We start from the raw sequence: 115,343 nt of genomic DNA, 5'->3' as shown, positions 1-115,343 counted from the left end.
GTCGGTTTGGAAGTGCTGTTTGTTCAACCCTTCATGCTAGTGGTTATGAAGTTCTAGCCGTTGATAAAGAAGAAAAACGCATTACTTCCGCATTAGGTGAGCAAATTGCTTCCCATGCGTTGCTGTTAGATTCAACGGAAACCTCTGCACTTCGAGAAGCCGGAATTTTAGAATTTGATACGGTAATTGTGGCTGTGGGTAGTTTTCTCGCAGAAAGTATTACCACCACTTTAAACTTGAAAGAAGGGGGTGTTCCCAGTGTCATTGCTAAGGCATCTTCGGCAACCCATGCTAAATTATTAAATAAAGTTGGGGCAGATCTAGTAGTATTTCCAGAACAAGAAATGGGACAACAATTAGCCCGACAATTGACTCGCCCGCGTTTACTGGATCAGTTTGAACTGGATGCGGAACATAGTATTGTAGAAATGATTGTTCCTGATGAATTTGATAGTAAAACCATTGCTGAATTAGAACTCCGTCGTCGCTATGGATTAAATCTTTTAGCGATTAAAAATGAAGGGGATAAAATGGAAATTAATCCCCTTTCTAATCGAAAACTCTACAAAGGAACTATGATTGTTGTTGTCGGTTCTAATCAGGATATTAACCGTTTAGCGGGTTAGAATTGATCCTCGATTAATTGTCCGGTGGATTCTGTTGAGGGATGATTTTGCCTAAACTTAAATCGTCTAAATCTATCCCTCTTAAACCTTTTTGTTCTAGTTGGTTAAATAATCGAGTTAATTGATACCAAACTAATCCGGCCATTAACACCGTTAAGGGAATAGAAAACCCATAGGCGAATGTTTCTGAAAAGGCAAAAACTTCTAAACAGGAAGCCAGAAAAATACAAATTCCTAACCCAACTCCCAGAAAGGGAAACAGAATAGGAAAGCCCCGCAGGTTAGCAAGATTACGACTCGAACGATTTTTTGACCATTCTTTTAACAGTTGTTTAAGATTCACAACAAAAGCCGTACAACAGGTTATTCCAATGAATAAACCCCCAAGGAGCAAAACTAAAGGCGGATTAGCAGAATTAAACATAAATCAGTCATCAGTTAACAGTCATCAGTTATCAGTGTAAGAGTCATCGGTAATCAGTTATAGCAGTCGCCACATCTATTAGGACATTCTTAAAAGCTAAAAGCTGCTCACAGTAAGTATTTACCTATTGCCCATTGCCTATTCCCTATTGCCTCTTGCTATATCAGTGATCAGTCATCAGTTAACAGTTAATATTTGTGGGCTAAAAACAGTTAACTGGTACGGGCGGGTTCATCGAGATGCGCGGTGATTAACAAATATCTAAAAGAACCCGCCCCTACAACTAATAACTGTTAACTAATAACTGATTACTGATAACTGATCACTGATAACTGACTAATCGCTCCCCAAGCTGCATCAAATAAACGACTGGGTTTTAAATCCGGTTGAATTAAAGTCCATAACCGTTGAACTTCTGTGGTATGCAGACGATCATCTTCGGTTAAAGCCGAAATAATTTGACGGCGGAGGAAATCTCCTTCATCAGACATTAAATATTTTAATCCTAATTGAGCCGTAGGTAACAGATCAAAATTCCGATCTGATCGGGCGATCGCAATCATATTTTCTAATCTTTGCCATTGTAATTTCCCATCTTTAAATAGGACTTCAATTAAACGACGTCGCAGGGCTGGGGTTTCACCATTTAATAATCGACGGGCGACGTAGGGATAGGCCACATCCACAATTTTGAAATCGGGATTCAAACTCAAAGCAATGCCTTCTTGAGTCACCAAAGAACGAATAATTAAGGCAAATTGGGCGGGAACTCGGAAAGGATATTCATACATTAATTCCGAAAAACTATCGGTAATGGTTTTAAAATTAAAGTCCTTAACGCTCGTACCTATAACATCCCCCAATACCATTTCCAAGGCGGGAATAATCGGTTGAATATTGGTTTCAGGAGACAAAAACCCTAATTTAACGAAATCAAGTGCCAGTTGATCATAGTCCTTATTAATCAAATGCACCACGGAATCCACCAAGGTTTCCTTGGTATTTTGTTGTAACTGATCCATCATCCCAAAATCAATAAATGCCATGCGACCATCGGGCAGGACAAATAAATTTCCCGGGTGCGGATCGGCATGAAAAAAACCAAATTCTAATAATTGTTTTAAACCACTGGTCACGCCAATTTCAATCAAGGTATCCCGATCTAATCCCGCCGCTTTAATCCGTTCGGTATCGGTTAACTTAAACCCATTAATCCACTCTAAAGTTAAAACACAAGTGGTGGTGTAACGCCAATAAATTGAGGGAACTTTTACCCAAGGATCATCGGCAAAATAGGTGGCAAAGCGTTCCGCATTCCGACCTTCATTAATATAGTCAATTTCCTCGAATAACTTAATCCCAAATTCATCCACAATCAGGGTTAAATCATGTCCTAAATTCAAGGGTAGCCAAGGAGAAAGCCATCCCGCCGCCCAACGCATTAAATATAAATCTAAGGTTAAAACCGGTAATAAATTCGGCCGTTGTACCTTGACCGCGACTTCTTCCCCAGTTCTGAGTCGGGCATGATAAACTTGACCCAAACTAGCAGCGGCTATCGGTTCTGGAGAAATTTCCCTATAAATACTGTCTAAATCCTGATCTAATTCCGCTTGAATAATTGCCATCGCCTGATCATGATTAAAGGGTGGCAATTGATCCTGAAGTTTGGTTAATTCCTCTAAGAAATCTTTTCTAATTAAATCGGGACGGGTAGAAAGGGCTTGGCCTACTTTAATATAGGTCGGGCCTAAATCCGTAAGAACGTGGCGCAGGTGGGCGGCCCGTTGGGGGGTATGTTCCACGTCCCCATGTTGCCATTTATCCCACAATAACCCCAAAATAAACCCGGTGAAATACCAAATCACCATAATTGTCCGTCCGATGGCTAACCAGGGGCGACGACGATGGTAGCGGGCAATTTCCTCTGGGTCATAGCGTCGTCTGGATTTGACTTGCTGTGGGTTCACGTTTGTTGTATTCCTCCTAGTGGTCAGATTTTTAGAATTGGGATCGAAAACAGGAATTGTGAATTTTTTTATCGTTTTGTTACTCAATAGTATACAAACAATCGCACCACAAAGACGCGACCACCGCAGGTTTCTACAATTGCGGGATTTGAGTCAATCCTTCTTTGATGGCGGTAATCACCTGATCTTGCTGTTCTGGGGACAGTTCGGGAAATAGGGGCAAAGATAAGACCTCCTGACAAACCCTTTCCACAATGGGGAGTTGATGGGCTTGATAGCCTAAATTTTGATAAACCGGTTGCTGATGGAGGGGAATGGGATAATAAATCATAGAACCAATTCCCTGTTCTTGGAGGTAGTTTCGCAGGTAATCCCGTCGTTTGAGGGAGGGTAATGGGTAATATTCTCCTGCTCCCCCTGCTCCCCCTGCTCCCCCTGCTCCCCCTGCTCCCCCTGCTCCTCTTGCTCCCCCTGCTCCTCTTGCCTCCCGGTGCTCTGTTTGTACCCGGATAGTGTATTGATTCCACACACTCTCGCCAAAGGTAATGTCTTGGGGTGTAATAATTTCAGATAGGGGATAGAGTAACTGGTGATACCGTTTGGCGAGGGTGTGCCGTTGTTGATTCCAGGTATCGAGATAACGCAGTTTGATCCGTAAAATCGCCGCTTGTAGGGCATCTAAACGACTATTAATCCCAATGGTATCCGAACGATAGCGGGTGGATTGACCATGTTCTTTGATGATTCTCATGGCTTTGGCCAGGGCTGGATCTTGGGTGGTTACGGCTCCTCCATCGCCACAGGCGCCTAAGTTTTTCGTAGGGAAGAAACTAAAACAGCCGATATCCCCAATACTGCCGACTTTTTGCCCCTGGCAAGTGGCCCCGGTGGCTTGGGCGCAGTCTTCGATCACCGCTAAATTATAGGATTTTGCCACGGCCATTAATCGGGTCATGTCCATCGGTTGACCGAATAAATGGACGGGGATAATAGCTTTGGTTTTTTCGGTAACAGCGTTGGGGATTTGTTCAATATCGAGATTAAAGGTTGTAGCATCAATATCGACAAATACAGGTGTGGCTCCCACCGCACTGATCATTTCTGCCGTGGCAATAAAGGTAAAAGGGGTGGTAATCACTTCATCCCCTGGCCCAATATTCAGGGCGCGCAGGGCCAAAAATAGGGCATCGGTTCCCGAGTTGCAAGCAATGGTTTCCCGAACCCCAATATATTCTCCAAAGTCTTGTTCAAAGGCTTCGACCGTTGAACCTCCAATATAACGACCGGAAGCTAAGACCGCTTGCACACAAGCGCTGACTTCATCCTGAATGGTTTTGTACTGTAGGCTAAGATCGAGCGGGGGGACTGTATTCACGTTTGACACCACCAAGTAAAATTGAAATTGGGTTCGCTACTAGAGGAACGTTTTTTTGATTTTCTTAGATTTTACAGACTAGGGTACTTTTCTTTGGACAAATTGCGATCGCAATTGCTGTTATTTTTGCAAAGGGTCAAAGGGTCACGGTTATTCCCTATGGTTTTTGGCGATTAAACTGGTAGAATTATTTAGAGTTGAGTCTTAACTCTGTTGCAAAAACTTGCAGTTTATTACATTTATTAACTTATGTCTGAATTTCAGGATTTTTTAAGACGAAAAGTTGCCTACGTTGCCATCGGCGAATTCAAACCGGGTAAATTTAAAGAAGCTCAAACATTATTTGAACAAGCGGTAGCTACCTATAAAGAAGGTTTTCAAGGAGCTTATTTACTTCAAGAACCGGGAACCGATAAGGGAATTGCTCTAATTTTCTGGGAGGATATTGGTGATATGGATACTTCCAATAACCACACCGAAGCCTATGAAGCTATTATGAATGAAATGTCATCCCTATTTGTCAAAGCCCCGACCACATCTTTTTATGAAGTCAATAGTGCCATTCATTTAGAACAATTGGCTGAATCATTGTTGAAATAAAACCCTAATCAGTTTCGACAAATTAAAATTTCTACACCCGCACCAACCCGCTCAGGCGGGTTTTGTAGGTTAAATATTACCACCCCATGGTTCCCTGTTCTCCCTTAAATGGGCCCACAATATTTTGAGTAATCCAACCGCCATAAAAATCCCCTGTTTGGGCTTGAACTAATTCTTCTCCCACATAGCAAGCGTCCATGAAACTAGCATAAAAACTATAATAATTTTGAATATCAATAAATTCAGGAACTGGACTTAAATAACTCCAAGCCGCATTAACAGCTTGTTTGTCACCAACCGTAATATTATAATAACTACAAGCTCCTTTCCATTCACACCAACTTCTGCGAGAAGTTTGTTGTAAATATTCTAATTGAATATCTTCGGGCGGAATATAATATACGGGAGGATGGCTGGTTTCTAAGACTCGTTTTGCTCGTTGGGTTTCTGCTAGAATAATCCCATTAAATATTACTTTAATCGGTTGGTTGACATCTTCCAAACGAGGGGGACGGGGATAATCCCAAACGGATTCTTGACCGGGTTCGGGGGGAATGGGGATAGGTCGCATTCTGATAATGTTTTATGGGTTTTACTGAGTTGTATTTTTACATATTTTAGTGAAAATTTCAAACTGGTTTTTATAGAATACCTAGATTAAAGAGCGATCGCCCATTCTTGACACAATTCAACCCACTTGCTATAATTACTCAAGGAAGTATTGAGGTTAAAGTCAACAATGATTGCTAATCCTAAACCTTTAATCAATCTGGTTAATAAAGTTAAATATGAAGTGGGTATAAAAAAACTGCCAAAGGGTAATTATCATGCCTTTGTTTTAGACTATCCGAGTGTACGAGTAATTGCGAATAGTCAAGATGAAGCGATTAAAGAATTATCTCAGCGGCTCCAAAATTTTTTAAAGTATACGGAAATTATTAATTTAGAAATTGAACTTCCTAAACGTGAAGATCCTTGGATGAAATTTGCAGGAATGTTTAAAGATGATCCTCTGTTTGATCAAGTTTTAGAAGCTATTCAAGATTATCGCAATGAAATTGATGCAGAGGAGGAGGAATAACGATGAATTTATGGGTATTAGATACAGATCACATCTCTTTGTTCCAGAGAGGGAATTCCCAAGTGATAGAGAGACTTAGTAACATTAACTCTGAGCATCGTGCGGTTACTATTATTACCGTAGAAGAATCACTGAGAGGATGGTTAAAAACAATTAAGGATGCCAAAACAGTTGATAAGTTAGTAAAAGCCTATGCAGACTTGAAAGAAACAAGAGAGTTTTTCAACACTATTTATGTCCTTGATTTTGATCAAGACGCTGGCAATTATTATACAGAATTAAAACGTCAAAAAATTAGGATAGGAACACAAGATTTAAAAATTGCTTCTATTGTCCTATCTCAACAAGCAATTTTAGTCACTCGTAACCGCCAACATTTTGAAAAAATACCCAATTTATTGATACAAGATTGGACGATTTAATCATTAACTTTCTGCAATTCGATCTAAGCGTTCTCGAATAGCCAAATTAAAGAGCGATCGCACCGACATCCATAAGCCAAATAGGGATAAAACCAAGACAAAAACCGCCCATCCTTGATAATTTCCAATTAATAAAATCGCTCCAGCAACTAAAGTAAATCCTGTCCAACAGATATAAATTAAAGTTTTAATCGCTAAATTAATTCGTCTTAAAGCGCGATCGCTTTCCACAGACCTGACCCGAATTTGTAACTCTCCTTCCTCCAAACGTTCTTCTAAACGACGAATTAACACCTCTGATTTGCTCGGTTGTTGTAATCTAAACTTAATAAAATCTCGCGCCTGTTTTGCTAATTCTCCGACTAAATTACCCCGTCCTTGAGAAATAGTTAAACTCTTAACAAAAGGTTCGGCGCAAGCAACTAAACTATATTTAGGATCTAAATTTCTCGCCAAACCATCCAAAGTGGTTAAAGACTTTAAAATAAACATCATTTGAGCGGGTAACCGGAAAGGTTGTTGCTCAAACATGATATAAATTTCTTCTTTAATTTGATTGAACATCTGAAAATCAACAGGTTTTTCCGTAAATTCTTCCAATAAAAACTTAACCATTTTTCTAACAGGTTTCATATCAGATACAGGCTCAATTAATCCAATATCAACTAAAGTCGTTAACACCACATCGGTATCTTTTTTTAACACGGCAAAAAAGGCTTTAATCATCTGATCCTTGGCTAAGGCTTTTACTTCTGCCATCATGCCAAAATCATAAAAAATCAAATTTCCATCAACACTAACGGCAATATTTCCCGGGTGAGGGTCAGCTTGGAAAAAACCATCCTGAAGAATTTGTTTTAAATAACAACAAATCCCTAACTGATTGATTCGTTTAACATCAATTCCATAGGCAATTAATTGCTCTCGATTATCAGCTTTAATTCCTGGTAAATATTGCATTGTTAAGATTTTATGGGTAGTATACTTCCAATAAACTTTAGGAACCAAAATACCCGGATAATTTTTAAAATTTTCTCTAAATCTTTCGGCATTTTTACCTTCTTTTATATAATCAATTTCTTGATATAAAATCATAAAAAACTCATTATATAGCTCATCTAAGTTATAAAGTTTTGACCAGCTAAAATGCCGCTGACAAAACTGAATGATTCGCCGTACCGCTTGTACATCTAAATCAAATAGTTCTTTTAAACCCGGGCGCTGAACTTTAACAATGACATCCTCGCCCGTGTGCAGTCTGGCTTTATGAACTTGTCCTAAACTAGCGGCAGCTAGGGGTTGTTCATCAAAATCTCGATATAATGTAAATAAAGAATGACCTAATTCCGCCTCAATAATAGCGACGGCTTCATCGGTACTAAAAGCAGGAACTTGATCCTGTAGTTTTTCCAATTCTTCAACATATTCCAGGGGTAAAATATCGGCTCTTGTTGATAGAGCTTGTCCTATTTTAATAAAAGTTGGCCCTAGCTCTAAGAGGGTTTTAACTAACCAAATGGCTCGTTTTTGTTTCTGTTGATTGGTCTGATTTGCTAAGGTTTTATCCCACCACAAAAAGAACATAAACGACCCGCAGGCAGTAAATACATCTAATTGTCTCGTCAATGGAGAATATCGAGTTTTTTGCCAACGCAGGGGTTTAGAATCAATGGGTGTAAGCATGGGAAATCTGAGATAAGAATAAATAGAATTTTAATGGTTAGAAATAGGCTTGTATGATCCTAATTTCAAGTTTTAATGGAGAACTTTCGAGCTAAGGCACTGCGAGGTAAAACACGCTGAACTTCTTCAACGGTGGTGGCTCCAGTTGTTACTTTTTCAATAGCGGCAATTCGGAAGGATAAAAAGCCTGTTTCATGTAAATAACGATGTAATTCTGTCAGAGTTCCTTCATAGATAATTTCACGAATTCGATCATCAACAGCCAATAATTCTACAATTGCTTCTCGCCCCGAATAGCCAGAATAAAAACAGTTAGAACAGCCTCGACCTTTGCGCCAACCGTCAGTTTTTACTTCTTTTAATTCTAACCCTAACAGGTCTAAATCCGTCGCCGTTGGGCTATAGGATTCCGCGCAGTGGGGGCAAACACGACGGGTTAAACGTTGTCCCACAATTCCTAATAAGGCATCACTAATTAACCCCGGATCGGGGCCAATATCTTTTAAGCGGGGAATCGCACCAATGGCATCATTTGTATGCAAGGTTGTTAATACTAAATGACCAGTTAATGCAGCACGAATAGCGGTATCTGCCGTATCTTGATCTCGAATTTCTCCCACCATAATAATATCAGGATCTTGTCGTAAAATAGCGCGTAATCCGGCAGCAAAAGTCATCCCGGCTCGTTCATGAACTTGGGTTTGAGTAATACCTGATAAGATATATTCAACCGGATCTTCAACGGTGACAACATTAACATTTTCGGTGGCAACGGCTAATAAACTATTATAAAGGGTACTGGTTTTTCCTGACCCGGTGGGCCCGGTAAAAATAATCATTCCCTGGGGTTGACAGAGCCAACTTTTATAAATATTTAATGTGGTTTCCGAGAAGCCTAAATCCTGTAATCCAGAGAACGGATTTTCTTGCGGTAACAATCGAATTACAGCCTTTTCACCGCCGACACAGGGCAGGGTACTAACCCGCATATCAAGGGCAACTTCTAAGTCTTGTCCTGATACATAATTCTCCCCAATTCTGCCATCTTGGGGGCGACGACTTTCGGCAATATCCATATTTGACATAACTTTAATTGCCACAATAACTTTACGTCCAATATCCGAAGGTAAGAGGGTAATATTGCGAAGTAAACCATCAATTCGATAACGAACTCTTAAACCCTCCTGGGAAGGTTCTAAATGAATATCACTGGCACGATTTCTTAAAGCTCCTGAAATTAAAGTTTTAATTCGAGTCAGTTGATCTGCGGCTTTTGATAAATATAATTCGGTGGTTTCACTAACGTTTTCCGATTCTAATTCTCCCGTTAATGGGTTAATTAAGGGGCTGGAAGTAATTCGATGGGGATCGAGATGTTGGGCATGATACCAAGCCCGATAACTCTTATCATCAATGGGGATAATTTTAATATCAGAAAAAGTGCGATCGCCCATTAGGGTGAGTGCGTCCATGGAGACTTCTACCGGACATCCCAAATAATAGCAATTTTGCCATAATAATAAGGGAATGACCGGGGGCAAAATATTTTTATCTGGAAATTCGCGAAAAAATCTAAAACTAACATCCCGATCCAATAATTTTAGATTCAAAATTTTTTGATCATCGACTAAATTTTTTAATGCTTGTTCACAGGTAATACTCTGATTTCTCAGTTGTTGCCAAGCGGATAAAACAGGTGTTCTTGCAGTCATAATAGGTTAACAATAGGATCAATATAATCCGATAGAAAATCGAGTCAATAAATACATCAGTTATCTAGTATAATTATACAGGTAAAGTATAGATTTTGAACTTAACTCTCCTTCAATCTGTCTTCTTTGTATCGTAAGTACACAATTGACACATAATAGAGAAGGAACTCCCATCTGACAATGTTATTCGCTCAACGGTTAAGCTTATGAAAAGACGCTCATTTCCTAAGATTTTGGTGATTGGTCTGGTCGTTTTGGGACTCCTGGGAATTGGGGGGGTTTATAAATTATCGGGTCAAAACCCGGCTGCTTTAATCACAGGTAGCACAAAAACAGCACCAGAGGCGGCAATGTTTGTTCCTCGGACGGCTCCAGCGATGGTTTCATTATTAGTAAATCCCGATCGGTTAGAATCAGTGGGAAAGATTTTAACCTTTTCTCAAAAAAGTAATAATAATCGGATTCAACTGAACTCTATTAAAGAAAGTCTTTTAGCAAATACGGGGTTAAATTATGGGCGGGATATTCAACCATGGTTAGGGAATGAAATAACTTGGGCATTAATTACCCCCGATCTAGATCGGTTAGCTAATAATGGTCAACAACCTGGATATTTTGTCGCTTTATCAACCCAAAACTCAAAAAAAAGTCAAGAGATTTTAGATGAATTTTGGCAAAAACAAGTGGGTGCTGGTTTAGATATTATTCAAGATCAATATCGAGGGGTTAAACTCATTTATCGTCGTCCCTTTCAAGGAACAATTGATGATGCACCGACTTTAGTTATGGCTACAATTAATGATCGCTTTGTGTTATTTGCCAACTATCCTAAAGTGATGAAAGAAGCCTTAAATACGATACAAGCAAATCTCAATTTAAGTCAATCTGAATCCTATCAAAAAGCCTTACAAGAATTAAAACCTGGGGGAGTGGGATTTGGATTTTTTAATTTAGGAGATTGGCAATTAGTAACTGACCAAACAGACGAATTTGTCGGTCAAAAACCTACTTTAGCCATATCTTTAGGAATTAATTCTCAAGGATTATTAGCGGAAACGGCGTTAATTGCTACCGTAGAGGAAGATACAACCCAACCATCTCCAGCTTTTTCTCAACCCGTAGAAGCATTAAACTATATTAGTTCTAATAGTCCGTTATTAATTGCCGGAAAAGACTTAAATCAACTCTGGACAGATTTCTCTGCTATTGTTGCAGCCAATAAACCTTTAGAACAATTTATTACCCAACCCATAGCCGGAATTAAAGCTCTATGGGGTTTAGATTTACCTCAAGATATTTTTAGTTGGGTGACAGGAGAATATGCCTTAGCGGTAGTTCCCCATAGTAAGGAAAAATGGGATTGGGTGTTTGTAGCAGAACGTCCAGAAAATGCTAATCTAGCCATTGAAAATTTAGATAAAATAGCGACAGAACAAGGCTATAGTTTGGGATCATTTAATCTTAATAATAATACCCTTTCAGCCTGGACAAAGTTAACCCCTATGGTTTTGGAGAAAAAAGATAAGGCCAAAACCCAAACTAGATTAATTGAAGCCACTGCAAAAGGAGTACATTCAACCATAGGGAAATATGAAATTTTTACAACTTCTGTAGAAGCAATGGATGAGGTTTTAGGCTTGTCAACAACGGAAAATCTGATTACTCAAGATCCCGATTTCAAGGCTAGTATTGAAGTTTTACCCCAAATTAATGATGGTTATTTCTATCTCAATTGGCTAACCAGTCGCAATTTCCTGAATCAACAATTCCCCTTGTTTAAGTTAGTAGAACTTTCAGCTAAACCGTTTTTTGATAATTTGCGATCGTTTACCATTAGTAGTAGTGATCGCGTGGGGAATGTTCAACACGCAACGGTATTTTTAAGACTGCGTTAGTTGCTCCCAGAAACCCGGTTTCTAAGAAACCGGGTTTCTGTCTAAACTGTAAATTTAAAATCAGAGGTTAAACGATGAACTTACTAAATCTTTCTCTCCCTGAGTCAATTCAAACTTTTGTTGAACAACAAGTTGCTAAAGGAGGTTATGGTAATGCTAACGAGTATATCCTAGATTTACTGCGTCAAGAACAAGTAAAAATAGAACGAGTTGAATCTTTATTATTAGAAGGGTTAGAAAGTGGTGAACCGATAGAGTTAACAGATGAATGGTGGGATCAAAAACGTTCTCAATTAATACAACATTTTCAACCAGAGTAATGTTCGTTTAGAGGAGTTAAGGAGATGGTCAGTTAAAGGATTTGAAAAGTATTTAATCTTTTATTTATCCTTTGAAGATCGGATTTTAATTGTTCGCATTCTTCACTCGACTAGAGATATTGAAAGAATTTTAAAAGAAGAATAACGGTTGACTATTCTTGATCAAAACAAGCGAGCGAGGACGCTCGCACTACTACAATTTAACGATTTAAAACCCGTTTTAACGCGGATAATAATAACAGAACATTTTCAGGACGGCTATTATATCCCATCAGTCCCACTCGCCAAACTTGACCCGCTAATTCTCCTAAACCATTGCCAATTTCAATATTATATTCCGTTAAAAGTTGACGAGAAATAGCTTTTCCATCCACTCCTTCAGGAATACGAACAGTTGTTAATGTGGGTAAACGATAATCTTCATGAACATGACAAACTAATCCCAAATCATGTAACCCCTCCCATAATAATTTAGCATTAGTTAGATGACGATTCCAACTCGCTTCTAATCCTTCTTGTGCTAAAATTCTGAGGGCTTCTCGCAAGGCATAATTCATATTAACCGGGGCGGTATGATGATAAACTCGATCCTGACCCCAATATTGAGAAAGCAGAGAAACATCTAAATACCAATTCGCCACTTTTGTTGGACGTTTTTTTAAGATTTCAACAGCCCGAGGACTCATGGTAAACGGCCCCAAACCGGGGGGACAACCTAAGCCTTTCTGACTACAACTATAGGATAAATCCACACCCCAAGTATCCAAAAATAGTGGCACACCCCCTAAACTGGTGACGGTATCTACTAATAGCAAACAATCAAATTCTCGACACAATTCTCCCAACCCTTCCAACGGTTGACAGGCGCCTGTCGAGGTTTCTGCATGAACTAGGGCCAACACCTTGGGACGATGGGTTTCTAACCCTTGCCGCAGTTCTTCTAAACTAAAAACTCGCCCCCAAGGTTTAACTAATTTTCGCACATCAGCCCCATAACGGCCCGCCATATCCACCAAACGATGGCCAAAATACCCCATCACCGCCACTAAAACCACATCCCCAGGTTCAACAATATTCGCCAAAGTTGCTTCCATAGCAGCACTTCCGGTGCCACTCATGGGGATAGTCATGGGGTTATCCGTTTGCCAAGCGTAGCGCAGCAGGGTTTGTACCTCGTCCATCAGTTGCAGAAAATAGGGGTCAAGGTGTCCGACGGGGGACATGGCCAGTGCCTGCAATACCCGGGGGTTGGCATTGGATGGCCCCGGCCCTAACAATAGACGGGGCGGGAGATTCAATTCCGGGGGAATAATGCGGTTTTTATTATTAACGGAGGCAGAAACTGTATTCATAAAATTATTTTTGACTCAATACTATTATTATGCTGTAGGATGACCTTAATTGATGTTAAGAAGATTGACACTTTTCAGTTCAACTTAGAAAAAATCTGGCTTGTTTTGAACATTTTTGATTAATTGAAGGGGAGGCGATCGCTAATTTCAAGAAACTTTTAACCCCAGAATAAATAGAATTAATCTGGAAAACAGCACCTCCTAGAATCCCTTTTGATTCAAGTTCATAAAAATTGATTGATCGTAAAGTCATAGGAAAGCGGGCTAGGGGAATTTTTAAGAGAAAGTCTGAATCCGATCCGGTTTGGTGGTATGATGACGTCCTAAGTACCTTGAACACTGCCCTATCAGAAATTTGCCTTCGAGCGATGTTAAATCAACAACAGCTAACCATCGACGGCTCCAACTTAACAAAACTTATTCTTTTTTCTCAGATAACTTCGCTCAAGTCTATACAATATATTGTCGGTACGATTTTTTATAAATGTCTGGTTAATTAGCCAAAATCATTTTAATCTGAAAGATTAAATTGGCAACAACTCAAGCGAGGATAGGGTTGGAAGCGCTCCCGGCTAAGGGCGAGGCTGACTCATCCGTTGAATGTTTGAGAACAGTACCATATTCCAGGTTCCATACTGTCAAGATTCAGATAGGGAGCGACAAAGATCGAATGAGTGTAAAAGCAAGTGGTGGAAGCTCAGTTGCGCGTCCGCAACTCTATCAGACCGTACCCGTTGCAACCATTTCCCAAGCGGAGCAACAGGATCGCTTTTTGGGCAAAAGCGAACTCAGTGAACTGGCAACCTATTTCAGTTCTGGGGCGAAACGTTTAGAAATTGCTCAAATTCTGACACAAAATGCGGAATTGATCGTTTCCCGTGCTGCCAACCGGATTTTCACAGGGGGCTCCCCTCTGGCGTTTTTAGAAAAACCGAGTGAAGATCCAACACCCGAAATGGTGGCGGTTGGTGGCGGTAGCAGTAATGTCACCGAAGGCATGAAACTGGGAACGGTTTCCTATGCGGAGAGCCGCAGTAACAGCCTGTTGGATGGTTTAAAATCCATTTTTGCAGATACAGGATCGGGGCCAGCCGTATTTTTACCCCCGGGTTTTGGGCCGATTAACGTTTCTCGTTATGGCCCGGGGAATATGACTAAATCCCTGCGGGATTTAAGCTGGTTCTTACGTTACACGACCTACGCCATTGTCGCAGGTGACCCAAATCTAATCGCCGTTAACGTGCGGGGATTGCGGGAAATCATTGAAAATGCTTGTTCTAGCTCGGCGACTTTGGTGGCCCTGCAAGAAATGCGTCGGGCTGCTTTGGGCTATTTAAAAGCAGACAAAGAAGCTCAAGAAATTGCCCTGCAATACTTTGGTGTGTTAATCACCGAATTTGAAGCCGCCACTCCTGGGACAAAGGTTCGCCAACGTCCTAACAGTAGTGACCAACAAGGGTTAGCACTGCCTCAAATTTACTTCAACGCCGCCGAACGTCGTCAGAAGTTCGTAATGAAACCCGGATTGTCTTCCACGGAAAAAGAAGACGTGGTGAAAGCGGCCTATCGCCAAGTGTTTGAACGGGATATTACCCGCGCCTATAGCTTGAGCGTTTCCGACTTAGAATCCAAGGTGAAAAACGGCGAAATCTCTACCAAAGAGTTTATCCGCCGCTTAGGAAAATCTCCGTTGTATCGGAAAAATTTCTATGAACCCTATGTCAATAGTCGGGTGGTGGAACTGGCAACCCGTCACTTCTTGGGTCGGGGTTTAAGTTCTCCTGAAGAATTCACCAAATATTTCTCGGTTGTGTCCAAAGGCGGCTTATCTGCCCTAGTGGATGCGCTGGTGGATTCTCAAGAATATTCCGATTATTTCGGGGAGGAAACCGTTCCCTATTTGCGCGGTTTGGGTCAAGAAGCCCAAGAATGCCGCAACTGGGGGCCACAAATTGACCTGTTTAACTACAGTGCTCCTTTCCGTAAAGTTCCCCAGTTTGTGACTTTGTTCGCAGACTATAAACAACCCCTGCGGGATCAGCACGTTTACGGAACCGGAAATGATCCCCTGGAAATTCAGTTCGGGGCCATTTTCCCGAAAGAAACTCGCAATCCCAGTAACCGTCCGGCTCCCTTTGGTAAAGATACCAGAAGGATTCTAATTCGCAATGGGGCTGGAATTGATAACCAGTTAAGCAACCCGGCGGCCAGAGGGAACAATCCGGGGTCTTTGGGGCCGAAGGTGTTCAAACTGGATCAACTGCCCGGGGGCTATATTAGCAGTCGGTTCAAGCGCAGTGGAAGTAGCAAAGGAACCAGTGTTAATTACTCGGAAACCTCTACCCAAGCAGTGATTACTGCGGCCTATCGGCAGGTGTTTGGCCGGGAACTGTATGAAGGTCAACGCCAAACCGTGGCGGAAATTAAGCTGGAAAACGGCGATATTACCGTGCGGGAGTTTATTCGCGCTCTGGCGAAGTCCGATGTTTTCCGTAAGATGTATTGGACATCGCTGTATGTGTGTAAAGCGATCGAATATATCCATCGCCGTCTGTTAGGTCGTCCGACCTACGGCCGTCAGGAAATGAATGCCTACTTCGATCTGAGTTCCAAGAAGGGCTTCTATGCTTTGGTAGATGCCATTCTCGATAGCCAGGAATATAACGAAGCCTTTGGGGAAGATACGGTTCCTTATGAACGGTATTTGACTCCGGGGGGTGTGTTCCTGCGCACGGGTCGGGTCGGTGCTTTTGCGGAGAAAAACCCGGTGGGAACCGCAGAAGTTACGCCTCGGTTTATCGAACTGGGTACTCCTGACCAAAGTAAGGGTGAGATTGAGTTAGATAACCGTATTGCTCAAGGTGTCAGCAAACGACGTCAACAAAGCAAGGTGTTCAAACTGACGACGACTAGCGATAAAGTGGCGCTGAAAACTCTGATTCAAGCGGCTTATCGTCAAATCTTTGAGCGCAATATTGATCCCTATGTGAATAGAAATGAGTTTACGGCTCTCGAAAGTAAACTGGGGAACAATGAAATTAACCTGAAAGAGTTTATTGAGGCGTTGGGAAGCACTTCTCTGTATATCAAGGAGTTCTATACCCCCTATCCCAATACTAAGGTGATTGAGTTGGGAACCAAGCATTTCTTGGGTCGCGCACCTCGTAACCAGGCGGAAATTCGGGAGTATAACCAAATCCTGGCGACCGATGGGTTGAAAGGATTTATTAACGCGATGGTGAACAGTGTGGAATACGCTCAACTGTTCGGGGAAGATACGGTTCCCTATCGTCGTTATCCGACTTTACCTGCGGCTAATTTCCCGAATACGGAACGGTTGTATAACCAGTTAACTAAGCAAAACGATGAGTTAGTGGTTCCCAGTTTTGAACCTGCGACTGCGACTGACCGCAGCTAAAATCAGTGATCAGTGATCAGTAAACAGTTATCAGTGCAAGAGTTAATAGTCAAGAGTTAGTTAACTGATAACTAATAACTGGTAGGGGCGGGTTCTTTTAGAGCTTTGTTGATCACCGCGCATCTCGATGAACCCGCCCCTACAACCGATCACTGATTATATCCCTCTGTGTTGCTATGGAGGGATTTTTGTTGCCAAATTATATAGCAATCCTATTTGAGTTGTATTCAAAATTCCTGTTCAACTATGATTAATGGCAAACAAGATTCAGTAGAAAATTCAACCTGGTTAGGGGATTCTAACAACACAAATTCACAATTAAATTATCAAACAATAGCAGCTTTATTGTTATCAAATCCATTAGTAGAAGATTGCTATTTACTAGCGCGTGAGGGCGAATTAATCGCTTATATCGTTTATTCACAGAATCGGTACCCAGAGCAGTTATCCTCTTTTGTACAGTCAAAATTATCAGACAATTTACTGCCAAGTATTTATATTGGCATTTCCTGTCTGCCCTTGACAGCCACAGGTCATGTAGATGAAATAGCCCTAAAAAATATAGAGATTGCCGATTCAGGTTTAGCACAATATACCGAAAATAAACTAAAATCTTTGCCAGAAATTGAGCAAGTTGCTGTGGTAGTCACATCCAAAACCGAAAAAAGTTCCCCGCTACATTTATCGGAACTGCTACCATTAAAAGAAAGGGAAACAGTTACAGAAAAAAATCAACAATTTAAAGAAAAGATCCATCAACCAAGTCAATCTTCTAGTTCCCAACTTGCTATCAGTCATGGAAAAGCTTTGATAGAGTCTGAATTACAAGCAAAAACCTTGGCAGAAGCACTTTTAAAATCGGCTCAACATCATCAAAATCAGGGGATTATTTATATTAAAAATAACGATTCTCGGGCTTTTCAAACCTACCCCCAATTATGGAATGAAGCCCAAAGAATCAACAATGGGTTAAAAAAACTTGGTTTGCAGGTTCAAGATAAAGTTATTTTTCAGCTATCAGAAAATTCTGATATTATTCCCGCTTTCTGGGGATGTATTTTAGGGGGATTTATTCCTGTTATTATCTCAGTCCCACCAACCTACAAAGACTTTAATAATGAAATCAATAAAATTTGTCAGGTATGGGAGCTATTAGACCAACCTCTAATTATTACCAATGAAGCCAGACAACAGGAAGTAAAAACTTTAGAAAAATGGCTGTCTAATCAAACCTTAAAAATCAGTTGTATTGAGCAATTAAAAACCCACGCTCCCGCCCAAACTTATCATATAAATCAACCCGATGATCTAGCTTTCTTTAACCTGACATCAGGTAGCACGGGAATCTCTAAATGTGTCGCATTAACCCATAAAAACCTTCTCTCTCGTGCTAGGGGGACTAACCTACTTTGTGAATATAATAACGAAGATATTATCCTCAATTGGTTACCCTTTGACCATATTGGTAGTATTTCTGATTGGCATATTCGCTGTGTTGATTTAGGTTGCCAAATGATATATGTACAAACTGAATATATCTTGGGTCGTCCTCTCAATTGGTTAGATTTAATTAATCAATATCGTATCACCCATAGTTGGGCTCCTAATTTTGCCTATAATCTTATTAATGAAGCCCTGATAAAAGAGACATCCCAAGTTTGGAATTTAGACTCTATTAAATTCTTTTTAGCCGCTGGAGAGTCGGTTTCTAATCAAGCGGTAGGAGAATTTATTGAGAAACTTCATCGGCACTATAATTTGAAAAAAACTGCCGTCCGTCCGGCTTTTGGTATGGCAGAAATGGGGTCAGGAATTACTTATTATCAACCAACAGATGAACAACCTTTATTATTTCATACCATTGATAAATCTTCTTTAAATCAATCCTTAAAACGAGTCCATTCTGAACATCCCAATGCCACAACTTTTACTGATTTAGGATTTCCAATTTCCGGTATTTCTATTAGAATTGTCAATCAAGAAAATGAACTACTTCCAGAGGAAACGATTGGTCATTTACAGGTAAAAGGAGACTCGGTTTCACCAGGTTATTATAAAAACCCTAAAGCCAATCAAGAAGCCTTTTTAGAAGATGGCTGGTTTAAGACAGGAGATTTAGGATTTATTAGTCATGGGCATCTGGTAATTACCGGAAGAAGCAAAGAAACTATTATTATTAACGGGGTTAATTATTACAGTCACGAAATTGAAACAGTTGTTGAAACAATAGAAGGAGTAGAAGCTTCTTATACCGCGGCTTGTGCTGTTAAAGCATCGGGAAATAATTCGGATCAATTAGCCATATTTTTTAGTGCGGAAACCTTTGATAAAAATGATTTAGCTGCTCTGCTTAAAAAGATTAGACAAAAAGTAATTAACAGTTTTGGAGTTAATCCAGAATATTTAATCCCCTTAAATAAAAGTGAAATTCCTAAAACTTCTATTGGTAAAATTCAGCGATCGCAGTTAATTAAACGGTTTGAAACAGGTGAATTTAAGCCAATTATTAAAGAAGTAGATATTGTCTTAGAAAATGCTAATACAATTCCAGACTGGTTTTATCGAAAAGTTTGGAAAGCCAAATATCCGGTTAATCTTAAGTTAGCTTTCGGTGAAAATTACACCGTAATTTTTCTTGATCAGTTAGGTTTAGGACAATTCTTAACTGAGCAACTCACGGCAAAAAACTTACCCTATATAGCGGTTTTATCGGCAGATAATTTTTCTCAATTAAGCAGCGATCGCTATACAATAAAACCTGGAGAAACAGAACACTATAGACTATTAATGGAGTCTTTAGCACATCAGAACATCACTATTAGCAATGTTATACACCTGTTGGACTATCAGGAATATCAAGGAGAAATTGCTAGTATAGAACAGCTAGAAAAGGCACAAGAGCAAGGAATTTATAGCTTACTATTTCTGGTTCAAGCCCTGGCTAAAATTCAGGATACGGAAAAAACAGTTGAATTACTTTTTGTTTCAAGTTATAGTCAATTAGTTGATCCTAAAGATGATATTGCATATCAAAAATCTCCCGTTTTAGGAATTATCAAAAGCCTAGCCCAAGAAAACCCTTGGTTAAATAGTCGTCATCTTGATTTACCTGTCAATAACCCTGAAGTAAATGGGGCTTATATTCTGCAAGAATTGTCGGTTTTGTCAAGGGAAAGAGAAATTGCCTATCGCCGGGGAATCCGTTTTATCACGGGCTTAGAAAAAGTCAATTTATCCCAACAAACAAAACAAGAATTACCGTTTAAATCAGGAGGAATATATTTAATTACCGGGGGACTGGGAGGAATTGGGATAGAAATTGCCCAATATTTACTCAAAAATTATCAAGCTCGTTTACTATTGATAGGAAAAACCTCCTTACCCGAGAAAAGCAGATGGAATGAGCATCTCAAAAAAGAAGATAAGTATGCCTTAAAAATTAAAAATCTACAAGCATTAGAACAACTTGGGGGAGAAGTTATTTATAAAGTGGTAGATGTGGCTAATTTAACTCAGTTGCAGCAAGCGGTAAAACAGGTTAAAGTACAATGGCAAGGGGAACTAGATGGGGTGATTCATCTAGCAGGAATTTATCAAGAAAATTTACTTCTAAACGAAACGAAACAAAGTTTAGCAGAAACCCTTCGTCCCAAAGTATTAGGAACTTGGATATTGCATCAACTACTCAAAGAAACCCAGGGAATTTTTATTAGTTTTTCCTCTTTAGCTAGTTTTTTTGGTGGTGCAACTATTGGAGGATATGCTGCTGCTAATAGTTTTTTAGAACATCTAAACGACTATCAAAAATCTCAGAATTTATCCCCAAGTTATTGTTATAGTTGGACAACTTGGCAAGAAACAGGTATAAGTAAAGGCTACCAGATGAAATATTTGACCCAAGCTCAAGGTTATTACGATATGACTGTGCAGCAAGGATTAAATTCATTTTTAGCCGGATTATATCATAACCAAGAACAGTTAATCATTGGTTTAGAAGGCAGTAATCCTAAAATTAGGCGTTTTACATCCCAGTCTGAAGGATTACAAAAATTAACCGCTTATTACACCTTCAAACATTCTGCTAAATCTATTAATTTAGCGGCTAATTTGCTCCTAAAAGATCGCTTTGGAACTCCCTATAACTGTGAATTGCGTCCGCGACAATCCCTACCCCTAAATGACAAAGGTGAAATAGATAGGGAACAATTACTTAATGAACTTCAGCGTCAACAGAATAGGGAATGGATAGTGCCAAGAAATGAGGCGGAAAGTAAAATGGCTCAAATTTGGCAAAACGTGCTAAATTTATCCAAAATAAGTATTAACGACAATTTTTTTGAACTAGGAGGACATTCTCTACTTGCTAGTCAAGTAATATCTCGTTTACGCGATATTTTTTCGGTTGAATTGTCATTGCAAAGTTTATTAGAATACCCAACAATTGCTAGTTTGACTCAAACCATTGAGGTGCTTAATGTAGTACGAAATAATCAAATCTCGATTACAGAAACACAAGCAGATTACGAACAGGGAGAATTATAAAAACTGCTCTAATTAAACAGAATAAACATATTCGGTGTGATTTGTCAATCTTTGATGATAGGTGATAACTTTAGCTGTGTTAAAAGTTGGTGGAATTTGTGTTCTTTTAGACCCAAACTATCCCCAGAAAAGACTCAATTATATTCTAGTTTTTTGTAATTGATAATCTTCTACCGTCATCAGTTGCCAATCTGAATCCTGAGAAAGTTCTAGTACCCATTGATGATATTGGAATAAACTTTCTCGATGCCCAACGCTAATAAAGGTTGTTTTGCTGTTTTCTAGCTGTTGATATAAATTATCTTCATTGTTGATGTCGAGCGCACTGGTCGCCTCATCCAAAATAATAAAATGGGGATGACTGACTAATATTCGTGCAAACGCTAAACGCTGTTGTTCACCGATGGATAAAATATTTTCCCAATTAACTTCCTCATCAAAGCCACTAACCTTGGTTAATACATCTCCCAGATTAACTTTTTTTAAGACTTTTTCCAGTTCTTCCGTACTAACTTCACGATTAAGATTCGGGTAAACTAATTGCTCTCGCAAAGTGCCTAGAATAATATAGGGACGTTGAGGCAGAAAGATAATATCGTCGGGTTGGGGTCGGATCACCGTTCCTGTTCCTGCACTCCATAAACCGGCGATCGCCCGTAATAAAGAACTTTTACCGCGACCACTGGGGCCAATAATTAAAAGTCCTTTTTCGGGTTCTACTTCTAGGTTTAAATCTTTAACAATCACTTTTTCGTAATTGGGCGTTTCCAGGGTGACATCTTCAAAAGCAATACGGTTTTTTTCTATAGTTTTAATTATGCTTTGATCTTCAGGTTGTTGACTGACTTTTTCCAATTCTTCTGTCAGGATAACTAAACGCTCAATATAATTAGAAACTTTTCCTGACTCGCTGAATTCCTTAATTAAAGTAGCCAAAGCATCAGCAAAGTAAATTGAAAGAAAACTCGCTTGACTAACCTTCCCAAAATCAATTTCACCTTGAATATATAAAGGTGCAACAATTAAATAGGGAAAAATTTGAATCATGGCTTCATAGGCTCGCTCAAAAAATTCCTTATTTCTTTCCCAATTAATTTTTTGTAAGGTATTTTTAAGGATTAAGCGAAACTTATTCTTAATCCTGTTTAATTCTTCTTTTTCACCTCTAAAAAAAGCAATAGATTCGGCATGATTACGAATATGGGTAACAGCATAACTATAATTGGCTTCTAATTCCAGTTCTTCTTCGGTGATTTTATTTAATTCTTTACTTAAATAAAGTGCGATCAGATTACCAATAATTGTATAAATAATTAAAATGATACCTACGGATATAGAAATCTGCCAGAGAATCACTAAAAAGGCTATTATCTCTAATATTCTTTGGAAGGAAGTTGCAAAAAAACTTAGGGTTGTTCTGGCGATTGGTTCGATTTCTTGGCTAAGACGTTGATCAGGATTGTCAACTATTGGATTAAAATTAATTTTATAATATGCGCGATTGCTAAAATATTTTTGAAAACTATAATCATTCAGCCATTCATACCAATTTAAGGCAATTTTCTTTCTGACAAATTTGGATAATCCTGTTAAGAGGGTAATCGTTAACAGTGAACCCCCATAGATGGAGAGACTCATTCTAAAATCAGCCATATTTTTAGCTTGAATGGCATCAAGTAACTCCCTAAGTACAAAACTATTAAATGATGTAAATCCTACCAAACCGATGATTAGCAAGAGTAAAAGAAATAACATTCCCCAACTCTTAATTACTTCAGAAAAAACTCTACCATCGCTTTCTATCGGATACCAATAGGGTTGAAGGATCGCTTTGAGGGAGTCGAGAAATTGACGAGTATTTTCCTCAGAAGGGTTGACTGAGTTTTGAGAAATAGAGGGAGATTGCATAGAAATAGGTTGTTGATTGATTAGGTTTTTTTGTAAGGGTGTTAGCGAAGTCCGCATAGCATTTCGGCAAATAAGTTATCAGTTAGAGGTCAAGATTTACTACAGAAATGCTTCACTCCCGAGGTAAACTTTTAAGGGGTTGTTGGGGATTATCCACAATATTTTGGAGCAACGTCTCAAAATGTGTTACCATTCGTCGAATTGTTTTTGGTTCAAATAAATCTGTAGCATAGACCCAGCCACACTGTAATTGCTCATTTTTTTCAGACATATCCAGAATCAAATCAAATTTGGCAAAACAATAATTATACTCTAAGGATTTAACCTGAACCCCCGATAAACAAACTCCCTTTTCTACTGCTTTAATATTTTGCAAAACCAACATTATTTGGAAAAGCGGATTATAACTGGTGACTCTGTCCCTTTGCAACAGTTCAACAAGATATTCAAAGGGGATATCTTGTTGAGCATAAGCATTTAAACAAGTTTGTCGTGTCCGTTGAAGTAATTGCTCAAAATTTTCCTCTGGGTTAATTTGGCTTCGCAGAACTAAAGTGTTAATAAAAAAGCCCATTAAACCCTCAATTTGACTATGGTTACGATTAGCAATGGGAGAACCGATACAAAAGTCATTTTGCCCACCATAACGAGAAAGCAAAAAGCTAAAAGCGGCTAATAAAACCATAAACAAACTAGCCCCTTGTTCTTGACTCAGGGTGTTTAATTTTTTCGTTAATTCAATGCTTAAGCTATGATCATAATAATCTCCCTGGTAACTTTGTCTAACAGGTCTGGGATAATCCGTTGGTAAAGTTGATAGGAGTGGGGCATTTTTTAGCTGGTTTTTCCAATAATTGATCTGAGGTTGTAGCGTTTCTCCTTTGAGGCGATTTCGTTGCCAAGCAGCAAAATCACTATATTGAATAGATAAGGGTGAAAAAATAGGTTTTTCTCCCAGGGAAAAGGCACAATAAGCCTCCCGTAATTCCCTCATAAATATCCCCATTGACCAGCCATCACTGCAAATGTGGTGCATATTAATGAGCAAGACAAATTTGTTGGCTTGTAATTGCAGCAACTTAGCTTTAAATAGGGGGCCAGTTTCTAAGTTAAATGGTTCTTGACCGTGGGCATCAATTAATTGCTGGGCTGTTATGGACTGAATTTTTGGTTCTAAATGTCGTAAGTCCTCTTGGCTTAAAATAGTAAAATCTTCTATTGTGTGAATGCGAATTTGAGGTTGACTTTCAATCCTCGGAAAATACATTCGTAAACTACTATGACGCTCCACAATAGCAGTTAAACTTTGAGCCAGAGCTTCAATATCTAAATCCCCCTCTATTTGCAAAGGTAGTGGCATATTATAGGTGGGTAAATCGCCTTTCAATTGGGCTAATGTCCACAGTTGTTGTTGAGCAAACGAAAGGGGTTTTGGTCTATCCTCTGGCAAAGTGGGAATTGTTTCTAAGATGATGGTCTCTGAGGCTTTAGCTGCGTTTAAAAAGCTGATTATTTCTGTTTTATGCGCTTTAATAGTTGCGGTTAATTCCGTCGGTAATGTGTTTTTTGTTGTGCGTAGGCGAAGTTTTTCCCCATCAACCGAAATTCGACAACCGAGTTCTCGCAATTGACTGATTAAATCTATAATTTGTGAAGAATTTTTCATAGTTCAATTTCCTCCTCATCGGAATTTAACGGTTGAGAATCGGCGGAAATATTGTACCATAAATAGGTATCTAAATAATTAGCTAAATCTTTGAGAATGTGATATTCAAAGATTTTAGTGAGAGATAAATCTACCTGAAATTGATCACGAATGCGGGTCACTAATTGGGTGGCTAAGAGCGAATGCCCCCCGATCTTAAAGAAATTATCATTAACCCCAATGCGTTCAACACCCAAAACCTCACTCCAGATAGTAGCCAGTTGAGCCTCAATGGGAGTACGAGGTGCTAAAAAGCCCGTTGCCAGATGGCGCGTCGCCTGATTAGGAGTGGGTAAAGCTTGCTGATCCACTTTACCATTGGGAGTTAATGGTAGGGCATTGAGCAACACAAACCCCTGGGGAACCATATAACTCGGTAACTTTTGTTGAATAAACTCTCGTACCTGGGGAACTAACTTCTGAACTAACTTTCCGGATAACGGATTATTGGTATAGCTTGTCCAGGGCTTAATCGTCACTGTTTCATCCGCCCAAAAATGAGCCAGGAACGGATGGGCAAATTTATTGAAATCATATTTTGGAGCTAAATCATGGCGACAGAAAATGATATCAAAAGATCCATCTTGACTGCCTTCCCACCAACTAAGATAAGCCGTATAACCCACTTTTTCTGCCAATTGCCAAACATCTTCAGGATTGACTCCCCCAGGAGGTTGTTGGTTTAAGACCTGTCGTAGTTCCCCTACCGTTGCAACAGGGGGCGGGTTTTCCAACCACTCTAAAACTTGTAAGGCTGGTTGTAGTCGTTGATTGGGAACATCTCGGATTCCTAAGTACCCGGTTGTCCGGTGTTCTAGCTTCTCTTGCAGTTGAACTAAGGAAAGGGTGTCCCGTTGCCAATTTAACCAGGGTACTGAGGTTTTAGGGTTAACAGTTAATGATTGCTCCTGGTTTTGAGTCAAATAAAGAGTGACATCATAGCGGAATTGCGTTAGTTCATTCCCCCCCTGACCCCGTTTCGGCTCGATCACCACCTCCGTAATTTGGGGAAAGCGTTGTTTAAGAGCAATAAAGAATTGAGGATCAATTAACAATTCCTCCTCGGATGCTACACTTTGATTCACCTGACGTTGCCATTGCTCAATAGTTTTATCTGCGTCCGCCCGGGTCAACTGTACTGCCGCATGGTAGGGTTCTAATAACGGTAAGCTACGGACATCACCCACAAAAATCACACCTGTACGACCTAGAGCCTGCACCGCTCCTTCGAGCATTTGTAACAGATACTCCACACTCGGAAAATATTGAACAACTGAGTTGATCACCACCGTATCAAAGACTCCCTGGGGAATCCCCTCAAAATTATCAGCAGTGCGGTAGAGTAACTTAATCGTTCCTAAGCCCTCAACCTTGTCACAGATCCTTTCCAAATTACGAATCGTGGCTAAAGAATAATCCGTTCCCCAATACTCCTGGCAATATTTAGCCACTCGAAATAACAGTAAACCACTCCCGCAACCGATTTCTAAAACCCGTTGGGGTTGTCCCACTAAAATCCGTTCTACCGTATTATCTACCCATTCACCCATGATCGGGGCGGGTATCGCTTGCCCCGTATAACTACTATTCCAACCCCTGATATTAAAAGTGGGATCAGCATCGGCAGCTAGGGGCTGACTATAGGAATCTTCGTAGAGCTTTTGCCAATCACTAACGTACTCACTTTGCCATTGAGCAAGCTGTTCAGGTAAGACCTGACCTTGAAGCTTAGGAACTAGGTAGGCTACCAGATTGGTGTTAAGTTTATGGTTATCGTGGGTGGCCACCTGATCCGCACGGGCAATAACTACCGCATCTTGAACCAAAGGATGTTCTGATAGGGCGGCTTCAATTTCCCCTAATTCCATGCGGAAACCGCGAACTTTTACCTGATGGTCAATGCGTCCTAAATATTCAATATTGCTGTCGGCTAAGTAACGAGCTAGGTCTCCTGTTTTATAAAGTTTCGCCGTGGGGTCATTACTGAAAGGATTGGGGATAAACTTTTCTTGGGTTAATTCAGGACGGTTCAGATAACCCCTGGCAATCCCGACACCACCAATATGAATTTCACCTGTCACCCCAATCGGTACGGGCTGGAGATGGGAGTCTAAAATGTAAACCTGAACGTTAGCTATCGGATGACCAATGGTAACTTTAGTGTCAAAAGGGGTACATTTGGCTACGGTGGCACAGACACTTCCCTCCGTTGGCCCGTAGGCGTTAAAGAAGTTTCGCCCTGTTGACCATTGTTTCACCAGTTCCGGCGAGGAGGCTTCACCTCCGACAATAATGGTTTGTAAAGCTGGAAGGTTTTCACAGGGAAGCACCGCTAGGACTGATGGAGGTAAGCTAATATGGGTAATATGGTAATTCCGTAATTGTTCAGCTAAAGGGATACCGGGCATCAAAGCATTTTTGTTCGCTAAGTAGAGAGTCGCTCCTGAGCCTAAAGCCATCAAAATTTCCGAGATACAGACATCAAAGCTGAAGGAAGCAAACTGGAGAACGCGACTGTTAGTTCCGACTGCAAAGCTTAGGATTTGGGCTTGGGTGAGGTTAGATAGCCCCCGATGTTCGACCATCACACCTTTAGGTTTGCCTGTGGAACCCGATGTGTAAATGACATTGGCCAGATTAGCGGCGGTTACAACCCCTATGAGATTCTCCTGACAATGGGGGGTAATTTTCTGCCAAAGTTCATCTAATAGGAGTGTTTGAGTTTGAGTTTGAGGTAATTTCTCTAACAATGGGGCTTGAGTCAGCAGTAAGGGAATCTGACTGTCCTCAATCATCAAACGGAGACGGTCTGGGGGATATTCTGGGTCAAGGGGAAGATAGGCGGCTCCGGCTTTGAGAATCCCTAAGAAGGCAACGATCATATCTAGGGAGCGTTCTACGGATAAACCGATCAGGGTTTCAGTTTCAACGCCTAGTCCACGCAGATAATGGGCTAATTGGTTGGCTTTTTGGTTTAATTGAGCGTAGGTGAGGGATTGATTTTCAAAGACGACGGCCACCGCATCGGGAGTACGCTCTGCTTGTTCTTCTACCAATTGATGAATACATTTGTCATGGTTGTAATCAATCAGGGTATCATTCCAGGTCTGGAGTAATTGCTGTTGCTCCTGGTCTGTTAGGAAGGGGATGAGAGAGACAGATTGTTGGGGATTATCGACGATTGCCCTTAACAGAATCCGAAAATGGGTCATCAAGCGAGCGATAGTTTCCCCGTCAAAAAGGTCGCAGTTATAGGAACAAAGACCTGCAAGACCGTCGGGGCCATCGGAGAGATAAATTTCCAGGTCAGCGCGTACTGAATCTAGTTCTGAAGTGATTTCTTCCACCGTTACCCCTGGTAGATCCCAGGGAGAACTGAAAGCGTTGTGGAGGGCAAAAACAATCTGTACTAAAGGATTGCGGTCTAGGTGCCGCTCGGGTTGCAATTCTTCGACCAACACCTCAAAGGGTAAATCCTGATGGTCATAGGCATCTTGGGTGGTTGTTCGTACCTGAGCCAGAAATTCTGCAAAACTGGGGTTCTCGGATAGATCAAACCGCAGGGCCAAGGTATTCACAAACAGGCCAATTAACCCCTCGATTTCAGTACGGTTACGGTTGGCAATTGGGGAGCCAATTACTAAATCAGTTTGGCCACTATAACGAGACAACAACACCGCAAACCCCGCTAAAAGGGTCATAAAGAGGGTACAACCCTGGCGCTGACTAAGTTGTTTGAGTTGTTCGAGCAGATCACGGTCTAAGTGAAATAGTTCGGTTCCCCCACGAAAACTTTGGATCGGGGGACGAGGACGATCACTCGGTAATTGATGGAGTAGGGGGACACCTGCTAATTTCTGTTTCCAGTAGTTGAGTTGACGCTCCAACACTTCACTGGTGAGCCATTGACGTTGCCAGATGGCAAAATCAGCGTACTGAATCGGTAAGGGGGGGTTAGGGGGGATCGTCCCTGTGCAGAAACTGTGATAGTAGGTGGATAGTTCACGGATGAAAACCTCTAAAGACCAACCATCGGCGGCGATGTGGTGAATCGCAATTAATAAGATGTATTCATCTTTTTTTACTTGCCAGAGTTTAACTCGTAGGACAGAAACCATTCACGATATCAAAAGGTTCGGAGACGGCTTCTGCTAACAAATGTTGGATTTGCTGTTGAGGGTTACTCAGGTTTTGCAGATTAACGACAGGTAATTGAAAGGTGACATTAGGAGTGATCACCTGAATCGGTTGGTTATTCTTAACTTTAAACTGAGTCCGTAGGGGTTCATGGCGTTGTACAAGCGTCTGAAAAGCCTGTTCTAAAGCCTTTACATTAAGATTCCCTTGCAAACGGAGAGTGCGGTCTATGGTGTAGGCTGCGCTTTCTCCTTCTAATTTATTAACAAACCAAAGGCGAGTTTGGGCAAAGGAAAGGGGAATATCTTGCTCTCTTGAGATAGGGATAAGAGACGGCTTTTGTGATGTCTGATCATTGGATTTTTGGGATTGCTGCTGTTTAAGTTTTTGCAGCACTAATTCGCGTTTTTCAGGAGACAGTTTTTCTAAACGTTTGAGAAGATCGCTCATGGGATTAATTAAAAATCAATAGTTTTCTTTTTAATCGACAAGATTTGATGTAAGTAGGTGAGAATAAATAACGTCAACAAACCAAAAGCTAAAAACCTTATCCTAAAAGACTTACAGCATTTAGTATTTTAACTTTAATTATGACCAATTACTTAGTAGCGGTTCCAATATCTCCCACTTTCAGTCCTTTAGATTGCTAGAGTATGGCATGACGGCTTCAAGGTGTTTTTCTGATCACTTTACCTCAAAAACTGACGGTGGACAAGCAACTTGAAAACTTTTCCAGGCTGGGGTTTAAACTCAACTACCTCAAAAAAGAGCTTTTGGGGGTGATCGGAGGCGATCACGCTTACTACTGCTAGACGTGATCGCCCTGAAGATGTCAAATGGGTTCTATATTAAGGTTAAGATTTTCAGCGTGATCGATTGTGTATAATTTTGTCTGACTACTTATGGTAAACTTGACGGTCGGACGATTAAAGACAAAATCTCATAGCGGATAAACTTTGGTTTAACTTTTCCAACAAGTTCTTATATATGGAATTAAAATTTGAAAAAGATTATCGAAATCAAAAGTATCTCGATATAAAAGTATCTGAGTTAGATCCATTAGGTGCTGATAATTTATTTGTTGAGTTGCCAAATATTAATAAATTTAAAGATTCATCATTACTATTCAGCCGGACAAGCTATTTCGCTGAAAAGGTTCTTCTTATTGATGATTTATCTCAAGAAATAGCTTTGGCTATTTTAAGAGATTTAGGGATGTTAGGGTCTGCTTTAACTAAGCAAGAAATCATAGTAGCTAGTGTACCTTTTTTAGAAGAAGCCTTAACTTATGTTGGAAAATATGCTGGAGAAGTTCCTCGAGATACTTTCTTTTCTTATACGTCAAGGAATCCACAAAAAGACGGAAGACTTCGCAAGTATACAGCCTTATCTGAAGAAATTTTATTTATTGATAGCTTAAAAAAAACAAACTACCTTTTATACGACTGTATATATGCTTTACAATTAGCATCTCAACTATCTATTTTTGACCCAAACTTTGGTTATTTTGTGAATCAAGCAACCAAAAATCTTCAGACTATGGTGGAAACGATGATAGTTGTCAAGAAAAATATAGCCCCAGAAGTATTTACTCTCCAAATAAGACCTTTTTTTGAACCTTATAAAGTTTATGACGTAGAATACCATGCTCCTGGGGCAAGCTCTATGCCCGTTAATTTAATTGACAAATTGCTTTGGTCTGACAAAAACGACGATTCAGCTTATCAAGAATATTATCAAAATAGTGTATCTTATATGCCATTTTCTTACAGATACTTGGCAAATCAACTAAAAAAACAATCCAGTTTGCTCACTAAAATATTTCAAGAGTTAGACAAAAAAGCCTTAGATGAAATTTCCTATCACTCTATTCAAGCTGTACTAGATTGTGTTAACACTATTTTAAAATTTCGCGGTCCTCACAAGAAAGTTGTCGATGATAATTTCAAATTAAGAAACGCCAATGCTAGAGGTAGCGGTGGCTTACAGAAAGGATTCTTGGACTACTTAATACAAGAAACTTTCCATGCAGTTAAGCGTCTCAAATTGGTTCTTTCTCAAAATACCAACGATTTTCGGTAGTGTATCTTATATAATGCCAAATAAAATTTGATAACCAGGACGTTCGTAGATAATATTTTTATCAAAGTAGTTTACTAATAATGAATAATTAGAGGAGTCAATTGCATTAAACAGAGCGAGAATTAATTCCTTATTAGTGAGCGTTGATGACGCAACAGGTTGATACATATTGAATACCTAAGTGTTAAAAGAACTTTTCAATAGTTTGATGAAGAATTAGAGTAATTGTTGAGCTACCTCCTCGTCAGATAATTGATCAATTTCCCCTAAAATTTGAGCGAGAGCATCACTTTCTGACTGTTCAAGTTGCTGAATAATAACTCTTTCAGCCAGTTGATTAATAGTGGGATTATCAAAAAAATAACGGAAAGAAAACTCAATTCCAAAAGTCTCTTTAAGCCGCGAAATCACCTGAGTAGCGAGCAAGGAATGACCACCTAATGCAAAAAAGTTGTCATAGATTCCTACTTGATTTAAGCGCAGAACTTCTGACCAAATGGTGGCGATTTCCCGCTCTGTATCTGTGCGAGGTTCGACAAATGCAACGCCTGATTGTTGTTGATTATGATCGGGAGTCGGTAAACCCCATCGATTAATTTTACCATTAGGTGTGAGAGGAAAAGCTTCTAAAAAGACAAAAGCATTAGGAATCATATAATAGGGGAGTTTTTCGCCAAGAAAATCCCGCAATACTTTTGGTTTTAATTGATCATTATGGGGAATGATATAGGCTACCAAGGATTTATCCCCAGGAGAATCTTCTCGCACTATGACAATGGCTCCTTTAACCTGAGAATGTTGGCTTAAAAGTATCTCTATTTCACCTAATTCAATGCGAAATCCTCGGACTTTTACTTGATGATCTATCCGTCCTAAAAACTCCAGATTACCGTCAGTTAGACGACGGGCTAAATCACCTGTTTTATAAAGAGTATCTCCGAGAATGAAAGGATTAGGAATAAACTTTTCACGGGTTAAAATTGGCTGATGTAAATAATCTCTGGCTACACTTGCACCACCAATATAAATTTCCCCTGGAATACCGATAGGAACTCGTTGTAAATTGTGATCTAATAAATAAACTATTCTGTCGCCAATGGGTTTACCGATAGGAATAGAATTGATCTTTTCATCAAGTTGTTTGGGCATGGGATAACAACAAGTAAAAACTGTACATTCTGAAGGGCCATAACCATTAATAAGTTGGGTTTCAGGTAATATATTTAGGGCTCGATGAATATGATCAATAGAAAGGGTTTCACCACCAACTAAAAGCTGTTTAATTCCTAATAATGATTCGGGTTGGGTGTCTATCATTAAATTAAATAAAGCGGAAGTTAACCAAAGAATATTAATCTTTTCGGTCTGAATAATTTGACTTAATTCTTCAGGGGTGGGAATATTACCGGGATAAAGGACACAACGACCTCCACAAAGCAAGGCTGGCCATAATTCAAGGGTTAAAGCATCCCAAGAAATTGAGGAATGTTGTAGCCAAATTATGTTAGCATCCAGGTGAATATAATCTATCCCAAACATAAAACCTATAAAGCTACGATGGGGGACTTCCGTACCTTTTGGTGTTCCTGTAGAACCGGATGTATAGATAATATAAGCTAAGTTATCTATCCCTACTTCATTTAATAGATTCTCGGTAGAATATTGAGCAATATTTTTCCATTCAGACTCGATATTAATGATTTTCTGATGGTCATTTTTGGGCAATTGAGCTAATAAATGATTTTGCGTGAGAATCAGAGGAGATTGCACATCTTCAATCATGAAAATTAATCTTTCTGACGGATAACTGGGATCTAAAGGGACATAAGCTCCACCTGCTTTAAGAATGGCTAAAATGGCGATGACCATTAAGGGTGATCGCTCAATACAAACGCCGATTTTATCTTCTAATTTAATTCCTAAAGATTGCAAATAATGGGCGAGTTGATTAGCCCGGTTATTTAATTCTTGATAGGTAAGTTTTTCCTTTTGATAAGTCAGGGCAATCACGTCGGGGGTTTGATTAACTTGTTGTTCAAACAGGTGATGAACACATTGATAATTAATGGTTTTAATCTGCTCCTGATTTTGTTTTTCTTCGGCTATTAATTGTTGTTCTTCTGTTTCAGTGAGTAAGGAAAATTGCGAGAGAGACTGTCCTGGTTGGGTAGCAATATGGGTTAATAAATTTTGCCAATGACCAATCATGCGCTCAATGGCTTTGGGGTCAAAACGACTGGTATTGTAGATAATTCTTCCTGATAATTCTGAGTTAGGAATTACAACTAAGGTGAGGGGATAATTGGTGCGTTCAAAACAACGCAGATCAGTTATTTCTAAGGTTTTTTTTGCCTCCGTTTCCGAAGAATCTACGGGATAGTTTTCAAAAACTAAAATACTTTCAAATAAGGGCATTCCTGGCAGAATATCGCCACTTTTTTGAATTTCTGCTAGGGAATAATAAGCATATTGTTCCTGTTCAAATTGTTGTAATTGTAAATCTTTCAGCCAGGGAATTAATTCCTGCTGATCAGAAATAGTTAAGCGGATCGGTAAGGTATTAATAAATAAACCTACCATTTTATCTACATCGGGCAGACTATTGGGACGACCTGATACCGTCGCGCCGAAAATAATATCAGTTTCTCCACTGTAGCGAGAAAGCAATAATCCCCAGGCTCCCTGTACTAAATTATTCAGGGTTAAACGGTGTTTTTGGACTAAGGATTGGAGTTTTTTAGTAACTTCTAAAGATAATTTAAAAGGAACTTCTTGATAGGCAACTTCAGGGGTTTTATTGCCTGGCAATTTATCAATTACTAAAGGAGTTGCAGCTTCAAATGCTTGTAATTGATTTCGCCAAAACTTGCCTGCTTGATCCTGATCCTGTTGCTGTAACCAATTAATATAATCTCGATAGGGATAACAGGATTTTAAGGTTAAAGATTTGCCTTGTTGATAGGCTTCGTAGAGATCAAAAACTTCTTGGAGAATAATTTGCATTGACCAACCATCAAACAAAATATGATGATGACTCCAAATAAATTCGTGACTGTCGCTGGCTAATTTAATAATCGTAAAGCGCATCACAGGGGCTTGATCTAAGGCCATTCCCGTAACCCGATCGCTTTTTAAAAAAGCTTCTAATTGGCTTTGTTGTTGGTCATGATCCCAATGTTGCCAGTCGTGAATTGTCCAGGCTAAATCTACCTTACGATTCACCATTTGCAAGGGTTTTTCAATTTCTTCCCAATAGAAAGAACTGCGTAAAATGGGGTGACGAGTAACTACTTTTTGCCAAGCCTGTTGAAAATTGGGCAGATTGAATTTCCCTTGTAATGCGCAAACTAGCTGTTCAAAATAAACCTCGGATTCGGGCGCGTAAAGGCTATGAAAGAGCATCCCCTGTTGCATGGGAGAAAGTTCATAGAGGTCTTCAATATTGTTCATTTAACTATCTTTTTTTAGATTGCTTTTGATTGATTTTGTTCAGGAATTTGTCAAGCTGTTTTTGATTAATTTTAGCAGCGGCAAAGTCCGAAGGCGTATAAAATGAAGTTTCGGTGGACTGACAGTGAATAATCAAATTTCTCAAAACCTCCATAAATTCATTGGCGAGTTTTTCAATAGTTTCCTGACGATGAACGTTTTCACTATAAACAAATTGAATATCCAGTTTTTGATCACGAACTAGACCACTTACTTCTAATAAATGACTGCGATCGCCTGAAGAACTGTGATCGGATTTCCATTCTTTGACCCTTCCTAAAACCTCTGATGCCGATAGTACCTGATCAAATTGACCTAAGTAATTAAAACTAACCTGGGCCTTGATCAAGTCCTTAAATTGGCGTTTAATTTCCGCATCGCTCGACAGATATTTCAGTACACCATAACCAATACCACGATATGGCAGACGACGCAATTGTTCTTTAACAGATTTTAATGTTTCTTGTGGTTTCCCCGTTTGACTTTGTTCTAATACCATAGGAAATAAAGTCGTAAACCAACCGACGGTACGAGATAAATCTACTTGTTCAAATAAATCTTCCCGTCCATGACCTTCTAAGTCAACTAATAGGCTATTTCCCCCCGTCCATTGACTAAAACTTGACCCTAATGCTGTTAATAAAACATCATTAATTTGAGTATTATAAGCACTGGGGACATCTTGTAATAATCCTCGCGTTTCTTCTTCAGTTAAAAACAGGTTAATAGCCTTAGCTGAATTTAGCTGATTACTCTCTTTTTCTAGGGAATAATCTACGGGTAAAGGCAGAATTTTTGCCTGTAATTGAGGTAGCCAATAATCCATTTCTTGCTTTAATTGTTCAGATTGGCCGTAGCTAACTAGCTGTTTTGACCAATCTTGAAATGAGGTAGTTTTGGGCGGTAATTTAATGGCTTGACCTTGGCTAATTTGTTCATAAGCGGTGGTCAAATCCTCAAGTATAATTCGCCAGGAAATACCATCTACCGCTAAATGATGAATTACTATTAGTAATTGACTCGGTTGTTGATTGCCTAACTTAAATAAGGCAAATTTGACAATTTCTCCCGATGACAAATTTAGACTATTTTGCAATTCTGTATCTTTGGTTGTAATTGCCTTTTTTTGTCCGTCTGGAGAGAGTTCGGATAAATCAATAACAGTTAAAGATACCGCTTCTTTAATCCCATCATTAATCTGTTCTAAATTTTCATTTTCCCGACTATAACGCAACCTCAAAGCATCATGATGATTCAATAATGTTAACAAAACTTGCTTTAATAATTCTGGCTCCAGGGTGGCAGGAACTTCTATTAAAGCCGATTGATTAAAGAAGTGAGCATCGGCTAAATTTTGCTCAAAAAACCAATGCTGAATCGGTGTTAAAGGTACAATTCCTGTGACGATATCTTGATTGGCTTGGATTTGTTGACTGGTTCCGACAACGGTAGCTAATTCGGCGATTGTTTGATATTGAAACAGTTGTTTGGGAATTAACTGTAGCCCCATCTGATTAGCTTTAGAAATCATCTGGATACTAATAATAGAATCGCCCCCCAGTTCAAAAAAGTTGTCGTGGATACTAACTTTTTCGAGTCTTAAAACTTCAGCCCAAATGGTGGCTAAATGTTTTTCTGTCTCGGTGGTTGGATTCGTAAAATTAGTGCTACTATCTGACAGTGTTTTCTCTGGAATTGGTAAGGCTCGATAATCTACTTTTCCGCTAGGTGTAATGGGAATTGCTTCTAGGAAAATGAATATCGAGGGAACCATATAGGCAGGTAATTTCTGTTTTAAGTAATGACGAATTTCTTCAACTGTTACTTGACTTTGATTGGCAAGTAAATAGGCTGTTAATCGCTTATTCCCTGGAGTATCTTCCCTGGCAATTACAACGGCCTGTTTAATTAAGGGATATTGATTTAAAGTTGCTTCAATTTCCGTTAGTTCAATCCTGAAACCTCGAATCTTAACTTGAGAATCAACCCGTCCCAAAAATTCTAAGTTACCATCAATTTGATAGCGAACTAAATCCCCTGTTTTGTAGAGTTTTTCTCCTGGTTTAAAGGGGTGATTAATAAATTTCTCGGCGGTTAATTCTGGTCGATTTAAGTAACCCCTGGCTATACCTAAGCCACCAATATGAAGTTCACCCGGCACGCCAACGGGCATCGGTTCTAGGTATTGATCTAATATATAAATTTGCACATTATTGATAGGTTTCCCGATGGGAATTTCAGGTTGATTAATGGGGCGATCAGGTAGATAATAAAGGGTAGAAACAACCGTAGCCTCCGTCGGGCCGTAACTATTGACCAATTTGGGGTAATAACCGACATATTCCTGCCACATTTTTACCCGTTCGGGTAAGACTCGTTCACCCCCTAAAATAACCAATCGCAATGATGGAGGTAAGACTAATTTTTCCTGCACTATTTCACTTACCAATAAATGCCAGTAAGCGGTAGGTAAATCCCAAATAGTGATGGCTTGCTCTTGGGATTCTTGAATAAAAGTATTGATGGATTTCATCATTATTTCTGTTTTCAAAACCAGAGCGCCACCACAACTTAAACCGGGATAAATTTCTTCCGCCGCCGCATCAAAATTAATAGAAGCAAATTGTAGAACCTTGTCTTGGGCTGTTATTTGATATTGTTCGATCGCACTTTGGGTAAAGTTAATCAGGGATTTATGTTCAATTAATACCCCTTTTGGTTTTCCTGTGGAACCTGATGTATAAATAACGTAGGCAAGATTTTTTGGGGTTATAACTGCGTCAAGATTATTAGTATTTTCTTGGGCAATAATTGTTTTTTGACTATCTAAACACACCGCTTTAATAGCTTGCTTTGGCGTTAAATTAGTCCACTTTTCTAAGGTGACAACAAGGTTGATGCTGGCATCTTCAATCATATAGGCTAATCGGTCTTCAGGATAGGCGGGATCGAGAGATAAATATGCTCCCCCTGCTTTGAGAATGCCCAAAATTCCGATAATCATTTCTAAGGAACGTTCTAAACAAATTCCGACTAAATCATCAGGTTTAACTCCTAAACTTTGCAAATAATAGGCTAGTTGGTTCGCCTGTTCATTTAATTGTTGATAGCTGAGTTTCTCCTTGCCAAAAACAAGGGCGGTCGCCTCTGGGGTTTTCTTAACTTGTGCTTCAAAAAGTTGATGAATGCCGTTAAATTTATGATAATTAGTATCAGTATGGTTCCAGGCAACTAATAATTGATGCTTTTGATTTTCTGTTAGCAAAGAATACTGGGAAAGATGTTTATGGGGATTAACTAAAATTCCTGCTAATAGGGTTTGATAATCCGTCACCATTCGCTCAATAGTAGCGTGATCAAACAAGTCACTATTGTATTCCCAAACCATCGTAATGCCTGCGGTTTCAACGTCTTGAATATCAGCACTGCAATGACGACCAACTCGTTGTTCGGAGCGAGGAATTACCACAACATCCAGGTCAAATTTAGCCGAATAATTGCTAACTGCTTCATTTTGTTTAATGGTCAAACCAGGCAAACTGAGGTCAGGTAATTGAGCATCATGGAAACTAAACATGACCTGAAATAAAGGGTTATAACTTAAGTGACGAACAGGTTTTAAAACTTCAACAACTTTATCAAAAGGTACATCTTCATGGGCATAACCTTCTAAAGTAACTTGACGAACTTGCTTTAATAATTCTCGAAAAGTTGGATTACCAGCAAGATTACTACGAAGGACAATATTATTAACAATCATGCCAATTAATTCCTCGGTCTCGCGTAAACGTCGGTTAGCTACCCCCGACCCCACACAAATATCTTCTTGCCCTGTATAACGATAAATTTGGGTTAAAAAGACCGCAAACATACTCATAAACAGCGTTACCCCTTCTTGCCGACCAAGGTTTCTCAAGGGTTGGCAAATCTCTAAGGGGAGATCAACTCGCACCATGCCCCCGTTATAGGTTTGCTCCGTTGGTCGGGGGCGATCGTAGGGCAATTCTAAGAGGGGAGGCATCCCAGCTAATTTTTGATGCCAGTAGTCTATTTGGGCTTTTGCTGACTCGCTTTGGGCCCATTCTCGCTGCCAATGGGCAAAATCGGCAAATTGCAAGATTGGCTCACTTAGAGGAGAAGGCTGATCCTGGCTAAAGGCTTTGTAGAGAGCGATTAATTCTTTTAAAAATAAGTTAAATGACCAACCATCATGTACCAAATGATGTTCTACATGAATTAACCGCCAGTCTTGTTCACTTAATTTTAATAATGTCCAATGAATTAACGGTAATTGACTAATATTAAAAGGTTTATGGACTGATTTATTCTTCAAATTTTCAACTTCTTTCTCCTGTTGATCTTTAGGAATTGTTTGGAGGTCAATAATAGGTAATTTAACGGCTGCTGGAGGATGAATGACTTGTGCCAGTTTTCCTGCTACTGCGGGAAAAGTTGTGCGAAAGATTTCATGGCGACGGATAATTTCACTGAGACTTTTTTCTAAGATAGGAATATCTAAATTACCCTGAATTAGTAAAATTTCTTGAAATTGATAGGCGGTCACCGAGGGGGCTAACTGTTCGATAAAATAAACCCTTTCCTGAGCAAAGGAAACGGGTAAATAACCCTGCCGTGAAATCGGTTTGATTTGAGTAAAAGATGACGGCTTTTCTACTTTTTGTTGCTGAGTAATTACTTCACTTAAACTATTAATAGTAGGATGTTCAAATAGTTTTTCAAAAGAAATTTCTACTTGTAAAATATCTCGTATTCGAGACAAGATTTGTGTGGCAATTAGGGAATGACCTCCTAACTGGAAGAAATTATCATCAACCCCAATTTTTTCCAGTCCAAATACTTTTGTCCAAATCTCAGCTAGAATCGCTTCTTGTTCATTACGCGGGGCAGTAAAGGCGGTTTCTAAATTAGGTAGGGGTAAGGCGTGGCGATCAACTTTCCCATTTGGACTTAGAGGTAGCTTTTCTAAGATTACAAATGCCCCAGGAATCATATAGCCAGGAAGCTGATTTCTTAAAAATTGTTGTAGGTTTGCAGTTAGTTTTTCCTCCGTTGAATGGGGAACAATATAAGCAACTAAACTTTTATTACCTAGGGTATCTTCCCGATCAATAACAATGGTTTGAGAGACTTGATAGTGTTGTAATATAACTGTTTCAATTTCTCCTAATTCAATTCTAAAACCATTAATTTTGACCTGATGATCAATGCGTCCTAGATATTCTAAATTGCCATCGGTTAAATATTGACCTAAATCCCCAGTTTTATATAATCTTTCTGACGGGTTAAAGGGTGATTGAATAAACTTTTCGACGGTTAATTCAGGGCGGTTTAAATATCCCCTGGCAACACCTAAGCCACCAATGTAAATTTCTCCTGGGGTTTCAGTAGGGATAAGGTTTAAACTTTCATCTAACACATAAACTTGAATATTCGCCCCTAATGCTTTGCCGATGGGAAGTTCGGGATGGTTGAGTTGACTTTCTGTGAGGTGGGATAGGTAACAACTTGTTGCCGCAATAGTCGCTTCAGTTGGCCCATAAACATTAATTAATTCAGGAAAAGTTCCCACTGTTTTTAACCACTGTTTCACCCATTCCGGTTGGACTTTTTCACTACCAATAATAACTAATCGTAAGCCCTTATCTAAGGTGATCTTGCTATCAATTAATTCGCTAACTAATAAATGCCAGTAAGCGGTCGGTAAATTCCAAATAGTAATTCCTAATTCCCTCGATTTTTGGATAAATAAGGGAATAGAACTTACCATTTCTGGTGTTCTTAAAACCAAAGTTGCACCGCTACAAAGACTGGAATAAATTTCTTCTGCCGCTACATCAAAACTAATAGAAGCAAATTGAAGGATGCGATCGCTACTAGATAACCGATATTGATCAATAATTAATTGGGTAAAGTTTACCAAAGACCGATGTTCAATCATCACTCCCTTGGGTTTTCCCGTTGAACCTGATGTATAGATAACGTAGGCTAAATTACTATTTTCTACCGTATGAACTAAATTATTAACATCACATTTGGCAATTTCTGACCATTGACTATCTAAATCAACAACTAAACCTTTATAGTTGGCAATTAAACTAGACCCTTGACTGTGAGTAACTAACACGGAAATTTGAGCATCTTCTACCATATAGCTCAATCTTTCCTGGGGATAGTTAGAATCAAGGGGAACGTAGGCTCCTCCGGCTTTGAGAATACCCAGCAAACCAATAATCATATTCAGGGATCGATCAATACAAAGTCCCACTAAAATCTCCGATTTTACCCCTAAATTTTGCAAATAATGAGCTAGTTGATTAGATGCGGTATTTAATTCTTGATAGGTTAATTGTCCCTGTTCAGAAACAACTGCGATCGCGTTCGGTGTTTGTTTGACTTGGGATTCAAATAATTGATGAATACATTGGTTAATCATAGGAGGAAGATAGGCTTTAGAAACCTTTATTGGATTTAGACCTGAGAGAAAAAAATAAATAGAAGTCGAAAAAAAGTCAATGATAGGATCGGAGCAAATCCCCGGCATTCATTAAAACATATTTTTGATTCTGAAGCAACCCCAACCTATCCCAGCCAGTATAGACTGACAGAGGTATTATTATAAAAGCATTTGGAACTGCTTTTAGCAATTGAATAGAGGGTGTTATAGTTCACCTAGTCCGGTTCACCCAGTGCAAAGTGATCAAAACCTGTGGGGGTGGCGTCCCTCCCAACCCCTACGATAAAATGTTACAACCTATTTGGGATTACTATACAAACAACTCGACATTCTGAAGATCAACCAGTTATACCCAATTAAACAACTGTTTTAGGAGACAACAAATATGAAAATAGTAGAATTTTTATCCTACTTAAATAATTTAGAAATCAAACTTTGGCTAGAAGCAGAAAAGTTAAAATATCAAGCTCCTCCGGGAGTGATGACCGCCGAAATTAAGCAAGAAATTGGAAACAGAAAGACAGAAATTATTGCTTTTTTAAAAATAGCAAAAATATCTGCTCATGCCAGTGAATTGGCTATTACTCCTGTTGGCAGGGATGGAGATTTACCCCTCTCTTTTGCTCAACAAAGAATGTGGTTTCTCCATCAGATGGATAGTCAAAATCCTTCTTACAATGAAAGTCCAACTATCCGTCTAACGGGTAATCTTAATATTGAAGTTTTAGAACAAAGTCTTAACGCCATTATTGAACGCCACGAAATTCTGCGGACAACTTTTCCGATGATTGACGGTAAACCCATCCAGAAAATTTTACCTTCCCTTCAGATTAACTTACTTGTTGTTGATTTACAAGATTTACCCAGCAATCAAATAGAAGAAATTATTACTCAAGAACTGCAAAAACCCTTTGACTTAACCCAAGCTCCCTTAGTGCGATTTACCCTCTTAGATTTAAGTCAAGAATCTTATATTTTAGTGCCAGTTATTCATCATATTATTATTGATGGTTGGTCAAAAGGAATATTCTTTAAAGAATTATCTTATTTTTATCAATCTTTCCTGTCAAAAACCCCTGTAAATTTACCTCAACTACCTATTCAATATGCGGATTTTGCTGTCTGGCAACGACAATGGTTACAAGGAGAAATCCTAGAAAATCAACTTAATTATTGGCAAAAACAATTAGCCGATGCTCCGCCTTTATTAGAACTTCCCACCGATCAACCCCGACCTTCTATTCCGACCTTTCAAGGCCATACCCTGAGCTTTCAAATTGACCCCGATCTCACCGATAAACTTAAAACCCTTAGTCAAAGATCGGGTGTGACTCTGTTTATGACTTTGCTGGCTGCTTTCACGACCTTACTATTTCGTTATAGTCATCAAGAAGATATTCTGATTGGCACACCTGTTGCTAACCGTAATCGCCAAGAAATTGAACCTCTAATGGGCTTTTTTGTCAATACTTTAGTGATGCGAAATTCCCTGCAAAGCAATCCTACCTTTTGGGAATTATTACAACAGGTTCGCCAGAGTGTTTTAGGAGCCTACGCCAACCAGGATGTTCCCTTTGAACAGGTTGTAGATGTTTTACAAATAGAGCGGAGTTTAAGTTATAATCCTCTATTTCAGGTAATGTTTGCCTTACAAAATGCCCCTTTAGGAGACTTAAACTTACCTGGTCTCAAGGCGACATCCCTAGCCGTAGAAAACGTCAGGGTAAAATTTGATCTCAGTCTCGTTTTAGAAGAAACCGAAACCGAAACAGGAAATTATTTAGAGGGTTTTTGGGAATATAGTAGTGATCTTTTTACCCCCGAAAGAATAACTCGTCTGGTGGGTCATTTTCAAACATTATTAAAGGGTATTGTCACCAATCCTCAGCAACGAGTCGGGGAATTACTGCTATTGACAGAAGCAGAAAAACAGCAACTGTTAATAGACTGGAATCAAACCGAAAGCCCCTATCCCCGTGATCAGTGTATTCACCAATTATTTGAAGAACAAGTTGCCAAAAATCCCGATGCGATCGCCATTATTTATGAACAGGAATCTCTTACCTATCAACAGTTAAATCAAAAAGCTAATCAATTAGCCCATTACCTGAAATCTTTAGGAGTAGAAACTGACAGCTTAGTCGGTATTTGTGTAGAACGTTCTTTAGAAATGATTGTGGGATTATTGGGCATTCTCAAAGCAGGTGGAGCCTATGTACCTCTCGATCCAGATTATCCCCAAGAACGCCTAAGCTTTATGCTTACCGATACTCAAGTTAAAGTCCTGTTAACTAAGGAGTCTTTCATCGCCTCTTTTCCAACCCATCAAGCCCGTATCGTCTGTTTAGATAAAGATTGGGAGACTATTAACCAAGAAAGTCAAGATAATCTTAATGGTGCGGTTTCTGCGGAGAATCTAGCCTACATAATTTATACCTCGGGTTCTACGGGAATTCCCAAAGGAGTTGTCGTCAATCATCAAGCAGTGAATCGACTGGTCTTAAATACCAATTATATCCAGTTGACCTCGGATGACCGGATTGTTCAAGCATCCAATATCGCTTTTGATGCAGCCACCTTTGAAATTTGGGGAGCCTTGCTGAATGGAGCTAAGATAGTAATTTTAACCAAATCCCTATTACTTTCGCCCCAAGAATTCGCCCTCAGTCTCAAGGAAAACCAGATCAGTGTCTTATTTTTAACTACAGCCTTATTCAATCAGTTAGCCAGTTTAGTCCCCCAGGCTTTTAGTGAGTTGCGATACCTACTTTTTGGCGGAGAAGCAGTTGATCCGAAATGGGTACAAGAGGTACTAGATAAAGGTGCGCCGGAAAAATTGCTTCATGTTTATGGGCCAACGGAAAATACCACATTTTCGTCTTGGTATTTAGTGGAAGACTTACCCGCTAAGGCGATCACCATTCCGATTGGTCAACCCATTTCTAATACACAAATCTATTTGCTAGACAAAAACCTGCAACCTGTGCCGATTGGTGTGCCGGGAGAGTTATACCTGGGAGGGGCGGGGTTAGCGCGAGGCTATCTGAATCGTTTGGAGTTAACTCAAGAAAGATTTATTCCTCATCCCTTTGAGAATCAAAATTCTAAATTATATAAAACTGGGGATTTAGTTCGTTACCAAAACCAGGGACAAATTGAATTTATCGGTCGGATTGATGATCAAGTAAAAATTAGGGGTTTTAGAATTGAGTTAGGAGAAATAGAAGCGGTTATTACTGACCATCCTCAAGTGCGAAAAGGAATTGTGATGGTCAGGGAAGATGAAGGAGGAACCAAGCGTTTATCTGCCTATATTATTCCTGAAACCTCAGAATTAACCTCCGGCGAATTGCGTCTATTTTTGCAAGACAAGTTGCCCCATTATATGGTTCCAGCGTTCTTAATTTTTTTAGAGGCATTTCCCCTCACGACTAATGGCAAAATTGATCGTCGCGCCCTCCCAAAACCAGAAATTCTGTTAGATAATACCCCTAACCTGGTTATGCCCAGCACAGAGATTGAAAAAACCTTAGCTGATATTTGGCAAACGGTTTTAGGGCTTAAACAAGTTAGCATTAATGACAATTTTTTTGAATTGGGTGGGGATTCAATTTTGGCAATTCAAATTATTGCTAAAGCCAATCAAGCGGGGTTAAAAATGACTCCAACTCAGTTATTTAGTCATCAAACGATTAGTCAATTAGCCACCGTAACCGAAAGGGCTCCCCTGACTGAAACTATCCAGGGTTTAGTTATAGGTAATGTTCCCCTAACTCCCATTCAACAGTGGTTTTTTGAGCAAAATTTACCCGAACCCCATCACTTTAATCAAGCGATGTTGTTGGAGGTTGGCACTAATCTAAAACCTGATTTATTAAAAACGGCTATTGCACAGTTACTTTATCACCATGACGCCCTACGTTTACGTTTTATAAAACAAGACGGCAAATGGCAACAATATAATAGTGATGATTGGCATTCTTTTACCTTTGAAGTTATAGATTTATCTTGTTTATCTGACCAGGAACAACTCACAACTTTAACCACAATAATAGACAAGCAACAAAGATCATTTAATTTAGAAAAAGGCCCCTTAGTTGCCGTTGTTTATTGCCAATTAGCTAACTCTCTAAAATTATCAATCGTTATCCATCATTTAGCCGTAGATGGTGTTTCTTGGCGGATTCTTCTCGAAGATTTAGCCACCGTCTATCAACAGTTAGAAAAAGGTCAAACTCCCCAATTTCCCCCTAAAACTAGCTCTTTTAAAGATTGGGCTCAAGAACTCCAAATCTATGCTCAAAGCCCCGAACTTAAGACATTCTTAGACTATTGGTTAACCCAGGATTTTTCTGCTCTGTCCTCCCTTCCCTGCGATTATCAAGCGGACGTCACCGCGAATACCGTGGCCAGTGCTAAAACTCTTTCTTTTTGCTTAACAGAAAATCAAACTCGGGCGCTATTACAGGATGTTCCCCAAGCCTATAACACCCAAATAAATGATGTATTACTAACTGCTTTAATACAAGCCTTTGCCAAGTGGACAAATTTTCCGGCTCTTTTGCTTGACATAGAAGGTCATGGCAGGGAAAATTTAATCAACTCTTTAAATCTGTCGCGGACGGTAGGCTGGTTCACCAGTATTTTTCCCGTTTATCTGACCCTAGAAACGATTAACCATCCAGGTGAATCTCTCAAGTCAGTTAAAGAGCAATTGCGACAAATTCCCCGTCGAGGAGTTGATTATGGGATTGGCTATTATCTCAACTCAGATTTAACCATTCAATCCCATTTACGCAACGCTCCGAAACCCGAAGTTAGCTTTAATTATTTAGGGCAATTTACGGGGGATCAAATAGCTGAGGTGGGCTGGCAATTTTCTAAAGAGTCGAGCCGTTCTATTAATAGTCCTTTGGGCCGACGTTCCCATTTAATTGAGATTAATAGCCTTATTGTCTCAGGTAAGCTAGAAATAGAATGGCAATATAGTAAAAATTTTCATCAAAAAACAACGATAGAAAATTTAGCTCATACTTATCAAAAATCTTTAGAAGCCCTGATTAATCATTGTCTATCGGCAGAAGGAGGTTATACTCCCTCGGATTTTCCCGATGCCGATCTTAATCAAACAGAACTAGACGAATTGCTGTTAGAATTAGAGTAATTACAGCAGATTTTGTTTTGATCACAGATGGAAATTTATTAAGTTCTTGCTTAATAATTAATCATTGGTTTAAGCACACAGTAATGTTAACTTATCCGCTCTTAAAACCTCTGGAGGGTTAAAAGTATGCTAGAGTTCTCAATGGAATTTTATTGTTCTGCAACTCATAACACAACGTTAAGGGTTGGCACTTTAGGGCCAAAAGACACTAGCAGTGAACAAACTTTACATTATCTTGTCACCCAATGGCGAGCCGAAAAAATTTCTGTCATCATCCATTTATTTGATACTTTTACAGAACTAAAGCAATCCCTACTTGACGAAGAAATAGACTTAGCATTAGTTCCCCATGCCTATGAAAAAATTAATGATTTTTATATGGAACCAAGTTTTCAATTAGGTTTCATTTTTATTTATCCTACCCCGGTTTATGGGTTAGCCAAACGCAAAAATGTAGAATTAGTTTCTGATGATTGTACTCTAGTCACCCATCCTGCTCCCTTGCCTTTACTACCCTATTTATTGCCAGATTATTTAGACCAAAATAACATTAAAGTCGAGTTAGTTAATTCCACCAGCGCGGCAGCAATTCAAGTAAAGCAAGGATTGGCTGATTTGGCTATTACGAATGAAAATGCCCTGCGAGATAATGATTTAGAATTTATTTCTCAATACGGGGAAATAGAAATGAGTTGGTCTTTATTTCATAAGAAAAAAAATAGTATTTCTCAAGAGAAATCTTTGTTATAGGATGGAAAACCTATTGATATTTTTGCTCTATTTTTGATTGATTAAAAAGAATTAAATTTTTCCATTTTCAACCTAAGCAACTCTTTAAATTATATTACAAAAATCATGTCTCAATTTTTCCCTAATTATGAATTAGTTCAACTGGGTTCAGGCATAGAATTAAAAGTTTTTAACTGTCAGGATACTATTTTTCAATTTGCATCAGTTGAACCTAACGCCCAATTAGAATCTCATCAACATAGAGAAAGCCAGTTAGGAATGATTTTAAATGGTAGTTTAGTCATGGATCTCAATGGCAATAAAACCTTGATGCAACCGTTGTCTCATGTCTATGTTGCTGAGTCTAACCTTCTGCATGGAGCGTCTAATCCTTTCCCTCAAATGACTACAGTCTTTGACATAAAACGAATCACTGATGATTCAGAAACATCAATCTTAAAACTTCTCCCCGACGAAGATACCATCACCAATTTGCCCTGTCAGTCAGTTACGGGGACTTGGTTTAAAATTTCTATGATTAAAATTCCTGCGGGTTGTCCTATTCCTTCCCATCAATCAGAGCAAGGAGAAATAGGTTTTATTCTGAATGGGGAACTACAAATAACCATAGAAAATGAAGAACAATACTTAAATCAGGGTCAAATTTATTATGCTCCATCACAAGTTTTACACCAAGGCAATAATTTATCGAATCAGGAAATTTATTTGATCAAGATTTTGATTTAATAAACCTCTTGTAAATTCAAGTAACAAGGGTCATAACCTAATGTTCCCTGTTCCCTGTTCCCTGTTCCCTAGTGTTAAAAATAAGGATAAATTTTATGGATTTGGGATTAAAAAACAAAGTTGCTTTGGTAACGGGTAGTAGTGCGGGTATTGGTTTTACTATTGCTGAAAAATTGGCGAAAGAAGGGTGTAATCTAATTATTTGTGGTCGCAATTCCCAACAACTTCAAGTAGCTTATCAGTCCCTGATTCAAGCCTATCCCTTACAGCAAGTTCTCAGTTTATCCGCCGACGTTCATCAAGCCGAGGATTCAGAGCAACTTGTTCAAGAATCCTTGAAAAAATATGGTAAAATCGACATTTTAGTGAATAATTCTGAAGGGGCAAATTTTACAGAAAATTTAATTGAAAACCTTTCTGATGAAGACTGGTTAACGGTTTTTCAAGGTAAATTAATGGGTTATATTCGCTTAACTAATTTAGTATTGCCGACCATGAAACAGCAACAATGGGGACGAATTATCAATATTATTGGGACTTCAGGGAAAGAACCTTCACCTCGTTTAGTCAAGTCTGGGGTAGTCAATGCCGCATTAATGAATTTTACGAAATCCGTTGCTAGACAATCAGCCACCTCTTGTGTTTTAATTAATAGTATTAATCCCGGAATTATTGATACGCCAAGACATCGAGAATATCTCCAGGTTTATGCTGAAAAAGAAGGTACTACCCCCGACATAATCAGGCAGGAAATAATTAAAAGTATTCCGATGAATCGCATTGGTCGCAGTGAAGAATTAGCTAATTTGGCGGTTTTTTTAGCCTCAGAATGCGCTAGTTACATGACGGGTATAACGATTCCTGTGGACGGGGGAATATCTGCTTCAGCTTTTTAGTAATTAATTTAATTTATTTTTATAAGGAAAAAAATTGTGGCTTCTGAAAAATCCAGTTTTAATAAAAAAGATATTGAGTCTATCTATCCCCTTTCTCCGATGCAGTTGGGGATGCTTTTTCATACCTTATATAATTCCGAATCTAAGGTTTATTTATCGCAAATTTTAATCACCTTATCCGGCAATCTTGATCCTAAAGCTTTTGAATTAGCTTGGCAGCAAGTTGTTGACCGTCATGGCATTTTTCGCACTTGCTTTGCCTGGAAAAAATCCAAACAACCTCTGCAAATTGTGAGAAAAAAAGTTACCATACCCTGGGTTAATTATGATTGGCGATCGCTCTCTCCCATCGAACAGAAAAAACAACTTCATGATTTTTTAAAAGCAGATCAGGATAAATATTTTGAACTGGATAAAGTTCCCTTAATCCGATTTGCATTAATTCGCTTAGAAGATCAAAAATACGAATTTATAAATACAGGTCATCATATTTTATCCGATGGTTGGGGAATCGCGATCGCCTTAAAAGAAGCCTTAGAGTTTTATACTGGAATCATTCAAAATCAGCCCGTAATTCTGCCCGCACCTCGTCCCTATCAAGATTATATTAATTGGATACAACGGCAAGATCAAACCCAAGCAGAAAACTTTTGGCGACAAAATCTTCAAGGATTTACTTCACCCACTCCCTTAACCGTAGATAAACCCGTTAATAATCTAGTTTCTCAGGGTAAAACCTATACCAATCAAGAATTTCAACTATCTAGGGAAATCACGATCACCCTTAAACAACTAGCTAAAGAAAATCATCTGACCCTTTCCATCTTTATTCAAGCTGCTTGGGCCTTACTATTACACCATTATAGTAGCGAGTTAGATGTGGTTTTTGGCGCGACTGTTTCCGGTCGTCCCCCCAGTTTTAAAGGCATTGATTTAATGGTAGGAATATTTATAAATACCTTACCAGTGCGAGTTAAAATTGATCCTAAAATCAGGTTAATTCCCTGGTTACAACAGTTACAAAAAGAACATTTAGAACGGGATAACTATGCCTACAGTCCCCTAGTAGATATTCAAAAATGGAGCGAAATTCCCGCGCCTAAATCGGTGTTTGAAAGTTTTGTAGTTTTTGAAAACTTACCCTTTAGTGATGTCCAGCAACAGTCTATTCATGGATTGCAATTAGGTGAAATGCGAGATAATGGCCATGCTGATTATCCTTTAACCTTAATTGTTACCCCAGGTGAGACATTAACGGGCAAAATTATCTATCCTCAAGAACGTTTTGAAGATCAGGTGATTGAGCGGATGATCGGTCATTTTCAAACCCTATTACAAGGAATGGCTAATCATCCCCAGGCGATGATTCAGGAATTACCCATTTTAACGCCAACAGAACGTCAATTATTGTTAGTTGACTGGAATCAAACAACTCCTGAAAATCCTCTACAAGCCTGTGTTCAGCAATTATTTGAACAACAAGTTATCAAAACTCCTGATACTTTAGCCGCAGTTTTTCAGAACCAAAAATTAACCTATGAAGAATTAAATCAACAGGCTAATCAACTCGCGAATTACTTACAAAAAAAAGGGATAGCCCCCCAAAGTTTAGTCGGTATTAGTTTAGAACGTTCTATTGAGGTAGCGATCGCCATTTTAGCTGTGTTGAAAGTTGGCGGAGTTTGTGTACCCTTAGACCCCAGCTATCCCCCGGAGAGACTCAATTATATTCTACAAGATACCCAACTGAACTTCTTATTAACTCAAAAAGATTGTCAATCTTTATTAACCCCCCAAAATATTAAACAAGTTATTTTACTCGATCAAGAATGGCCAGAAATTAGCTTGGAATCCCAGACCAATCTTGATATTCATAAGGAGTTAACCGATTTAGCCTATATCATTTATAGTTCTGGATCTACAGGGGTTCCCAAAGGAATTATGATCCCCCATCAATCCCTCACTAATCTGATTGAACATCATCGGGCTAAAATGTCACCAGCGAGGAACTTCTTGCAATTTGCTCCTTTTAATTTTGATGTGAGTTACCATGAAATGTTTGCAGCTTGGTGTTTAGGGGGAACCCTATTTATTACTCCTAATGAGTCCCGACTCGATCTGGTAAAACTCACTGATTTACTCGCTAATAACCCTATCCACAAAGCAATTTTACCCGTTACTTTATTACAACAACTCATCGAAACCTATAGCGAACAACCCCAGGTATTTGCTAACTTCTGTGAAATTATTTCCGCCGGAGAACAACTACAAATTACCCCATCCATGATAGCTTTATTTAAGCAACTTAAAAAGTGTACCCTGTATAATTTTTATGGCCCCACAGAAGCGGATTTAGTCACCAGTTATCCGTTTGATCAACAACCGGATTATTGGCCTCAATATGTACCGATTGGGAAGCCCGCTATCAACGTTAAAGTTTATCTTTTAAACTCCTATCTGCAACCCGTTCCCATTGGCATTATCGGTGAATTATATGTCGCTGGCGGTGGGTTAGCTCGGGGTTATTTTAATAATCCTGAATTAACCCAGGAAAAATTTATTCCTAACCCTTTTCAGGAAAATTCTTTTCTGTATAAAACTGGCGATTTAGCCCGTTATTTACCCAATGGTGATCTGGAATATTTAGGTAGAATAGATGATGTGGTCAAAGTTAGAGGTTATCGAATTGAATTAGGAGAAGTGGAGGCTATCTTAAATCAATATCCCCAAATTGTTCAGGGAGTGGCGACAGTTCAAGGTGAAACGGCTCGGGAAAAATATCTAGTTGCTTATTTTATTCACCGCCCAGGAATAACTATTAATATTGCCGAATTACGTCGGTTTTTAGGGCAATGGCTACCCGAATATATGATTCCGTCTGCTTTCGTGCCGATGGCATCTTTTCAGCTAAGTCCTAATGGCAAAGTAGATCGTCAAGCCTTACCCATAGTTGATCAAAATCAAGTTTTATTAACACAAACTTACACCGCACCTCGGAGTCCCATTGAAGAAGTCATGACGGAAATTTGGGCTGAAATTTTAGGGGTAGAAAAAGTCGGGATTGAGGATGATTTCTTCATTTTAGGGGGACATTCTTTAAAAGCAATTCAACTGATTAGTAAAATTCGGCAAACCTTAGAATTAGAAGTTTCTGTGCGTCAACTCTTTAATCATCCAACAATCGCCCAATTAGTAAAAGAAATGAGTCAATCGGTGGGAGACGAAAATTTGCTGAACGAAATTGCCATTACAGTTCAAGAAATTGCTAAAATGTCTCCTGAAGAAGTCAAAACCTTATTATCCCAGGATTAAGCAATACCCTTGTGATTAAGGTTTTAAAAAAAGTATCCCCCAATCTCATTAAAAACAATGAACAATCATCTTTTCGATTTAACAGCTAAAGTTGCCATCATTACCGGAGCCGCTAGAGGTATTGGTAAAGTTATCGCCCAGGGTTTAGCTCAAGCCGGGGCTAAGGTTGTGATTGCCGATATAAATCAAACAGAGGCTGAACAAACCGCTAAACTGATTCAACAAGCAGGGGGGGAAGCGGTGGCAATTTACACCGATGTTTGTAATCGTCAAGATTGTCTGAATTTAATTGAACAGGCGATCGCCCATTATGGTCAACTCGATATTATGGTCTGTAATGCCGGGATTGAAATTCTCAAAACCACCGATGAATTAGATGAATCAGAATGGGATTCTGTGATTAATGTTGACTTAAAAGGCTATTTTAATTGCGCTCAATTGGCAGCAAAACAAATGGTTAAACAGGGTAAAAAAGGCTCAATTATTATGAATTCTTCTATTGCTAGTATCGTCGCTGTTCCCAAATCATCCGGGGCCTATACCGCCGCTAAAGGGGGCGTTAATCAACTTGCAAGAACGATGGCTGTAGAATTAGGAAAGCAAGACATTCGCGTTAATGTTTTTGCCCCTGGTTATATGAATAATATGATGGCAGGAACAGAAGGTTTGCGTTCAACGCCCGATGAAATGAATGAACTTTATACCAGAATTCCCATGAAACGCACCGGTGAATTATCAGAATTAATTGGCCCTGTCATATTTTTAGCTTCCGACGCATCTTCCTATGTGACAGGAGCAATTTTAATGGTAGACGGAGGCTATACAGCCATTTAGCATCTGCTTAACATTAGAAAACGAATGGTTTAAGAAGTATTACCCCTGTAGCCTGTTCCCCTTTCCTTGCTCAAGAATTTTGAACACAACTCAAATAGGATTGCTATAGCTATTGATTATGACTAATAACTTTCAAGATAAACAAAAACTACTGAGACTTTTACTGCAAAAAAAAGGGATTGGATTAAAAGCCCACACTATCCCCCTAAGAGATATTTCTCAGCCACTCCCCCTCTCATTTTCCCAGGAAAGATTGTGGTTTCTTTATCAATTAGAAAATCAAGGCTATACCTATAATATGCCTTTTCGTCTTCAAATAAAAGGCAATTTAGAAGTTGAAATATTAAGAAAATCCCTAGAAAGTATTGTCCAACGCCATGATGTCTTGCGTACCAGTTTTCAAGAAGTAGATGAAATTCCCCAACAAATTATTAGTCCAAAAATTTCATTAAATTTACCCTTAATTCATTTAGAATCTTTATCTTTAAGCCAACAAACCGAAGAAGTCAATCGATTAACCCAGCAAGAAATTTATACGCCATTTGACCTAACTCAAGCTCCCTTAATGCGAACCTTAGTAGTCAAATTGAGCGAAGAATCTCATATTTTATTTCTCAGTTTACATCATTCTGTTTTTGATGGTTGGTCAATGAAAGTTTTATTACAAGAACTTTCTAGTTTATATCAAGCCTTGCTGAAACAAGAAGCTAATCCTTTACCCGATTTACCGATCCAATATGGGGATTTTACTGTATGGCAAAGGCAGCAACTACAAGGAGATAAATTAATCCAGCAAACCACTTATTGGCAACAACAATTGGCGGGTATTCCTCCCCTATTAGAACTCCCTTGGGATTCTCCTCGTCCTCCCTTAAAAAGTTTTAAGGGTGATAGTTGTAAATTTAAACTCAATGCCGAATTAAGTCAACAACTTAAAACATTAAGTCAAAACTCGGCTACTACTCTCAATATGACTTTATTAGCGGCCTTTAGTGTTTTGCTATATCGCTATAGTCGTCAAGAAGATATTGTGATTGGTATTCCTTCGGGTAACAGGCAATTTCCTGAAATTGAACCGTTAATTGGCTGTTTTATTAATACTTTAGTGATTCGGAGTCATTTCACTGAAAATCTTTCTTTTCAAGCCCTGCTTGCCCAAGTTAAACAAGTGGTTTTAGAGGCCTATGAGCATCAAGATTTGCCCCTAGAGAAAGTGGTAGAAATCGTTAATCCTGAGCGAAATATTAGCTATAGTCCGCTATTTCAAGTCATGTTTTCCTGGGAAGATAAACTACATATAGATAATTTTGCGATCGCCGATTTACAATTAACACCTGTTCCCCTCAATGCCCTAATTGCTCAATTTGATTTAACCCTAGCCATGCAGGAAACTACCGAAGGTTTAGTGGGTTCCTTTGATTATAATTGTGCTTTATTCAATCAAGATACCATTGAGCGTTTAATTAATCACTTTCAAACTTTATTAGCAGGTATCGTTATTAATCCAAAGCAACAGATTGAATTATTACCCCTGGTTAGCGATGCAGAATCTCAATTATTTAACCAATGGAACAATACTAATACACCGGAAAAACCCAACATTTGTATTCAGGAATTATGGGAAAATCAGGTTTTTAAAACCCCCCTGGCAATCGCCCTAGAAAGTGACACAGAAAAAATAACCTATCAAACCTTAAATGAACGCGCCAATCAACTCGCTAATTATCTACAATCCCAAGGATTTAAACCAGGTTCTTTAGTGGGTATTTATTTAGAGCGATCGCCCTCTATCATCATCGCCCTATTAGCCATTTTGAAAGCGGGTGGAGCCTATCTTATTTTAGGAGAAGATTATCCCCAAGAGCGGTTAGAATTTATTTTAAATGATGCCCAGGTAGGGGTATTAATCACTCAAAATAGCCTCAAGAATTTAGTCAGTAACCATCAAGCTAAAGTTGTTTGTCTCGACACAGAAGCCCAGGCAATTGCCACCTACAACCCAGAAAATTTAGCCAACTCCATCACCCCCAAGGATTTAGCTTATCTGATTTATACATCAGGTTCGACAGGAAATCCCAAAGGAGTAATGATTGAACATCAAAGTTTAGTCAATCACAATTTAGCAATAATTAAAGCCTACAATTTAACCGAACAGGATCGGGTTTTACAATTCGCTACTTTTACCTTTGATGTTGCCGCCGAAGAAATTTTTCCCACACTTTTAAGCGGTGCAACATTAATCCTGCGACCTCAAATATTCTTTCCAACTTTTAGGGATTTTACCCAATTTATTCAGCAAAAACAATTAACAATTATTAATCTTCCCGCGACCTATTGGCACGAATGGGTTTTAGATTTGTTCCACAGTAACATACCCCTAGCAAAATCCTTACGTTTAGTGATTACTGGAAGTGAAGAAGTGTTATCAGAACGATTAACCCTTTGGCAAAAAATAGTCGCTAATCATCAACGAGATGACCTAATTTGGCTGAATGCTTACGGCCCGACAGAAGCAACAATTACTACTACTTTATTTAACCCTAACTTGAAGAATCAAAAGACTCAAATTCATTCTGTTTCCATTGGTAAACCCATCAATAATACCCAAGTTTATATCTGCGATCGCCATCTGCAACAACTTCCTATTGGAATTCCAGGAGAATTATTAATTGGGGGGTTAGGATTAGCCCAAGGCTATCTCAATCGAGAGGATTTAACGACTGAAAAATTTATTACCCATGCCTTTAATGGGTCTCAAACCCTGCGTTTATATAAAACAGGAGATTTAGCCCGTTATCAGCCCGATGGCAATATTGAATTTTTAGGAAGAATTGATCATCAAGTCAAAATTCGCGGTTTTCGCATTGAAATCGGGGAAATTGAAGCCGTCTTAGCAGAATACCCTGGCATACAAGCCAACGCCGTTATTGTCAGAGAAGATGAACCTAATCAAAAACAATTAGTTGCTTATATTGTACCGGAATTGCCATCTATAGAAATTCCAAAATTGCGAGGTTTTTTGAAAGAAAAGTTACCGAATTATATGATTCCTTCCTTTTTTGTAGAGCTTAAAGAATTGCCCCTAATGAGTAGTGGGAAAATTGATCGTCATGCTTTACCAATACCGATAAAAAATGATCAAAATCAAACCTTAATTATGCCCCGCACCCCTACGGAAAAAATCGTCACTGATATTTGGCAAGAGGTTTTAGGCTTAACGACAATTAGTATTTCTGAGAACTTTTTTGACCTAGGAGGACATTCCTTAAAAGCAGTTCAGGTTATCTCTCGATTGCGGGAAAAATTATCAATTAATATCCCCTTAAATTATCTTTTTGCTGAACCAACGATCGCCGGATTAGCCACCAATTTAGATAATCACCTAGCTCAAACTTTACCCGATGATTTTGACACCGCTCAAACTCCCAATTGGCAAACAGAAATTATTTTAGATGATGCCATTCAACCGCCGAACCAGGATCATCAATTTACTGCCCATCCTGTTAATATTTTGCTAACGGGAGTGACTGGTTTTCTCGGTATTCATTTACTAGCAAAACTATTAGAAAAAACTGAAGCAAATATTTATTGTCTAATTCGTAGTCATCATTTAGAGGCAGCCCAAGCTAAAATCAACGATAAATTGAAAACCTTTCAATTGGGCAATGAAAATCAAAGTCAGCGCATTATTCCTGTCATCGGTGACTTATCCCAAAAATATTTAGGATTGTGTGAGCCGGATTTTTTAGAACTAGCAGAAAAAATTGATATTATTTATCATAATGGGGCTTGGGTCAATGCTTTATATCCCTATTCTATTCTCAAACCTGCCAACGTTTTCGGCACAGAAGAAATCCTCAGACTCGCCTGTTTAAATAAAACTAAACCCGTCCATTTTATCTCGACTATTTCTGTTTTTTCCTCGACCTATGCTCAAGGTCATGTCATCCAAGAATCCGATCCCCTGGGTATCAATCATGGACTCAATGCCGGCTATACCCAAAGTAAATGGGTAGCAGAAAAATTAATTTTAGCAGCACGTCAACGGGGTTTACCCATTACAATTTTTAGAGCTTCTCGTATTATTGGTGATAGTAAAACGGGGATTTGTAACACTCAAGATTTATTTTGTCGTATGATTAAAGGCTGTATTCAATTAGGAATGGTTCCCGATTTTGGGGATAGTAGTGAAGACCTAACTCCGGTGGATTATGTTAGTGCGGCGATTGTGCATTTAGCCCATCAAGAAACCTCTTTAGGGAAAGCATTTCATCTGCTAAATTCCCATCCCACCCCCAATAATAATTTATTTAATTCCATTCGGGAAATGGGTTATCCTTTAGAGTCAGTATCTTTTGAAAAATGGCGATCGCATTTAGCAGAACACTGTAAAATAAATCAAGATAATGTCTTAGCACCAGTCCTTAGTAACTTCTCTGATGATCATGTAGAACGAGGGAATCCGCCCCAATTTGACTGTCAAAATACCCTAATGGGATTGAAAGAAACTGACTTTAATTTTCCGCCCATAGACAACTCCTTATTAAAAACTTACTTTGATTATTTTGTTCAAAGTGGTTACTTAATACCACCAAAGTCTTTATGAGAACGATTAATCAAACATCTTTAAGCAAACATTTTGTAAATAGGGGAGCTTTTGAACCGCAGGAAATAAACAGTCCACACCAGAAAAAATAGTTAGTATCATGGCCGATGCTTATCAACTATTGAATATGATATGATTAATCAATCTCTAATTCTGGAGATAAGTATTAAAACCTTTAATATCCCCGCACATTACAGCAGGAAAAATGATGAACGTTTCGGTAAAAAGCGCGACAAATATTAATCCCAAAGATGATAGCCAGAATTTTAATCAGTTTCTTCAAAAGATTTTAGCTTTTATCCAAGTTTATTGGTATCCCATAGAATCGCAAAACCGAGCTTTTTCAGAAGTTATTCGCTCTTGGGGAATGCTGTTTTTATTACTATTGTTATTAGTTGGTCTTGTTGGTTTTAATGCTTTTAATAGTTTTGTTTTTCGAGACTTAATTGACTTTACGGAAGCAAGGAATTTACCGAAACTAACTCATTCGTTAATTATTTATAGCATGACTCTGATAGGCATGGTTGTCGTATCAGGATTTTCCAAATTTATCAAAAAAAGAATCGCACTGGACTGGTATCAATGGATTAACCAGAAAATATTACAGCAATATTTTAAGAACCGTGCCTATTATCAAATTAACTTTCAAGAGAAAATTCCCAATCCCGATCAACGATTAGCCCAGGAAATTGAACCGATCGCCCGAATGACCCTGGACTTTTTGACAACCTGTTTTGAAAAATTAATAGAGATGTTGGTTTTTATCACGATTCTCTGGTCAATTTCTAGTACCATTGCTATTGTCCTTTTTATCTATACAGTGATTGGTAATATTCTTGCCACTTATATCGTTCAACAAATTAATAAAATTAATAAACAGCAATTAGAAGTGGAAGCCAGCTATAATTATTCCCTAACTCATATTCGAAATCATGCCGAATCTATTGCTTTTTTCCGAGGCGAAGAAAAAGAACTCAATATTATTCAACGTAGATTTAATCAAGTCATTGACGTAACTATTGGTAAAATTGGTTGGGAGAGAACCCAGGAATTTTTCAATAAAGGTTATGAAGCTTTTATTCAAATATTTCCCTTCCTAATTGTTTCTCCTTTATACGTTATTGGAAGTATCGAACTAGGAGAAGTTAATCAAGCCAGCTATGCCTGTTATTTCTTTTCCACTGCCCTGGCGGTATTAGTAGATGAATTTGGTAAATCGGGTGAATTTATCAATTATATTGAGCGTTTAGACGATTTTTCCCAAGCCTTAGCCAGCGTCAGTCAAACCTCTAATCAAGTTAACACGATTCAAGTTATAGAAAATGATCATCTGGCTTTTGAAGATGTCACCCTACAAACCCCCGATGCCGCCAAAGTCATTGTTGAACATTTATCTCTAGCGATCGAACCAGGCAAAGGTTTATTAATCGTTGGCCCCAGTGGTCGGGGAAAAAGCTCCTTATTACGCGCCATTTCCGGCTTGTGGAATGTCGGTACAGGGGATTTAATTCGGCCGCCCTTAGATGATATTTTATTTTTACCACAGCGTCCCTATATTATCTTAGGAACCTTGCGTGAACAGCTAATCTACCCTCAAACAAATAATCCGATTAGTGAATTAGAATTAAAAGAAGTTTTACAACAGGTTAACCTAGGAAATGTCATTGATCGGATTAAAAATTTTGATGAAGAAATGCCCTGGGAAAGTATTTTATCTTTGGGAGAACAGCAACGTTTAGCCTTTGCACGCTTATTAATTAATCGTCCTGATTTTGTTATATTAGATGAAGCCACCAGTGCCCTAGATTTAAAAAATGAAGATCAACTATACAAACAGTTACAGGAAACAGGTAAAACATTTATTAGTGTCGGACATCGAGAAAGTCTATTTAACTATCATCAAAAAGTGTTAGAACTTGCTGAAGATTCTAGTTGGCGTTTAGTAGATATTGCAGATTATCACTCAACGGCAATAACAGTCAGCAAATCTCCGCAAACTCAAGCAACTTCTGAACCGATTGAAATTTTAGTAGAAATCGAAGGGAAAGCTCAATTTTCCCATCAACAGATGCAGGGATTAACCGCTTACAGCCTCAGCACGATCAGAAATAAAGCCAGTCGAGGACAAACAATTACGGCTAATGATGGTCTTAGCTATCGTTACGATAAATCTCCTGATATATTAAAATGGGTAAGGGTTTAGTAGCTTACCTTCATTGATAGCTAAAAAATCTACTTTTCTGCTTTTAAAAACTTTAATTCTATCTCAGTGATGATCACTAATATTGTGAATCTCCCTTTAAACCACCCCAAATTCCCAGAATTCGCTAAATTATAAGGAGGTAGTGTTGATTATGGAAGGACAATATGACCAGTACCAGTAATTTCCGTCAAGCTGTACGAGAGGCTAGAAATGAGGCTATTGTTGGCCCAAATGTGATTGCTAACGCCTTACCCTATGTGGGCGGCGGGTTAATCCTTACGGCTCTTGGAACTTTTGGGGGTCTGAACGTTTTAGCTACAAACCCCGGATTGTTTATGACAACCATCTGGGTTGCCTTCATTGCCCAAATCGCTTTGTTTTTTGTGGCTTCGGGTATCGCCAGCAAGGGTAACAATCAAGCGGCTTTACCCCTATTAGCAACCTATAGCCTACTGACAGGCTACACCCTCACAGGTCTGGTTGCCCTGGCTTTGGGCACAAGTGGTGTTGGGATGGCTGGAATTGGGGTGGCAGCTTTAGGATGCGGAGTCACCTTTATCGGGGCACGTTCGATTGGGTCTAACCTCTCCGAGTCCGATGGGATGGCTTTGAGCAAAACCATTAGTTTAGGAATTATTTCCCTATTCGTGGTGATTTTAGCTCAATTTGTCCTCGGTTTCTTTGGAATTATTGCCCCTTCCTGGTTAGAAATTGGGATTTCTGGCTTGGGAGTGCTCCTATTTGTGGGGGCGGCGGTGGTTGACTTCTATTTGCTTCCCCGCGCTTACACCGACAAACAGTATTTATCCGCCGCATTATCGATGTATTTGACCTACATCAACCTGTTTATCTTTATTCTGCGCCTACTGATTGCCTTTAATCGGGATTAATCTTTGCCAGAATAGATTTCTAGGCCTATTAAGCGGGTGAGTTGTGCCTCACCCCTTTTTATTGGCGTTTTTCTCCATGATTTCTCGGAGATACGATGTTCTTTTTTGCTGACAAAGTTCCGTATAATTTCTGATGCAAAAACCCAGGAATTAGGCTATTAATAGATTAGAGCTTAAATCAAGGTAGTTTGGGCTTTAGTAATATGCTTTTGTGACTTCCTGGCAGTATGTCACATTTGGGTTGGTGCTTTCCCGTGGTGGCTGGGTGAAGGTGCCAATCTATTTATTTTAGCAGGGTGAATCTGAGTTAATTGTTAATCTTGAAAATAGGGAAACTTTAATTCAGGGGTTTTCGTCAAATATACAGTGTAGCCTGACTTAATCATGATAGGGATGTATCTACTAATATACACCCTTTGAGAGTCTAAAAAATGTTCACTGTTTCAACCTTGTGCTTTTCTGGAAATTTTAATTTAACCCTCGTTTGGCTGAACTTGTGCTTAGGAAATACTTCTAGGATAGTTTTTGCGTTTAAAAATAAGGTTAAATTCCTTTCTCTTGATCCACACCAGAATGGGATTTTTTCAAACATTAAAATTTTCGCTCAATTTCATACTCTGAGTTTAGTCTTAGATCAATTAATTAGACTATTATTTTATACTCAACTGCTAGACCGGAATAATCAACGGTTTAAAATCTGTTGTCTAATTTTACTGGAATTTGTGATCGCTAATTCTACTGAATTTAGCCCTCGGTAAAAATGGTTAGAAGACCGAAAAAAAATATCTCAGATCACCGGATATTCAGTAACTGTTCTTGAATAGATAATTGTCTAAAAATCATACCTAAAATTAGGATTACTCGTAATGGCTGCCGTAATTGTTACCAACTTAAATGATAATGGAGCGGGTTCTCTAAGAAACGCGATCGCCCTAGCTCAACCTGGAGATATTATCCAATTTGATTCGAGTTTAGCAAGTCTAACCAATCCTACCATTAAACTGACCAGTGGTCAACTTAATGTCAATAAAAGTCTTACCATTGATGGACTAATTCCGGGTACAGTTCCAACTTCGATTACCATTAGTGGTGAAAATCAATTTCGCGTCTTAGAACTTCAAGCTAATGCTCAAGCTCAACCTACGAATACAACTCTTAAAAACCTAATTATTGTCAATGGTAATGCCCAAGGAGTTGAGCAAGAGGGTGCAGGGGGAGGGGTTAGAGTTAAAACATTAAACACTTTAACCTTAGAAAATAGTCAGGTTAATAATAATATAGCTCAGTATGGAGGGGCTCTTTTTAGTGGGTATAAAACCCAGACAACAATTATTAATAGTAAATTTGATAATAATGATGGTACTCAGGGAAAAAGTCACCGGGGAGGAGGTGCGATTTCTACAGATAGTTTAACCGATGTTACGATAATTGATAGTGAATTTACTAATAATAAAGGAATTAATGGCGGAGCTATTTACAGTGTTATTTGCGACTTAAATGTTCAGAATACTAAGTTTATTAATAATACTTCTGTCGCTGGAGGTACTGTATCTCTGGGTGCAGGTGTTTCTGCTGGTTATGGAGGGGCAATTTTTTCCGATGGAGCCAAGTCGGAAGGAACATTAAGAACAATTCAGATTAATAATTGTTTAATTGATGGTAACACATCAGCCGGACAAGCGGGAGGGTTATATTTATATCTTTATTCTCCCGATCAAGCTATTATTGAAAATAGCACAATTATTAATAATTCTGTTGTTTTTGATAATAGGGGTGATGCTTATGGAGGGGGAATTAGACCGGGAAACAATGGAAATTTTACCCTTAAAAATACAACCGTTGCGAATAATAATGCTTTGAGTCAAGGCGGTGGTTTGTGGGTTGGAGAACAGGTACCGATGACGATTATTAATAGTACCATTTCAGGAAATAGAGCAGAATCTCAAGATGGAAAAAAAGGGATAGGCGGAGGAATTGCTCTGGCGAATGGAACAACTCCCACCAGTATTATTAATACAACAATTGCTAATAATTATGCAGGGTTTTTAGGTGGAGGAATATCATCGGGGGGAACAAATGTTACGTTAACTAATACACTTTTATCTAAAAATAAAGCATTTAATGGCGGAAATACTTGGAATACAAACCATCATGTTACTGCTCAACTTAACAATGGCGGAGGAAATATTCAAACGACGGAACTAAACCCGAATGATATTAAAGCAACTGCTAATATTCAGTTGGTTGCTGATGCTTTATTAGGAGGTTTACAAACTATTAATGGGGTATTAATTCATCCGTTATTAACAGGAAGTCCCGCTATTGATACCGGAAGTAGTAATAATTCACCCACAACGGATCAACTCGGTCAACCTCGCCCTATTGATGGCGATCAAAATGGTACAGCAATTATTGATAGTGGTGCTTATGAGTTTTCAGTTGTAACTCCAAGTCCAACTCCAAGTCCAACTCCAAGTCCAACTCCAAGTCCAACTCCAAGTCCAACTCCAAGTCCCAGTCCAAGTCCAACTCCAACTCCAAGTCCAACTCCAAGTCCCAGTCCAAGTCCAAGTCCAACTCCAAGTCCAACTCCAAGTCCCAGTCCAAGTCCCAGTCCAACTCCCGCACCAAGTCCAAGTCCCACACCACAACCTATTCCAACACCCAGTCCAACACCCAGTCCAAGTCCAAGTCCAACTCCCGCACCAAGTCCAAGTCCCACACCACAACCTATTCCAACACCCACACCAACTCCCACACCAGGGGGAAGGAGCGGACTTGAACTACAAGATAAATGTATCGATATTCCTAATATCATACCTGCTAAAAACACTGTTGTTAATACTATTTTTGACCCCGAACAAACGAATGGGTTAGGGACACCTGAAGCAGATGGGATTTTAGGTCGAGATACTGACGATATTCTCTATGGTTTAGAAGGAAATGACAATTTAGATGGTGCGTTTGGAAATGATATTTTATTTGGAAATCAAGGAGATGATCATATAACCGGAGATTTGGGAGACGACAGTATTTATGGAGGACAGGAGAATGACTTTGTTTTAGGCGAAGATGGTGAAGATATTATTTGGGGAAATTTAGGAGATGATAACCTTCAAGGAGGAAATGGAAATGATATTATTTATGGGGGTCAAGGAAATGATTTAGTTTGGGGAAATCAAGGTAACGATACTCTTTTTGGAGATTTAGGAAATGATACTTTAGTTGGGAATGAAGACAACGATATTTTATTTGGAAATCAAGGAGATGATTTATTACAAGGAGGATCTGGAAACGATATTATATATGGCGGACAGGATAATGATACTATTTGTGGGGGAGAAGATAATGATCTAATTTTTGGTAATTTAGGGAATGATTTCTTAAAGGGAAGAACGGGTAATGATACCCTCTATGGTGGTCAAGGAAATGACACCCTTTTAGGGGGAGATGGAGATGATTTTATTAGTGGAGATTTGGGAGATGATTTATTATGGGGAGGGAAAGGACAAGATACTTTTGTTTTAGGAGAAAATCAGGGTAATAATTGGATTGATGACTTTACTGATGGGGAAGACTTGATCGGGTTGACGGGAGGATTAACTTTTGAAAAATTAGAATTTACCCAGGTCGAAAACAACACTTTAATTCAAGTTTCAAGTACAGGGGAAGTTTTGGCAACTCTAAAAGGATTTAATTCTAATTTGCTGACTTCTCAAGATTTTATGGGATTGGCTTTTAATCCAAACTAAGGTTTAATTTATCCTTCAAGATAGACTAATTTTTTAACTATATTGAAGGATAAAATATTGTAAAAATCTTTTTAATTTAGGATAAAATAAAATGGCTTTAATTGTTACCAACTTAAATGATAATGGGATTGGTTCTTTAAGAGAAGCGATCGCTCAAGCTCAACCTGGGGATATTATCCAATTTGATTCGAGTTTAGCAAATCAACCTAACCCGACTATTCTACTAACCAGTGGTCAATTAAATATTAATCAAAGTATTACCATTGATGGACTCATTTCGGGCGCGACTCCTAATAAAATTACTATTAGCGGAGACAATCAATTTCGCGTCTTTGAACTCCAAGTTAGTCCCCAATTTCAACCCACCAATACAACCCTAAAAAACCTGATTATTGCCAATGGTAAAGCCCAAGGAATTGACGAAGCGGGTGCCGGGGGTGGAATTCGGATGCAAGGTTCAACCAACCTGACATTAGAAGATAGTGAACTGAATAATAATATCGCTCAATTTGGAGGCGGAATATATACGGGTTTTAAGAGTAATACAGTTGTTATTAATAGCAAATTTAATAATAATGACGGCACATTAGGTGGGAGTGAAAGGGGAGGAGGTGCGATCGCAACAAAAAGCGCAGGTTCTCTCACAGTTACTAATAGTCAATTCACCAATAATAAGGGAATAAATGGCGGTGCAATCAATCATTTATTGGGTAACTTAACTGTTGATAATTCTAAATTTATTAACAATACTTCTGTTCCAGGGGGTACAGTTCCTAATGGTTCAAGTAATTATCACGGTGCAGGCGGAGCCATTTATACCGATGGTGCAAACGCCTCTGGAGCCAATGCTACCCCAGGTTTAACAGGTGGAATTATTCGGATTAATAACTCCGTATTTGATGGAAATACGGGGGCTGGACAGGGGGGAGGATTATTTCTATTTGCCTATCCCCCCGATAAAATTATTGTGGAAAATAGTACAATTATTAATAATACAATTCAAACCAATAATAAAGGAGATTCTTTAGGGGGAGGATTGCGTTCTGGAAATGCTGAATTAACTATAAATAATACAACAATTGCTAATAACCTAGCCTATAGTCAAGGGGGTGGTTTATGGGTGGGTGAAACCTCTCCTACTACCATTACAAATAGCACTTTTTCAGGAAATAGGGCTGAATCTATCGACGGAAATAGTGGTTTAGGGGGTGCAATTACCCTCGTTAATGGTACTAATTTGACTAATATTATTAATACAACAATTGCCAATAATTATGCCGGATTTCAAGGAGGTGGATTTTGGGGAGGCGGTACAAATGTTACCTTAACTAATACAATTTTATCTAAAAATATTGCTAATAATGGGGGAAATACTTGGAACGTCAAACACCATACCGGAACTGAATATAATGATGGTGGTGGTAATATTCAAACCAATGAATTAAACCCCAACGATACTAAAGCAACTCCTAATATTCAATTAGTTGCTGATGCTTTATTAGGAGATTTGCAAACAGTTAATGGGATGTTAATTCATCCGTTATTAACAGGAAGTCCCGCTATTGATACGGGAAGTAGTAATAATTCACCCAAAACGGATCAACTCGGTCAGCCTCGTCCGACTGATGGTGATCAAAATGGTACAGCAATTATTGATAGTGGTGCTTATGAGTTTTCAGTTGTAACTCCCGCACCAACCCCAAGTCCAACTCCAAGTCCAACCCCAACACCAACACCAACACCAACACCAACCCCAAGTCCAACTCCCAGTCCAACTCCCAGTCCAACCCCAAGTCCAACCCCAAGTCCGACCCCAACACCAACCCCAAGTCCAACTCCCAGTCCAACTCCCAGTCCAACCCCAAGTCCAACCCCAACACCAACCCCAAGTCCAACTCCCAGTCCAACTCCCAGTCCAACCCCAAGTCCAACCCCAAGTCCAACCCCAGCACTAACTCCAAGTCCAACTCCAGCAACAACTCCAAGTCCAACCCCAATACCAACACCAATACCAACACCGAGTCCCATTGGTGAAGATAAATGTCTGTGTGATCAATTTCCTACGCCCAATATAGACCCATTAAAAACACAAAATCCTGTCGAACAAACCTTTGATGGTCAAGCAGGAAATGATAACTTAATTGGAAGTGATTTTAATGATAAAATTACAGGGTTTGAAGGTGATGATACTTTAATGGGTAAGGCGGGAGCAGATAACTTAAATGGCGAAAATGGCAATGATTTATTATTTGGAAATCAGGGAGCAGATATTCTGATAGGAGGGTTAGGAAACGATACCCAATATGGTGGAGAAGACGATGATATTTTAGAGGGGAATGAAGATAATGATTTGCTATTTGGCGATCGCAATAATGATTTTATCCAGGGTAACTTAGGTAATGATACCATTTATGGTGGCAAAGAGAATGATACCTTACAAGGGGATGAAGGAGATGATTTACTATTTGGAAACTTAGGAAATGATATCTTAATGGGTGGTGAAGGTAACGATATTTTATTCGGAAATTCAGAAGATGATTTTCTCGATGGTGGGTCGGGAGATGATAGTTTATTTGGAGGTCAAGGTCAGGATATTCTCAAAGGTGAACAGGGTGCAGATATTCTATTTGGAGATATGGGAGATGACAGTATTTGTGGAGGAGATGATCAAGATTTGCTATTCGGGAATGAGGGGACAGATATTTTAGATGGATGTGCTGGAAATGATACCCTTTATGGCGGAAGTGGGAATGATTCTTTAATCGGAGGAATTGGGAATGATCTGTTATTTGGAGATACCGGAAATGATACCTTAATCGGAGGAGCAGGTCAAGATATATTTGTACTATCAATTAATAGCGGAAGCGACTTAATTCTTGACTTTAATCCAGAGTTAGATTCCCTAGGACTCAGTAAAGGATTAACCTTTGATCAACTGACCTTAAATCAACAGGGAAATACCGCTATTATTAGTTTAACCAATACCGGAGAAGAACTCGCGCGATTAAATGGGATTGATATCAATTTAATTTCGTCTAATCAGTTTCAAGTTATTTCTATATAAATCGTATTGTCCTCGCCTTTCATCCCCCCCAAGTTCGAGATCATACTAGATATGCGTTGGCGTAGCCTCTCCTCTGGAGAATCGGATGGCGTCTGGAAAGCTAACACTTTGTAATGGCGATCGCACCTAATTTCTAAGCCTGCGATCGCCACCTGTGTAAACATCGCTCAACATTAAGTGTTCTTGGAAACTGAGTTTGAGCCTATTTTCAAGCTAATTTTTGTTTAAGTCCTACTAGACATTGACAAAATAGTTAGCGCTGAGATTGAGGTTGGTAGAACCTTGAACAATTGCAATCAGTTCAGGACGGCTTTCCTTGAGAAAGATGGCTGTACCCGTAGGCAGACCCGCGGGTGCTGCTCCCAGACTATATTTAGACTTGGAACTCGACAATTGGATCGTGTCCTCTAAGGCATTAAAGTCGGTAATCAAGGCGTAATCGCTGATACCGGAGGTACTGGTATTACCATCGCTGTAGAAGGCTCCCTGAGTAGCACCTAGCACAAAGCGATCGCCTCCAGCGCCACCAGTCAAGGTGTCAATTTCGCCAAAACCTTTTCCTGCTGTCGCATCTCCTCCGGTCAGCACGTCATTACCTTCATCTCCAAAAACACGATCACCACCAGTGCCGCCGAAGACAGAATCATTCCCGCGTCCACCATTCAGGAGATCCTTGCCGCCATCCCCAAAGAGGGAATCATTGGCATCGCCACCAGTAATTTTGTCATTTCCTACACCGCCACGAATGGTGTCATTCGCTCCACCACCAGCCAGATTATCATTGTTGGTAGTACCCGATAGGTTAAGGGCAACAACACCTTTATTATTTTTGGTGTTGGCATCATTTTCTCCCGTGAATCCGGCGTTGACTACTGTGTTCAGGTTGAGAAGAGTGCCATTAGACTGAGTGAAACTGTTGCCTTGGAGTAGTTCTGTGAAGAGAGTAGTACCATAGGTATGGTCGCCACCTAAAAAGTTTTTAGGAATGATGGAGTTTCCAGGTTGAAACCAGTCTTTCTTATTCGCGTAAATATCCAGAGTACCCAGCCGATCATTGTAACCCAAAACTATACTGGTATGAATTGCCACAACCCGATTCGCGTCAGTTGGATCGAGGCGATCGCTTGCACCTTTACCTTCAAAGCTCGGGCCAGCAGGGTCTAATCCCACAATTTGGTTAATCGCTTTTCCAGTAGATTGACGATAGGCAGAGCCAGCAAATCCAGAAATCTGCGCCCCCAGGCTGTGTCCGATTAAGGTGGTCTGGTTAGGATCTACACCGCTATTTCTCAAGTAGGTAGCTAGCTGATTGCCAACATCCCCCGTTTTGGAGGCAGAAGGGAAATACAAGAGATTACCAGCGTCTTTTTCCCAGTCCACCAGGATGATATTTGCGTTAGACTCGCGCTGGCGAATGGCTTGAGCTTCGTTAGCCATCCAGTCGGCAGGCTTGTAGCCGTTGCCTGCGTTGCCCCCTGTATTTCGCCAGCCATGGGTGATGACGTAGGTTGGGGCATCAGTATTAATGCGCTTTGAAGAGTTGATCGAACCATCACCCCAAATATTAAAATTGACTCCAGAAGTACCATTAGAACTATTCATAGATCCAGCGGCATTCAAAATCATATTCATATCCATGCTTCCCATCCCCATATTGGAAGACATATCAACGGATAAATTACCACTCATGCCTGGCAGACTCGAAAACATATTGAGTGAGAGATTGCTATTCATATTCAAGCCTCCAAAACTAGAAGAAGTATTCGAGGAACTAATGCTAGATCCACCAATATAAATCGCCATAACTTTCTCCTTTTATTTATGTAAAAATCGGGGTTGAAGTAAGCTAATAGGAAGCTCGAAAAATTTAGAGATAAGGCGGGCAGGATGCCCTGCCTATCTAATGATTATTGGAAATATCTAACTAACTTTGCTTACTTTTGCGACATCAGACTTTTTCCCATTTTTGGGGTTATCTATTGTCTTCCAATAGTCATCCTTGAAATCGATTAGGACTTCTTGGCCTATATCTACCCCAAGACTATCGGGATACCAGATAACGTAACGATTACCGCTTTTGGCTTGAACAAGCATTTTGTAATTAGGATACTCAAGCCCAAAAGTTTGTAAAACTTTAAACGATTCAGTTTTCATTGAATTCTTACCTTGTCAACTATTAAGCAGCAGAAGCCAGTTCGCTATCACGCAAGACAACATATTCGTGTGAGTAATACTCTTCAGCCGCGTCTAAAAGCCCACTCACTAACCACCAATTAACTCCTCCAGAAACAAGACCCCCGACTAAAGGAATCCAACCTGTACCAGTCTTTGCCATAAGTTTTGTAGCTAACTTGGCAGCAGCTTTAGATGCAGCTTTAGATGCTAACTTTGTACCTAGTTTAGAGCCACCTTTTAAAGCGACTTTGGAAACAAGAACTCCAGCTACCTTAGCAGCTATCTTGGGTGTTGCTTTGGTACAAACCTTAATTCCAATTTTGCCTGCGGGAACGATATTTTTTGCTTCTGCAAGGTCTGTCCAAATAGACATGATTAAATTCATATCTACGTCGTAGTCCACATCAATACCTTTGATATGACCGATACCAAAGCAGCCTAACGCACTAACCCGACCACACCAAGCAAGATCGGCTGGTATTGCCGCTAGCCCCCAAGGCCCCCCTAAAGCACCTGATATTCCCCCAGATGCTACAACCATTGCGATGCGTTCCTCTTTCCAAACATTGATGCTGTAACCTTTTACCTGTTTTTTCAATTGTTCTCGTTCCATACTGTTACCAAGGTTTGCCAAATCCTTGAACATCTGGGCAATGTTATCATTGAGGCTCATATTAGTTACTTCTGTTGATATATTAATGCGAGAGTAAAAACTGTTGAGTTTTGGTAAAACGGGGTATTAAGGTATATAACTGCTGAAGTTGTAAAGTAGTTTCACAATCTCCAGCAGCGAAGGCTTACGCTGACATGGCATTCTCGACTTTGTTTAAGCCTTCCAATCGTTGTGGTTATTCAAACCATTGGGATGGTGATGGACGTATGTGTCCACTCCATTCACCGCAGCTACAATTGCAGCAAGACCACCAGCAAGCGATGCTGCTATTTCCAAACGTTGCTGCCATTTGGGCTTATTGGAGTTGTTTTTGTCTGATTCAGCCATTCTGTCCTCCTTTAATCTTGCAATCCTTGGCTATGACTCAAATCTCTCATCCGTCGCCAAAATACTCAAGTACAAAAACAGATCAGTTTGAGTCAGTGTATAATGATCTAAATTTGTGCTTGACAACCAGGGAGCAAAGTGTTATATGGAGATCCTCAAAGCCTCGTCGGAGGGATTTGACAAAATTAAGGAAGCTATAAAACAAATCCAAAAGGAAAAGGGATGGGCGTTACATTACGAAGATTGGCTTGATGAAGCTAGTAAGTTTCTACCGATGATTAAATACCGTAAAAAGGAAAGTCCAGAGAGTGTCTCAATTGCAACTTGGCAAAGATTCCGAAGCAATAAAGGTGTAAAACCCAAGTATTTCCAAGCTTTCTGCCAAGTTTTGGGGCTGAATTGGGAAGAAGTGGTCGATAATAGTCAATCTGAATCAACCAATCTGGCTGTATCTTTTGGCGAAGATTGGGGAAATGCCCCTATTGTCTCCGATTGCTACGGACGCACTCATCAACTAAATACACTAAAACAATGGATTTTGCAAGACAAATCTCACTTAATTCTGCTGCTAGGTCAGGGTGGAATAGGAAAAACAACTTTATCAATTAAATTAGCCAAAGAAATTCAGAATAATTTTGACTATATAATCTGGCGAAGTCTTGAAGCATCTCCATCAGTAGAAAAAATCCTAACTGATGCAATCCAATTATTTTCTAATCAACAAGACACTACACTACCAGAGACGTTAGAGGATAAAATAACCAGACTGATTCATTATTTAGACTATTCACGCTGTTTGATTGTACTGGATAATGCAGAGTCAATTCTTCAAAGTGGTAGTCATATCGGTCAATATCGGGAAGGCTATCAAGGGTATGGTGATTTGCTAAAACGAATAGCTCAATCATCTCATCAAAGCTGTTTGCTAATCACCAGTCGAGAGAAACCAGAAGCAATTGACTTGATAGCCAGAAAAACTAAAACTATACAATCATTAGAGTTAGATGGTTTAAATGTAGAAGATGGTCGAAAAATATTTACGAAAAATAGACCATTTTCAGGCTCAGAAAATGAATGGGAATTGGTAATTAAAAATTATGCAGGGAATCCTTTTGCTTTAGAAGTTGCAGCAGAAGCTATCCAAGATTTATTAGGAGGTAATTTATCTCGATTTGTGGAAGAATATTTGAATTTAGGTCTAGCAAGATTTATTGAAATCAACAATTTATTAGAGCGTCAGTTTAACCCTCTATCTCCCTCAGAACAACAAATTATGTACTGGCTGGCTATTAATTATGAGCCAGTTTTAGATAAAGAACTACAAGAGGATATTTTTTCAAGGGAATTTAAAGGAAAAATACTTCAATCTCTAGCATCTTTGAAACGGCGATCTCTCATCAAAAATACCCCATTGGGATATACACAGCTACCCGTATTGAGGGAATACATTATCAATCGACTAATCGATGAACTTTGCCAAGAAATTAAGACTGAGCAAATAGAACGTTTGAACAGCTACTCTCTCTGCAAAGCAACATCCAAAGACTATATTAGAGAAACTCAAGTTCGCCAAATTATCACACCAATGCTGTCAAGATTGCTTCAGGAACTTGGCGGGAAAAGAAATGTCGAAAATAAACTTAAACAAATTATCTCAAATTTCCAACAACAATCGCCTCAATCACCCGGGTATTTAGGAGGCAATATTCTCAACCTATTGTGCCAGCTAAACACCGATTTAAGAAACTATGATTTGTCACGTTTAACTATTTGCCAAGCATATCTTGATGGAGTTCAATTACATCAGGTTAATTTAGCCTATTCTGATTTATCTAAATCAGTTTTTTCTGAAACTTTGGGCAGCATTCTTTCGGTAGCCTTTAGTCCTGATGGTAAATTATGGGCGACAGGTGATGGTGATAAAAATCTTTATATTTGGCGAGTTGCGGATGGTCAACTAATAACATCTTGTGTCGGTCATACTAATTGGGTAAGGTCACTTGCTTTTCATCCCCAAAAACTGATTTTAGCGAGTGGGAGTAACGATCACACTATTCGATTATGGAATATTAATACGGGTGAATGTATTACCACATTAGAGGGACATACCGATCACATTTGGTCAGTTGCTTTCAGTTCTGATGGTAATGTTTTAGCAAGTGCTAGTTCTGATAAGACAATAAGATTGTGGGATGTGAATGATGTTGATGCACCTCAATGCAGTCACGTTTTAAACGAGCATGGTTATTGGGTAGTTGCAGTTGCTTTCGATGCTCAAGGAACAACTCTAGCCAGTGCTAGTGCCGATCAAACTGTGAAATTATGGGATGTTCAAACAGGTAAATGTAACCAATCTTGGCGACAAGGCAATCATCCTGTTCGCTCAATAGCCTTTAGTCCTGATGGTAAAACTCTAGCAACCGGTGGCGATGATAAACTTGTGAGATTGTTGGATATTCATAATGGTGAATGTCTCAAAACTTTTCAGGGACATGAGGGACGAGTTTGGTCAGTTGTTTTTAGTCCTGATGGTCAAACTCTGGCTAGTGGGAGTGTCGATCAAACTGTGAAGTTATGGAATATTGAAACCGGTGAATTATTCACTTTACCAGAACGTGATCGTCGAGTGCGAGTTATAGCCTTTAGTCCTGATAGTGAAACTCTAATTAGTGGTAGTGACGATCAGAGTGTCAGATTGTGGGATGTCCACAAAGGTGAATCTTTGAAAACTCTCTATGGCTATACTCAACGAGTGTGGTCAGTTGCTTTTTCTCCTGATGGGAAAACTTTGGTTAGTGGGAGCGATGATCGCACAATTAAGTTGTGGAATGTCGAGACAGGTAACTACACAATTTTGGGCAAACATACAAAGCGGGTACAGTCAGTTGCATTCAATCCTCAAGGAACAAAAATTGCTAGCGGTGGTAATGATGGTAGGGTAAAATTATGGGATATTGGTACTGGTGAAGGTTTAATTTTACCAAGTAAACATAAAGATTGGATTTGGTTAGTTTCTTTCTACAATGAAGGAACAAAACTGATTACTACTGGGGACGATCACTGTAAAATATGGGATGTAAGAGAAGGTCAATGTTTGCAAACTATTTTAGAGGATTATCCATATTGGATTTGGTCAGTAGCTCTAAGTCCTGATGGTAAGAATTTGGTTATTGGCAGTGATGCTCAAACCTTACAGTTACGGAATATTGAAACAGGACAGCTAACAAATTTAGGAGAACATAACAACCGGGTGCGTTCAGTTGCTTGGAGTCCTAATGGTAAAATTATAGCTAGTGGAAGTGATGATCTGACAGTCAAAATATGGGATGTTGGTACAGGTAAATGCCTGCATAGTTTAGCAGAACATACGAATCAAATTAGATCGGTTGCTTTTAGTCCTAATAGCAAAGTTGTCGCGAGTGGCAGTGATGATTGTATGATTAAACTATGGGATGTGGAAATTGGTGCTTGCATCCAAACTTTTACAGGACATATAAATACAGTTCGATCAGTTGTTTTTAGTCCTGACGAATTAACGCTTGCTAGTGGCAGTGAAGATGAGACAATTAAACTGTGGAATATTCAAACAGGTGTCTGCATGAAAACGCTTAAAGCAGAACGCCTTTATGAAGGCATGAATATTACAGGAGTGACGGGTATTAGTGATGCTCAGAAAGCTACGCTGAAGACTTTAGGCGCTGTGGAAAATTAGGAATAAGTTTAGGTTAATAGGCAAACCAATCTAATCCTCGTCCGGTTGTTTCATATCAGTATTAAAATGTTACAATTTATTTAGGATTGCTATATATTCCATACACACCTCTGTTAACTTTTATTTCTTTGGGTTCGAGTCTTTTTTCTCTGTCTTAATTTGATTCAATTTTTAGATTCAATCATCACTCCCCCTCTCTCCTGTTGAGGCGCGATGCTTTCCCCAGGCGTGGCTATGCGATCGCTTTGCTATGAGGTGCAATACCTACGGGCGGCGACACTGCCATCACACTCCGTCGAACTGACGTTAAAAAGCATAATTGGAATAAGGGGGCTTTGAACTCAATCTTTTGGTAAGATTAGCTGTGATCCACGCTCGCTTATCAACAATTGCAATGGCACCAACCCTACTTTTTAACGCCCTGAAACAAGCAACCGATGAAGAAATGGCTCGTGACCCCAGAGTGTTCGTGTTGGGGGAAGATGTGGGTCAATATGGCGGTTCCTACAAGGTTACTAAGGATCTTTATGAAAAATATGGGGATTTGCGGGTTTTAGATACTCCGATTGCCGAAAATAGTTTTACAGGAATGGCCGTTGGTGCTGCCATGACAGGGTTGCGGCCGATTATTGAAGGCATGAATATGGGATTTTTGTTACTTGCCTTCAACCAAATTGCTAACAACGGCGGAATGCTGCGCTATACCTCCGGGGGAAATTTTAAAATGCCTCTGGTAATTCGTGGCCCTGGGGGTGTGGGCCGTCAATTGGGGGCGGAACACTCCCAACGCTTAGAATCCTATTTCCAGTCGGTTCCGGGCTTGAAAATGGTCGCCTGTTCCACACCCTATAATGCTAAGGGATTAATGAAAGCCGCGATTAGAGATGATAACCCGGTGCTATTTTTTGAGCACGTTCTGTTATACAACCTCAAAGAAGAAATCCCCGACGAAGAATATATTGTCCCCATCGATAAGGCGGAAATAGTAAGACGGGGGAAAGATGTAACCATTCTGACCTATTCTCGGATGCGCCATCACGTCATGCAAGCGGTTCCTGCTTTGGTCAAACAGGGTTATGATCCAGAAGTGATTGATTTAATTTCCCTCAAACCTCTCGATTTTGACACCATTGGGGAATCGATTCGCAAAACCCATCGGGTAGTTATCGTAGAAGAATGTATGAAAACCGGGGGACTGGGGGCAGAAATTACGGCTTCAATTAATGATCGTCTTTTTGATGAACTGGATGCACCTGTATTAAGACTGGCATCCCAAGATATTCCTACACCCTATAACGGTGCTTTAGAACGACTGACTATTGTTCAACCCGAACAAATTATTGAGGGAGTTAAATCAATTATCAGTTATCGGTAATGAGTAGAGACGTGCCATGGCGCGTCTTTACCGATGACTGATGACTGATGACTGATGACTGATTACTGATGACTGATTACTGATTAAAATGCGAAAACAACGTTCTGCTTTAATTCTGATTTTGGTGATGGTGATCGCCTCTATTATTGTGTTAACTAATATTCCTTTTCGGTTGGGTTTAGATTTACGCGGAGGTTCCCAACTCACGGTTCAATTAAAACCTTCGGAAGCAGTTCCTGTTATTGATGAGCGGGTTCTGACCGCGGTTCAAAGTGTAATTGAAAACCGGGTGAATGAACTGGGGGTATCGGAAGCGTTAGTGCAAACCGTAGGACAAAATCAGATTGTTGTGCAGTTACCTGGGGTGAATGACCCCCAAGAAGCAGAAAGGGTTTTAGGAGGAACGGCGCAGTTAGATTTCCGTGAACAAAAATCGGGAACTGAACAACAGTTAGCGGTGGAATTTCAAGTCCAACAGGGAATTAAACAACAAATTGAGGAGGCTAAAAAAAAGGGAGATTCTCCAGCTTTAGCAGCCGCCCTCGAATCCTTGAATAAGAGTAATGATGCGATTTCTCAACTTTATAATAACCCGGTACTTAGAGGTCAAGATTTAAAAGACGCCTATCCTGAACCCGTACAAGGAGGGGGAAACTGGAATATTGGTTTAGTCTTTAGTTCTGAAGGGGGAGAAAGGTTCGCTGAACTGACTAAAAATTTAGCGGGAACGGGTCGAACTATTGGGATTTTTCTGGATAATAGTTTATTAAGTTCTCCGTCAGTTCCGGTGGATTTTGCGGATACGGGAATTGTTGGGGGTCGGGCGGTGATTACGGGCAGATTTAGTGCCGAAGAAGCTCATTCTTTGGCTGTGCAATTGCGCGGGGGAGCTTTACCAGTTCCGGTGGAAATTGTCGAAAATCGCACGGTGGGGGCTACCCTGGGACGGGATAGTATTCAACGTAGTATTTACGCCGGGGCGACGGGTTTAATTTTAGTCCTGATTTTCATGATTGTTTATTATAGATTACCGGGATTAATCGCTGATTTTTCTTTAATTATTTACGCCTTATTAAGTTTAGCCCTGTTTAATTTATTGGGTGTAACTTTGACTTTACCAGGAATTGCCGGATTTATTCTGAGTATTGGGATGGCGGTGGATGCTAATGTTTTAATCTTTGAACGAACCCGTGAGGAATTGAGGGCAGGAAAAACTTTGTATCGTTCTGTAGAATCGGGTTTTTATCGGGCGTTTAGTAGTATTTTGGATGGTAACGTCACAACGGTGATTGCTTGTGTCGCCCTATTTTGGTTTGGAACAGGATTAGTTAAAGGTTTTGCTCTCACCTTGGGATTAGGGGTGGTGGTGAGTATGTTTACTGCTATTACTTGTAGTCGCAGTTTCCTATTCATAGCTCTTGATTTCCCTGAGTTAAGAAAACCGGAATTGTTCTGTCCCAATTTGAAAAAAAATCTCTCGGTAGTCAGTAGTCAGTAATCTGATTACTGATTACTCTTACACTGATAACTGATTACTGATTACTGATTTATGGCTTTTAGTGTTATTAAACAACGCAACTTATGGTGGGCGATTTCCGGTGCGATTATTCTGGCGGGAATTATCGCTATGGGGATTTCTTGGAGTCGGCCAGATATTGGCGCTCCGTTACGTCCAGCCTTGGATTTTGTGGGAGGAACTCGCCTACAATTAGAATTGGATTGTTCGGTTCCGAATAATTGTGATGGCCCGATTGAGATTACTCAAGTTCGGGAAGTTTTAGCAAGTCAGGGTTTAGCCAATAGTTCGATTCAACTGTTAGATAAAGATTCGGGTAAAAAAGATAAACAAATTGTTTCTATTCGCACGAGAACTTTAAACGTTGAAGAAAGAAGTAATTTACAATCAGCCCTAACTCAAAAAATTGGAGCATTTGACCCGAAAGGAATTCAAATTGATACCGTTGGCCCTACTACTGGGCGTCAAATTTTTATATCAGGACTAATTGCTTTATTACTATCTTTTGCCGGAATTACGGTTTATTTAACCTTTCGGTTTAAATTTGACTATGCCTTTTTTGCCTTTGTTGCTTTATTCCATGATGTTCTCATTACCGTGGGAATTTTTTCAATTTTAGGCCTAGTTTTAGGGGTAGAAGTTGATAGTTTATTTCTGGTTTCTCTCTTGACAATTGTGGGATTTTCGGTTAATGATACGGTGGTAATTTATGACCGGGTTCGGGAAGTAATTGCCCGAAATCCTGATCTGCATATTAATCAAGTGGTGGATGATGCCGTAGACCAAACTTTAACCCGGTCTATTAATACCACTTTAACCACTCTATTCCCCTTAACTTGTATTTTCCTGTTTGGTGGTGACACCCTGAAATACTTTGCTTTAGCTTTATTAATCGGATTTATTGCTGGAGCTTATTCTAGTATTTTTATTGCCAGTACACTGTTAGCCTGGTGGCGCGATCGCAAATCCAATTCGGTCACTTTGGCAACGGAAAAAGAGTAAGCCTGTTATTGTTTGTCAGGTGTAACCGTTGGGTTATTAACATGGGTTTCAAGAAGGGATAGGGAATAGAAAATAAGAGATAAAACATTGCCCATTGCCTATTCCCCATTCCCCTTTTATTAAGAATGAACTGGGTTTAAATTCCAGTCGGGACGGAGATTTTCTGCTGCTCTTAAATAGGGGTGATAAACTTGAGTTTTATCGCTGGGTAAGTTAACATGAACTAAGAAGCGAATACATTTTTCTAAACTGCCTGCGACGTACATTTGTTGAACATCTAATAATGGAACATTCTGCCAAAGGGGACGTTCACGGGCGATCGCGGCGGGAAAAATAGCATCTAAATCTTTGGTAACAGAAAAGGTCATACTAATAATTTCATTCGGATCAAGTTGATTACGGGTTTCTAATTCGTCTAGTAATTCTATGACCGCTTCTCGAATGGCTGCAACCGAATTTTCTGAAACCGTCGTTGCGCCACGAATGGCTCGAACTCGCCAGTCCACAAATAGAATCCTCCGCGATTAAAATATTGATTGTTCTCAGTTTAGCAATACCGGGAGACAAGAATAAAATTTCAACCCAATTCTTCTTTCTTCCCATTGCCCATTGCCCATTGCTAAGTGCCTGATCTGCACAGTTAACTTAACTTTTGACCAACTATTTATCCGGCGTAACAAGTATTTCTTCCTAGGGCTTTGGCTTGGTATAGACATTGATCAGCCCGATCAAAAATATCCTCAATTCGAGTATCCTGTGATCTAAAAACCGCGACCCCAATACTGACTGTGATGTGTAAATTCCCTTTTTCCGTGGGAATGGAAAGGTGAGCAATTAAATCACAAATTTCCTGGGCAATTTTCAGGGCATCTGCTTGATCGGTTTCCGGGAGTAAAATCACGAATTCTTCTCCGCCATAGCGCCCAAAATAATCACTGGCTCGGAGATAATTCTGAATGGCTAAAGTGAAATTGATTAAAATTTGATCGCCTGTTAAATGACCATAATTATCATTAATTTGTTTAAAATGATCTAAATCTAAGATCAGTAAAGAAAATAAACTTTTATTCTGAATTGCGAGATTGAATTGGTTTTCAATATATTCAAAAAAGCTACGACGGTTTAAAATTTGGGTCAGGGGATCGAGTTGAGATAATTGTTGAAGTTTTAACAAAGCTATTTTGAGATTATCTGTTGTTTGTTTCAGGGTTAAATGGGTTTTAACTCTTGCTAAGAGTTCATTTTTAATAAAAGGTTTAGTAATATAATCTACAGCCCCTAATTCAAACGCCCGAATCAATTTTTCTTCTTCATAACTAGCCGTGAGAAAAATAATTGGAATTTCTTGTAATTTCGGATCATTTTTAATAAATTGACAAACCTCTAAGCCATCCATTTCCGGCATCATTAAATCCAACAAAATTAAATCTATTTTATTATCTTTTAATCGATTTAATGCTTGAAAACCACTGGTGGCAAAGGTGGTGTTATAGCCCACATCATCAAGAATTTTTCCAACTAATTTTAGATTATTCGTAATATCATCAACAATCAAAATACAAAAATCTTCTGGGATAAATGAGTCCATTTTTATTGATTTAACCCCCTAATTAATATGATTTTTAAGATTTTCTCTAATTCGAGGAAAAGCATTTACGGTTTCAGGAATATTATTCCAATCAAATGCGTCTAACTGCATTTCCAGGACTTCGGCATATTCAATTAAAGGCTGATATTGATATTGTTTCCCCCAGGTTTGTAAGCGTTGAACAAATTGCCGTAAATCTCGAGTTTTTAAGGTTTTTCTTAATGTATTCCAAACCTGTTCCTCCTCCTGTTTAAGTTTTAAAAGGAATTCTTTTGCTGCGGCTGATCCGATGACCCAAGACAGATCAACTAATATATCATCCGTCTTTTGATCATTTGCCATAACCATACCAGTTTCAGAGTTTAGGGGTAAATATTTATTTATTTCCCTGACTAATTGTTTTAAACTCACGGGTTTTAGGAGACATCCTTGAGAAAAATCTTGAAGTTCTTTCAATTCTTCAGTTTGACAGGAAGCGGTAATAATAATAATGGGAATGTGTTGGGTTTTTTCTTCCTGTTTGAGATATTGAGCTACAACTTTTCCATCCATTTCCGGCATTCGTAAATCCAATAAAATTAAATCAGGTTGATGAAGTTTTGCTTGATAAATCGCTTGTTTTCCATTCTCCGCAAACCATAATTGATGGTGACTTTCAGCAAAATATCCCTCAATCAATTTTCGGTTCGATTCTATGTCATCCACCACTAAAATTTTACTGGGTTTAAACTGATTCAGATTGGGATCTTCACTCCAATTAGATTGGGTAATCAGAGGATTTTGAGCCGGGGATACTTCGGGAAATACAAAAGTAAAAATACTCCCCTTCCCAAGCTGACTTTGGAGCAATACGGTTCCCCCCATCATCTGAGTTAAGCGCTGAGTAATTGCTAATCCTAAACCCGTGCCTCCATACTTACGATTACTTTGTCCTGAACTTTGAATAAAGGCTTCAAAAATCCGACTTTGTTGATCCTCTGCAATGCCAATTCCTGTATCCTCAATACTCAGTTCTAACCAAAATTTTTCACCGTTGAAGGTCAAGTAAGATTGAGTTCGGGCAGAAATTGTAACTGCTCCGGTATTGGTAAATTTAAGGGAATTACCAATGACATTAAACAGGATTTGACGTAATCGAGTTTCATCAAGATAGAGGGTTTGGGGAAGTTGGGAATCAATCTGAGTTTGCAAAATCAACCTTTTTTCTGAAGCTTTCGCGTGAAAAATCTGTTGAATTTCTTGAATCATAACTCGCAGGTTAACGGGAGTATAATTTAATTCAAGTTTGCCCGCTTCAATTTTAGATAAATCCAGAATATCATTAATTAAAGCCAGTAGGGTACGACCGCCCGTAATAATCGCGTCTAAATAGGGCCGAGCTTTAGGATCAGTGACAACTGATTGTAATAAATCCGTAAACCCTAAAATCGCATTCATCGGTGTTCTAATTTCATGGCTCATATTCGCTAGAAATTCACTTTTGGCTTGGTTAGCAATTTCTGCTTCCCTTTTAGCTTGTTCTAGTGCTATATTTCTCTCGGTGAGTTCTTGGCTGCGACGGGTTTCTTGTTCGAGTAATCTGGCTAATTCCTGTTCTAAGGTTTTGCGATCGCTAATATCAATTAAATACCCTAACATTTCGGTCACATTTCCGGCTGCATCTCTGACTTTTCTTAAATGGGTGAGAAACCAGCCATAGTGACCATCGGCTTTCAACCAGCGATATTCATGAATATAAGAATCTTCCGTAAATTGAGTGACTAAGTTGGTTAAAACCTGTTCCCGATCATCGGGGTGAATGTGTTGAATCCAAAAGCTAGAATCTTCTAAAAATATTTCAGGTTCATAGCCGACAATATCCTGAACATTTTTACTAATAAAATTGATCGGATAATTGCCTTCGGCTTGACAACTTAAAATAACAACGGGAGAATAATTAAGTAGGAAATTCAGGCGATCGCTAGTTTCTCTTAATTCTAATTCGGTTCTTTTGCGATCGCTCACATCTAACATAATCCCTTGCCAAGCGATATCTCCGTTGTCTCGACGTTCGGGGCGAGAAGCTTCTGCAAGCCATTTTAATTCCCCATTTGGCATTTGATAGCGCAGTTCACAAAATATAGAAGTTAATGTCTCTGCATTCCTGATTTTTTGTTCTCGTTCTTGTTTAATATCTTCCGGGTAAAACCCCGGTTCTACAATTTTATGATTCTTGATAATTTGCTCGGCATTCCAGCCAAATACCTCTAAGCAACCATCACTCATATATTCTATATAACTGGAACCATCGGGACATTTAATATGGGTATAAATTGTTCCAGGAATATTATCAGCTAGGGCTTTTAATTGGGCTTCCCGTTGACGTAGGGTTTCTTCGATCTGTTTGCGATCGCTAATGTCAAAAGTCATCCCTAAAATTTGTTTAATCTCTCCCTGATCATCTAAAACGGGTACATATTTAACAACAATCATATAGGGTTCTAGCCCAGGAAGTTGCAAGGTAAATTCCCCAATCTGCAAGGTTTTTGTAGTTATCGTTTGAGTTAATAAAGGCAGGTATTGAGAATAAACTTCTGGGGGATAAACGTCTTCATCTCGATAACCAATAAATTTTTCTTTAGGGAATCTTGTTCGTTCTACAGTGCGTGAATTGACATATTCAAATCGCCGTTCTGCATCATAAATCACAAAGACATCGGGGGCGTGCTGTACGGTTAAAGCAAACAATTCTTCATTGTTTTTCAGGGCGTTTTCAGTTTCTTTCAAAGAGGTTAAATCTTGGATACTTGCCACAATGCCACAGATGATATTCTGTTCATCTAAATAGGGGGTATAAATCCGCCTCAAATATCGTTTTCCTTTGGGGAGATCGACCCAAGACTCCTGTATAACGACTTCTCCAGTCAAACATTGATCTAAATAGGGTTTGCTTTTTTTATTAAACCCTTCAATCCCTAAAAGATCAGAAACAGGATGATTAATTATCTCCTCTAAGGATCGATTCGCCAAGTACAAGTAAGCGGGATTTACCAGTTGATGAATATAGTTACTATCCAATAAACAAAGGGCATCTCCACTGTTGGCAACAACCCGTTCATATCGTCGTAGGGATTCTTCATAACGTTTGCGATCGCTAATATCCTCAACAATATAAGAAAACCGAGGACGATTATATTCGGATAAACCAATATAGGAGACTGTGGCAAATAACCATTGCTGGGTCTGATCATCCCGAGTATATTCATACTCAAACTGGATGGGTTTTCCTAACCGTTGACTTTCTCGATAATAGTTAATCCAAACTTGGACATCTTGAAAATTTATTCCCAATTCGCTGGCTAATTTATATTGAATATCTTCTATATTTTTGCCGATAAATTTAGCTGTTGCTGCATTATCAGATATGTGTAAAATATCCGTTTCTAAAAGTTCAACTACTCCCATCATCATCAGGGAAGAATTATAAAAACTTCTGAGAATTGCTTCCTGTTGTTTTAACGAGGCTTTGGCTTGTTTAATTCGATCTAATTCCTGTCTTAATTGTTGATTGGTTTGTTCTAAATCAGCCGTTCTTTCCTGAACTTGAGCTTCGAGTTCTCGATTGGCTTTTTGAACTTGATCCAGGAGAGTCGCTTGTTGAATTCCCAAGGCAACATGAACGGATAAGGTGTCTAAAAATTCTCGTTCTTCCGGTTGCCATTGTCGAATTTTATCCCCATTCTGAGCAATTAAACATCCCCAGAATTGATTTTCTACCGTAATCGGAATCACCAAATCAGAGGACATAGGATCACAGGACTCAAAAAAAGTGATTCCCAGGGGATTTGAGGTTAATAATTCAGGGGGTGCAAGGGATTCGACAATAATTTTTCCAGGATTCTGTGAACTCTCAATCATCACCCGATCGCAGTCTAACAATTGACGAACTTCGGTGACGGTGGCCTTCAAAATCTCATCTAAACTTAATGAGGAACGAATTCTTAACACCGTATCTGCTAAGAGTTGATATCTTTGATTTTGTTCTTTGAGTTTATTAATATTGGTATTAACTTTTTGTTTTAAATCAGAATTTAAAGTTGTTAATAGGTTATTTTTTTCGCTTTGAAGTTTTTCTATTTGTTGCTTTAAAATATAAATAACTCCCTGAATTTCATTCAAGTCAATGGCTTGTAAAATCGTGGTTTGAGTGACTAAACCCGCTAAATATCCCCGTTCATTAACAATCACTAACCGCCGAATTTTTCTTTGTTTCATAGCTTGATGTGCTTCCCAAAGCGAAGCATTAGCATCAATCAAACATAAGGGATGACTCATCACCTGTTCGGCCTGTAACTGGTTCAAATCCTGTTGTGAAGATTGCAGTTTCAGGATATCCCGTTCCGTCACAATTCCCAAGGGTCGAATTTTTTGATCGGTTATTTTTTTACCAATCACCACACAACTGACTCGATGTTTAGTCATCAGTTTGGCTAACTGTAATACACTAGTTTTTAAGGAGCTACTAATTACGGTTTTAACCATCACTTCTCGAATGGTTCGACACTTGAGAATGTCTGCGGGTTCCAAAATTTCCCGAATACTTTCTGGGGTAACAATTCCCACGGGTTGTCCTTGTTCATCCAGAATCGGTAAATGTCGAATTCGATGTTGACGCAGAATTGAAATCATCTCCAGGGGTTCTTTGATGTCCTGTTCCCGAACCGTAATCACCCCCCGTGTCATCACCTCCCCCACCATCGTCCCCTGCAAATTTCGCCCTTGGGTCGCCAATTTGACAAAATCCCGTTCGGTTAATAACCCCACTAATTGCTGATGCTCCAAAACCAACACACAGCTTGGATCGGGTTGGTGCTGAGTATCCCTGGAGTCTTGAGTCATTTGTTCAATTACATCCAGGACAGGAGTATCGGGAGATACCCTCAAAAAATGACGATCAATGCAGTCGGTGGGAGAAGAAAGTGCAACCGCTTGGGAAAATACCATTGTCTTTGGGGAAAAATGTACGGGATATTGATTTTTCTCTATTATAAACCTGGAAAATAAATCAAACCTTTCACTTTTCTTGATATAGCAGTCGCCACATCTATTAGGACATTCTTGAAAGCTAAAAGCTGCTCACAGTAAGTATTTACCTATAGCGAGATTGCCTATTCCCTATTGCCTCTTGCTATAACTATTAATCCCCCAGGGCGATTGAGAGCAATTCCTGAACATTACTGACGGGAAAAATCGGAATTTGCAGTTGTTCAGCGAGTTCTGCCACGGTCATATCATCGAGAAAGATTGCTTCTCCCTGTTTAAGCATGACTGAGGGTAATAAAATGCCATTTCCTAATATTTTTCCGGTTAATTTTTGTCGCAAATCCTGTCCGGTTAATAGACCGGTTACGGTAATTTCTTGACCCCAATATTGACTAGCTAAGGCAACTAGATTGACGGTTAGTCCTGAAATTTCATTTAAGGAGTTTACCAGAGGTTGAAAGGCTTTTTCCACCGCATTTCCCACCACCCAAGTGAACTGACGGGGGGTAGAACAAGATTGCATCGGATAGTCTTTTACCGCTTGTTCAAATTCTTTGATAAATTTGCGAATGGAACCCACGCCATTACCAATTTGAGGATAGTCTTGATAGTGGGATTCGGGGGGTAATTCGGCCCCGGCAATTAAAAAGAGTTCATCGGCAATCCACACACAGGTTGACCCTAATTCCTGTTGAAATTTTTGTTGTAAAGTTTGAACTTGGGTAATAATTTCTTGGGCTTTTTCGGGGGTAACAGGAATTAATTCATCTTGATTGGGACGAAAGCGAGTTAACCCCACTGGAACAACGGCAATGGAGGCAACAGTCGGGATTCTGCCGCGATGAAATTGGGCTAAATCTAAAATGGTTTGTTCTAGGTGTTTTCCATCATTAATTCCGGGGCAAACAACGACTTGAGCATGAATTTGTAAGCGATTTTTTTTGAACCATTTGAGTTGATCTAAAATTTGTCCAGCTCTGGGATTTTTTAATAACTGAATCCTGATTTCTGGTTCGGTGGCGTGAACGGAAACATACAGGGGAGAAAGGCGCATTTGAGAAATTCTATCCCATTCTTTTGGCGATAAATTGGTTAAGGTTAAATAGGAACCATAGAGAAAACTTAGGCGATAATCGTCATCTTTCAGATAGAGAGTTTCCCGTTTTCCGGGGGGTTGTTGATCAATAAAACAAAAGGGGCAGCGATTATTACATTGAATTAATCCATCAAATAAAGCGGATTGAAATTCTAATCCTAAATTCTGATCATAGTCTTTTTCGATTTCAATTTTATGGGTTTTTCCTTGGGTATCTAATACTTCTAATTCTAAAAATTCATCGGCACACAAAAATTGATAATCAATTAAATCACGGGGTTGTTGTCCATTAATAGAAATAATGGCATCTCCGGGTTCAAAGCCAATTTCTGCGCCGATGGAATCGGGTAATACGGTGGTAATTTTAGCGGGATTAATCATAGGGAATTACGAATTACGAATACGGAGACGCGCCGTGGCACGTCTCTACGGGATTATAATTTTAAACTAAATATTTTTTAATGCACCTCCTAATACCGCCGTTAGAATAGCAACTCCAAAGGCGAGACGATACCAAACAAAAATCCAGGTACTTTTTCTTTGTAAATACTGAATTAACCAAGCAATGGATAAATAGGAAAAAATCGTGGCAGAAATTAAACCCACCAACAGAGGAAATATTTGTATATTCCCAATTCCATCAACGAACACCGCTTTTAATTCTACAATTCCGGCTAAGGTAATAGCTGGAATTCCTAATAAAAACGAAAATCGAGCGGCGGTAGCTCGTTCTAAACCCAAGAATAATCCGGCGGTAATGGTAGAACCTGAACGAGATACTCCTGGAATTAAGGCTAAGGTTTGTGCCAATCCCATTAATATTCCATCTCGCGGTATTAGGTGTTCAAAATCACGTTTTCTGCTGCCTATTTTTTCTGCTAATCCTAATAAAAATGCCATCACAATAGAAGCGGTACCAATTACTCCCATACTCCGTAAGGGAGAGTTATCATAATCGGGAATTAGGACTTTAACTAGAAACCCAAAAAATACAATTGGAATTGTCCCTAAAATCACTCCTAATGCCAAACGGAAGTCTAAGGAATCATAATCTTTTTTTTGAATTGCTTGCCAGAAACCCGTGACCACTTGAGTTAAATCCCGCCAAAAAAACCAAACCACCGCCGCAATACTTCCTAACTGAATAATGGCGGTAAAAGCACTGCCTGGATCTCCCCATCCTAACAGGACTGGAATGACTTTTAAATGGGCGGTACTACTAATGGGTAAAAATTCCGTTATTCCTTGAATTAATCCCAAAAAAAATGCCTGTAAGATATTTATTTGGGTTGCCACTTCTGGAGCGGGCGGAGCTTGAATTAGGAGGTTATTGATTGCTAAGTTACGGAATAAATCTGTCCAATACTCAGGAGCATAAATCGTGCTAAACATTACATTTTTCCTGAAAATTTTATTAGAGTTTTACGGGATGTTGTCCATAATAGGGTATAGCTTCTGACCAGTGGGATTGTTTTCCTGATTTCCCATATAAATACCCTAGTTCTAGTAATTGGATGGCGGTTTCTCCTAACCCTGATTCTATCTGCACCCGATGATAGGGATTGTCCCAAGAGGCTAAAGTTTGTTCCCACTGTTGAGGGGACATGACCCTATCGGTTAATAGGGGAACTACACCTAAATTGGCTTCTCTATTTTTACCATAAATTGCTACAAAAAGTTGACCTCTTTGCGCTCGCATTTCTAAGGCAATAACTGAATTTTTATCTGGGTTTTGTATCAAGTAAAATTGTTCTTTTTCGGCGATCGCAGCTAAACTAGAAATTGCAAAAACAGGGATCTTCAACTGTTGGGCTAGGGTACGGGCAGTAACTACCCCAATCCGAGTTCCGGTAAAACTTCCTGGCCCTTTAGCCACCGCAATCCAGGCTAAATCCGACCAAGTTTGAGGCTGAATAAAGTCTGATAAATACTGGTGTAAGTGGGTGGATAAATCCCGTCCTAACGCCCAGGATTGACAGCGTTTAACATCCTGAAAATTACTGATTGCTAATCCCAAATCTGGACTACTGGTATGGATAGCCAAACCGTAACTGGGTTGAAAGGGAATTGATGGCACGTTGTTTAAGGGTAGGTTAAGAGGAATGACGAGAAAAGAAAATAGGCATGGACATAAATAAACCTGCTAATATTATACCAAAAGATCCCTGCACCCAAATTCTTAAGTCTAACCAGCCGAACACCAAAAACAAAGTAGTGATTGTGATAAATAGTTGATTGACATTCAAGGGATAGGCACGATTGACCAGATATTTAACCCCCCAAAATCCCCCCGCAATTAATAACGATATTATCGGTTTTAAGATAATAATTTTATCAGCAAAAATAAAGACAATCATCGCCATCATTAACCCATCTATCCAAAACTCTCGCCTTTGGATTTGGTCAATCCAGAATGCGGGAGTTTTGATTTTGGATAATTGGGATGAAACGTTATTATTTTGAAATCTAATAATTGTATTCTTCCACTGGGTTTTTCGGTCTACTTTTAACGAAGATTGCCATTCAGGAACCTCGCTATTATTTACCCGTCCCAAAATTTTAACTTTATCAATCGTATTTAGTTGAAAATTAGTTAATTCATAACCAATTATAGGCACTAAATGTTTATATTTAATCTCTCTCTTCTCATCTCGATTTAAAACAATTGTCAACTGATTTATCTGAGTTTTATTCACCTGTACCTGAACAATTCCATGGGGTTCTAAACGCTTTTGAATTGCCTCTTGAATTTGAGTGATTTTATTAATAGGTTTTCCCGTGGGAATTTTATCAACAGAAATAGCTGGGGAAGGACTAATTAATTTAGGCTGTTTTGATAACGGTTTAAACCCAATTTCCGAATTAATTATTAATCCCGGCATAGGGGTAACATAATCCGGTTTAGGATTAATCTGTTGTAATATTGCCGCCGCCGAATGGTAGCGGTAACGGGTTGCCCCCTGCAACATTTTATCTAAAATAGAACCTAATTGATAACTAACAGGGGTTTTCAAATAATCTCGCCAAACCCAATTTCCTTCCGTGCTATCAAACAAATCAAAGGGCGGAACATTAGTCATTAAATGAATACAAGTCACCCCTAAACTATATAAATCACTGGCAAAAACCGCTTTTCCCATTAATTGTTCCGGGGCGGTATAGGCCGCACTGCCAATTACAGTTCCAGTTTTGGGAAGCATTCCCCCGGTGACTAATTTAGCGGCTCCAAAATCCACTAAAACCAAATTTCCGGTAGTTTTTGGGTCATCAAATCGACGAATAATATTTTCAGGTTTAATATCTCTATGAATAACTTTATGCTCGTGAATAAACTGTAAAACTGGCAATAAATCCTTTAAAATAACCATAATTTTTTCTTGATCAAAAGCTCCCTTTTCTTGCAACTCCTGAGCTAAATTTTTACCTTCTATAAACTCTTGAACTAAATATTGATAGCCCTCTTGTTGAAAATAACCTAAACCCTTGGGAATTTGGGGATGCTGTCCCAAGGTTTGTAATCGTTCGGCTTCTTGTTGAAAGAATTCCGTGGCTTTTTCTATATTTCTACTTTGAGGAAAAAATTGTTTAATCACACAATCGGAGGTTACGGTTTGACTCTCCTCAACCGCTAAAAATGTGCGCCCAAATCCCCCCTGTCCAATTAACTGTATCCCTCGATAAATGACAGATTCACCCTGATCAGAAACAGAATTCAGTAATAATTTAGAACCACACTGTTGACAAAACTTGCCATCATCAGAATTCTGTGGATTAGAACAATTCGGATTAAAACAATAACTCATTTACTTTACATGAAAGTTTGACCTGATTTTAAAACCCCTGTTTTTTCCCGAGGTTAGATCCCCCTAAATCCCCCTTAATAAGGGGGACTTTGATCTCTAATTTACCCTTATTAAAGGGGAACTTTGATCTCTAATTTACCCTGATTAAAGGGGAACTTTGATCTCTAATTCCCCCTTTCTCAAGGGGGGCTAGGGGGGATCAACTCAGACTGATTAAGTCGGAATTAATTCCCCGGGTCGTAATTTTGCCCATTTACCGTTTTCTGCTTTAAAACTTAGACATCCGACTACATCCCATTCTATTTCAATATCTTGGTTATTCGGGGTACGAATATTGACATTAATGGTGGGTTCGGTCGGTTCAAAGCTGGGATTTTCAGTCAAATGACGTTCTTGATGCTGAGTTTCTACGGCGTGGTAGGTGGTACAGTCATCCACATAATAACAATTCACACAAATACACATAATTTTCTCCTCTGTATTTGCCCAGGACGGAAACAATTGCCCATCCCTTTGATGTTAATTTAACTTAGGTAGCTCTAAACGGGCACAAACTCTCTCGCTGATTTTTATTGCCATGTCTGACGCTTTACCCGATGTATTCTCTCCCGCCCGTTGGCCGTTTGAACTGAGTCAGTTACCGCAACCCGCCTATTTAGTCGGGGGTGCTGTGCGAGATGGGTTAGTGGGTCGCACCGTAACGGATTTGGATTTGGATTTTGTCCTGTTACAAGATGCGGTGAAAACAGCACGCACCCTAGCTCAATATTATGGCGCTGGTTTTGTGTTATTGGATGCGGAACGGCAAATTGCTCGGGTTGTATTTAAAAACATAACAGTTGACTTTGCTCAAGCGGAAGGTAATAGTTTAGAACAGGATTTGCGTCGCCGGGATTTTACGGTGAATGCGATCGCTTTTGATCCATTTACGCAAACTTTTATTGATCCTAACAAGGGTCAAGAAGATTTACAACGGCGTTTAATTAAAATGATTTCCCCTGAAAATTTACAGGATGATCCTTTAAGATTATTAAGGGGATACCGTCAAGCGGCGCAATTAGGATTTGAAATTGAGGCGGAAACAAAGGCTACTATTCAAGCATTAGCTCCCTTATTAAGTCGGGTTGCAGTTGAGCGAATTCGCACGGAATTAGTTTATTTATTCAATACTCCTAACGCGACAGACTGGATACAAAAAGCCTGGGATGTTGGCTTAATTTCTCCTTGGTTTAAGAGTGGAAATCAACAGTTTCAGCACCTATCCCAAATGGATTTAGCTGCTACACAGTTAGGAAAAATTAACCCCCAATTTTCCCAGGAATTATCCCAAGGATTACGGGAAAGTTTAAAAATATCGATTTTGGGAATAGCAAAATTAAGCTGTTTATGTAATCATAATCTGGCTCTAGCTGAAGCAGAATTACTAGAGTTAAAGTTTAGTAAAATAGAGTTAAAAAGTATTTTAGCAATTCTCAAGGGTCTATCACAACTTTATCCCTTGAAAACCAGAGCTTTATCTTTAAGAGAGCAATATTTTTTATTCCAAGGGTTAGGAATTTTATTTCCGGCCGTAATTGTGAGAGCGATGGCGGCTGGGTTTTCCTTAGACCATCTTTCCCCTTTAATTAATCGTTATCTCAACCCCCATGATCCCATCGCCTATCCTCAATTATTGTTAACGGGGAATGAATTAATGGAGGCGTTAAAATTACGTCCAAGTCCTAAAATTGGAGAACTTTTATTGGAAATTCAGTTAGGACAAATTGAAGGGAAAATCACGACAATTGAAGAAGCGATCGCATTTGCTCAACAATTATTATAATCAAGTTCGGTTCCTTGCTGGATCATATTAACCCGGACTATAAATTTTCATAAAATTCATAAATTCTTGAATCACTTCTAATTGTACTTGATTTAAAATATTAAACTTGGGACGATAATACTCATCTTCAGTCTTAAAAATACGCTCCAGAACATAAAGAGTAGAGTCAAAAGATGCAGAGGTTGTATGTTCATAATTTTTCAGACACCAAATCATATAAGCTGGAATATAATGTCTGAATCCCTTGGCATCTAAAAAGGAAAAAGCCTCATAAAATTTTTCAATCCAGCTATCAGGAATATCTAACCAATGGATATGACAATCAATAATTCTAGCCTTTTCCGTATCTCTATAATCATCAAGGGCGCGAGCTTCATGGAGTGTAATTCCATCTTCTAGCTGTACCTCTAAAAATGCGGTTCTAATTTTTTCAATTAATAATAAAGCCTCTCTTTCTGCCCTAACCTCTATCGGTTCCCAATTCGGGTTTCTAGCCTCATCAACCGTAGGCGATCGCACATCCTTTAACCATTCTAATTCACACGCTCCAAACTCTAAAAAATTCTTTTGAGCTTGACGTAAACTCACTTGATTAGAACCCGTCCAAACACTCCAATTATCGATATCTTCATTATCCTCCCAAAAACAAATCGGACAGATCAGATAAGTCCCGGGAGGTTCTTCTATTAAGGTTAAATAGCCACAACAGCGACAAGGATAACTGTTTTGAGATTCCATATTAATATTGAATGAATCTAGGCAAAAATAATCATAAAATTAAACCCGCCCGAGCGGGTTATTTGGGAACTGTAATCGGGTCAAATTCTCAACAATGGGTTAACTAATTTCGTCCGCATCCACCCATTCATTATAGGAGTCATCATAATCAATATAATTAACATAATATTGATTTCCTTCGGTTTTTTCAATAATGGCAGAATACCATTCTTCCTGCTCCTCATCCCACACCTTTACCTTTTGACCAATAGCATATCCATTATTATCGGTTGTGCTATGATCTCGAACCCGAACATCACCCGCATTCACCCATTCATCCTCCGATGAACCATAACCCATATAATGAACAAAATACTCCGTTTCTTTCACTTTCTGAATCATTGCTTCATACCAATCTTCTTCCTCACCATCCCAAACTTCCACGGTTTGACCAACAGTATATTGAGTAGAACTAGAAGCAACCGAACCCGATGAAGGATTAGAATTAACCGATGGAATTGTAGTAGATAATTCCGATTTTATAGAGTCTTGAGCTTGTAAAATTACTTTCCGTGCAACGGTTTGAATCCCCGTATGTTGATAATAATTCGTGCTTTGATCAATAAATGCCGCGACAAAATCTAAATTATCATCCGCTATTTGAATAGAATTTCCCAAAGCGTTGAAAATGGATTCAGGTGTAATTCCGGTTTTAGTCACTAGATTATTAATCCAATCTTGAACCGCATTAAACCCTTGGTTAATAAAACCCAATTTATCCGAGGGCGTACCCCCAGGAATAAAATTACTCAGGGATGCAAATACCGGATTTTGTGTTAAAATAGTGGTATCTGCTTGGGCAATAGTTTGATGAATTTTACTCAAGAAATTGGGGCCTAAAGGTAACAAACCATCTAAACAAACTAAAGCCCCCATCCGCATTAAAGCTGCATCTTGATAGTTATTATTCAGGGCTTTAACAAATTCTTGGGGGTTGGGTTGGGGAATGCCATTTAACTTACAAAAAGCAATAATTTCCGCCGCAATTTTCAAGGCTAAATCAAAGCTTTGAAGCACTTCAGGTTTAGGCGTAATATTGCTTAAAATAGACAGAAAGCTGATTTTTTCTCCTATTTTATTAGCTAAGGCTGCCGTTCCGATGGCCACATCAGCCGTATCAATGGTTTGGTAAATTTGAACCGCCGATTGATACCCGTATTTAGGATCATGATATAAGACCACAGCCCGATCTCGAATTCTTTGGATCACCTGAGCATCCGTTTCTCCAGTAATTGTTCGGATACTATTGTCAAATCCGACTAAATTTGTCCACTGTCCCGGCATTAAATAATCAATGGCATTCAACACTTTCACCGTAATATTATCGGTGGGAAGTTCATCAACCAACTGCACAATGGATTTATCCATAAATCAGCGTTTCAACCTTCTATTTGATACCTATAATGTTACTCCAGGTCGATAAAAAATCAGGAATTCTTTATCAAAATTTAAAATTAAGCGATCGCCCATTTTTATTAAAATAAAAAATAGGGTTCCAGATCCTGTACAATTATTATGTCTCACTTCTTGCTTCGGTTTCAACCCCATGCTTTGCGATTACCTAGTACAAATTCTCACCGCCCGTGTTTATGATGTTGCCCAAGAAACACCCCTAGAATCCGCTCCCAACCTATCAGCCCGGCTGAATAATAAACTACTCTTGAAACGAGAAGATATGCAGTCTGTCTTTTCCTTCAAATTGCGGGGAGCTTATAACAAAATGGCTTATCTTCCCCCCGATTTATTAAAGAAAGGAGTTATCGCTGCATCGGCGGGAAATCATGCCCAAGGTGTGGCTTTAGGTGCATCTAAATTAGGCACAAAAGCGATTATTGTCATGCCTGTAACCACCCCTCAAGTTAAAATAAATGCTGTCAAAGCTAGAGGGGGTGAAGTCGTATTATATGGGGATACTTTTGATGAAGCTTGTGCCTATGCTCGTCAACTCGAAACCGAAAAAGGATTAACTTTTATTCACCCTTTTGATGACCCCTATGTGATTGCTGGACAAGGTACAATTGGGATGGAAATTTTACGCCAATATCAACAACCGATTCATGCAATTTTTGTGGCTATTGGTGGGGGGGGATTAATCTCTGGAATTGCCGCTTATATTAAAAGATTACGTCCTGAAATTAAAATTATTGGTGTTGAACCCGTTGATGCGGATGCCATGTCACAATCTTTAAAAGCCGGACATCGAGTTAAATTATCACAGGTGGGATTATTTGCCGATGGGGTCGCGGTGCGAGAAGTGGGGGAAGAAACCTTCCGTTTATGTCAAGAATATGTGGATGAAATTATATTAGTTGATACGGATGATACCTGTGCAGCAATTAAAGATGTTTTTGAGGATACCCGTTCAATTTTAGAGCCGGCGGGTGCCTTAGCCATAGCGGGAGCTAAAGCCTATGTAGAAAGAGAAAAAATTCAAGGAGAAACCTTAATTGCTATTGCTTGCGGGGCTAATATGAATTTTGACCGCCTGCGATTTGTAGCAGAAAGGGCTGAATTTGGAGAACGCCGAGAGGCAATTTTTGCTGTAACTATTCCCGAAGAACCGGGTAGTTTGCGGAAGTTTTGTGAATGTATTGGGAAACGCAATTTAACCGAATTTAACTATCGTATTGCCGATGAAAAAGAAGCCCATATTTTTGTCGGAATGCAGATTAAAAATCGGGAAGATGCGGCACAAATCATCGAATATTTTGAGGAAAATGGATTTAAAACCATTGATTTAACCGATGATGAACTGACTAAATTACACCTGCGACACATGGTCGGGGGACGGTCGGCTTTAGCCCATCATGAATTACTCTATCGCTTTGAATTTCCCGAACGTCCGGGGGCGTTAATGAAGTTTGTTTGTTCGATGAGTCCTAACTGGAATATTAGTTTATTTCACTATCGGAATAATGGGTCAGATTATGGCAGAATTGTGGTAGGAATGCAAGTTCCTCCCGAAGAAATGGGAGAATGGCAAGCCTTTTTAGAAACCTTGGGTTATCGGTATTGGGATGAGAATAAAAACCCAGCCTATAAACTGTTTTTATCCTAAAAATCAGCACCGTAGGGGCAGGTTCGGAATTAATCTTTGATACCCGCAAAAAATTCCCTAAACCTGCCCTCTTTCTTAATTAAAGTTCAATTAGAGGTAGGGGCAGGTTCGGAATTAATCTTTGATACCCGCAAAAAATTCCCTAAACCTGCCCTCTTTCTTAATTAAAGTTCAATTAGAGGTAGGGGCAGGTTCGGAATTAATCTTTGATACCCGCAAAAAAATGCTATAAACCTGCCCTCTTTCTTAATCGAATTTCAATTTGAAGATTTATATTGAATTTTTAGGGTGGGGTTGGGCGGGTTTATTAAGGTTGGGCGGGTTTATTAAGGTTATTTGTGGATATCAAAGATTAATATATAACCCGCCCCTACAGTTCATTAAGGTACAATAAAATGTGCCCAAACCGAACCATCTGGCCCGGCAACTTGATCCATATAACCCGAGGAATAAATAATCCGCCGACCCTCGGTATTAGAATAACCGGTATAGGCATCTCCCCAAGGATCATTAACAATATATCCCTGACTATTATAGCCAATAACTGTTATAATATGACCCGATGGAGTCGTATCTACACCAATTACAACCGGACGACGATTAATTAATTCATTTTTCAAATCTGACCAATATCGAGTCGTGCTAAAACTAGTTTTAAATCCATAGGCCCGAATTAAAGCAGATAATACATTATGATCGGTTTGTGACCCACTTCCGGCATAATTAAAACACCATTGTAATAATTCATCTTCTAATTGTCCGCCCCATTTCGGCCGCACGCCATGATAATACATCACCATGGCAATAGACGTAACATTACAAGTAGACCAATAAAAACGGGGATTATCTCGTTGAGAAAAGTAGGGTACATTTAATTCAACTTGAGGCGGTAGGGGGTTAAAAACTCGTCCTCCCCGCTTGAATTTGACATACTGAGGAAAGATATAACCCGTATTCCCAAAATTAGGCAATTCTTCCAAAAGAGAAACCTTAATATGGTTATTTTCTAGGCTATAACTTTTTACGCCATAAACCCGTCCCAGGGGTAAACTTGTGCGGTCGATTTCTTTGAGTTGACTAGAATCAATTGGCTGTTTTTTCAAGACGGTTTTTTCCAAAACAGTTAAAGTAATCGCATCAGGATCATAAGTAATTTGTTGACCCTCTCGAATCAATTTAACGTGCTGCCAATAGACATAACCTACTGTGCCAAAATTAGGAATAGATTGGGCTAAAGTGACTCGAAAATGCCCCTTAATTGAAGCGTAACCCTTAATGGCAAAGGTTTGTCCTAATAATAATTGTTCAAATTGTCGAGGTTCTAAATTAGAAGAATCGACAGGTTGAGCTTTGATTTTTGTGGTTTCTACAACCAACATTTGGGCATTAACATCGGTATCGGGAACTTCCTCAACATCAAAGCGAAATACTTCCGATCCTTTCTTCAATCTCAAATTATTTGTATAAATATAACCAAAATTTCCCACCGGAGGAATCGCATTTTCTAAGACAATTTTTAGATGACCGTCCACCAAACCGTATTTTAAAACTTTGAAGGTTTGACCAGCTTTAATTGCCACTTTTTGCTGTTGATTTAAGGAAGATGAATCAAAGGGAACAATTTTAAATAAGGTATCCTCAAGGATTTCTAAAGTTAAGGATTCTCCAACGGTCATAGGATTTTCACTAACCGTAATATTAATCACTCGACTGGCGGTAACATTCCCTTGGGAGTCAATGGCTTTTAATCGTAACCAACGATATCCCGCATCGCTAAATCCTTGATTTACTTGAGTTTCCCAGGTGCTTTTTTCCCAGTCTAAATTAATATTAAAAGCATAGCGATCTTCTGCAAATAAAGTAATTTCTGCAGTGGTATTAGGATCAAATGTGCCTTTTAATACCACGGGTGTATTGACTAAAACTTCTGTTGCTCCTTGATAGGTTAAGGTTTTATTTACTATTAAGGGAAGATTCCCCCGACTCAAGGTAATAAAATCGGGATACAAATATCCAGTATTTCCAAAATCGGGAAAATTTTCGGTTAAAGTCACTTTAATATGACCGGATTCTGAGGTATAACTTTGGATGCCATAAATCATTCCAGCCGGAAGGGTAATTTTTTCGGAGGATTCCAGATAAGCCGAATCAATTGGACGTTTTTTTAAGGGTGTAGTATTAATAATCATGCAGGTAATTGCGTTATTATCAAAGGCAATTTCTTGAGTATTTTCTAGGATTTTAACGTGGTGGCGATAGAGATATCCAGATTGACCAAAACTGGGGAATTGTTGATTGAGAGTGACGCGAAAATGATCGGCAACACAGGCGTATCCAATAATAGGATAAGCACTGCCTTGAGGTATTTTAATAAATTGATCCGATGCTAACTGAGATAAATCATCGGGTTTCATTTTTAAAGGAGTGGTTTGTGTCACCCAGAGGAGTTGATTCCCAGGACTATGCTCCGGGAGTTGATTTTGATTAAACCAGAGGAGTTTTGAGCCTTTTGTGACTACAATATGGGGTTGATAAACATAAACAAATTTACCTAAATTTGGTAAGGGGTTATGCAGTTCTAACTTGAGATGATCATTAACTAATTCTATGGTATCTACAACCAAACTTTCCCCGAGTTTAAAGGATTGTTTTTGTTGATCATTTAATTGAGAAGAATCAATGGGCTGAATTTTTAATAACGTGTCTTGTTGGGGAATAAGCGTATAGGCAGATTGGGTATTTATCCCTTCTTGATTGACAATTAAATCAATCACAGAATCAGCTATTATATTATTTTGATTATCTTTTCCCTGAAGTCTTAACCATCGTTTTCCAGCCGTATTAAATCCATTTTCCAAGCTCACAGACCAAATTCCGGCTTTCGCATTAAAATCAACGGTCAAAACATATTTATCTTCTGCAATAACCGCCACAGTTTGATATTTTTGGGGATCATAAGTTCCGACTAAAACAACGGGTTGATCAATCAGAATATCTTTTGGGCCGAGATAAGTTACCATGTTTACAACTCCATGATCTAATTGAATAAAGGGTTTAAAATTAGTAAGATAGCCGCCCCAGAAAATTCTATGGGCGGCTATCTTAGAAACACGGATAATTTTGACTACAATTAACCACCTACAAACGCTAAAATATCTTGGGCGTGGGTTTCGGTTTTAACGGCTGCATCAACGTGAATAATTTTACCTTCGCCATTAATAACGTAAGTAACCCGTTTAGCATAGCCACCGCCATCCACATCATAAGCTATTGTAATCGCTTTGTCAGTATCGGCTAATAAAGGGAAGGGTAAACTATATTTTTTCGTGAATTGTTGGTGGGAAGATTCATCATCTGTGCTCACCCCCAAAACCACAATATCTTTGCCTTCATATTCCGTATAGTTATCGCGGAAACTACAGGCTTGTTTGGTGCAACCGGGGGTATCATCTTTAGGATAGAAATACAGGACAACGGTTTTACCTGGGAAGTCAGATAGAGAAACGGTATTCCCATTCGTATCTTTGACGGTAAAGGCAGGGGCATCTGTCCCAACAGATAAAGGCATTGTTATTTTGTCCTTCTCAATTAGACTAAAATTGACTATTTTTCAGTATAAAGCAGAACTTCAAGGGATTTATGTCAGGGAACAGGAAGATTCCTACACTAGTAAAGCCCGTTTTTTAGATTTAGACTGAGATATTTGTCTATGGTTTTTTGAACTATCCTTAAATTAGTATATATATCAACTTTGTTTTGGAGACTGGCAATGCGTCAATTTTGGTTTCTATTCTCCATCGGTATTTTTGCAGTTGGGTTAGGGGGATGCGGTTCTAAACCTGAAGAAACTGCCACCACTCCGAGTCCAACGAGTTCTCCTGCAACTTCTCCAGCGGCCGTAGCTTCGCCGACTCCCAATAAGACCCCGACCCCAGGACAAATACCTCCCTTTCAAAATCCTGTGGTCAAAGAACAGTCAAACGTGGCTGCGGGTGCGGGTTTGATTCAATCGACCAATCCAGAGGAACGGTTACGTCTCCTGGGTAAACCTTCGACGGCAATTCCTACTGCACCCTTAACAACAACGGCTCCTTCTGCGGTGGGTATCGATCCGTTTGCGGTTTTGCCTCCATCTATTTTCCAGCCTGCTCCTGAAGTGGGAGAAGCACCACCCGTACCGAAACAGGCTACTCGGGCTGTACCAGACCTGCCTAAATTAACGGTAAGTGAAGCTCCCATTCGCTGGGTCTCTGCGAGTGCCACTCCCGTACCTAATAATCGGGTGGCTACTCCTGGAAGACCCGCAACTACTGGGGGTACTGGGATAGCTACTCCTGGAAGACCCGCAACTGCGGGGGGAGGCAGAGCGACAACATCCAAACCTCAATTGGTTGGGCCTGGGAGAAGCGTACCCACTCTGCCCGGTTTACCGATCGCCCAAGTCCCTGATTTACCTGCCATTCCCAATACACCTACACCCCCATCCTGGCGTGATCCTAATCCACCCCCTCCCCCCGTCCAACCTTTTGTTCCCCCACCCCCATCTACAGACTTAGCTCGGGGGATGGAAGTGACCGGGGTATTGCAGGTGGGAAATCAAACTAAAATTATTCTCAGGGCTCCTGCCGAACCTACCAGTCGTTATGTGAATGTGGGACAGCGTGTGTCTAATGGCCAAGTTCTGGTTAAACGAGTCAAGTTTGATACTGGTGGTGAACCTGTTGTTATTTTTGAACAAAATGGCATTGAGATTGCTAAATCTGTAGGTGCTATTCCACCTGCTGATCCCAAGATTAATAATATTAGTCTGCGATCTTCGGCAGTTCACTCTGGTTGAGTAGGATGGATCTAATCTGGAGAAATTTGTATGTTTTTTTCATAAGAAAAGGTTGGGAGTAACCATGGTTTATTCAATCCGAAAGTGGAGTTTTTTGGCGCTAACTCTATCGAGTTTAGCGGTGGTTATTAGTATTAATCATCCTCTACCTTCTCTTGCAGAACAAAAAGCTGAAGGAAAACGCCCTCCGGTTTGTGAAGGACAGTTACCGACGGGAATGGTCAAATGTAACTATGAGGGAGGAGATAACTATAAGGGAAGTTTTGTTAATGGTAAACCGGACGGTCAAGGGATTATGGTTTATGCCAACCGCGATCGCTATGAAGGACAATTTCGCAATGGTTTACCGAATGGACAAGGGGTATTCATTTTTGCTAATGATGACCGGATTGTTGGGGTATTCAAGGATGGCAATATTACCCAGGGGACGGTAATTTTTGCTAATGGCGATCGCTATATTGGCACGTTTAAACTGGTGCGGGAAGTAGGGGGCGGAACGGTCAGCAGTCAACCCAGTGGTCGCGGACAGTTTATCTATGTCAATGGCGATCGCTATGAGGGAGAATTCTTTGCCGGATCTCCCTTTGGTCAAGGAGTATTCACCCGCACCAATGGCACTCGCTGTCAGGGACAGTTTTTTAATCAACAACTCGATGGCAAGGGAACCTGTACTTTTGCCAACGGAACTCGCTTTGAAGGTGAATTTCGCGGCGGGGTTCCCCATGGCCAAGGAACGATTATTGATGCCAAAGGCAAACGCTTTCCAGGTAGTTTCCGTGATGGCCAAAAAGTATAGTGGGGAATGGAGAATGGGGAATAGAAAGAATGCACCCCATATGTGCCTTTCCAGGGGACAATAACTAGGTTAGCAATAAAACTTAAAGACTTAAATCAACCTAGACAGCCAATCCAGTAGTACCCTGGGTTTATTAAACGTCTTTATCCGTTTTTTGATTGAAAAGGGGAAGAAAAACCAATGGTTCAACGTGGTTCTAAAGTTCGTGTCCTACGCAAAGAGTCCTACTGGTATCAAGAAGTAGGTACAGTTGCTTCTGTAGACGCCAGTGGCATCAAATATGCTGCGATTGTTCGCTTTGATAAAGTGAACTACTCCGGTATCAATACCAACAACTTTGCCGTGAGCGAACTGTTGGAAGTGGAAGCTCCCAAAGCTGCCGCTAAAAAATCCGCACCCGCCGCTAAAAAATAGCCTGTGCCGGAATTACCGGAAGTTGAAACCGTTAGGCAAGGTCTAAATCAAGTGACCTTGAACCAAACAATTGTGGGGGGTGAAGTGTTGCTTCAGCGCACTCTCGCCTACCCCTTTTCCATTGATGAATTTTTGCAGGGTTTAACTGGAGTGGCGATCGCGGCTTGGCATCGTCGAGGCAAATATTTACTAGCCGAATTGGTTCAATTAGATGCCCAGAGAACCTCTGGAGGCTGGTTAGGGGTTCATTTACGCATGACGGGTCAACTATTATGGGTTCACCCCCAAGACCCCCTACAAAAGCACACCAGGATTCGTTTATTTTTTGCGGAAAATCGAGAATTGAGATTTGTTGATCAACGCACCTTTGGGAAAGTTTGGTGGGTGCCGCCCGGTCAAGAAGTTTCTAGTATTATTACGGGGTTAAACAATTTAGGCCCAGAGCCTTTCGCTTCAGAATTCTCCGTTGAATATTTACAGGAACAATTTAAAAAACGTCAACGCCTAATTAAATCGGCTCTTTTGGATCAAAGTTTGGTGGCTGGAGTCGGGAATATCTACGCGGATGAGTCTCTATTTTTAAGTGGAATTTCTCCTACCACCCCCTGTAGTGCCTTGACTCGTCCCCAACTCGAACGGCTACATCACCATATTATTCAGGTATTGAAAACCAGTATTGAGGTGGGTGGCACAACTATTCGTAACTTCCTGAATGTTCAAGGGGTGAATGGCAACTATGGGGGGACAGCTTGGGTTTATAACCGTACGGGAGAACCTTGTCGGGTCTGTGAAACCCCCATTGAACGTTTGAAACTTGCCGGGCGGTCGGCTCATTTTTGCCCAAAATGTCAGCATTAGGAGCAAGATTTTGGTGGGATGTAGGGAATCATAAAGGCACAAAGACACGAAGGAAGGAGTTGCTCGGATACCCCGATCAACCCTTAAAATTGGGAGAAGATTTGATCAACACTGGAAGTTAACGAGTTATGGCCATTAAAAAAGGTGATTTTGTTCACGCGGTTCGGGAAAAGTTAGAAAACAGCTTAGAAGCAAAAGCGAGTGATCCTCGATTTTCTGCTTATATTTTTGAGACAAAAGGGGAGATTATGGAATTACGGGGGGACTACGCTTTGGTGAAATTTGGACAGGTTCCTACCCCTAATATTTGGTTAAGATTGGATCAATTAGAATCAGCTTAATCAGTCATCAGTTGTAGGGGCGGGTTCATCGAGATTTAGGGTAACTAACGAAGATCTAAAAGAACCCGCCCGTACCAGTTATCAGTTAAAGAAATACTATAGTAATCCTACAGAAATTGTAATTATTTAAAGTGTCTCTTAAAAATCTATAAGTATTACTCATTCCCGATCACGGATTTAACAGGATGACGCAGACAGGACTTACGCAAATTTGGGGATGTAACCCTAGATGTAGGGGTAATTCATGAATTACCCCTACTATTGATAGCGATGATGCGTAAGTCCTGGCAGATTAACACAGATTAAAATCCGTGAAATCCGTGAAATCCTCTTAAATCCGTGATCCCCATTACCCATCACCTATTATGTTAACGACTCCATTCTTTCCTCCATCTTGTCATTCTACTAAGGTTTCTATTATTGGTGCGGGGAAAGTGGGAAGTACCCTCGCCCAGCGTATTATTGAACAAAATATTGCTAATGTTGTTTTATTAGATGTTTTAGAAGGAGTACCCCAAGGAATTGCTTTAGATTTAATGCAGGCGGGTTCGGTGGAAGGTCATGATCGACAAATAACTGGTACAAATGATTATGCCGATACTGCTAATTCAGATATTATTGTCATAACTGCTGGAAAGCCTCGAATTCCGGGGATGAAGCGGGATGATTTAATTAGTATTAATGCCAAAATTGTTGTTGATGCGGCTCAAAAATCGATTCAATATTCCCCCGATGCCGTATTTATTATTGTGACAAATCCCTTAGATATTATGACCTATATTGCTTGGCAAGCAACCCAAATTGAACCCCATCGGGTGATGGGGATGGCGGGGGTTTTAGATTCATCGAGATTTCAAGCTTTTATCGGCATGGAATTAGGGATGTCCATGGCGAATATTCATGCTACCGTATTAGGAAGTCATGGGGATTTAATGGTTCCTTTACCCCGTTATACAACGGTTAATGGGATTCCGATTACAGAATTAATTGATCAAAAAACGATTGATAAAATTGTCGAACGTACCCGTCAAGGTGGAGGGGAAATTGTACAGTTATTAAAGACAGGAGGAGCTTATTTTGCCCCCGCATCTTCGATTAGAATTATGGTGGAATCTATTTTACGTCAACAATCGAGATTATTACCCACCTGTTCTTATTTACAGGGGGAATATGGCTTAAAAGATATTTTTCTGGGGGTTCCCGCCTGGTTAGGTTGTCGGGGAGTAGAACGGATTTTAGAACTCGATTTAACAGAATTTGAACATCAGGCTTTGATGGAATGCAGCCTATCAGTTAGAGCCGGAATTAATCAAGCCCTAGAACTGTTAAAATAAACCCGAAAGACTGATAAAGAACTTGTTAAAATCCTCCTGCTAACGGTTCGTATAGGTTTCCATGGGTTCCTTGATCCAACGAATATAAAAGTGTCGAAAACTAGACTTTAAAACCCGAGGTAAACCAAAATCAATGGGAACTAAAGCGGCAGGTAATTTCCAGTCGGAAACTTGTAATTCTTTAGGGGTTAATAAAGGATAATTAATCTCCGTTAATTCGGGACATAATCCTAAGCGTTGAGCCGCCATAATAGTCGGAACCCAAGTCGGATCAACCTGAAGTAGATCAACAATAGTTCTATCTAAAGCAAATACATGATCCGCCGCGGCTAAAATCCCTAATTCCTTGGGTTCTCCATTACTCGGGCCATTACCTTCATGACCGATAATGGCATCTAAAATCGTTAAATTGGGATCAATTGTTCGAGCAGTTTCTACTAACATTTCCCCAAACCGATCCACATCTTTTCCGGCTTCTAAATGCCACCAGGCTTTCATTTTTCCGGGGACACAACCAAAAAGATTTTTAACTCCCATGGTTAGGGTTAATTGAACATGGGATTTTAATTTAGGTAAATTAATCACCACGTCAGCTTCCATGGCTTCCTTACTTAACCGTAAATGATCGAACCCTTCCCCAACGGTTTCATAGCGTTTTCCCTTAAATTCAACTATCGGTAAATTCAAGGATTCAATTAAGGGTAAATAACCATTTTTGCGGGCAACACCCAGGGCACTCCCAAAGGCGGGACTATCTCCTAAAAAGGGTTTTCCTCCCGCCTGAATCACCAGTTTAGCCACGGCTGCGACCAATTCCGGGCGAGTCACACATTCTTTGGTTGGACGACTTCCCGTTAATAAATTGGGTTTGAGTAAAACGCGATCGCCGGGTTTCACAAAAGCGGTCATTCCTCCCATGGGTTCGAGTAAAGTTTCCAGGGATTTTTCTAATACTTGAGGGTTATAAGAATCAGTCCGAATTAAAGACACAGTTGACATAAATCACCGAATTTTAGGGATTATTTAATAACTTTATTCAGTCATTTTTAAACGACCGACCGCACCCCGATGGAGAGCAGTTACCCGTTGAGAATTGAAGAAAGTTCCCTGTCCTTGTAACTCGGGTACTGGCGGCTTTAACTCCAATTTTTCCACCTTAGCCATATTAACCATCACGGTTTGATCAACTAGGTGAAAGGTTAACCAAGCTTGATGTAAAAGTTCGGGGAGTTGCTGGACTAATTCCCCCGGGGGAATTGGAACGTTAAAAGCCTCCTCATGACCATCATCATAATAGAAAGTGATTTGCGTTGTCGTTGTGCTGTTGAATTCTGCAAAAGACCCTTTGGGCATAAGTCAACTTCTCCTAAAATGGGACAATTTAGCAAAATAATTAAACGTTGATTATCCCATTTTAGATCATTTTGGTCTATATTGATGTACCAAGATCAGATACAATCACATAAATTATTCTATAGTTTTCCTGTTGCTCCAATGTCTAAATCTTCCCATCCTGGTAATATCCTCCTAAGAAATATCCCTTGGCAGGACTTAGAAACAATTCTGTTTAAACGGCAAAAAAATGGAGAGACGCTCCTCGCTTATGATCAGGGAACTTTAGAATTGATTACTCCTTCACCTGAACATCAGGAGTATCGTGAAATTTTAGAAGAATTTATTATTGCTTTATTAGATTTACAAAATATTAATTATCGTTGTTTGGGTTCAGTTTTATGGCAACGAATGGATTTACAAATTAGTTTAGAAGTGGATAGTTGTTTTTATATTCAAAACCTATCTGCGATTGAAAAAAAATCAACCATTAGTTTACCTGAAAATCCTCCCCCGGATTTGGTTTTAGAAATTGATTTAACCCAAAAATCTCTCCCCAGACGTTCAATTTATGCTCGTTTAGGTATTCCTGAAGTTTGGCGTTGTGATCAAAACAAACTGAAAATTTATCAGCTACAAGGTGGAGATTATCAACAAACACCTAGAAGTTTAGTTTTTCCTGAAATAGCATTAGAAAATCTACCACAACTGATTAAAAACAATATTAAATCGGGTAGAATTTCTGTTCGGCGTGAGTTTCAAAAATGGTTAATCACTATTTAGAGGATGAAAAAATGACTCTCTTATTATTAGGGGAATTTGAAGATACTCAATCTTGGATTTCGGCAATTCAAACCTATCAACCCGATCTAAAAATTGAAGTTTACCCCGAGGTTAAAAATCCAGCAAAAATTGACGCGGTTTTAGTCTGGATGCACCCCTTGGGAGTTATTGAACAATTCCCTAATTTAAGGGTAATTATCTCAACGGGTGCGGGTGTGGATCATATTTTACGAGATCCAAATTTACCCACTGATATTCCCATTGTCCGGTTAATAGATGAATCTTTAACCTCCCAAATGTCGGAATATATTCTATCAGCCATTTTACAGTTTCATCGTCAATTTACGGAGTATAAAATCCAACAAAATCAACAGTTATGGCGGGGGTTATCCCCTAGAAATACGGCTAATTGTACCGTCGGAATTTTGGGGTTAGGGGTTTTGGGTTCAGATATTGCTCAAAAATTAAATTTATTGGGGTTTTCGGTGCGCGGTTGGAGTCGGACACCTAAAGTTTTAGATCATATTAATTGTTTTTTCGGAGAAGCGCAATTTCAGCTATTTTTAAGGGGATGTGAGGTTTTAGTTTGTTTATTACCTTTAACACCGGAAACCGCAGGAATTTTAAATCAAAACACCTTTGCTGCTTTATCCCAAGGCGCTTATTTAATTAATGTGGCGAGGGGGAAACATTTAGTTGAGGAAGACCTATTAACGGCGTTAACCTCCGGTCAACTATCCGGTGCTTGTTTAGATGTATTTAAAATCGAACCTTTACCCGAAAATCATCCTTTTTGGACACATCCCCAAATTATTATAACTCCTCATATTGCGGCGAAAACAATTCCCACTTGTGTCGTGCCTCAGATTATTACAGCTATTCAAAATAGTCAGGAGGGATTAATATTAAATAATACTATTGATCTATCCAAAGGATATTAACTTTTTGGGATGTTTTTTCATCAGTTTGTTCTAAATCATTTTCAGTATAAGGTAAATAAGCTTTTTCTTGCTTAAGAAATTCGTAGGTTTCCCAACGAGAAGAAAATTTGAGTATTCGTCTTACTTCAGAAGCACCAATTTGACCCTGACGGTAATAATCGGCGGTGATTAGTTCCAAAATACGCCGAGAAATATTAACAGACTGTAATTTTTCTGCTATTTCATCAGGGAGTTCAAGGGTGATTTGCATGGTGATTTTTGGGTTATAGTTTTGTAATCTACTCTATTGATTAACTAATTCTCAAAAAATTGTTTCGGTTTCTGCTGATGTTAAAGTTACAGCCCGCAGTTCTTCTTTAAAAATCCGGCGTAGTGTATCTTCATCTAAGGGAAGTTTGGCTTGATCAAGATATTGTCGTAACGCTTGATTGATCATTGTTTGATAACCTTTCCCTTCAGCGTCTCCTGTTTGTCTAAACGCTTCTAAGATATCATTATCAATATAGATAGTAATGCGAGTTTTACCTTCTTGTGGGACGATTGCACCCCGTTTAGCCTGATCAAAATCATATTCCGGTTTCATATTCACGTCTCTCCTTAGGAGTAGCAGGACGGGCAGAAATTAAGCGAATGTTATCACCTCGATAGGTATAGACTACTACTAGCAACCGCCAAAGGTGATCCATCCCCATAACAATAAATCGCTGTTCACCTTGTGCTGATTGATCTTCAAAAGAAAGTGCATAAGGATCGAACAACACAGCCTCAGCATCAGAAAAACTGATCCCGTGTTTTTGTAAATTGCTTTTAGCTTTTTCAGGATTCCATTCAACTTGCATACATATATTATATGTATTCGTGAGAATTTTGTGAAGTTTTCATAAAGTTTTCTAAGTAGGTAGGTTGAATACGGTGTTAATGTTTATTTTACGCAAAGCCAGGTTATTGAATGATTTGTAAAGATCTGGGTAAAATAAAACATCGTTCTAGGTTGTGATTTTTAAGCATTCCTTAATCACAATATTTGCTAATTTTTGGGCTGCTCCGGGGTTTCCTCTAACTTGTTGTAAACGCTGACGCATGGCTTCCAATTGTTCGGGATGGTCTAAATAATTTAAGACTAAATTTCCGATATCTTCCGGTTGAAGTTCTCCCACTAATTCGGGAACAATTTCCTGTTTCGCCCAAATATTTGGCCAGGCAAAAAGTTTACCCTGTTTTAAGACTAATCTATTAATAAGTTTAGCAAAAAGAGTACCCAAGCCCGGTAAATTGGCTAACATTCCCGGTATACCATCCCAAGACCGCATGGCATCTAATTGTTGAGTTGGTAATAACACAATCATCGGTATAGCTAACGCCCCTAATTGAGCGGTATTTGCTCCGACTGTCGTTAAACAAATCTGACATTTTGAGAGTAAATCATAAGCAGGGAATTGGGTATAAAGTTCGATTTTAACCCCATTTTGAGTTTCTAAATAAGCCGGATTTCCTAAGTGTAGTTTTCCTGAAATGCCTCCAAATTGTGCTATGATAGGATTAGATTTCGGATCGGCAAATTTGGCTAAGGTTTGTAAATCTAAGGTAGGAGCAACGGGAATAACGAATCTAAGTTGAAGACGTTTTTGATGTAAATATTCAGATATTGCTAAGGTTAATGCCATTCCTTGGGCTAATTTCATAGCTTTGGAACCGGGTAATAATCCAATCATAATATCATCGGAAACCATAGCAGAGGAACTCGATACCGTTACATCCGCCATTAAATCTCCGATCACTTCTAACTTAGCTTGATAGGGTTGGGGAATATTATCTAAAATATTCGGTTTCATCACCCCAAACCGATCAATATAACGCCACCAGCGCGCCTCCCATTCCGCATAAATAACGCTGCGATATCCCAATCTTTTACTAATTATTAAAGTAAAAAATTGATCTCCTCCTAAAAATAAAACCACACCTTGTTTGTACCATTCCCACTGTTCGGCGGTTTTTCCAAATAACAAAAATTGCCAAAAATATTCTGCTCCTTGAACTCGATCAATTTCCGGGTAAGCACGAGCAATATTAACTTCGTTTCCGGTAGCATTGGGACAAGGAGATAATATTAGGGAAATTCTTACCTGAAACGGTTGATTTTGTAGCTGTTGGCGTAATGCTTTAACAACGGGAAGCACCCAAGTTGTGATTTCACCGGGGCCATTAGAAAGGATGAGAATATCAATGGCGTTTTCCATATTAAATAATTAAATAAGATTGCGCTTAAGCGCAACAACGGGATTATTTATAAGGTATTAATTCCTTAATTCTTGTTGGAGTTAGGGCTTCTAAATCACTTAATACGATCGTTGCTCCGGCGGTTTCTAGGTTATTTTGATAGGCTTGACGACGTTCTGGAGCAGCCTGTTGAATATGGGGCGGAAGCACTCCCACACCGATCCAAAGGCGATCGGGTTGGAGTTGTTTGGCTTTTGTTATTGTGTGTAAATCGGCTACCGTATCCCCAACATAAAATACTGGAGTTTGTCGATTTTCTGCGGTTTCCAATTCGGCGATCGCTTCAAAAAGTCCCGTCGGGTCAGGTTTTCCAGGGACATCTTCCATCGCCCTTAATACGGGAACACCTAAATTGAGTTTACCCTGCAAAACATAGAGGGCTTCATCCCGCATTGCTCCGCTAAAAAACCCCCAGGAAATATTATTTTCCGTCAAGTCTTGAAAGTATTTAGGGGTGCACAGTAGGGGCTCAGAGGTAATATAACCTGTCCATTCATCGGGATTTGGGCCACGATAGCGGGACTGGAAAAAATCAATCAACTGTTGATAGGGGAGGGAAATCTGGGATCGGGTTTGTCCCTGGGCTTCCCAGTAACGATAGACTAACTCTTGGGAGGCTTCCCAATCATTATTCCAAATGCCTTCGGATTTGAGATCATCAATATCGGTGAGACTGGGACGGTAGGAACCGGTAAACTGTTCTACGGTATCTGCGATCGCCCGTCGATAGGAACCCCCGACATCCCGAATGACGCCATCAATATCAAAAACAACAATAGCCGTTTTCATCCTGTTGACCTGGAACTTATGCCATGCTCCAGGCTACACCCCAAAGCTACACCGACGCAAATCTTGATAAAAAGTCATTCCGTTAACAGGTTATGGAAGATTCGGGGAAAGATCTGATACCATAGAGGATTGTAATATTTTTTTTGAGCCTGGGATAGACAGCGGAGGTGTAATTGTCAAGGTTTGTATTAAAAGTTCTGTGGCTAGATGAGAATGTAGCCCTGGCGGTGGATCAAGTGGTGGGTAAGGGGACAAGTCCTTTAACCTCCTACTTTTTCTGGCCCCGCAACGATGCTTGGGAACAACTGAAAACGGAAATGGAGTCCAAACATTGGATTTCTGAACCGGATCAAGTTGAATTGCTGAATAAAGCAACCGAAGTGATCAATTATTGGCAAGAAGAAGGCAGAAATCGCCCCATAAGCGAAGCTCAATCCAAATTTCCTGAAGTTATCTTCACAGGTAGTAGCTGATCCCTTCACCTTGAGAAATTGTTTGATTGTGTGAAATTTCCAACGCCGTTGCATTCGCTATGGCGTTGGTTTTGCTTGGGGGGAGTTGTTAAATAACTTCCGGTTGAGGTTAGGATAAGAGTAAGCAGAAAAGCTTAGTCTTTTTGTTTGGCCGACAGCCCCAATACAAAACAAAATAGCTGAGTATGTTAAGAATGAATGTATCAGGTCGGACAGGTTTTCGACCAATCTACATTCAAGTGGAGATTTTGCCAAAAGGAAAATTATGACTACCACATCCCGAATTCCATACACTACAGAACAAAGTCTGGCGTGGATGCGTGGACTTTTAACCCTGGCTTGGGCGGATGGCAATTTTGATGAGGAAGAACATCAGTTAATTGATGCGTTAACCCATGATGAATTAGTTGCTGTGACTGATGTTGATAGTTTAGAGCCCATTTCACCCGAGGAGTTGGGGGCTGTTTTAGGAACTAATCCTAAACTGGCAGAAAACTTCCTAAGAACGGCTGTAATGGTGGCCTTAGCCGATGGAATTTACTCCATTTGTGAGGATGATTTATTACATCAATTTTGTCAAGCATTAAACCTCAAAATTGAGGCCTTAGATACATTGCGAAAAACCTTACAAGATTTGTCTCAAATTCAATCGGGGGAGTCACCCCAGGTCTGTATTGATCGCAACTCCCATGACGATCATTCTCTCGATGTTCTCTCCCCGGTTAAACATTGGTTAGATGAGTTGGAAATTCATGATTCTAAAGTTGCTCATGCTGTCTGTAAATTGATTCCCCCTCAGTGCCCTTTTGAACGAGATTTGATCATATTTGGACGCAAAATTGTTCATATTCCCCCGATGTGTAAACTGAATCCTTTATACGAACAATTTACCGGATTACGTTTCCGTGCACTGTGTTATTTGGCTGATGAATGTCACGAAGATATATCTAAATATTGTTAGGAAACGGGATCACGGATTTAAAAGGATGACGCAGATTAACACAGATGAAAATCCGTGAAATCCGTGAAATCCTCTTAAATCCGTGATCCTATTTATTGAAAACCCGATAAAACCAATTTCTAACATTCCCAAACCAGAGTTTAGGATGATCCTGGGGTTGATAATGGGTATTAAACATAGAAATAATTAGGGGCACACCTCCGACTTTAATTGCCATTAAAATATGAATCATAATTGAAAATAAAATCATCACCCAAGCTATCAAATGCACAAAATACCATAGGTGATTAAATTCTCCATTCGGAAGCCAATCTTCTTGTTGAAACTTTCCTGAAATCACTGATAATGCTACCGCAATTAAAGCTAAAGTATTACTGATTCTAAGTAGGGTATACCACCAAGCAGGTTTATTGATTTTAGTTAATGTTTGCAGAGTATTTCCTTGAATTAACTTTTTTCTTTGGGCTATTAAACTATAAACTACAAAAACAAAATAAACAAACAACAAGAAAAATCCAAAGGTTCCATGAATATCAATTAACCTGCGCTTTTCTTCGGTTAATCCTAAGCCACCAAAACGCCGATCGTAACTATCATAAACCAAAAATCCAGTCAAGAAAGCACCCAGAACCAAAAAAGCATTTAAAGCATGGGAAACTCTCAGAAATAAAGGTTGATAGGGTTGTGTTTTAGACATTGTAAAACTCTTATTTAGGTTTATTGTTAAGAAATTATGAATCAATTATGAATCATAACTCTTACCATTTGAGTGTTAAAACTGATTTTATTATAAACAGTTTTACTTTAAAATTTCAAATATAAAATAATTAATCTGATTCAACCCTATAGGAATTTTAAATAAATTGTATAGAATCAGCATTGATTGTATACTAGATTGGGAGTCTACTAAAAATTTTACAGCTATCAAGAAAATTCCATGAACACTTATGATTGGATTGTAGTTGGGGCTGGAATTACAGGTTCTGCACTCAGTTATGAATTAGCTAAAAAAGGATTTAAGGTACTTTTATTAGATCCAAATCCTATGTTAAACAATGCAACTCGCTATAGCTACGGCGGTTTAGCCTATTGGTCAGGAACAACGGAACTCACCCGAACCTTATGCGAGGAAGGCAAAAAATATCACCAAACTTTATCCCAAGAATTAGGGGTAAATACGGAGTTAAGAGAATTAGACTTAATCTTACCCTATAATCGCGCTATTGATCCAGCAATTCTGGCTCAAAACTATCGCAATTTTGCCACACCCCCTGAGTTAATCACCATTCAAGAAGCCTGTGAATTAGAACCCCTATTAAATCCTAATGGTATCGGTGGTGCCTTTACCGTTCGTCATGGTCAAATTTCCCCAGAACATCTGAATACTGGATATCTTCAAACCTTTAAAAAGTTAGGGGGAACCCAAATTATCGATCAAGTTTTAAAGATTAATCCCCTTAAAAATCAAGCCGTTAATATCATCACAAGTTTAGGAAAATATCAAGCTGAAAATGTGGCAATTTGTGCGGGGGGATTCACCCGTCAGCTATTCAAAAATGTCGGGATTTCTGTTCCGATTTATTTCACCCATACCGAAATTTTAGAAACCCCACCCGTGGATTTAAAATTACAAACCATTGTCATGTCTGCGACCATGGAACGTTTCCAACTCGAAGCCAAAGCCACCCAACCCGAATTAGAACCTTTATGGGAACAACCCGGTCATGAATTAACCCCATTTATGGTCGATAAAAGTGCCGCCGGGTTACTCGATGGTCGGATCAGAATCGGTCAACCTTCTCGGGCTTTAAGCGATGTTAATGCGACGGTAAACCTCGCTGAAAGTGAAGCCTTAATTCGTCAGGAAATCGCTACAATTTTACCCGCCTTAGCTAATTTACCCGCAATTTGCTATCATTGTTTAGTAGCCTTTAGTTCCGATAGTCTACCCTTAATTGGTACGGTGGCAAATTTTGATCGAATCTTTATGTTTTCAGGGTTTAGTAATCCATTGGTGTTTATTCCCCCGTTAGCTAAACGATTCGCAAACTTGATCACAGGACAACCCGATTCCATCATCACACAATTGTCCCCCGGGCGTTTGATCTCAAACACCCGCTAACGGCTAAAAGTGTGATTCTATGGTGGAGAATTTTTGACAATTCTTGCTTTTATTCTTAGGGTGTGTTAACTAATTAATTAAGATCTGTAAACATGAGTCAACTATCGGATCATTAAAAAACTCGTAATTGCCTTTGATATTGATCCTGTGCATCTATCTGACGGTTTTCTATAGCTACCCCCCCCCTTAAGTCTCACAAGTGACATCGCAACAAAAAGCTTAGAAATCCTTGAGGATCGAAAATTTCATCCTCCACTTTTCATATCAGTGCTGAATTAAAACCTCGTTGAAACTTATATCTTTTTCCAGCAAAATTCCGGCTGAGTTGAAGCATATCCCATAGGAGTATAGTTGTTATGAATACCTCTGTAAAACCCAGGAACAGAATTTTAATTATTGATGATAATTCAATCAATCTTGATTTATTGTCTGAGCTTCTTGATTATGCCGGTTTTGAAGTTTGGACAGCTTTAAATGGACAAACCGGGCTGGAAATAATCAGTCAAAAAATCCCAGATTTGATCCTATTAGATATTATGATCTCGGATTGGGATGGATTTGAGATTTGCGCTTATTTGAAGGCTGATCCAACCTACGCAGAAATCCCGATTATTTTTATCACCGCCTTAAGTGAATCCAAAGAGAAAGTCAAAGGATTAAAATTAGGAGCCGTGGATTATATTACCAAACCCTTTGCTCAAAGTGAAATTATAGCCCGAATTAATCTGCACTTAAAACTTCATACTTTAAATACCCAATTAAAGCATGAAATTCATCAAAAAAAGCAAGTAGAACAAGCGTTATGTCAACTAAATCTGGAACTAGAACAACGTGTAGAAGAACGTACCACTCAACTGCAAAAAACCTTACAGGAATTACAACAAGCCCAGAAAAAACTATTAGATAGAGAACAACAATTACACTACAAAGCCTATCATGATCTCCTTACAGGACTCCCGAATCGGGCTTGGTGTCTTAATCAGCTTCAAACCTTAATTGAACAAACTAAAACTGACTCAAGTTATCGCTATGGGGTCTTATTTTTAGACTTAGATCGCTTCAATGTTGTTAATGATAGTTTGGGTCACTTATTAGGGGATAAACTGTTACAACAGGTAGCTCAAAGGTTAGAATCCCGCTTAACCCCCAACCTGAAAGTTGCCCGTTTAGGTGGCGATGAATTTGTAATTATTGTGGAAAATTTTACCGATAATCAAGAAGTAATAACCATTGCTCAAAATATTTTAGAGGTGTTGAATCCTGTTTTTAAATTGAATCAATACGAAGTCTATATCGGGGGAAGTATCGGAATTACATTTAGCCATTTTGGATATGATTACCCCGAAGATATTTTGCGAGATGCAGATTTAGCGATGTATTCCGCCAAAGCTAATGGCAAAGGCCGTTATCAACTATTAACCAGTGAACTGCAACAAAAAGCCATCTATTGTTTACAGTTAGAAAATGACCTCAGACGGGCGATTCAAAATCAAGAATTTTCTCTCTACTATCAACCGATTCTTTCCCTTCCCACCTCGGGAAAATTAGGGTTTGAAGCCCTAATTCGTTGGCATCATCCCCAAAAAGGAATGATTCCCCCAGATCAATTTATTCCTGTTGCCGAAGAAACGGGATTAATTATTGAGTTAGGATTATGGGTGATCAAAACAGCCTTAAATCAAATTAAAATTTGGCAAGAACAATTCCCTGGTTTTTCAGAAATTGC

At 39.3% G+C, this 115,343-nt stretch carries 76 protein-coding genes (2 of these 76 cut by a window edge); 39 read left to right on the top strand and 37 right to left on the bottom strand.

All coding sequences use genetic code 11. From position 1 onward, the window contains the following. On the top strand, nucleotides 1–626 hold the 3' portion of the coding sequence (locus AC2D3N_RS17740; RefSeq protein WP_079681000.1) for a potassium channel family protein. It extends 73 nt beyond the left edge of the window; the window shows 626 of its 699 coding nt (coding positions 74–699); its start codon lies off the left edge, out of view; the stop codon is at nucleotides 624–626. A gap of 13 nt (nucleotides 627–639) precedes the next feature. Here AC2D3N_RS17740 and AC2D3N_RS17735 read toward each other — a convergent pair whose 3' ends face one another. From AC2D3N_RS17735 to AC2D3N_RS17725, 3 genes are all read right to left on the bottom strand, one after another. Further along, nucleotides 640–1,050: a hypothetical protein gene (locus tag AC2D3N_RS17735; protein ID WP_484691667.1), complete on the bottom strand. Its 411-nt coding sequence runs from the start codon at nucleotides 1,048–1,050 to the stop codon at nucleotides 640–642. Between the two features lie 308 nt (nucleotides 1,051–1,358). Beyond that, nucleotides 1,359–3,020 carry an ABC1 kinase family protein gene (locus AC2D3N_RS17730; RefSeq protein WP_484691666.1) on the bottom strand — a complete coding sequence of 554 codons (1,662 nt, stop codon included), beginning with the start codon at nucleotides 3,018–3,020 and terminating at the stop codon, nucleotides 1,359–1,361. Between the two features lie 133 nt (nucleotides 3,021–3,153). Further along, complete coding sequence (locus tag AC2D3N_RS17725; protein ID WP_484691665.1) at nucleotides 3,154–4,395, bottom strand: DegT/DnrJ/EryC1/StrS family aminotransferase; 1,242 nt, start codon at nucleotides 4,393–4,395, stop codon at nucleotides 3,154–3,156. 249 nt (nucleotides 4,396–4,644) lie between these two features. On the opposite strand from AC2D3N_RS17725, the gene AC2D3N_RS17720 reads away from it, so the two are divergent. After that, complete coding sequence (locus AC2D3N_RS17720; protein ID WP_079681004.1) at nucleotides 4,645–4,995, top strand: antibiotic biosynthesis monooxygenase; 351 nt, start codon at nucleotides 4,645–4,647, stop codon at nucleotides 4,993–4,995. A gap of 76 nt (nucleotides 4,996–5,071) precedes the next feature. Here the strand turns inward: AC2D3N_RS17720 and AC2D3N_RS17715 are convergent, their stop codons facing one another. Then, nucleotides 5,072–5,566 carry a DUF427 domain-containing protein gene (locus tag AC2D3N_RS17715; protein WP_079681005.1) on the bottom strand — a complete coding sequence of 165 codons (495 nt, stop codon included), beginning with the start codon at nucleotides 5,564–5,566 and terminating at the stop codon, nucleotides 5,072–5,074. A 168-nt stretch (nucleotides 5,567–5,734) separates the two neighbouring features. Between AC2D3N_RS17715 and AC2D3N_RS17710 the strand changes: the two genes are divergently transcribed. Next, on the top strand, nucleotides 5,735–6,076 hold the full coding sequence (locus tag AC2D3N_RS17710) for a hypothetical protein (protein ID WP_079681006.1): 342 nt from the start codon (nucleotides 5,735–5,737) through the stop codon (nucleotides 6,074–6,076). 2 nt (nucleotides 6,077–6,078) lie between these two features. Further along, on the top strand, nucleotides 6,079–6,498 hold the full coding sequence (locus tag AC2D3N_RS17705) for a type II toxin-antitoxin system VapC family toxin (protein WP_200816835.1): 420 nt from the start codon (nucleotides 6,079–6,081) through the stop codon (nucleotides 6,496–6,498). A gap of 3 nt (nucleotides 6,499–6,501) precedes the next feature. Here AC2D3N_RS17705 and AC2D3N_RS17700 read toward each other — a convergent pair whose 3' ends face one another. Next, on the bottom strand, nucleotides 6,502–8,181 hold the full coding sequence (locus tag AC2D3N_RS17700; RefSeq protein WP_484691664.1) for an ABC1 kinase family protein: 1,680 nt from the start codon (nucleotides 8,179–8,181) through the stop codon (nucleotides 6,502–6,504). Nucleotides 8,182–8,246: 65 nt separating this feature from the next. Beyond that, nucleotides 8,247–9,893, bottom strand: coding sequence for a GspE/PulE family protein (locus AC2D3N_RS17695; RefSeq protein WP_484691663.1), 1,647 nt, complete (start codon nucleotides 9,891–9,893; stop codon nucleotides 8,247–8,249). Between the two features lie 206 nt (nucleotides 9,894–10,099). On the opposite strand from AC2D3N_RS17695, the gene AC2D3N_RS17690 reads away from it, so the two are divergent. Then, on the top strand, nucleotides 10,100–11,788 hold the full coding sequence (locus tag AC2D3N_RS17690; protein ID WP_484691662.1) for a DUF3352 domain-containing protein: 1,689 nt from the start codon (nucleotides 10,100–10,102) through the stop codon (nucleotides 11,786–11,788). Nucleotides 11,789–11,862: 74 nt separating this feature from the next. After that, nucleotides 11,863–12,108 carry a ribbon-helix-helix domain-containing protein gene (locus tag AC2D3N_RS17685; RefSeq protein ID WP_079681011.1) on the top strand — a complete coding sequence of 82 codons (246 nt, stop codon included), beginning with the start codon at nucleotides 11,863–11,865 and terminating at the stop codon, nucleotides 12,106–12,108. A 200-nt stretch (nucleotides 12,109–12,308) separates the two neighbouring features. Here the strand turns inward: AC2D3N_RS17685 and AC2D3N_RS17680 are convergent, their stop codons facing one another. After that, the gene (locus AC2D3N_RS17680; RefSeq protein ID WP_484691661.1) at nucleotides 12,309–13,460 is read right to left on the bottom strand and encodes a pyridoxal-phosphate-dependent aminotransferase family protein; all 1,152 of its coding nucleotides are present in this window, start codon (nucleotides 13,458–13,460) and stop codon (nucleotides 12,309–12,311) included. 670 nt (nucleotides 13,461–14,130) lie between these two features. On the opposite strand from AC2D3N_RS17680, the gene AC2D3N_RS17675 reads away from it, so the two are divergent. Next, nucleotides 14,131–16,878 carry a phycobilisome rod-core linker polypeptide gene (locus tag AC2D3N_RS17675; RefSeq protein WP_484691660.1) on the top strand — a complete coding sequence of 916 codons (2,748 nt, stop codon included), beginning with the start codon at nucleotides 14,131–14,133 and terminating at the stop codon, nucleotides 16,876–16,878. A gap of 246 nt (nucleotides 16,879–17,124) precedes the next feature. After that, nucleotides 17,125–21,420 carry an SDR family NAD(P)-dependent oxidoreductase gene (locus tag AC2D3N_RS17670; RefSeq protein WP_484691659.1) on the top strand — a complete coding sequence of 1,432 codons (4,296 nt, stop codon included), beginning with the start codon at nucleotides 17,125–17,127 and terminating at the stop codon, nucleotides 21,418–21,420. 138 nt (nucleotides 21,421–21,558) lie between these two features. Here the strand turns inward: AC2D3N_RS17670 and AC2D3N_RS17665 are convergent, their stop codons facing one another. Genes AC2D3N_RS17665 through AC2D3N_RS17650 form a run of 4 tightly spaced genes read right to left on the bottom strand, consistent with a single transcriptional unit; the run spans nucleotide 21,559 to nucleotide 29,620 of the window. Then, nucleotides 21,559–23,385 (bottom strand): ABC transporter ATP-binding protein/permease, encoded by a 1,827-nt coding sequence (locus tag AC2D3N_RS17665; RefSeq protein ID WP_484691658.1) that lies wholly within the window; start codon nucleotides 23,383–23,385, stop codon nucleotides 21,559–21,561. 55 nt (nucleotides 23,386–23,440) lie between these two features. After that, a complete protein-coding gene (locus AC2D3N_RS17660; RefSeq protein ID WP_484691657.1) occupies nucleotides 23,441–24,994 on the bottom strand; it encodes a condensation domain-containing protein in 1,554 nt (517 codons plus the stop codon). Further along, a complete protein-coding gene (locus tag AC2D3N_RS17655; RefSeq protein WP_484691656.1) occupies nucleotides 24,991–29,151 on the bottom strand; it encodes an amino acid adenylation domain-containing protein in 4,161 nt (1,386 codons plus the stop codon). The genes AC2D3N_RS17660 and AC2D3N_RS17655 overlap by 4 nt, the downstream gene beginning before the upstream one ends. Next, nucleotides 29,129–29,620, bottom strand: a complete 492-nt coding sequence (locus tag AC2D3N_RS17650) for a condensation domain-containing protein (RefSeq protein ID WP_484691655.1) — start codon at nucleotides 29,618–29,620, stop codon at nucleotides 29,129–29,131. Before AC2D3N_RS17650 ends, AC2D3N_RS17655 begins: the two co-directional genes overlap by 23 nt. A 537-nt stretch (nucleotides 29,621–30,157) precedes the next feature. On the opposite strand from AC2D3N_RS17650, the gene AC2D3N_RS17645 reads away from it, so the two are divergent. Continuing rightward, on the top strand, nucleotides 30,158–31,252 hold the full coding sequence (locus AC2D3N_RS17645) for a monodechloroaminopyrrolnitrin synthase PrnB family protein (RefSeq protein WP_484691654.1): 1,095 nt from the start codon (nucleotides 30,158–30,160) through the stop codon (nucleotides 31,250–31,252). A gap of 216 nt (nucleotides 31,253–31,468) precedes the next feature. Here the strand turns inward: AC2D3N_RS17645 and AC2D3N_RS17640 are convergent, their stop codons facing one another. After that, the gene (locus AC2D3N_RS17640; protein ID WP_484691653.1) at nucleotides 31,469–34,702 is read right to left on the bottom strand and encodes a non-ribosomal peptide synthetase; all 3,234 of its coding nucleotides are present in this window, start codon (nucleotides 34,700–34,702) and stop codon (nucleotides 31,469–31,471) included. A gap of 4 nt (nucleotides 34,703–34,706) precedes the next feature. Next, on the bottom strand, nucleotides 34,707–41,195 hold the full coding sequence (locus AC2D3N_RS17635; RefSeq protein WP_484691652.1) for an amino acid adenylation domain-containing protein: 6,489 nt from the start codon (nucleotides 41,193–41,195) through the stop codon (nucleotides 34,707–34,709). 406 nt (nucleotides 41,196–41,601) lie between these two features. Between AC2D3N_RS17635 and AC2D3N_RS17630 the strand changes: the two genes are divergently transcribed. The 12 genes from AC2D3N_RS17630 to AC2D3N_RS17575 all read left to right on the top strand — a co-directional run bounded on the left by AC2D3N_RS17630 (nucleotide 41,602) and on the right by AC2D3N_RS17575 (nucleotide 67,413). Continuing rightward, nucleotides 41,602–46,380, top strand: a complete 4,779-nt coding sequence (locus AC2D3N_RS17630; RefSeq protein WP_484691651.1) for an amino acid adenylation domain-containing protein — start codon at nucleotides 41,602–41,604, stop codon at nucleotides 46,378–46,380. 126 nt (nucleotides 46,381–46,506) lie between these two features. Then, entirely contained in the window at nucleotides 46,507–47,130 is a 624-nt protein-coding gene (locus AC2D3N_RS17625) for a type 2 periplasmic-binding domain-containing protein (protein WP_079681016.1), read from the top strand. Nucleotides 47,131–47,235: 105 nt separating this feature from the next. Next, a complete protein-coding gene (locus tag AC2D3N_RS17620; RefSeq protein WP_484691650.1) occupies nucleotides 47,236–47,856 on the top strand; it encodes a cupin domain-containing protein in 621 nt (206 codons plus the stop codon). A 95-nt stretch (nucleotides 47,857–47,951) separates the two neighbouring features. Then, nucleotides 47,952–48,752 (top strand): SDR family oxidoreductase, encoded by an 801-nt coding sequence (locus AC2D3N_RS17615; protein ID WP_484691649.1) that lies wholly within the window; start codon nucleotides 47,952–47,954, stop codon nucleotides 48,750–48,752. A gap of 36 nt (nucleotides 48,753–48,788) precedes the next feature. After that, nucleotides 48,789–52,064 carry an amino acid adenylation domain-containing protein gene (locus AC2D3N_RS17610; RefSeq protein ID WP_484691648.1) on the top strand — a complete coding sequence of 1,092 codons (3,276 nt, stop codon included), beginning with the start codon at nucleotides 48,789–48,791 and terminating at the stop codon, nucleotides 52,062–52,064. 57 nt (nucleotides 52,065–52,121) lie between these two features. Beyond that, nucleotides 52,122–52,898 carry an SDR family NAD(P)-dependent oxidoreductase gene (locus AC2D3N_RS17605; protein WP_079681020.1) on the top strand — a complete coding sequence of 259 codons (777 nt, stop codon included), beginning with the start codon at nucleotides 52,122–52,124 and terminating at the stop codon, nucleotides 52,896–52,898. 118 nt (nucleotides 52,899–53,016) lie between these two features. Then, complete coding sequence (locus tag AC2D3N_RS17600) at nucleotides 53,017–57,504, top strand: non-ribosomal peptide synthetase family protein (protein ID WP_484691647.1); 4,488 nt, start codon at nucleotides 53,017–53,019, stop codon at nucleotides 57,502–57,504. Between the two features lie 205 nt (nucleotides 57,505–57,709). Continuing rightward, the gene (locus tag AC2D3N_RS17595) at nucleotides 57,710–59,707 is read left to right on the top strand and encodes an ABC transporter ATP-binding protein/permease (protein WP_484691646.1); all 1,998 of its coding nucleotides are present in this window, start codon (nucleotides 57,710–57,712) and stop codon (nucleotides 59,705–59,707) included. A 164-nt stretch (nucleotides 59,708–59,871) separates the two neighbouring features. Beyond that, nucleotides 59,872–60,597 carry a Bax inhibitor-1/YccA family protein gene (locus tag AC2D3N_RS17590; RefSeq protein ID WP_484691645.1) on the top strand — a complete coding sequence of 242 codons (726 nt, stop codon included), beginning with the start codon at nucleotides 59,872–59,874 and terminating at the stop codon, nucleotides 60,595–60,597. Between the two features lie 431 nt (nucleotides 60,598–61,028). Beyond that, nucleotides 61,029–61,355 carry a hypothetical protein gene (locus tag AC2D3N_RS17585; RefSeq protein ID WP_079681025.1) on the top strand — a complete coding sequence of 109 codons (327 nt, stop codon included), beginning with the start codon at nucleotides 61,029–61,031 and terminating at the stop codon, nucleotides 61,353–61,355. Between the two features lie 108 nt (nucleotides 61,356–61,463). After that, nucleotides 61,464–64,349, top strand: a complete 2,886-nt coding sequence (locus AC2D3N_RS17580) for a choice-of-anchor Q domain-containing protein (protein WP_484691644.1) — start codon at nucleotides 61,464–61,466, stop codon at nucleotides 64,347–64,349. A 91-nt stretch (nucleotides 64,350–64,440) separates the two neighbouring features. Beyond that, nucleotides 64,441–67,413: a choice-of-anchor Q domain-containing protein gene (locus AC2D3N_RS17575; RefSeq protein ID WP_484691643.1), complete on the top strand. Its 2,973-nt coding sequence runs from the start codon at nucleotides 64,441–64,443 to the stop codon at nucleotides 67,411–67,413. A gap of 234 nt (nucleotides 67,414–67,647) precedes the next feature. On the opposite strand, the gene AC2D3N_RS17570 is transcribed toward AC2D3N_RS17575, so the two are convergent. From AC2D3N_RS17570 to AC2D3N_RS17555, 4 genes are all read right to left on the bottom strand, one after another. Beyond that, the gene (locus AC2D3N_RS17570; RefSeq protein ID WP_484691642.1) at nucleotides 67,648–69,216 is read right to left on the bottom strand and encodes an alpha/beta hydrolase family protein; all 1,569 of its coding nucleotides are present in this window, start codon (nucleotides 69,214–69,216) and stop codon (nucleotides 67,648–67,650) included. Between the two features lie 117 nt (nucleotides 69,217–69,333). Beyond that, nucleotides 69,334–69,567, bottom strand: a complete 234-nt coding sequence (locus tag AC2D3N_RS17565) for a hypothetical protein (protein WP_484691641.1) — start codon at nucleotides 69,565–69,567, stop codon at nucleotides 69,334–69,336. A 22-nt stretch (nucleotides 69,568–69,589) separates the two neighbouring features. Further along, nucleotides 69,590–70,261 (bottom strand): hypothetical protein, encoded by a 672-nt coding sequence (locus tag AC2D3N_RS17560; protein WP_484691640.1) that lies wholly within the window; start codon nucleotides 70,259–70,261, stop codon nucleotides 69,590–69,592. 153 nt (nucleotides 70,262–70,414) lie between these two features. Beyond that, the gene (locus AC2D3N_RS17555) at nucleotides 70,415–70,588 is read right to left on the bottom strand and encodes a hypothetical protein (protein WP_484691639.1); all 174 of its coding nucleotides are present in this window, start codon (nucleotides 70,586–70,588) and stop codon (nucleotides 70,415–70,417) included. A 145-nt stretch (nucleotides 70,589–70,733) separates the two neighbouring features. On the opposite strand from AC2D3N_RS17555, the gene AC2D3N_RS17550 reads away from it, so the two are divergent. The 4 genes from AC2D3N_RS17550 to secF all read left to right on the top strand — a co-directional run bounded on the left by AC2D3N_RS17550 (nucleotide 70,734) and on the right by secF (nucleotide 78,193). Continuing rightward, nucleotides 70,734–74,300: a WD40 domain-containing protein gene (locus AC2D3N_RS17550; protein ID WP_484691638.1), complete on the top strand. Its 3,567-nt coding sequence runs from the start codon at nucleotides 70,734–70,736 to the stop codon at nucleotides 74,298–74,300. A gap of 394 nt (nucleotides 74,301–74,694) precedes the next feature. After that, a complete protein-coding gene (locus AC2D3N_RS17545; protein ID WP_079681028.1) occupies nucleotides 74,695–75,675 on the top strand; it encodes an alpha-ketoacid dehydrogenase subunit beta in 981 nt (326 codons plus the stop codon). Between the two features lie 88 nt (nucleotides 75,676–75,763). After that, nucleotides 75,764–77,173, top strand: coding sequence for a protein translocase subunit SecD (gene secD, locus AC2D3N_RS17540; protein ID WP_079681029.1), 1,410 nt, complete (start codon nucleotides 75,764–75,766; stop codon nucleotides 77,171–77,173). A 51-nt stretch (nucleotides 77,174–77,224) separates the two neighbouring features. Beyond that, on the top strand, nucleotides 77,225–78,193 hold the full coding sequence (gene secF / locus AC2D3N_RS17535) for a protein translocase subunit SecF (protein WP_079681030.1): 969 nt from the start codon (nucleotides 77,225–77,227) through the stop codon (nucleotides 78,191–78,193). Nucleotides 78,194–78,312: 119 nt separating this feature from the next. On the opposite strand, the gene aroH is transcribed toward secF, so the two are convergent. The 8 genes from aroH to AC2D3N_RS17495 form a co-directional block, all read right to left on the bottom strand. Continuing rightward, entirely contained in the window at nucleotides 78,313–78,699 is a 387-nt protein-coding gene (gene aroH / locus AC2D3N_RS17530) for a chorismate mutase (RefSeq protein WP_079681031.1), read from the bottom strand. A 158-nt stretch (nucleotides 78,700–78,857) separates the two neighbouring features. After that, entirely contained in the window at nucleotides 78,858–79,781 is a 924-nt protein-coding gene (locus AC2D3N_RS17525; RefSeq protein WP_484691637.1) for a diguanylate cyclase, read from the bottom strand. A gap of 18 nt (nucleotides 79,782–79,799) precedes the next feature. Next, complete coding sequence (locus tag AC2D3N_RS17520) at nucleotides 79,800–84,764, bottom strand: PAS domain S-box protein (protein ID WP_484691636.1); 4,965 nt, start codon at nucleotides 84,762–84,764, stop codon at nucleotides 79,800–79,802. A gap of 193 nt (nucleotides 84,765–84,957) precedes the next feature. Then, nucleotides 84,958–86,280: a TIGR03279 family radical SAM protein gene (locus AC2D3N_RS17515; protein ID WP_484691635.1), complete on the bottom strand. Its 1,323-nt coding sequence runs from the start codon at nucleotides 86,278–86,280 to the stop codon at nucleotides 84,958–84,960. Nucleotides 86,281–86,346: 66 nt separating this feature from the next. Continuing rightward, the gene (locus AC2D3N_RS17510; protein ID WP_484691634.1) at nucleotides 86,347–87,291 is read right to left on the bottom strand and encodes an undecaprenyl-diphosphate phosphatase; all 945 of its coding nucleotides are present in this window, start codon (nucleotides 87,289–87,291) and stop codon (nucleotides 86,347–86,349) included. Nucleotides 87,292–87,313: 22 nt separating this feature from the next. Further along, nucleotides 87,314–87,976 (bottom strand): tRNA (adenosine(37)-N6)-threonylcarbamoyltransferase complex dimerization subunit type 1 TsaB, encoded by a 663-nt coding sequence (tsaB, locus tag AC2D3N_RS17505; RefSeq protein ID WP_234996640.1) that lies wholly within the window; start codon nucleotides 87,974–87,976, stop codon nucleotides 87,314–87,316. Between the two features lie 16 nt (nucleotides 87,977–87,992). Next, nucleotides 87,993–89,702 carry a protein kinase domain-containing protein gene (locus AC2D3N_RS17500; RefSeq protein WP_484691633.1) on the bottom strand — a complete coding sequence of 570 codons (1,710 nt, stop codon included), beginning with the start codon at nucleotides 89,700–89,702 and terminating at the stop codon, nucleotides 87,993–87,995. A gap of 213 nt (nucleotides 89,703–89,915) precedes the next feature. Beyond that, on the bottom strand, nucleotides 89,916–90,167 hold the full coding sequence (locus AC2D3N_RS17495) for a Ycf34 family protein (RefSeq protein ID WP_079678056.1): 252 nt from the start codon (nucleotides 90,165–90,167) through the stop codon (nucleotides 89,916–89,918). A 112-nt stretch (nucleotides 90,168–90,279) separates the two neighbouring features. On the opposite strand from AC2D3N_RS17495, the gene AC2D3N_RS17490 reads away from it, so the two are divergent. After that, nucleotides 90,280–91,524, top strand: coding sequence for a tRNA nucleotidyltransferase/poly(A) polymerase-related protein (locus tag AC2D3N_RS17490; RefSeq protein ID WP_484691632.1), 1,245 nt, complete (start codon nucleotides 90,280–90,282; stop codon nucleotides 91,522–91,524). A gap of 27 nt (nucleotides 91,525–91,551) precedes the next feature. Here AC2D3N_RS17490 and AC2D3N_RS17485 read toward each other — a convergent pair whose 3' ends face one another. Both AC2D3N_RS17485 and AC2D3N_RS17480 read right to left on the bottom strand, forming a co-directional pair. Further along, on the bottom strand, nucleotides 91,552–92,262 hold the full coding sequence (locus tag AC2D3N_RS17485; protein ID WP_484691631.1) for a DUF6714 family protein: 711 nt from the start codon (nucleotides 92,260–92,262) through the stop codon (nucleotides 91,552–91,554). Between the two features lie 99 nt (nucleotides 92,263–92,361). Next, nucleotides 92,362–93,669, bottom strand: a complete 1,308-nt coding sequence (locus AC2D3N_RS17480) for an agenet domain-containing protein (RefSeq protein ID WP_484691630.1) — start codon at nucleotides 93,667–93,669, stop codon at nucleotides 92,362–92,364. A gap of 178 nt (nucleotides 93,670–93,847) precedes the next feature. Between AC2D3N_RS17480 and ilvA the strand changes: the two genes are divergently transcribed. Next, on the top strand, nucleotides 93,848–95,359 hold the full coding sequence (ilvA, locus tag AC2D3N_RS17475; RefSeq protein WP_079678060.1) for a threonine ammonia-lyase, biosynthetic: 1,512 nt from the start codon (nucleotides 93,848–93,850) through the stop codon (nucleotides 95,357–95,359). Between the two features lie 380 nt (nucleotides 95,360–95,739). Here ilvA and AC2D3N_RS17470 read toward each other — a convergent pair whose 3' ends face one another. Both AC2D3N_RS17470 and AC2D3N_RS17465 read right to left on the bottom strand, forming a co-directional pair. Next, the gene (locus tag AC2D3N_RS17470) at nucleotides 95,740–98,379 is read right to left on the bottom strand and encodes a C39 family peptidase (RefSeq protein ID WP_484691629.1); all 2,640 of its coding nucleotides are present in this window, start codon (nucleotides 98,377–98,379) and stop codon (nucleotides 95,740–95,742) included. A gap of 110 nt (nucleotides 98,380–98,489) precedes the next feature. Then, complete coding sequence (locus AC2D3N_RS17465) at nucleotides 98,490–98,927, bottom strand: peroxiredoxin (protein WP_484691628.1); 438 nt, start codon at nucleotides 98,925–98,927, stop codon at nucleotides 98,490–98,492. 201 nt (nucleotides 98,928–99,128) lie between these two features. Between AC2D3N_RS17465 and AC2D3N_RS17460 the strand changes: the two genes are divergently transcribed. The 6 genes from AC2D3N_RS17460 to mdh all read left to right on the top strand — a co-directional run bounded on the left by AC2D3N_RS17460 (nucleotide 99,129) and on the right by mdh (nucleotide 103,939). After that, nucleotides 99,129–100,196, top strand: a complete 1,068-nt coding sequence (locus AC2D3N_RS17460; RefSeq protein ID WP_079678063.1) for a hypothetical protein — start codon at nucleotides 99,129–99,131, stop codon at nucleotides 100,194–100,196. Nucleotides 100,197–100,260: 64 nt separating this feature from the next. Further along, on the top strand, nucleotides 100,261–100,992 hold the full coding sequence (locus tag AC2D3N_RS17455; protein ID WP_484691627.1) for an MORN repeat-containing protein: 732 nt from the start codon (nucleotides 100,261–100,263) through the stop codon (nucleotides 100,990–100,992). A gap of 180 nt (nucleotides 100,993–101,172) precedes the next feature. Then, nucleotides 101,173–101,406, top strand: a complete 234-nt coding sequence (locus AC2D3N_RS17450; RefSeq protein ID WP_079678065.1) for a photosystem I reaction center subunit IV — start codon at nucleotides 101,173–101,175, stop codon at nucleotides 101,404–101,406. Between the two features lie 3 nt (nucleotides 101,407–101,409). Further along, nucleotides 101,410–102,264: a DNA-formamidopyrimidine glycosylase gene (locus AC2D3N_RS17445; protein WP_484691626.1), complete on the top strand. Its 855-nt coding sequence runs from the start codon at nucleotides 101,410–101,412 to the stop codon at nucleotides 102,262–102,264. Nucleotides 102,265–102,392: 128 nt separating this feature from the next. Next, nucleotides 102,393–102,605, top strand: coding sequence for an NAD(P)H-quinone oxidoreductase subunit O (gene ndhO, locus AC2D3N_RS17440; protein ID WP_079678067.1), 213 nt, complete (start codon nucleotides 102,393–102,395; stop codon nucleotides 102,603–102,605). A 365-nt stretch (nucleotides 102,606–102,970) separates the two neighbouring features. Then, nucleotides 102,971–103,939 carry a malate dehydrogenase gene (mdh, locus tag AC2D3N_RS17435; protein WP_484691625.1) on the top strand — a complete coding sequence of 323 codons (969 nt, stop codon included), beginning with the start codon at nucleotides 102,971–102,973 and terminating at the stop codon, nucleotides 103,937–103,939. 39 nt (nucleotides 103,940–103,978) lie between these two features. On the opposite strand, the gene AC2D3N_RS17430 is transcribed toward mdh, so the two are convergent. Further along, a complete protein-coding gene (locus tag AC2D3N_RS17430) occupies nucleotides 103,979–104,938 on the bottom strand; it encodes an Npun_F2552 family protein (protein WP_484691624.1) in 960 nt (319 codons plus the stop codon). A gap of 33 nt (nucleotides 104,939–104,971) precedes the next feature. Continuing rightward, complete coding sequence (locus AC2D3N_RS17425; protein WP_079678362.1) at nucleotides 104,972–105,292, bottom strand: hypothetical protein; 321 nt, start codon at nucleotides 105,290–105,292, stop codon at nucleotides 104,972–104,974. Between the two features lie 141 nt (nucleotides 105,293–105,433). Between AC2D3N_RS17425 and AC2D3N_RS17420 the strand changes: the two genes are divergently transcribed. Both AC2D3N_RS17420 and AC2D3N_RS17415 read left to right on the top strand, forming a co-directional pair. Next, complete coding sequence (locus tag AC2D3N_RS17420) at nucleotides 105,434–106,054, top strand: Uma2 family endonuclease (RefSeq protein ID WP_484691623.1); 621 nt, start codon at nucleotides 105,434–105,436, stop codon at nucleotides 106,052–106,054. Nucleotides 106,055–106,065: 11 nt separating this feature from the next. Further along, entirely contained in the window at nucleotides 106,066–106,995 is a 930-nt protein-coding gene (locus AC2D3N_RS17415) for a 2-hydroxyacid dehydrogenase (RefSeq protein WP_484691622.1), read from the top strand. On the opposite strand, the gene AC2D3N_RS17410 is transcribed toward AC2D3N_RS17415, so the two are convergent. From AC2D3N_RS17410 to AC2D3N_RS17390, 5 genes are all read right to left on the bottom strand, one after another. Next, a complete protein-coding gene (locus AC2D3N_RS17410) occupies nucleotides 106,970–107,245 on the bottom strand; it encodes a UPF0175 family protein (protein WP_079678364.1) in 276 nt (91 codons plus the stop codon). The two genes, AC2D3N_RS17415 and AC2D3N_RS17410, sit on opposite strands and share 26 nt — an antisense overlap. A 51-nt stretch (nucleotides 107,246–107,296) precedes the next feature. Beyond that, nucleotides 107,297–107,578, bottom strand: coding sequence for a BrnA antitoxin family protein (locus AC2D3N_RS17405; RefSeq protein WP_079678365.1), 282 nt, complete (start codon nucleotides 107,576–107,578; stop codon nucleotides 107,297–107,299). Continuing rightward, entirely contained in the window at nucleotides 107,562–107,834 is a 273-nt protein-coding gene (locus AC2D3N_RS17400; RefSeq protein ID WP_079678366.1) for a BrnT family toxin, read from the bottom strand. The genes AC2D3N_RS17405 and AC2D3N_RS17400 overlap by 17 nt, the downstream gene beginning before the upstream one ends. A gap of 147 nt (nucleotides 107,835–107,981) precedes the next feature. Continuing rightward, the gene (locus AC2D3N_RS17395; RefSeq protein ID WP_484691621.1) at nucleotides 107,982–109,232 is read right to left on the bottom strand and encodes a glycosyltransferase family protein; all 1,251 of its coding nucleotides are present in this window, start codon (nucleotides 109,230–109,232) and stop codon (nucleotides 107,982–107,984) included. A gap of 43 nt (nucleotides 109,233–109,275) precedes the next feature. Next, the gene (locus AC2D3N_RS17390; RefSeq protein ID WP_079678368.1) at nucleotides 109,276–110,061 is read right to left on the bottom strand and encodes a TIGR01548 family HAD-type hydrolase; all 786 of its coding nucleotides are present in this window, start codon (nucleotides 110,059–110,061) and stop codon (nucleotides 109,276–109,278) included. A 173-nt stretch (nucleotides 110,062–110,234) separates the two neighbouring features. Between AC2D3N_RS17390 and AC2D3N_RS17385 the strand changes: the two genes are divergently transcribed. Together AC2D3N_RS17385 and AC2D3N_RS17380 are read left to right on the top strand one after the other, a co-directional pair. Then, nucleotides 110,235–110,534, top strand: a complete 300-nt coding sequence (locus AC2D3N_RS17385; RefSeq protein WP_079678369.1) for a 30S ribosomal protein PSRP-3 — start codon at nucleotides 110,235–110,237, stop codon at nucleotides 110,532–110,534. A gap of 265 nt (nucleotides 110,535–110,799) precedes the next feature. Then, entirely contained in the window at nucleotides 110,800–111,495 is a 696-nt protein-coding gene (locus tag AC2D3N_RS17380) for a Mo-dependent nitrogenase C-terminal domain-containing protein (RefSeq protein ID WP_079678370.1), read from the top strand. 88 nt (nucleotides 111,496–111,583) lie between these two features. On the opposite strand, the gene AC2D3N_RS17375 is transcribed toward AC2D3N_RS17380, so the two are convergent. Next, nucleotides 111,584–112,192, bottom strand: coding sequence for a cytochrome b/b6 domain-containing protein (locus tag AC2D3N_RS17375; RefSeq protein ID WP_079678371.1), 609 nt, complete (start codon nucleotides 112,190–112,192; stop codon nucleotides 111,584–111,586). Between the two features lie 240 nt (nucleotides 112,193–112,432). Here AC2D3N_RS17375 and AC2D3N_RS17370 point away from each other — a divergent pair, with 240 nt between their 5' ends. After that, entirely contained in the window at nucleotides 112,433–113,617 is a 1,185-nt protein-coding gene (locus AC2D3N_RS17370) for an NAD(P)/FAD-dependent oxidoreductase (RefSeq protein WP_079678372.1), read from the top strand. A gap of 356 nt (nucleotides 113,618–113,973) precedes the next feature. Next, nucleotides 113,974–115,343: the 5' portion of a GGDEF domain-containing response regulator gene (locus tag AC2D3N_RS17365; protein ID WP_079678373.1), read on the top strand. It continues 538 nt past the right edge of the window; the window shows 1,370 of its 1,908 coding nt (coding positions 1–1,370); its start codon is at nucleotides 113,974–113,976; its stop codon lies beyond the right edge, outside the window.

The organism is Planktothrix sp. PLAVEN19ND (assembly GCF_057220675.1).
This window is presented reverse-complemented; position numbering and strand designations above follow the sequence as displayed.

Bases quoted from the DNA above. Each gene is read 5' to 3' on its own strand.
- AC2D3N_RS17575 (WP_484691643.1), top strand. From the start codon at position 64,441: ATGGCTTTAATTGTTACCAACTTAAATGATAATGGGATTGGTTCTTTA.
- AC2D3N_RS17580 (WP_484691644.1), top strand. From the start codon at position 61,464: ATGGCTGCCGTAATTGTTACCAACTTAAATGATAATGGAGCGGGTTCT.
- AC2D3N_RS17485 (WP_484691631.1), bottom strand. From the start codon at position 92,262: ATGGAATCTCAAAACAGTTATCCTTGTCGCTGTTGTGGCTATTTAACC.
- AC2D3N_RS17605 (WP_079681020.1), top strand. From the start codon at position 52,122: ATGAACAATCATCTTTTCGATTTAACAGCTAAAGTTGCCATCATTACC.
- AC2D3N_RS17450 (WP_079678065.1), top strand. From the start codon at position 101,173: ATGGTTCAACGTGGTTCTAAAGTTCGTGTCCTACGCAAAGAGTCCTAC.
- AC2D3N_RS17510 (WP_484691634.1), bottom strand. From the start codon at position 87,291: ATGTTTAGCACGATTTATGCTCCTGAGTATTGGACAGATTTATTCCGT.
- AC2D3N_RS17700 (WP_484691664.1), bottom strand. From the start codon at position 8,181: ATGCTTACACCCATTGATTCTAAACCCCTGCGTTGGCAAAAAACTCGA.
- AC2D3N_RS17400 (WP_079678366.1), bottom strand. From the start codon at position 107,834: ATGCAAGTTGAATGGAATCCTGAAAAAGCTAAAAGCAATTTACAAAAA.
- AC2D3N_RS17640 (WP_484691653.1), bottom strand. From the start codon at position 34,702: ATGAACAATATTGAAGACCTCTATGAACTTTCTCCCATGCAACAGGGG.
- AC2D3N_RS17680 (WP_484691661.1), bottom strand. From the start codon at position 13,460: ATGAATACAGTTTCTGCCTCCGTTAATAATAAAAACCGCATTATTCCC.
- AC2D3N_RS17595 (WP_484691646.1), top strand. From the start codon at position 57,710: ATGATGAACGTTTCGGTAAAAAGCGCGACAAATATTAATCCCAAAGAT.
- AC2D3N_RS17420 (WP_484691623.1), top strand. From the start codon at position 105,434: ATGTCTAAATCTTCCCATCCTGGTAATATCCTCCTAAGAAATATCCCT.
- AC2D3N_RS17630 (WP_484691651.1), top strand. From the start codon at position 41,602: ATGAAAATAGTAGAATTTTTATCCTACTTAAATAATTTAGAAATCAAA.
- AC2D3N_RS17685 (WP_079681011.1), top strand. From the start codon at position 11,863: ATGAACTTACTAAATCTTTCTCTCCCTGAGTCAATTCAAACTTTTGTT.
- AC2D3N_RS17550 (WP_484691638.1), top strand. From the start codon at position 70,734: ATGGAGATCCTCAAAGCCTCGTCGGAGGGATTTGACAAAATTAAGGAA.
- AC2D3N_RS17405 (WP_079678365.1), bottom strand. From the start codon at position 107,578: ATGAAACCGGAATATGATTTTGATCAGGCTAAACGGGGTGCAATCGTC.
- AC2D3N_RS17520 (WP_484691636.1), bottom strand. From the start codon at position 84,764: ATGGTATTTTCCCAAGCGGTTGCACTTTCTTCTCCCACCGACTGCATT.
- AC2D3N_RS17695 (WP_484691663.1), bottom strand. From the start codon at position 9,893: ATGACTGCAAGAACACCTGTTTTATCCGCTTGGCAACAACTGAGAAAT.
- AC2D3N_RS17705 (WP_200816835.1), top strand. From the start codon at position 6,079: ATGAATTTATGGGTATTAGATACAGATCACATCTCTTTGTTCCAGAGA.
- mdh (WP_484691625.1), top strand. From the start codon at position 102,971: ATGTTAACGACTCCATTCTTTCCTCCATCTTGTCATTCTACTAAGGTT.
- secF (WP_079681030.1), top strand. From the start codon at position 77,225: ATGGCTTTTAGTGTTATTAAACAACGCAACTTATGGTGGGCGATTTCC.
- AC2D3N_RS17380 (WP_079678370.1), top strand. From the start codon at position 110,800: ATGACTACCACATCCCGAATTCCATACACTACAGAACAAAGTCTGGCG.
- AC2D3N_RS17545 (WP_079681028.1), top strand. From the start codon at position 74,695: ATGGCACCAACCCTACTTTTTAACGCCCTGAAACAAGCAACCGATGAA.
- AC2D3N_RS17720 (WP_079681004.1), top strand. From the start codon at position 4,645: ATGTCTGAATTTCAGGATTTTTTAAGACGAAAAGTTGCCTACGTTGCC.
- AC2D3N_RS17430 (WP_484691624.1), bottom strand. From the start codon at position 104,938: ATGTCAACTGTGTCTTTAATTCGGACTGATTCTTATAACCCTCAAGTA.
- AC2D3N_RS17415 (WP_484691622.1), top strand. From the start codon at position 106,066: ATGACTCTCTTATTATTAGGGGAATTTGAAGATACTCAATCTTGGATT.
- AC2D3N_RS17665 (WP_484691658.1), bottom strand. From the start codon at position 23,385: ATGCGGACTTCGCTAACACCCTTACAAAAAAACCTAATCAATCAACAA.
- AC2D3N_RS17395 (WP_484691621.1), bottom strand. From the start codon at position 109,232: ATGGAAAACGCCATTGATATTCTCATCCTTTCTAATGGCCCCGGTGAA.
- ilvA (WP_079678060.1), top strand. From the start codon at position 93,848: ATGCTTTGCGATTACCTAGTACAAATTCTCACCGCCCGTGTTTATGAT.
- AC2D3N_RS17590 (WP_484691645.1), top strand. From the start codon at position 59,872: ATGACCAGTACCAGTAATTTCCGTCAAGCTGTACGAGAGGCTAGAAAT.
- AC2D3N_RS17615 (WP_484691649.1), top strand. From the start codon at position 47,952: ATGGATTTGGGATTAAAAAACAAAGTTGCTTTGGTAACGGGTAGTAGT.
- AC2D3N_RS17425 (WP_079678362.1), bottom strand. From the start codon at position 105,292: ATGCCCAAAGGGTCTTTTGCAGAATTCAACAGCACAACGACAACGCAA.
- AC2D3N_RS17715 (WP_079681005.1), bottom strand. From the start codon at position 5,566: ATGCGACCTATCCCCATTCCCCCCGAACCCGGTCAAGAATCCGTTTGG.
- AC2D3N_RS17500 (WP_484691633.1), bottom strand. From the start codon at position 89,702: ATGAGTTATTGTTTTAATCCGAATTGTTCTAATCCACAGAATTCTGAT.
- ndhO (WP_079678067.1), top strand. From the start codon at position 102,393: ATGGCCATTAAAAAAGGTGATTTTGTTCACGCGGTTCGGGAAAAGTTA.
- AC2D3N_RS17635 (WP_484691652.1), bottom strand. From the start codon at position 41,195: ATGATTAACCAATGTATTCATCAATTATTTGAATCCCAAGTCAAACAA.
- AC2D3N_RS17560 (WP_484691640.1), bottom strand. From the start codon at position 70,261: ATGAGCCTCAATGATAACATTGCCCAGATGTTCAAGGATTTGGCAAAC.
- secD (WP_079681029.1), top strand. From the start codon at position 75,764: ATGCGAAAACAACGTTCTGCTTTAATTCTGATTTTGGTGATGGTGATC.
- AC2D3N_RS17455 (WP_484691627.1), top strand. From the start codon at position 100,261: ATGGTTTATTCAATCCGAAAGTGGAGTTTTTTGGCGCTAACTCTATCG.
- AC2D3N_RS17625 (WP_079681016.1), top strand. From the start codon at position 46,507: ATGCTAGAGTTCTCAATGGAATTTTATTGTTCTGCAACTCATAACACA.
- AC2D3N_RS17390 (WP_079678368.1), bottom strand. From the start codon at position 110,061: ATGAAAACGGCTATTGTTGTTTTTGATATTGATGGCGTCATTCGGGAT.
- AC2D3N_RS17650 (WP_484691655.1), bottom strand. From the start codon at position 29,620: ATGAGCGATCTTCTCAAACGTTTAGAAAAACTGTCTCCTGAAAAACGC.
- AC2D3N_RS17480 (WP_484691630.1), bottom strand. From the start codon at position 93,669: ATGGATAAATCCATTGTGCAGTTGGTTGATGAACTTCCCACCGATAAT.
- AC2D3N_RS17600 (WP_484691647.1), top strand. From the start codon at position 53,017: ATGACTAATAACTTTCAAGATAAACAAAAACTACTGAGACTTTTACTG.
- AC2D3N_RS17470 (WP_484691629.1), bottom strand. From the start codon at position 98,379: ATGGTAACTTATCTCGGCCCAAAAGATATTCTGATTGATCAACCCGTT.
- AC2D3N_RS17465 (WP_484691628.1), bottom strand. From the start codon at position 98,927: ATGCCTTTATCTGTTGGGACAGATGCCCCTGCCTTTACCGTCAAAGAT.
- AC2D3N_RS17670 (WP_484691659.1), top strand. From the start codon at position 17,125: ATGATTAATGGCAAACAAGATTCAGTAGAAAATTCAACCTGGTTAGGG.
- AC2D3N_RS17375 (WP_079678371.1), bottom strand. From the start codon at position 112,192: ATGTCTAAAACACAACCCTATCAACCTTTATTTCTGAGAGTTTCCCAT.
- AC2D3N_RS17515 (WP_484691635.1), bottom strand. From the start codon at position 86,280: ATGATTAATCCCGCTAAAATTACCACCGTATTACCCGATTCCATCGGC.
- AC2D3N_RS17525 (WP_484691637.1), bottom strand. From the start codon at position 79,781: ATGGACTCATTTATCCCAGAAGATTTTTGTATTTTGATTGTTGATGAT.
- AC2D3N_RS17690 (WP_484691662.1), top strand. From the start codon at position 10,100: ATGAAAAGACGCTCATTTCCTAAGATTTTGGTGATTGGTCTGGTCGTT.
- AC2D3N_RS17645 (WP_484691654.1), top strand. From the start codon at position 30,158: ATGGAATTAAAATTTGAAAAAGATTATCGAAATCAAAAGTATCTCGAT.
- AC2D3N_RS17710 (WP_079681006.1), top strand. From the start codon at position 5,735: ATGATTGCTAATCCTAAACCTTTAATCAATCTGGTTAATAAAGTTAAA.
- AC2D3N_RS17490 (WP_484691632.1), top strand. From the start codon at position 90,280: ATGTCTGACGCTTTACCCGATGTATTCTCTCCCGCCCGTTGGCCGTTT.
- AC2D3N_RS17585 (WP_079681025.1), top strand. From the start codon at position 61,029: ATGTTCACTGTTTCAACCTTGTGCTTTTCTGGAAATTTTAATTTAACC.
- AC2D3N_RS17555 (WP_484691639.1), bottom strand. From the start codon at position 70,588: ATGGCTGAATCAGACAAAAACAACTCCAATAAGCCCAAATGGCAGCAA.
- AC2D3N_RS17655 (WP_484691656.1), bottom strand. From the start codon at position 29,151: ATGGTTTCTGTCCTACGAGTTAAACTCTGGCAAGTAAAAAAAGATGAA.
- AC2D3N_RS17735 (WP_484691667.1), bottom strand. From the start codon at position 1,050: ATGTTTAATTCTGCTAATCCGCCTTTAGTTTTGCTCCTTGGGGGTTTA.
- AC2D3N_RS17620 (WP_484691650.1), top strand. From the start codon at position 47,236: ATGTCTCAATTTTTCCCTAATTATGAATTAGTTCAACTGGGTTCAGGC.
- AC2D3N_RS17565 (WP_484691641.1), bottom strand. From the start codon at position 69,567: ATGAAAACTGAATCGTTTAAAGTTTTACAAACTTTTGGGCTTGAGTAT.
- AC2D3N_RS17370 (WP_079678372.1), top strand. From the start codon at position 112,433: ATGAACACTTATGATTGGATTGTAGTTGGGGCTGGAATTACAGGTTCT.
- AC2D3N_RS17675 (WP_484691660.1), top strand. From the start codon at position 14,131: ATGAGTGTAAAAGCAAGTGGTGGAAGCTCAGTTGCGCGTCCGCAACTC.
- AC2D3N_RS17495 (WP_079678056.1), bottom strand. From the start codon at position 90,167: ATGTGTATTTGTGTGAATTGTTATTATGTGGATGACTGTACCACCTAC.
- AC2D3N_RS17410 (WP_079678364.1), bottom strand. From the start codon at position 107,245: ATGCAAATCACCCTTGAACTCCCTGATGAAATAGCAGAAAAATTACAG.
- AC2D3N_RS17460 (WP_079678063.1), top strand. From the start codon at position 99,129: ATGCGTCAATTTTGGTTTCTATTCTCCATCGGTATTTTTGCAGTTGGG.
- AC2D3N_RS17570 (WP_484691642.1), bottom strand. From the start codon at position 69,216: ATGGCGATTTATATTGGTGGATCTAGCATTAGTTCCTCGAATACTTCT.
- AC2D3N_RS17660 (WP_484691657.1), bottom strand. From the start codon at position 24,994: ATGAAAAATTCTTCACAAATTATAGATTTAATCAGTCAATTGCGAGAA.